Here is a 106,884-nt window from a genome sequence, read left to right as displayed (position 1 = left end):
CGGAGGTGGTCAGGACGACGATTCCGAGGAGGGCGAAGATCCACAGGACGACGAACTGAGCGGAGATGACCCCGACGATACCCCGGCAGACGACCCCGGTACGGGCGACTCCGACGACGAGGACCCGGGTGCCGGAGATGGACAGAACGAGACCGAGGACGGAGACCGGTCAGGTGAAAGTGAGGACGGCGAGGAGGGTGAGCAGAAGAACGGCACCTACGAAGGACCGGGGGATGGCCAGAACGGTGACGACGACTCGAAAGACAATCGGAGCGACGAGAACGATTCCGAAAACGAGCGCGGGGACGAGGACGAGTCAGAAGAGGAGGACACAGACGATGAGAGCTCGGCCGGTGAGGACCCGGACGAAGGCAACGAGTCGGATACGGGGGACGACACCTCTGGAGACGAACAACAGGAGAACCAGGACGATGAGGAGGATGGCGAAGAGACACCCGAAGGTGACGGTTCCGCCTCCGACCACGAAACGGGCTCGGACGGTGACGCCGACGCCTCACCGTCCCCTGGGGGAGGCTTCTCCGATACCGGCGCCGAATCACACGTCTGTAGCGAACCCTCGAACGGGTCGTCGGCAGACGAGGATACCGACGGAGACGGAACGAATAGCACGGCCCCGGAGGGCGCTGAAAACGGTACGACTTCGTCGGAGGATGGGACGAACGTCGTGACCGACGGCCCGCTCGACGATTCCGATCCGGCGCCGGCAGAACTCGGCTTCGGCGCTACCGGCGACGCCCCGGGCGTAGACCGGTCGGAGAGCGAGATGCGGGAGGAGACCGCCGGGTTCGGTTCGCTCCCGCTGGTCGCACTCGCGCTCGTGGTACTCGTCGGGCTCGCAGTCGCGTACGTCCGCGGGTAACGCGTCGACACCCGCTTCCGGCATACATTTACGGTGGCGGTTCCAACGGCCCGGCAATGAGTATCGAGACGACCCCCGCGGAGCGCGCAGACGAACTCGCCGAGGACCTCGGCGACGCGATCGCCGAGATGCCCGCCTACCAGGAGTTCGTCGAGGCGAAGGCGGCCGTCGAGAACGACGAGGAACTCCAGCAGGAGATCCGGGAGTTCGAGCAGCTCCGCGAGGAGTTCATGATGGCCCGACAGACCGGCGACGCGACCAACGACGACCTCCGGAAGCTGCAGAGCACCCAGGAGGACCTCCACGGCAAGCCGAAGATGAAGGCGTACCTGCAGGCGCAGTCCGAGATCGAGCTCAAACTTCAGGAGCTCGACCAGCTCATCTCCGACCCGCTGGAGATCGAGTTCGGCCAGAAGGCCGGCGGCTGCTGCGAGGACTGACGGCGACCGTCCGACCGCTCGCTTCTATCGACGACGCGCACCTTGAGTAGCGACGGCGCCTGGTCCGCGGCGTCCGGCCTCAGACGGCGATCGACGTGACGAGGATCGCTTCGGAGACGTAGTCGTGGACCTGCTCCGAGATGAGCAGGGCGTTGTTCACCGCGACGGCGCCGAAGAGGAACGACAGCGCGCCGTAGATGGTGACCTTCGACGCGAGCGCGAGTCGGTCCAGGCCGAGGCGGCGACGGATCTCGACGGCCAGGTACTCCGCCGTGAGCGTCGCGACGGCGACGGTCGCCACGCTCAGGACCGCCAGCCCGGCGAAGGTCCCGCCCCCGACGAAGACGGCGTCGGCGACCGGATTCAGTTCGACGATGCCGGGGACGAACCGGACGCCGATCGCCGTCGTCACGGCGTCGGCCAGCTTCGTCCCGGCGAGCAGCACGAACCCGTAGAACCTGACGACGCCGTTCAGCAGCCACCAGTGGTCGTCGTCCATCCGCTTCCGTGTGCGTCCGCGGCGGGACCGCCCGGTCGCCGTCGCGTCGTCGTGACTCGAGTCGGGCCCCCAGCCCTCGTGGGACATGCGACCGACTTCGGACGGATTCAGGAAGTACCTGCCGCCGGGTATCCGGCGGGCTTTTTGTACGAGCGCGGCCGACCGCCCGCTTTTTGAGGGCGGCTCACGGACTCCGTACCATGACGGTCCACTCCGACTGGGGCGACTGGCTGCCGAGGGCGGTCGCCGACGCCGACCCCGAGGGGCTGCGGCTCTGGTACCTGGGTTGCAACGGCTTCGTGCTGAAGGCCGACGACGGGACGACGGTGTTCGTCGACCCGTACCTCGGGACCGGAGACCCGCCGCGGACGGTCCGGATGGTCCCGGTGCCGTTCGACCCGGCGGACGTCGTGGAGGCCGACGCGATCCTGGCGACCCACGACCACTCCGACCACGTCGACGGGCCGTCACAGGCGCCGATTCTGGAGGGGACGAACGCCACCTTCTACGGGGCGGAGCCGTCCGTCGAGACCGCCAGCGGGTGGACGGACGAGTACGACGTCGACGACGAGGACCTCGTGACCGTCGAGGAGGGCGAGACGCTCGAGATCGGCGCGCTGACGGTCTCGGTCGAGCCGGCCCACGATCCGGACGCCGACCATCCCGTGTCCTACGTGATCGAACACGACGCGGGGACGTTCTTCCACGGCGGCGACGCGCGACCGAGCGACGACTTCGAGGCCGTCGGCGACCGGTACGATATCGACCTCGGCGCGCTCGCGTTCGGTTCAGCGGGCATGATTCCGGACAAGGAGACTCGCGAGCCGAAACTCACGCAGTGGTACTCCGACGAGAACATGATCGCGGAGGCGGCCCGACAGCTGGAACTCGACCGACTGCTGCCGACCCACTGGGACATGTGGAAGGGCCTCACCGCCGACCCCGAGGCGCTGCGACACCACGTCAGGAGCTTCGAGCACCCGCGAACGCTCGAGATACTGGAGATCGGCGACGAGACGGACGTCTAGAACCGACCTACCCCGAGGGCTCAGTCCCTTTAGTTCCCGCATAAGTTTATCAGGCGGAAGTTGCATTACCAAGCATGAGCAACGCCGACCCCGAAGAACTCGTGACAGCGTCCAGCGACGGTGTCTCGGTCGAGAAGTCGTTCGAGCCGGACGACTTCCCCGTGCCGGCGATCACCTTCGTCATCCGCGCGGACCGCGAGGAGACCGTCTCGGTCCGCCTCGTCGACACCGTCCCCAGCCACATCCCGCCCGAGGACATCGGCTTCCACCCGAAGTTCGGCGCGGAGTTCTGGGGCGTCGAGGGCGACACCATCGTCTTCGAGCGGGAGTTCGAACCCGGAGAGGAGTTCACGACCATCTACGGCCTGCGCGGGGGCGGCTCCGACGACGTCGAGCAATTCATGACCGAACCGGCGATCGAGAACGTCGACCCGCCGCTCGACGAACCCGAGGAGGACGTCGAGGACGAATCGGCCGACGCTGCCGCCGCGGAGACCGCCGAGACCGGCGACGACATCGCGGACGCCGTCGACGGGGTCGAGACTGACCCCGACGCCGAGCCGGACGCCGGCGAGGCCGACGAGACGCCGGCCGACGCGGGCATCGAGGAGGCCGAGGACACCTCGATCGACCTCCCGGACCCCGAGGAGGAGACCGCGGGAGCGGCCGCCGGCGCTGCGGCGGCCGGCGGCGCGTCGACGGGGATCGAGGCGGAGAACCTCGTCACGGCGCTCGCCGACGAGATCCGCTCCGGCGACGTGGACGACGACGCGGTCGACGACCTGCGCGACGCCCTCGGCGTCGACGACGCGTCCGGCAGCGAGGAGGCCCGCATCGACCACCTCCAGTCCAAGGTCGCGGACCTCGAGGCCTACACGGACGCCCTCGAGGAGTTCCTCGACGAGAACGGCGACGCCCAGCAGCTCATCGCCGACGTCCGAGGTGACATCGCGGACACCGAGGACCGCCTCGACGCCGTCGAGACGACCGCCGAGTCCGCGGAGCGGACGGCCGAGTCCATGGAGGACCGCCTCGAGGCACGGTTCGAGGACCTCGAGACCCGCGTCAACGAGGGCCTCAGCGACGTGGAGGTGCGCGTCGACGAGAAACTGGCCGACGTCGAGGACCGCGTCGACGAGGCCCTCGAGGACCTGGACGACGTCGACGAGGTCGTCCAGGAGCAGCTGGACGAGGAGCTCGACGATCTCTGGTCGGCCGTCGACGATGCCGCCAGCGAGGCCGACGAGGTCGCCAGCGAACTCCGCGCGTTCCGCCAGGAGGTCGACGAGGACACCACCGAGCGCGTCGCGGAGCTGGAGACGGAGGTCGAGGAGCTCTCCGAGGAACTGGAGGACGTCGCCGAGATGCGCGACCGCCTCGCCAGCGCGCTCGGCGGGCTCGCCCCGCAGGACGACGCGGACGACGAGAACTGACGAGACCGCTCCGGTCGACACCCGTTTTCCGCCGCGTTCGCGCGAACCAGTTCGGTTTTATCCGTCGAGGGCGACGTCTCGACAATGACGACGATTCGCGTCGCCGTGCCGCGGAAGGGCCGGCCGCTGGAGGCCGTCCTCGAACGGGTCGCGGCGCTCGCGGCCGTCGAGGACGTCGCCGACGAGGTGGCCTCGACGCTCCGTTACGAGAAGGCGGTCACCAAGGGCGACCAGGCGGCCGACCGCGACGTCTACGAGCGGCTGGCCGACTACAGCGACACCGACCCCTACGCCCCCGAGTACACGCTCCTTCGCGACGCCCGCCCCGGGATGCCCCGCCGGGTCGTCTTCGACAGCCTCACCGTCGACGCCGGCGAGTACGACCTCCAGCTGGTCGGCCGCGAGGAGCCGTTCCGCGCCCTCCGGAAGCACGAGTTCGCGCTCGGCTTCGACGCCGCCGACCTCGTCCTGGAGGAGGTCGTCCGGCTGGAGCCCGACCCGCTCGCCAGCCTCGCGGAGCTCAACGACCGGATCGACCAGCAGGACACCGACGTCCGCGTCGCGGGCGGCCTCGGCGACACGGTCCACCACACGCTGCTCGCGACGCCGGACGTCGCCGAGGACCCGAGCCGTGAGTTCGTGGACGACTACGAGGGGCCGCTGTGCATCTCGCCCCGGTACGAGCGGCTCGTCCGGGCCGTCCTCGGGACCCGCGCGATGGAGGGCGTCGAGTTCCGCTACCCCGACGAGCGCGAGGAGGAGGCCGCCATCTCGTCGGTCGGCGTCGGCATCTACCTCACAGTCACGGGCTCGACGGCCCGCGACCACGGCCTCCGCGTCGGCGAGAAGCTGTTCCCCAGCGAGACGGTGCTGCTCGAGAACCCCGCCGAGAGCGACGCCGCCGACGAGGACCTCGCCGGGCGGCTCGTCGACGGCCTGGAGACCTCGCCGATCACCTAGCGTCGAGCCACCGCCGGTTCGCGGTCGACCGGCGCGACCTCCCTGACTAACTGCCGTTCGACCTTCCTGAGGTGCTCTCCGACCGTGGTGGCGCTGCAGCCGACGATCTCCGCGACGTCGTCGTAGGTGGCCCGACGGGGGTCGTCGTAGTAGCCCGCCTCGATGGCCGCGAGCAGCACGTCCTGCTGTCGGGCGGTCAGGTTCGAGAACAGCCGCTCCTGTTTCGGCTGGTAGTTCCCGGTCCGCTCGACGGTCACCTGCGCGCTCTCGGGCGCATCGGCGAACAGCTCCTGCATGACGCTGGACTCGCCGATCAGGGTCAACTCGAGTTCGTTGTCGGCGGTGAACTCGATGGGCGTGTCGACGACGATGCTGTAGTTGTCGGCGACGTCCAGGAGGTCCGCGACGACCGAGGCCGTGGTGTCGTCCTCGGGGTCGACGTGCGCCCACACCAGCGTGTTCTCACCCACGGCGGTGGTCTCCCGGCGCATCCCGGTGCCGTGCTCCTCGAGGATGGCGTCGATGCGCTCCTTGGGACCGACGACCTCGTAGAGGATGACCGCCGTCCCGTCGGCGAGGCGGTTGATGTTGTGGATCGGCCCGTGTCGGAGCTGTGGGTCCTCGGCGATGTACCGGTCGACCGGGTGGAACCAGCGCTCCCCCGGTCGCACTCGGAGTTCGACGAACCGCATACTGGGAGGGACCGCGTACACCACCAAGTTTGTACCTCCGCGAATCTCCCCCGCTTTAAGCCGGGCGGGAGCCGGAGTAGTCGCCGCCGTCGTATCCAGGTACGTACGGGATACGTATCGAGGATAAAGCGTCTCAGTTGGACGGCACAACGACCATCCGTCCGTTCGGTCCATTGGGTCCTGTTCGGAGAACGCCGGTCGCCTCTCGCGACCGCGATGCGAGTACCCGATCGACCCCCACTGACCATGACCGACGACAACGAGACGCCAGCGGTGCGTCGCAACGACCGGAGAACGACCCGAGGTACTGCCGAGGAGGAAGCCAGCCGGGGCGGAACGGCCGCCTTCACCCGCCGGAACGTCATCCGGTCGACCGCCGGCGCCGTCGGAGTAGCCGGACTGACCGCGTCGGCCGGCGGGAACGGATCGGCGACCTGCGAGGTGATGGCCACCTGCAACGCGGCCGACGGCTCGGTGAGCCTCGTCGACGCCAGCACCCACGAGCACATCGAGACCGTGTCCGTCTACCCCGACGAGGACGAGGAGGACGCCCTCGAGGACGCGCTGGTCGACCAGGTCGAACCCGAGATCATGAACGCCTGGGCCCGCGAGAACTACATCGAACACGTCAACGTCTCGCCGGACGGCCGGACGCTGTACGCCTCCCGGGGCCACGTCGGCGACGTGGTCGCCGTCGACGTCGAGACCGGCGAGAAGCGCTGGGAGACGGAGCTCCCCGGCATCCGCGCCGACCACCAGAAGCTGGGCCCGGACGGCCGGTACGTCTACACCTCCGACATCGCCGTCGACCAGATCCACAAGATCGACGCCGAGACCGGCGAGATCGTCGCTTCGGGCGACGTCCACCAGCACCCACACGGCATCCACTACCACCACCTGCCGGCCTTCGACCGGGAGGTCCTCGTCAACGGCAGCCTCGGGAACATGGTGCTGCCGGACCACGAGACCGGCGACCCGTTCCCCCATCGGCTCACGTTCCTCGACCCCGAGTCGATGGAGACGCTCCGGACGGCGGAGTTCGAGGAGGGCGTCCGGCCCATCGCGATCACCCACGACGGCCGGAAAGCCTACGTCCAGATATCCTACTTCCACGGCTTCCACGAGTACGACATCGACGCCGACGAAATCACGCGGACGGTGGAGCTCCCGCAGACCGAGCACGTCCCCGAGGACGAGGGCGACTACCCGCTGCAGTCCGCCCACCACGGCATCGACATCTCCGGCGACGGCGAGTACGTCTGCGTGGCCGGCACGACGTCGTGGTACGTCGCCATCGTCCGCCGCTCCGACTTCGAACTGGTCGATACGATCGAGGTGGGCGAACACCCCTACTGGGTCCGGACGGCGCCGGACGGCGAGCACGCGTTCGTCCCCGTCCGCGGCGAGGACGAGGTGGCCGTCATCAACTACGAGGCGGCGAAGGAGGTCGGTCGCGCGTCGGTCGGCTCCCAGCCGCACGTCACCGAGTACGGGGCGATCCCGCGGGACGTCCTGTGAGGGAACCGTCGGCGGACCGACGAGGACCGCCCCGGACCCGCAACCGTTAGGGCCGCCGACCCACAACGGGCGGCGTGGACGAGACCGTCGCCTGGCTGCGGGACCGACCGTACTACGAGGGGCAGATCCGCGCCCACGAGGTGCTCGAGGGTGGCGAGGCGAACTTCGCCGACGTGGAACTCGACTCCCGCCTCGAATCCGCCCTCGAGGACCGCGGCATCGACCGGCTGTACGCCCACCAGGTCGACGCCATCGAGGCCGTGAGGGACGGCGACGACGCCGTCGTCGCGACCGCGACCGCCAGCGGCAAGAGCCTCGCGTACACCGTGCCGGCCTTCGAGCGGGCGCTGGACCGCCGGGCGACGACGCTGTACCTCGCCCCGCAGGTCGCGCTCATCAACGACCAGACGGAGACGCTCTCGGAACTGGCCGGCGACCTGGGGTTCGCCAGCGGCGTCGACGTCGCCCAGTACACCGGCCGACAGTCCAGAAGCGAGAAGGCGAAGATCCGGGAGCGACAGCCCACGGTCCTGCTGTGCACCCCGGACATGCTGCACTACGGGCTGCTCCCGCACGCGCGTCGGCTGTGGAAGTGGTTCTTCGAGCGGCTCGAGACCGTCGTCGTCGACGAAGTTCACGAGTACCGCGGCGTCTTCGGCAGCCACGTCTCGCTGGTCTTCCGCCGCCTCGCGCGCATGTGCGAGGAGTTCGGAGCCGACCCCGAGTTCGTCTGCTGCTCGGCGACCATCGGCAACCCCGTCGAACACGCGGCGACCGTCACCGGGCGGGACCCCGACGGCGTCCGGCTGGTCGACACCGACGAGAGCGAGTCGGGTCCGACCCACTGGCTGCTGTGGAATCCCCCGGAGTACGGCGGCGACGGGTGGGGTAGCGGTCGCCGGAAGTCCAGCCACACCGAGACCGAGCGACTGTTCTGCGACCTCGTCTCGAAAGGCTACCAGACGCTCGTGTTCACGAGCGCGCGGCAGACCGCGGAACGCTACGCCTCCCAGAGCGCGAAGACCCTGCGGGACCGCGGCGAGCACGACCTCGCGAGGAACGTCGAGGCCTACCAGGCCGCGCTCACGAACGAGCGCCGCCGCGAGATCGAGGCGGGCCTCCAGTCCGGCGAGGTCCGCGGCGTCTGGAGCACGAACGCCCTCGAACTCGGCGTCGACATCGGCGGACTGGACGCCGTAATCCTCGACGGCTACCCCGGGACCCGGATGGCCGCCCACCAGCAGGCGGGCCGAGCGGGCCGCGGCACCGACCCCTCGCTCGTCGCGATGGTGGCCGGCGAGGACCAGCTCGACCAGTACCTGATGAACAACCCCGGGGACTTCTTCGACGGCGCCCCCGAGAAGGCGGTCACCAACCCCGAGAACGACCGCATCCTGCCCGACCACGTCCGGTCGGCCGCCGACGAGTCGTGGCTCCGCCCCGAGGACGACCGCTACTTCGGCGAGGGGTTCCCCGACGTCGTCGCCGACCTCACCGAGCGGGGTCACCTCTCCCGAAGGGAGACGAGCGAGGGCGTCCGGTGGCTCCACGACGGCTCCGGACCGCAGTACGATACGAGCCTCAGGACCATCGACGAACGGGAGGTCCAGCTCCTCGGGCCGGACGGCGACACGCTGGCGACGCTCTCGTTCGGCGACGCGCTCCGGGACGTCCACCCCGGCGCCATCTACCACCACCAGGGCCGGACCTACGAGGTGACGGACCTGGACCTCCGGACCGACGTCGCACAGCTCCAGAACACCTGGGCCGACTACTTCACCCGGACGCTCCACGACAAGGAGATCACCGTCGAGGAAGACCTCCACGAGCAGACCCTCGACACCCGGCCCGACGTGACCGTCCGGTTCGCCGAGGTGGAGATGCGCAAGCAGATTACCGGCTTCCAGCGCTTCGACAGCTCCAGCGGCGAGCCCCTCGAGACCGTCGAACTCGACCTCCCGGAGACCAGCCTCAACACGCGCGCCTTGTACTTCGCGCTCCCCGAGGACGCCGAGCGCACCCTTGAGGAGGGCGGCGACCTCCCGGGTGGCATCCACGCCGCCGAGCACGCCATGATCTCGATGTTCCCAACGACGGTGCTCTGCGACCGCCGGGACGTCGGCGGGCTGTCGACGCCGCTGCACCCACACACCGGCGCCGCCACCATCTTCGTCTACGACGGCTACCCGGGCGGCGTCGCGCTCGCGCGGACGGGCTACGAGGACGTCGAGGGACTAATGTCCACAACCCGCGAAATGCTTGGAAGCTGTCCCTGCGAGGACGGCTGCCCCGGCTGTGTCCAGTCGCCGCACTGCGGGAACGCGAACGACCCGCTCGACAAGGGACTCGCGACGGAACTGCTGGATATCCTCCTGAACGAATAACCGTCAGCCACAGGACTACTTCTCGACGACGTCCGCATCCGCGGGATTGCCCGCCTCGAACGTCTCGACGAGTTCGTCGACGGTTCGGGCGTCATCTGCCGGAAGAGGTTCGTCCGCGGTCCGACTCGATTCGTCGACGCCCAGTCGCTCACAGACCGAGTCGGCGACGGCCTCGGCCATCAGCCGGTAGGTGGTCAGCTTCCCGCCGGTGACGGTCGTCATGCCCGGCCGACCGTCCTCGGCGTGGTCGAACACCTGGAACGAGCGGGTAGCGGCCCGGCCCGTAGCTCCGGCGTCGTACAGTGGCCGGACGCCCCAGTAGACGTCCTCGACGGCCGCGTCCGCTACGGCCGGGAGCATCGCGGCGCCCTCCGCCAGCATCCGGTCGACGGCAGCCTCGTCGGTCGGATGGTCGTCCGGGTCGACGACGGGCGCACTGGTCGTCCCGAGGACGACGCGGTCGGCGTGGGGGACCGCGATGTCGCCGTCGCCCGGTGGCCGACAGCGGTTGACGACCCGGTCGACACCGGCGAGGTCGACGGCGACCATCACGCCCCTCGTCGGAGCCATCGGGACGTCCAGTCCGGCGAGGGCCGCGACCTTGCCCGCCCAGGCGCCGCCGGCGTTCACGACGTGGTCGGCGGCTATCCGCCCAGCAGAGGTCTCGACGCCGATGACGCGTTCGTCCTCGACGACGACGTCCTCGACGGGAGTCCCGATTCGTAGTTCGGCGCCGTGGCGTCGGGCGCTCTCGGCCGTCGCTGCGACCAGTCGCGAGGGGTAGAGCACTCCGTCGGGGACCCGGAACCCCCGCTCGACGTCGGCGGACAGTTCGGGCTCCATCTCGCGTGCCTCTGTGGCCGAGAGCTCCGTCGCCGGGATGTCGAGTTCGCGGCACGCGTCACGCCGCTGGGCGAAGTGTTCCGGGTCGTCGTTCGCCAACTGGACGAACAGGCCGCCCGTGGCCTCGACGGCGACGCCGCCGATCTCCCGCAGGATTCTGTTCTCCCGGATGCAGTGGGACGCGCCCTCCGGGTCGGCCGTCGCGTACCGGGCGCCGCTGTGGAGGAGGCCGTGGGAGCGCCCCGTCGTGCCGGCGCCGAGGCCGCCGCGCTCGCAGAGCGTCACGTCGACGCCGCGCATCGCGAGGTCCCGCGCGACGCCGACACCCGTCGACCCGCCCCCGACCACGACGACGTCCGTGTCTGACATGCCTCGCGGTAGGGACAGCCCCGTATTGAGACTGGGGATGTCGCCTCAGGCGTCGTCCTCCCGGGCCCAGTCCAGCGAGCGCTCGACGGCCTCGCCCCAGCGTTCGTACTTCCGGTCGGCCTCCGCGCGGTCCATCGACGGTTCGAACCGCCGGTCGACCCGCCAGTTCTCGCGGAGTTCGTCGACGTCTTCCCAGTAATCCGCGGCCAGTCCCGCGGCGTACGCCGCGCCGAGGGCCGTCGTCTCGTCGACCTCCGGTCGGGCGATGTCGGTCCCGAGGACGTCGACCTGGAGCTGGCAGAGGAAGTCGTTCTTGACCGCGCCGCCGTCGACGCGGAGCTCGGATATCTCGATTCCGGCGTCGGCGGTCATCGCCTCCGCGACGTCTCGGGTCTGGTAGGCGATGGCCTCCAGGGTCGCGCGCACGAGGTGGGCCTTCCCGGTGTCGCGCGTCAGCCCGACGACGGTCCCGCGGGCCCGACCGTCCCAGTGTGGCGCTCCCAGCCCCGTGAACGCCGGGACGACGTAGACGCCGCCCGTCGAATCGACGCTCCGGGCGAGCCGCTCCGTATCACCGGGTTCGTCGATGAGGTCGACGTCCTCGAGCCACTCGATGGCGGCGCCGGTCGCGAAGATGGAGCCCTCCAGGGCGTACTGGACCGGTTCGCCGGACCGCTGGAAGCCCACGGTCGTCAACAGGCCGTGGTCGCTGTCGACCGCCTCCGTTCCCGTGTTCATCAGGAAGAACGAGCCGGTCCCGTAGGTGTTCTTCGCGTCGCCGGGGTCGAAGCACGTCTGGCCGAACAGTGCGGCCTGCTGGTCGCCGAGCGCGGCCGCGACCGGGACCTCCGTACCGAGGAAGCCGTCGGCGTCGGTGTATCCGTAGTAGTCGGCGTCGCTCGACGGACGCACCTCCGGCAGCATCGCCGGGGGGACGCCGAACTCCGCGAGCAGGTCGTCGTCCCACTCGAGGCGGTGGACGTCGAAGAGCATCGTCCGGGCGGCGTTCGTCACGTCGGTGACGTGCTCGCCGGTGAGGTTGTAGATCAGCCACGAGTCGACGGTGCCGAACAGCAGTTCGCCGTCAGCCGCTCGCTCCCGCACGTCCTTCCCGTCGCCCCGGTCCGTCTCGATGGGATCGGCGTTGTCCAGGATCCACTCCACCTTCGTCGCCGAGAAGTAGGCGTCCACCTGCAGGCCGGTTTTCTCGCGGATCGTCCCGGCGAGGCCCGACGCCTCGAGTTCCTCGACCCGGTCGGTGGTGCGTCTGTCCTGCCAGACGATTGCCGGGTAGATCGGCTCGCCGGTCGCGGCGTCCCAGACGAGGGTCGTCTCCCGCTGATTCGTCACGCCGATCGCGGCGAGTTGGCTGGCGTCCAGTCCCGCCGCGTCGAGTGCCTGCCGCGTCACCTCCTTCGTGCGCGCCCAGATCTCGAGGGGATCGTGCTCGACCCACCCCGACTGGGGGTAGTACTGTTCGTGTCGCTCGTAGGCCTCCGCGACGACGCGCCCCCCATGGTCGAAGACCATGAAACGGGTGCCGGTCGTCCCCTGGTCGATCGCGCCGACGTAGGTGCCCTCGGCCATGGCGGCATCTCGGCGCCAGACCCGTTAGTTGCTCCGACGACGGTTTGTCATCTGGCCGATAGTTAGACGAAAACGAGCCGACGCCCGGCCTGAGCGATTCGCGGGCAGTTCGCTCGATCGCCAGTCGAGTCGGCTCCTGGACGAGTCGGACCGAGCGGGCAGGGAGTGCCTGTAGAGCCGTTCCTCCGTCTCATTTCGAACAAATCGACCCAGAAACCTCGTAAGACCATTCTATATAGCGTTATATGGTTTATGGGTTGTGGATGTGACGCCCCGCCGAACGGTAAGATATCACACCTGTCAGATTTATTTCCCGGGGTTCCCGAATTCCGGTGGTCCTCGAAAACTCGTCGATCGACCTTCTCGCTGCGCCTCGCGGCGTAGAAATGCGTCGAGAGCGCTACAGCAGCGAGTAGATGTTCGACTCGTAGACGTCCCGGACGCGATCGCCCCAGTTGTGGGTGTAGGTATCGATGATGTCCGTCGCGACGTCGCCCCGGAGGTACTTCACGACGCCTCTATCGCCGGTCCTGTCCCGGAGGTGCGTCGTGAAGAAGTGCCGGAAGTAGTGGGGCGTGACGTTCTCTTCGGCGTCGCCGCCCTCCCTGTACCAGCCCCGCTCGCCGGCGCGCTCGGCAACCACGCCCCGGACCATCGAGGGCGTCGCCCGTTTCCCCCACTCGCTCGTCGAGCAGAACAGCGCCGGGGAGTCCGTATCCGGTCTGATGGCCAGCCAGGCCTTCAGTAGACGCTTCAGTTCGTCGTCGACGGGCACGACGGTGTCTCGCTTGCGCTTGTTCGAAGCCGTCCGCTCCTCGCCGTTGTACACCTCGCCTCTGGATGGATCGCTCGGAACGTAGACGGAGTCAGGACGACCGTCGAGAGCGCCGCGGGGGTCCACCGGATACGCCTCCCGTATCTCCGGGTCGTCCAGATAGACGTCCCGCAAATCGAGGTTACAGCACTCGCCGACACGCATCCCGGTCTTCAGCAGCGTGCCGACGACGGCCCGCTCGAGCGGGTGGCCCAGGTCGGCGACGAACGACCGCATCTCCGCGACGGAGATCTCCCGCCGCGCGGGGTCGGTGTCGATGGACTCGTCCATCTCCTCGGTGACCAGCGCCATCGGGTTCGAGTCGAAGGCCCCGACCTGGGTCATGTAGGCGTAGAACCGGTGGACGTAGGAGGCGTAGGAGGCGACGGTGCTGGAGGCGTGCTCGCCGCGCAGCGAGTGCACCCAGGCCATACACTCCCGCTGCGTGGCGGCCTGCAACGTCGCCCCGCGGTCCTCCCGGACGAACCGCTCGAAGTCCCGCAGCACCCGCTCGTAGGCCGCGCGCGTCCGCTCGGTCCGCCCGTGGAAGGTCATGTCCTGCAGGAAGTACGACACCGGGTCGTCGGGTGACGGACTGCCGGCGCGCTCGTCAACGCCCATCGTCCACCACCGTGTAGCCGCCGTGCCGGCCGCTGTACCTGATCCGGTCGTCGGCCTGTAGCTCCTCGAGCGTCTCGTCGAGTCGCTGCTCGATGTCGTCGGTGACTCCGGCGACCAGTTCGTCCCAATCGGCGAACTCCTCGGCACGGAGGACCTCGAGGACACGGTCTTCCAGGCCCTCTCCCCCAGGGGTAGCGTCCAGAGAACCGCCTTCCGCAGGATTACTCGCTTCGGTACTTAAAGAACGGCCGTCCGTATTTAAAGAGAAGCTCCGTCTGCCCGCCTGGACCATCGATCGGACGTACTCCGCCTGGCTCATGTCGAGTTCGTCGGCCTCCGCCCGCCACCGTTCACGCTGGTCCGACGACACGTAGGTCTGCACCGAGACTCGATCGCCTTCGCTGCTCATAGGACCGCCGACGAACCCGTCCCATATCAATCTACGTCAGACATCACGATAAAGACCCTTATCACTCTAAGTGCATTGGTAATGACGGGTGACTAAGTGATTTATCAATATATCTAAATCGCCAGATTCTCCTCTACTGCAACTCAGGCGATATAAAATATGGGTGCTAGCAAATTACCCACGTCAATAATTACCACGATAAGTCACACCTATCAACATCGCCTCTGGGATTCTGCCGAGGAGCCTAACTCTTCATCGGTCATGATACACTGCTCTGATTTCGACTATCTCGATAATCGTAGTCGGAGCCGATCAGCTCACTAATCTAGATTGTCGGAAATTGAACTCGCCACTCACATCCTACACTAAGAACAGCTGTGTCCCAGTCCGGAGGTCGCCTACTTCGATGATGTCCATCACTCGTTGTCGGAGAATCTGTCTCGCTGTCCGGGATTAGAAGTGCGCATCTCCCGAAGCTCAATGGGGAGAACAGTGATCTGTCTCGTAACTGCCATCGATCACTGGACGTCTTCTCAGTGGGGGAAGCCAGTCACAGCAGGTACTTCCAGTAGCACCAGACTCTCGACCCTGCTTTCGCTAACAGTATCGAAGAACAGCTATACAAGAATTGACCAGCGGTCAAGACTGGGCTTACGGGCAGATCAACCTCCACTGAAACACATCTGTAGATGATTAGAGTGGGCTTCGAGTGTGGGAGGCTCCCGAACGCAGACGCGTCGCCGCTCGAACCTTCTCTGAGGCGAGGCGCCCAACCGCAAGCCTATCCTGGGGGTAATCTTGCCCGCACTACGTGAGAACTCTACTCAGGATGGGGCACAGCCGGAGCTGGCCCAGCAGATCGACCTCCGGAAGTCGCATCCAGGTAGCCAGCATCCCGCTAGAAGAACGTCCAGAGTGATGTTCTGTTGCTGATGGGGTTCCTACCCCTCGCCGCTGTCTTCGACGGTCGAACGAGTCTACTCGCTGCCGCTCTGTACTGCTGGTACTACGGTTCTGGACTCTCGTCTGCGGTTCAAACCAGTAGCATCAGAGGCTCCCCCATCCGGTCTTCTGCAACCGGCCAAATCGGCTGCCACGAGTATGGCAGGAAAAATATGATTAGTACGTGTCACGAAGGCTCTGTCGGAGCCCCCTACTCATAAACCATATGCCGATATACACAATGGCTCTTCGAGCGATTGTCGCAAATACGACGCGAGACGGCCCTCAACACCCCCTGATCGGGGGTTCGGAATCTTTCTGAACTGGCTCACGTGCTCCTCAATCGTTCGGCCAGCGCTGCGAGCGTTTCCCGTGCCGATTCGCGAACGGAGCAATTATTATCCCGAACAACTCTCAAGATTCGTCGGGCACCGGCATCGGCCTGGTGCTGTGCAAGCGGGTCGTCGACCGCCACGACGGCGAGATCTGGGTGGAGTCGGAGCCGGGCGAGGGGTCGACGTTCCACGTGGCGCTCCCGCCGGCGTCGACCGGGTCGCCCCGGGACGGCTGAGCGGCGATCGGCGAGTGGCGTCGTCGGAGTCGGTCGGGTCGCAGTCGGGCGATTGCCAGTGGTACTCACACTCCCGGAACGACCAAACGGGAGCCGGTGAGACTGTACCGTATGTCGGTCTCCTTCACTCGGTCCGGCGTCGTCGCGGGGTTCCGGACCTGCCTGCCGGTGGCCGTCGGCGTCGGCGGTTACGGCATCGCCTTCGGCGTCCTCGCCAGGCAGGCCGGGCTGTCGGTCGCCGAGGCCACCCTGATGAGCGCGGTGGTGCTGGCCGGCGCTTCCCAGCTCATCGCCGTCGAGCTGTGGGACGCGCCGCTGCCCGTCCTCGCGATCGTCGTCACGACGCTGATCGTCAACCTCCGGTACGTCCTGATGAGCGCGTCGCTGCGGCCGTGGTTCAAAGAAATCTCTCCCGCGCGCGCGTACGGGAGCCTGTTCTTCGTGACCGACGAGAGCTGGGCGCTCTCCATCGCGGACCTCCGCGAGGGCGCCGGCCGGGGGGCGTTCCTCCTCGGGGCCGGCCTGGCCATCTGGGTGCTGTGGGTGGCGACCACCGCCGCCGGGGCGGCCGTCGGCGGGGTCATCGGCGACCCGCAGCGCTACGGACTCGACTTCGTGCTGTCAGCCATCTTCGTCGCCATCGCGGTCGGGCTGTGGCGGGGCCGCGAGGACCTGCTCCCCTGGGTCGTCGCCGCGGGCGTGGCGGTCGTCGGGGCGGAGGCGCTCCCCGGCCGCTGGTACATCCTGCTGGGCGGCGTCCTCGGGAGCGTCGTGGCGGTGGTCCGCCGTGGTTGACCTCGACCCGCTGGTCGTCGGCGTCGTCGTGGCGATGGCGCTCGTGACCTACGCCACGAAGGCCGGCGGCCTCTGGCTGCTCGGCCGCGTCGACGTCGGCGAGCGGACGGAGGCCGGCCTCGATGCGCTCCCGGGGGCCATAATCGTGGCCATCGTCGCGCCGGAGCTCGTCGACGGCGGACCGCCGGAGTGGACCGCAGCGGCGCTGGCGGCGGTGGTCGCCTGGAAGACCGAGAATCTGCTGGCCGCGCTCGTCGTCGCGATGGTCGCCGTCGTCGCACTGCGGTCGCTCTAGGGCCAGTCGTCGCGTTGCCGGCTGGTCCCCCCGGACCCGCCGGGCTGTTCGGTTTCGGTGTCCTCCGGGGCGAGCGCCCAGCCCGCTTCGGCCGCCGCGTTCGCGACGGCCTGGCGTTCCCAGCCGTCGGGCGCCGCGTCGGCCTCGGCTGCGACGAACACGAACCGGTCGGTCTCGAAGTGCTCGAGGAGGTGCGAGAGCGTCTCGGCGGCCGGTTCGCTCGCCGGCTCGAAGTCGTTGCGGACGTGGTTGTCGCGCGTGAACTTCGTCAGGACGTACGGCGGGTCGTCGGTGACGACGCCGACGTGCTCGCTCCAGGTCCGGGCGTCGGCGACGGCGCCCTCGGGGTCGGCGAGCCGCCGGAGCGCGGCCAGTTCGAACGCCAGCGTGAGACTCACGGTCGCAGGTCGACGGTGCACGGATTTGAGCCTTGCTCTCCGGCAGTGGCCGCCGGGCGGCGAACGCTGCTCTAGCATGAACGTTTATTATGGATGCCGTCCCAGACGTCGATACGCGATGTCCACCTCGCCTGTACGCGTACGCGTACGCCCCTGATTCTCCGGCAGTCGCATCGCCGTCCGATCGTCTCGCGCCCACCACACCAATGCAGTCACCAGACACCACCGACGCACCCATCGTCCCGAACGTTACCGACCCGACCGACGACCAGTCTCCGAACGACCGGATGCGGTCGCTGGCCTCCGACGGAGGCCGCCGTCCCCCGGAGCGGCCCTTCGACCGTCCGCCGCGGACAGACCACGCGACGCCGTACACCCGCGACGAGGCGGAGATCGAACCGCTCGTCTCTGACCTCCGCTGACGGACCGCTCGGAACAGCCGGAATCGCTCTAGAAGAGCCGCACCGTTATCATCGGCCGCGGGGGTCGGCTACTGGCCGGACCGGCCGCCGTCGGCCATCTTCCGCTCGCCCCGGGGGAACCACGCCAGTTCGTGGTCGGCGTCCAGGCCGACGTGGACGGGGTCGTCCAGCGACACCTCGTCGGCGTGGTTGTGCATGCAGCCGACGACGTCGCCGGAGTCGATCTCCACCCGGTAGAGGACGGTCGGACCGAGGTACCGCCGGTGGACGACCTCGCCGTTCGCTTCCGCGGGGTCGGCCGGCCGAGCGTAGACGTCGTCCGGACGGACCATGACGTCGATGTCGCTGCCGACGTAGTCGTCCGTGAGGCCGTGGACTCGGTCCAGCGGGACGCAGCCGACGCCGGTCTCGACGCAGTCCGGTTCGACGTGGCCGGAGACGAAGGAGGCGTGCCCGAGGAAGCCGGCGACGAAGCGGGACTTCGGCTGCTGGAAGACCGCTTCGGGGGTGCCGACCTGTTCGATCTGGCCGTCGTGCATCACGGCGACCCGGTCGGAGATGGACATGGCCTCCTCCTGGTCGTGGGTGACCGATATCGCGGTGACGCCGGCCTCCTTGAGGATCTCCCGGACCTCCTCGCGCATCTCCACGCGGAGGTCGACGTCCAGGTTCGAGAACGGTTCGTCCAGCAACAGCAGGCTCGGTTCGGGCGCCAGCGACCGGGCGAGGGCGACCCGCTGCTGCTGGCCGCCCGAGAGTTCCCCCGGCGGCTTGTCGCCGTGGTCGACGAGGCCGACGAGTTCGAGCAGGTCGTCGACGCGCCGCTCCCGTTCGTCGGCGGGCCACTCCTGGATGCCGAAGGCGACGTTCTCGCGGGCCGTGAGGTGGGGGAACAGTGCGAACTCCTGGAAGACCACGCCGACGTCGCGTTCCTCCGGGACGACGAAGTCGTCGCCGGAGACCGGCTGGCCGTCGAGACGGACGGTTCCCTCGTCGGGCCGCTCGAGGCCGGCGACGAGCCGTAGCGTGGTCGTCTTGCCGCACCCCGACGGCCCGAGCAGCGTCAGGAGTTCGCCGTCCTGGACGGAGATCGAGAGGTCCTGGATCACGGCGGTCCCGTCGTAGGACTTGCCGACGCCGTCGAGTTCCAGGACGGTCCGGTCGGACCCCGGGAGGTCCACGCCGGCGTCGGGGGTGGCATCAACAGTATCGCTAGACACGGCGGTCACCTCCGCGTCGGTCGAAGGCCGACGGATCCGCGCTCATTGGTCTCCTATTGTTTAGGCAGACCAAAAATACCTTCCGTTCCGGACGTGGGTTCCGCTGGTTACCAGTCGCGTCAGGAATATTATTGATATTATGTTTTCTCCCTGCGAGGGACGAACGCCGAAGGGGAGGTGTGGAGTTCTCCCCCCTTTTTCCCGATTACTGACCGTGTGTTTGAATGGCATACTATTATGTCGATTCCGGGAGTAGGTCTCAGGGCGTAGGAATCCGGCGGCCGACCATGGGAGGCCGAAAGTGTATGTATATCGTACGAAAAATATTAGGATGTATCAGGGGAACTATTATAGAATCCTGCGCACCGTTTAACGAACGAAGCAGGGAGTGGAATCACCCCCAGGGGCGTGGGTGTCCCCTCCGCGAAGCCAACCATGACACTGGAAAACCGAACCTGCGTCGTCACGGGCGCATCGAGAGGTATCGGACGCGCGATAGCCGAAGAGCTCGGCGACCACGGTGCCGACGTCGTCGTGAACTACCGGTCCTCCGAGGGGGAGGCACACGAGACCGCCGAGGCCATCGAGGAGGCCGGCGGCAACGCCGTACCGATCAAGGCCGACGTCTCCGACATGGCCCAGGTCGAGGCGATGGCCGAGAAGACCCGGGAGGCGTTCGGGCCGGCGGACGTCCTCGTGAACAACGCCGGGATGACCGTCGACAAGAAGTTCGACAACATGACCCGCGAGGACTGGGACCGCGTGATGGACGTCAACCTCGGCGGCGTCTTCAACTGCAGCAACGCCTACTTCGACGACCTCAGGGACGCCGACGAGGGGCGGCTCATCAACATCTCCTCGGTCGTCGGCCAGCAGGGCAACTACGGACAGGCCAACTACGCGACCACCAAGTCGGGCCTCTTCGGCTTCACCCGGACCCTCGCGCTCGAACTGGCGTCCGAGAACTCGACGGCGAACTGCGTCGCGCCAGGGTTCGTCCAGACCGACATGCTCGAGACCGTCCCCGAGCGCGTCCAGGAGAAGATCCTCCAGCGCATCCCCCTCGATCGCTTCGCGACGCCGGAGGACATCGCCGGCATCGTCCGCTTCGTCGCCAGCGAGGACGCGAGCTACATGACCGGCCAGATCCTGGCCGTCAACGGGGGGATGGAATGGTAAGATGAGCTCCGACGTCGAACCCGACGTCGAGACCGACGACCCCCTCGAGGAGCTCCGGCGACGCCGCGAGGTCGCCAAGAAGGGCGGCGGCGACGAGCGCATCGAAAAGCAACACGAGAAGGGGAAGCTGACGGCCCGGGAGCGCATCGAGTACCTCCTCGACGACGACTCCTTCCGGGAGATCGACCCGTTCGTCGAGCACCAGTCGACGAACTTCGACATGGACGAGAAGAAGTACCCGGGCGACGCCGTCGTCACGGGCTACGGCGAGGTCGAGGGGCGGAAGGTGTTCGTCTTCGCCCACGACTTCACGGTGCTCGGCGGCTCGGTCGGCGAGGTCGTCGCCGACAAGATCACGAAGGCGATGGACCGCGCCGTCGACGCCGGCGTCCCCATCGTCGGACTGAACGACTCCGCGGGCGCGCGCATCCAGGAGGGCGTCGATTCCCTGGTCGGGTTCGCCCGCATCTTCAAGCGCAACACCGACGCCTCCGGCCTGGTCCCACAGATCTCGGCCATCATGGGTCCCTGCGCCGGCGGCGCGACGTACTCGCCGGCGCTCACCGACTTCACGTTCATGGTAAACGACACCGCCCACGCGTTCATCACCGGGCCGGACGTCATCGAGACGGTCACCGGCGAGCAGGTGTCGATGAACGAACTCGGCGGCGCCCGCACCCACGCCACCACCTCCGGCGTGGCCCACAAGGCCTGCGCGGACGAGGAGGAGACCCTCGACAACATCCGGCGGCTCCTCTCGTACCTGCCGCAGAACAACATGGAGGACCCCCCGGCCGTCGACTCCTGGGACGACCCCGAGCGCGACGCCGCCGTGGGCGACATCGTCCCGCAGGCGCCGAAGAAGCCCTACGACGTCATCGACGTCGTCGACGAGCTGTTCGACGAGCGGTCGTTCTTCGAGGTCCACGACGGCTACGCCCGCAACGTCGTCACCGGGTACGCCCGGCTGGACGGCAAGCCCGTCGGCGTCGTCGCCAACCAGCCCCGCGTCAACGCGGGCACCCTCGACATCGACGCCTCCCAGAAGGCCGCCCGGTTCGTCCGGACCTGCGACTCGTTCAACGTCCCCATCGTCACGCTGGTCGACGTCCCGGGGTTCATGCCCGGGACCGACCAGGAGCACAACGGCATCATCCGTCACGGTGCGAAGCTCATCTACGCGTACGCCGAGGCGACCGTCCCGCTGCTCACCGTCATCACGCGGAAGGCCTACGGCGGCGCCTACATCGTGATGGGCTCGAAGGAGCTCGGCGCCGACGTCAACTACGCGTGGCCGAGCGCCGAGATGGCGGTGCTGGGGCCGCGCGGCGCGGTCAACATCCTCTACCGCGACGAGCTGGAGGACGCAGACGACACCGAACGCCGCCGCCAGGAGCTGATGGAGGAGTTCCGCGAGGAGTTCGCGAACCCCTACAAGCCCGCGAAGCGCGGCTACGTCGACGACGTCATCGAGCCGAACGACACCCGACGCCGGCTCATCGACGACCTCGAACTGCTCGACCGGAAGCGCGAGGACAGCCCACCGAAGGACCACGGAAACATCCCCCTCTGACAATGCCAGAACTCGAATACGAACCCCAGACGGAATCGGACGCCGACTCCGGCGCGGCGCCGGCCGACGGGGCCGGCCCGACCGTCGTGGACGTCCCGACCGACGCCGGGAGCGCCCGCGTGACACTGCCGGCCGACGCCGACGCCGACGAGGTCGCGGCCCTGGTCGCCGCGGTGGCGGCCCGGCTCCGCGAGGACGGCCCGGAGGCGTCGTCTGCGCCCGAAGAGTCCGAGCGGTGGTGCCTCGCCGGCCGCATCGGCGCGCGCCGCCGGTACGAACTGCCCCGACAGTGCCGCCGCGGAGGTGAGTGGAAGGCGGCCTCGCGGTGCCCGTGACACCGCTTCCACGAGACCGATGACGGACGTAGCCGTAATCGGCGCCTCGATGACGAAGTTCGGACAGCGCGACGAGTGGGTCCTGGAGCTGCTGTCCCAGGCCGGCGAGCAGTGCCTCGAGGACGCCGGGGTCACGCCCGACGAACTCGACCACCTGTACGTCTCGAACATGGCCAGCGGCGAGTTCGAGGGCCAGACCGGCGTCCCGAACGCCCTGGCCCACGACCTCGCGGCGATGCCGGCCTACACCCAGCGGGTCGACCAGACCTCCTCGTCCGGCGGCGCCGGCATCTACGCCGCCTGGCAGTCGGTCGCCAGCGGGGCCTCCGAGATGACCATGCTCGTCGGCGGCGAGAAGATGACCCACTGCACGACCGGCGAGTCGACCGACGTCATCGCCTCCATCACCCACCCCGTGGAGTACAAGCAGGGCGTGACGCTGCCGTCGTTCGCGGGGCTCACCGCCCGGCTCTACCTCGATACCTTCGACGCGCCGCGGGAGAGTCTCGCGAAGGTAGCCGTCAAGAACCACGAGAACGGGACCCGGAACCCCCATGCACAGTTCCAGAAGGAGATCGACGTCGAGACCGCGCTGGACTCGCCGATGATCGCCGACCCGCTGCGGCTTTACGACTTTTGTCCGATCACCGACGGCTCGGCGGCGCTCATGTTCTGTCCGGCCGACGTGGCCGACCAGTACGCCGACGAGTACGCCGTCATCTCGGGGATCGGCGGCGCCACGGACACCCACGTCGTCCACGAGCGCGCCGACCCGACGACGATGGGCGGCGTCGTCGAGTCCGGCAAGCAGGCCTACGAGATGGCCGGTCTCGGGCCGGACGACATCGACGTCGCGGAGCTCCACGACATGTTCACCATCCTCGAGTTCCTCCAGATGGAGGGCCTCGACTTCGCCCCGAAGGGCGAGGCCTGGAAGGAGATGGACGAGGGCACGACCGAGATCGACGGCGAACTGCCGATCAACACCTCGGGCGGCCTGAAGTCGAAGGGTCACCCCCTCGGCGCCTCCGGGGTCGCACAGGGCTACGAGATATACAAGCAGGTCGTCGGCGAGACCGGCGACCGGCAGGTCGACGCCGACGCGGGCCTGGCCTGCAACGTCGGCGGCTTCGGCAACTGCGTCACCACCGCCATCTTGGAGGGTCGACGATGACGATGGAAGCCTACCGCTACGAGGACGGATCGATCACCTACCCGGGCCACCCCATCGGCCCGGACGGCGGCGAACCGGTCGAGACGGTCGACCTCTCGGAGTACACCGGCGAGGTCGTCACCTGGACGACCTCCTACGCGACGCCGCCGGGGGTCCGCGAGCCGAACACCCTCGCCATCGTCGAGTTCGACGTCGACGGCTCGCCCGTCAGGGCGCTCGGGCAGGTCACCTCCGACGACGTCGAGATCGGCGACGAGGTCGAGCCGGTCTACTGCGAGGAGCTCAGAGAGCCCGGGGCAGGGATCCGGGAGCCGGAGAGCCAGGAGTGGGACGGGTACCGATTCGAGCCGAAAGGGTGAGCGCGTCGGCGCGAAGTGTCGGCTCGAATCGGATTGAAGGACCGACCCAGTGAGTGCGACGGCGTGAAACGCCGGTGGAAATCAGTGGCCCGGTCCGGCCGAGTACCTTTCAGTCCGCCGCCCAGTTGGGCGGTCGTCGGTCGTCGACCAGGTCGTCGACCGCGTCGGAGACGGTCGCGACCGCGCCGTCGACGTGGGGGTACGTCGCCAGGAGGGCGGATCGCTCGGAGACGGTGAGCCACAGGACCGGCAGCGTCACCATCTCCCGGACTTGCTGGGCCGTGGGGTCGTAGGACTCCCGGCGCTGGAAGAACGGCGACAGCGAGACCCCGGCGTCGTCCGCCCACGCGCGCACGTCCGCGTACGTCGAGTACAGTGCGTCCTCGTCGTCCGCCGGCACGCGCTTCGAGTGTTCCTCGACGGCGACGTCCGCTGCGCCGAGGCGGTCCTCGAGTCGCGAGCGGGCGCGTCGCTGCTGGTCGGCGACCGCCGGCGACGTCTCGTCGCGAAGATACAGATCGACCCGCACGCCGTCGAAGCTCGACATGTGGTAACGGACGGTGCCCACCCGTATAAATTTACTCTCAGTTTGGAGTTTCGGGGTCGTCCCCCGGGTCGCTCTCGTCGCTGGCGGGGGTGTCGTCCACGCCGACGCCGTCGTCGTCCGAATTGTCCTCCTCCAGACCACTGTCGCGTCGGCTTTCGCCGTCGAGTTCTTCGGGGGGCTCGTCGAGTTCGCGCTTGATGGACTCGAGTTCGCTGTCGACGTCAACGCCGACGTCGCGCTCCCCGGGGTCGTCCTCGTCGTCCTCGGCCTCGTCGTCACCGCCCTTGACCTCGATGTTCACCGGTTCCGGTCCCGATCTCGATTCCGGACCGGGCCCTGGTTCTGCTGGGCGATCCGCCGGGTCGGCGGTCGCGTCGGCGAGGCGGTCGTCGACCTCCGCCCGGAGGTCGCGCGCCTCCGAGAGGAGTCGCTGGAGTTCGGGGTTCTGGGGTTCGCCGCCGGCCGCGGCGGACTGCAGGTCCGCCAGCGCGTCGTCGAGCGCACGGAGCGTCCGCCGACTGGCCGAGGCGATCCGGTCGGCCCGCGGGTCGTCGGCGCCGCGGCGCCCGCCCGAGGGCCCGTCGAGCGGGCGGCCGTCCGCGACGCGGAGGGCCGCGGCCAGCAGCTCCAGGGTGCGGATGCTGGTCTCCAGGATCGAGATCAGCGCCGGGATGGTGTACTGCTCGGTGAAACGGAGGAACTCCCCCGGGGTCGGGGGACGGGGCAGGCCGAGCGGTCCCTCCGGCGGGTCCTGGAGCTCCTCGCGGAGCGCCTCCAGGGTCGCCGCGAGGTCGTCGACGCTCTCGTCCAGTTCGCGCTCGCGGTCGTCCATGGGCGTCGCTACGGTCCGGACGACCAAAGTACCATCTCCCGAACGAGCCCGAACGTTTATTGTCGGCGCTGCCTTTTTATTAGCACGTACGACCATGAAATTCGACGACGAGCCGCCGTCCGACGCCGCCGTCGCGCAGGCGCTCTCGGAGCTGAAGCGCGAGGGCGGGTCGGTGCTGGTCCTCGGCGCCGCCCACGCCGGTCACACCGACGTCTGCGAGCGGTTCCTAGGCGGCGACGCCGCGGAGGTCCTCGTCAGCACCGACGGGTCGGTCACCGGCGCGACCGACCCGGCGGCCGTCGTCGACCGACCCGTCCAGACCCGGAGCGCGGCGCGACCGGCGCCCGCGGAGACGCCGACGGACCTCGACTCGCTGCACCGGGAGATCCGGTCGACGGTCCGACGACTCTCCGAGGACGGTCACCGGCTCCGGATCTGCGTCGACTCCCTGCGACCCTACGTCGACGCCACGCCGGACCACGAGCTCGTCTCCTTCCTCGACTCGCTGCGGGAGACCGCACGCGAATTCGACGCGGTCGTCCACGTCCACCTGCCGGCGATGCCGGGCGCCGTCCCCGAGGCGCTCTCGAGTGCCGTCGACGCGGTGGTCGAGCTCAACCGCCGCGGCGAGGCGACCTACCAGCAGTGGTACCTCCCGGAGTCCGACGCCACCAGCGAGTGGGTGTCGGTTTAGGCCGACCAAAACCTTTTAGCGCTGTCGCGACCGACCTGTCGGTAATGGCAGCCACTCCCGAGGAACACGAATCGGACACGGGTCTCCGTGCGCACTCGACGTCCCCGGAGAAGACCGTCTTCACGGAACCGAACAACAGCGACGGCTGGCTCGCGACCGACTTCACCGTCGAGGTCCGACGGTAGTCAGAGTTAGGAATACTGCACCGCGAAAAAGCCGAGCCGATTCTGCTCCGTCTCTCCGATCAGTTGGTCGCCGACTCGAGGACCAGGGTGTCGTCCTCGAGGTAGTGCTCGAAGTGGTGGGCGTGTTCCTCCAGGGTCTCGAGGTGCTCGCGGAGGACCTCCTCGGTCGCGAAGTCGCCGAGGTCGTTGGCCAAGGCGATGTGGTCGCGCATCGTCTCGATCATCGTCGCCGCCGCCTCCATGTCGTTGCGGAGGGAGGTCCGGATGTCATAGACGTCGTCACCCTCGGGCTCGATGGGGGCGTGCTCCTCGTAGGTGGCGCCGCCGGACAGCGGGACGCCGCCGATGGCCTGTGCGCGCTCGGCGAAGGCGTCGGCCGCGACCTCGAGGTCGTAGGCGACGTCGCCGAGGTACTCGTGGAGCTCGAGGAACTCCGCGCCCTCGACGTTCCAGTGGTGCTTCTTGACCTGGTGGTACAGGACGTACGTCGCCGCGAGGTCCGTGTTCAGCGCGTCGACCAGTTGCTCGGCCTTGTCCTCGTCGATCCGTAGCGCCTCGCTCTCCTCGACGCTGCCGGCTTTCCGGAGGACCGTCTCCTGAGTGCTCATACAGGTCCCAATTGGCTCGCGACCCACTTAAACGTTTTCTCCCCGAAAAAGACATTTACCGAATCGAAAAGAAATATTCACGTACTGCGTTCATTCACGGTGGTCTCTTCGGCTGTTCCACTGACAATCGGCGACGAGTTCCGGCCTGTCTCCGGTTCGCACGGCCGAACGCGTTCATAAGCGCTTTTATGCGGTGATGCAGTACGAAGGTGTACAGCCTACGTGGGGTTGTGATGCTCCTAGCCGGAACAAGGACAAGCGCGCCCGTCGCGGGCGCGAGAACCGCGTCTCACCGACCGGCGGCGAGGCGATTCGGTTCGACGGCGGGGGAGCGCGAGCCCGCGCGTAGGAGGAGTGCTAATACAAATGTCAGTGTACGTAGATTTCGACGTGCCGGCCGACCTCGAGGAGGACGCCCTCGAGGCCCTCGAGGTCGCCCGGGACACAGGTTCGGTGAAGAAAGGAACGAACGAGACGACGAAGGCCGTCGAGCGCGGTAACGCGGAGCTCATCTTCGTCGCCGAGGACGTCAGCCCCGAGGAGGTCGTCATGCACCTCCCCGAACTGGCCAACGAGAAGGAGATCCCGTACGTGTTCGTCGGCACCCAGGACGACGTCGGACACGCCGCCGGCCTCGAGGTCGGCAGCGCCGCCGCGGCGATCGTCGACGCCGGCGACGCCGAGGGCGACGTCGAGGACATCTCCGAGAAGGTCGAGGAGCTCCAGTAGGTGATCAAGGATGAGCGCTGAAAACGAAGGGGACGGCGCGACCCCCGCCGAAGTGATCGAGATCGTCGGCAAGACCGGCATGCACGGTGAAGCCATGCAGGTCAAGTGCCGGATCCAGGAGGGCGAGAACCAGGGGCGAATCATCGCCCGGAACGTCCTCGGTCCGGTACGGGTCGGCGACGTGCTGCAGCTTCGCGAGACGGCTCGCGAGGCCGACTCCATCGGAGGCCAGTAACCATGCCCCAGACGAGAGACTGTGACTACTGCGGCGCCGACATCGAGCCCGGCACCGGGACGATGTTCGTCGCCACCGACGGCTCCATCACGTACTTCTGTTCGAGCAAGTGCGAGAAGAACGCCGACCTCGGTCGCGAACCGCGCGACCTCGAGTGGACCGACACCGGCGAAACCGGCGGCACCGTCGAGCAGGGCGAGGCCGACGTCGACGAGGCCGAACCCGAGGCCCCCGAGCAGCCGGAGGCGACCCCCGACCTCGAGTCCGCCGAGGAGGCGGCCGAGGAAGGCGAGGAACCGACGGCCGCCGACGAGGAGACCTCCGCGGAGGAGGTCGCGGCGGACGACGCCGGCGCCCAGGAGGCCGCCGGAGCGGGCGACCCGGAGGAGGAGCCCCACGACACCGACCAGCCGGAGGCCGAGGAGTCAGAGGACACCCAGGTCCCGGACGACGAGGAAGCCGAGCGGGTCGAGGAGGCTGACGACGTCGACACCGACGAGACCGAGGACGCTGGCGACGCGAGCGACGGCGAGACGTCCGACGAGGGCGACGCCGACGACGAGGAGGTCGAGGCCGAGCAATGACGGAGCGAACCTTCGTCATGGTCAAGCCCGACGGCGTCCAGCGCGGCCTCATCGGCGAGATCGTCTCCCGGTTCGAGGACCGCGGCCTGAAGCTCGTGGCGGGCAAGTTCATGCAGATCGACGACGAACTGGCCCAGGAGCACTACGGCGAGCACGAGGACAAGCCGTTCTTCGACGACCTCGTCGGCTTCATCACCTCTGGGCCCGTCTTCGCGATGGTCTGGGAGGGCCAGGACGCGGTCGCGCAGGTCCGCCGAATGATGGGCGAGACCGACCCCGCCGAATCCGCCCCGGGCACCATCCGCGGCGACTACGGACTCGACCTCGGCCGGAACGTCATCCACGGCTCCGACACCGAGGAGGGCTCCGCCGAGCGGGAGATCGACCTGTTCTTCGACGACGAGGAACTCGTCGACTACGAGCGCATCGACGAGACCTGGCTGTACGAGTAGCGAATCCCCACTTTTTACTCGTCGGGTTTCCTCGCGCGACCCTCGGGGTCGCGCTGCGGGAACCACTCCTCGCAAAAACTTGGGGAAAAACTCTGCCGACGGCTCCCTGCGGTCGCCGCCGGTGAACCGCGCTCACTTCGCTCGCGCGGATGCTCGACTCCGTTTACAGAACCGGCGAGTGCAGGCTGTTTACCGGCCGGTTAGCGCGATTCACACGAGTAGTTCGCGTAGGCGGCCTGTTTCGATTGGCGGAAGGTGTCCTGACGAACGACTTCGACCGTCGCTACCCTTTTTCGCCCGCGGTCCGAGCGGGGGGTATGGACCTGGTCGAGGCGCTGGCGGCCGACGGACTGGTCGCGGTGGTGGGCGCGGGCGGCAAGAAGTCGACAATCTACGAGCTGGCGGGCCGGCTCGACCGCGCCGTCGTCACCGCGAGCGTCCGCATCCCCATCTTCGACGACGACGTCGAGCGGGTGGTCGTAACCGACGACCCGGTCGGCGCCGTCGCGGCGAACGACGAGTGGCCACTCGGCGTCGTTCCGGAACGCGAGCGCGAGGACCGCTATCTCGGCTACGACCCTGCGACTATTGCAGGCCTCGCCGACGCCGACGTCGACGCCGTGCTGGTGAAGGCCGACGGCGCGCGGAGCCGATTGCTGAAAGCGCCCGACGACCGCGAGCCGCAGATCCCCCGGAACGCCGACACCGTCCTCCCGGTGGCCAGCGCGCGCGTCGTCGGCAAGTCGCTCGACGACACGCACGTCCACCGGCCCGAGCGCGTCGCCGAGGTGGCCGGGATCGAGGTCGGCGACGAACTGACCGCCGAGGACGTCGCCGCAGTCCTCGCGAACGAACGCGGCGGGCTGAAGGACGTCCCCCGGGACGCCAGGGTCGTCCCGGTGGTGAACATGGTCGACGACGAGTCGCTCCGGCGAACTGCCCGCGAGATCGCGGACGGCATTCTCGAACGGACGACCGCCGTCGACCGCGTCGCGCTTACCCGGATGGACCGCGGCGAACTGGTCGACGTGGTCAGCTGAACTCCGCTTCGGCGGTCTCGAGCTCCGCCCGCGTGTTCACGTTTCGGAACGTCCCCTCGGGGGCGTCCTCGACGACGACGTAGTCCAGCTCGAACAGCGGCGCGATGATCTTCCCCTCGCCGTTCGCCAGAGCCGCCTCGCAGGCGTCGGCCATCGGCTCGGCGCGGTAGACCGCCTGCGTCGTCTGGAACCACTCGTCGGGTCGCGGCACGGCGGCGTCGTGGCCTGCCGCTCGTTCGAACAGTTCCTCGAGGAACGACGGCTCGACGAAGGGCATGTCGCAGGCCACGACGGCTGCGTACTTGGCCCCCGCCGACTCGGCTTCCCGGAGCCCGGTCCGGATGCCGGACATCGGGCCCTCGTCGGCGGTCGGGTCGAGTGCGAACCGGACCGAGAGCGGGTAGCCCCCGAGGGCGTCCTCGATGGCCGTCCGCTGGTCGCGCCGGCAGTTGACCACCAGCAGGTCGACGACGTCGACCAGCCGGTCGGCGACCCGCCGGATCATCGGCGTCCCGGCCAGCGGGGCGACGGCCTTGTCGGCGTCGCCGAACCGCGTCGACCGCCCGCCGGCGATGACGACCCCTGCGCGCATGCCCGAGCCTACCGACCCGCGGGGCAAGTGCCTTGCCCCTCGGTGGCACCCACCGGGGGAACCTTTATCGGGGTCAAGCACCTCGATTCCGCGAGATGGAACGCCGCGCCCCCGACCGGATGCTCCGGGTCGACCTCTCGTCGCGCGACGTCGAGAGCGAGCGCGTCCCCGAGGAGTGGCGGCGACGCTACCTCGGCGGGAAGGGCCTCGGCGCTCGGTACCTGTACGAGGAGCTCGACCCGGGGGCCGATCCCCTGGGACCGGAGAACGCCCTCATGTTCGCGCTCGGGCCCGTCTCGGGGCTACTGCCGGGCGAGACGCGCTACGCCGCGGTCACCAAGTCGCCGTTGACCGGGGCGTTCCTGGACTCCTACGCGGGCGGGGAGTTCCCCCGTCGGCTGGCCGGCGCCCTCGGCGACAACCTCGGGCTCCTCGTGACGGGCGCGGCCGACGAGCCGGTGCGGCTGGTGGTCGAGGACGGGACGGCCCGCATCGAGCGCGCAGAGACCTGGGGCGAGGATGCCGTGGCGACCGCCCGTGCGACCGACGGCGCCGTCGCCTGCATCGGCCCGGCCGGCGAGTCGCAGGTCGCCTACGCGACCATCGCCTCCGACGAGGCCGACCACCACGCCGGACGCGGCGGCGCGGGCGCCGTGATGGGGTCGAAGCGGCTGAAGGCCGTCGTCGCCCGGGGCGAGCCGCCGGACGCCCTGGCGGACCTCCGCGAGCGGTACGCCGAGCGGTACCGGCAGGACGACACGGGCCGGTGGCAACGCGCCTCCGGGACCGTCGAGACCGTCGACTTCGCGGACGCGACCGGCGTGCTCGCGGCCAGGGGGTGGAGCCAGCGGGGGTTCGACGGTACCGAGGACGTCGGCGTCGGCGCGGTCCGGGAGCGGGCCATCGAGCGGGAGCACGACGGGCCGTTACCGGGCGGCTTCCGCGTGGAGACCGCCGAGGGGGAGTCCGTCCCCCGCGGCGCGACGGCGATGACGCTCGGCGCGGGGCTGGCCCTCGACGACTTCGACGCGGTTGCCGAACTCGGCGAACTGTGCAACCGCCTCGGGATGGACCTCATCTCGGGGGGCAACGCCGTCGCGTGGGCCGCCCGGGCCAGCGAGGAAGGCCGCATCGACGCCGGCGTCGAGTTCGGCGACCCCGAGGGCGCTCGCGAGTTGCTCGCCGCAGTGGCCGACCGCGAGCCCGGGCTCGGCGACGACCTGGCCGACGGCGTCGCCGTCGCCGCGGAGCGCCGCGGCGGCGAGGACGTCATCCCGTCGGTGAAGGCGATGTCGCTGCCGGCCTACGACCCGCGCGGGTCGGCGAGCATGGCGCTCGCGTACGCGACCAGCGACCGCGGCGCCTGCCACCGGCGGGCCCGGCCGGTCGAGGAGGAGGCCTTCGACGGCCCCTGGTCCGCCGACCGGACCGTCGCGGCGGTCGTCGCCGCCCAGGACACCCGCGCCGTCCGGTGGAGCCTCGTCGCCGACGACTTCGTCGGCGAGGTGCTGGCCGACGACGGAGCCGAGTGGCTGGACGCCGTCGGCGCCCGACACGGCGACCTCGGGGCGACCGGCGAGCGCATCTGGAACCTGATCCGGCTGTTCAACGTCCGGGAAGGGTTCGCCCGCGACGACGACGCCCTGCCCGCGGCCATCGACCCGGACGACCTGGCCGTCGACTTCGAGGCCACGCTCACCCGGTACTACGCGTCCCGGGGGTGGAGCGACGAGGGAATTCCGTCCCGGGCGACGCTCGACCGCCTCGACCTCCTGGAGATCGCCGACGACGAGACGCCAGTGGTCGACGCACCCGCAGAACCATGACAGACAGGATCGACCTCGACGACGTCGAGACGGAGGAACCGCCCGAAGAACGACCGAACCGCGGCGACTGGTTCTGGCGCGGCGAGGGCGACCCCGAGGACGAAGCGGCGCCCGACGACGAGGCCGCCGACGACGTCTCCGTGGAGGCCACCCCGGACGCCGACACGAACGGCGGTGGCGGCGCCCAGCCGGCGTCGGACCGCGTGCCACACGTCCCGCGCGAAGCCAAGGACCTGCCCGTCGGTATCCCGAAGGAGAGCGGCGGTGCGGGCGCCGGGCCGGGGGAGGGAGCGGAGGGCGAGGAAGGGAGTGACGGAGCGACAGGGACCGAGGCCGCTGAGGAGCCGGAGGCCTCCGGGCCGCACGGCGGCGACGCGGACGACATGACGCTGGCGCTGACCTACGAGGCCGCAAAGCGGCTCTCGGAGCCCGCCTACGCGTTCAACGACGCCTCGGGGTGGAGCGACTGGATCGGCATCGTCGGCGACGTCCCGGCCCACGTCATCACGAAGTTCCAGCGCGAGCACACCATCGACGCGGACTTCTTCAACGGGACCGGAATGGGGCCGCGCGAGCGGCTCGCGGACGTCGGCCCGCGGTCGATGTTCTACGCCGAGCGGTTCGTGCTCGTCGGCTGCGAGGGCGAGGAGTCCTGGGCCCCGGAGGACTGGGAGTTCCTCCCCCTCGAGGAGGCCGCCGAGAAGGCGGGCTGGGACCTGGAGTAAGTTTTTTACGTAGCACCTCCAACGGGTGTGTGGTGAGATATCGATGGGCACTAGAACCGCGCTCTCGAACAGTCGGTGGATAACGTTCGCCGTCCTGGCGGTCGGGGTGTGGCTGATGGCGACGTGGTTCTCCGTCTTCGGGCGCATCGACTGGAGCGCACTGGACGATACGATCGGGACCTACGGCTACAGCGGCCTCGTCGGACTGGTGGTGATGGCGGTCGCGATCGGCCTGCTGGTCGTCTTGTACGCCGAGCTGGCCGAGGGCGAACCGGGGCCGGACACCTTCCCGCCGGAATGACGTACTTCGAGTGCAACGAGTGCGGCCAGATGGCCGACCTCTCGGAGTTCGAGCGCAGCCACCTCCGACAGGAGTGTCCGGTCTGCGAGCGCGAGACCGACTGGGTGACGGCCTTCGAGGCGCAGGGGGGTGACCCGTTCTGATCTCCTTCGAGGCCAGCGACCGGTTCCTCGCGGCCGCCGACGAGTTCGCCGACGCGCGGCTGATGGACACCGAGGAGGCCCTGGAGACGAAGGCCGAGCAGGCGCTGTTGGAGATCGAACACCTCGTCTCCGGCGCCCACGAGGTCGAGTTCGACGTCGACGGTCGCACCGTCAGCCTCGATCCGAGCGAGGAACTGGCGGCGTACCTCGAACGGCAGGCCGAGGCGAAGGGCCTCGACGAGGCGACCGTCCTCGACCTGTACGTCGACCTGTTCGCGCGGGTCTTCCTCGAGGACGAGGAGCGACCACCGAACGCGCCGCCGAAGGACTGACGGCCGGACGGGACGGTCCGTCTCCTACCGCGGGGTGGGAAACGCTTAAGAGCCTCTCACCGATACGTGATGCCATGGCACACGAAGACAGCGGCTGGCGACCGGAGGGGGCCACCGAAACCTACGGCGGGTTCGAGGTGTGGGACCACGGCGTGTGGCCGAACGAGTTCAACCACGGCGACACGGAGCACGCCGACGACCACGACCACTCGGACCACGCCGACGACGAGTGAGGTCGCCACCTCAAGGCGGCGTCACTCGCTGAACGCCGGGAACGAGCGGCGCTCGCGCGGCGGGACGTAGAAGTTCGCCCGCGAGCGCACCTCGATGAACTCGAGGAGGCCGTTGTTGTCCCGGTCGCGGATCTGCGGGTGATCGTCGCGGAGGTACCAGCCGTTCATCGACTTGCGCGTCTTCTCGAAGTCGTCCAGCGACCGCTGGAACGTCAGGAAGTGGACCCCAGGGTCGCCGCCGTCGGTGGTGTTGAAGTCCCGACGGAGGATGACGGGCCGGCCGTCCTCCCGGACCCGCGCGACCTTCTCGTGGTGGCCGACCACGCCGTGGTCGCCGGCGTGGTCCTCCACGGCGTTCGCGAACGGGACGTTCTTCCCGAACTCCTCGACGTCGGCGGGGTCGAACTCCGGGGAGAACATCTGTGCGACGCGGTCGTCCTCGGACATCTGCCACCAGCCGTCCAGCGTCTCGACGATGTGGCTGAGGTGCATCGTCGTCCCGCCGGTGAACCGGCCGTCCTGGATGGTCACGCGGTCCTCCGGGGCCTGCGTCTTCTCGCGGCCGGAGAAGAACCCGGTGAACATCGGCGCGTCGTCGGGGACGTCGACGGGGAGGCCCTCCGCGTCGGCGTGCTCGGCGGGGAGTCCGTCGCCCATGAAGCCGGTCCGCCGCGACGAGACGGTGAAGACGTCGCCGAGCCGGTGTTCGACAGGCCTGCCCGCCAGTTCGTCGCGACCCTCGAACATCGCGGCTTCGGTCCGGTCGAGGTGGGCGGGGACGTCCGAGGCGAGCACGAGCGCGGCGTCGAAGGAGAGCAGCTCGGGGTCGTCGGTGCGCGAGAGCACCTTCGGCGATCGGATCGGCGAGGCGTCCAGCTCGCCGAGGCGCTCGAAGTAGCCGGTGCCCCAGGCCAGCGCGTGGAGGAGCCCGTCGGCGCCCCATGGGTAGGCGGCCTCGACCTCACGCACCGCGCGCTCGACGGTCTCGGCGGCGTCGAGCGACGGCTCGGCGTCGAGGTCGAGCGCGAGCACGCGGCTGTGCCGCGGGGTCATCGGGTTGCCGTCCCCGTCGGTCGCGAGCGCGGCGTTCCAGGCGTGTTGCCGCGCGGGGAGGTCGTTCGGGTTCTCGCCCAGGTCGACCGTCGGCTCCGCCTCGGGTTCCGAGCCGACCAGCGAGGCACAGCCCGCGCTGACCGCGGCGCCGAGGGCGCCGAGCCGCCGGAGCACCGACCGTCTGGACGACACGACCGACCGTAGGTGGTAGCCGGCAAAAAGTATTGGTACTAGGTGTCACGGAGTCCGACAGAAGCATTTAGCCGCTGTGGACACACTGGTCTAGCGTGTTCGACGTCGTACTGCACCCGGGACTCGACCTCCCGCTAGCGACCGAGACGGCGATGGCGATACTCCTCGTCGGCCTGATCGTGGTCGCCATCGTCGCGTACGACGCCTACCAGCAGCGCTCCACCTGACCATGGCCACCGACACCGCCCGGACGTTCCCCGACGCCGAGACCGCGCTGGGCTACCTCCAGGTGGCGGTGTACGTCCTCGCCGCCCTGGTCGCGCTCTCCCTGCTCACCGTCGGTACCGTCGCCGTCATCGCGGAGATAAAGGGGACCTGGCACTGGGCCATCCACCTCGAGTCGACCATCAGCTACGTGGGCGTCTTCGTCAGCCGGGTTCTCGCGCTGCTCGTCCCCGGGTTCGTCCTCCTGGTCGCCGGCCGGTGGTACTATGGCTGACCGTCTCGGCGCCGCGGCGACGCTGTCGTTCGGCGTCCTCGCGCTCGTCGTCGCCGGCGTCGGCGGCGTCGCGGTCGTCGCGGAGTGGCGCGGCGACTGGGGGAGCTACTTCTTCATGGAGCGGGCCGTCGCGGCCGTCACGCCCGTCGCGACTGTCCTGGCGGGAATCGCGGTCCTCGCCGGGTTCGTCGTCGTCTACCGGGCGAGCTAAGCCGCCCAGCGGCGGCTCACGACGGGACCTGCTGGGCGACGATCTCGTCCTCGAACTCGACGAGGCCGGCGAAGACCTCCCCGGCGGCCAGGAAGAGGTCCGCCTCCGCCTCGTCGGGGTCGAGTTCGTCCTCGAGGTCGTCGAGGAACGCCTCGTACCACTCGAGGAGGTGCTCGTCCAGGAACACCCGCTCGAAGCCGAAGGTCTCCTCGTGGCCGGTGCGCTGCCGGTCGATCAGGTTCCGCAGGAACGCAAGTTCGACGGCGATGAAGTCGTTCTCCTCGGGGTAGTCCTCGGGTGGCGCCCACCCGGCCGCCGAGTAGGACGCCTCGACCTCGGCGAGCCCCTCGCCGATGAGTTCCGTGTCCTCCCGGTAGTAGGTCTCGTGGGGGAGCACCGGCGGTCGCGGCCCCACGAACAGCCGGGTGTACTCACGGCCGAGTTCGGTCGCCACGGTCTCGGGGTCGCGGCCGCGGTTCGCGTCGACGAACCGCTCCAGCCGCCGGAAGCCCCGGTCCATGCGGTCGTTGACCTCGCCCTCGGGGACCCGCAGGTCGTCGGAGAGCAGGCGGTCGACGAACGCCTCGCTCGGTGCGTCGTAGAACACCTCGACGAGGAAGTCGACGATCTCCAGGCGCGCCTCGTAGATCTCGGCGTCGTTCATCGCTTCTCACCTCCCTCGAACAGCAGCCTCGAGCGGCAGTCCCCGCAGTACTCGAAGACCGAGTGGGAGGCGTCGGGCGCGATGCCCTCGACGACGTCGCCGACCTCCGCGCGGACCTTGTCGACCGACCCCTGCGAGGTGAACGGGTCCCCGCAGCGGACGCACTCGGCCATCTCCCCCTCGTAGACGCGGGACCAGGCCGGGCCCTGTTCGGGAGCCTCCTCGGCCGTGCGGTTCTCGGGCAGCAGCGAGAGGTCGAGCCCCTGGCGCATCGTGATGGCCGTCTCGGGGCAGCCCTCCTCGCAGAGCTCGCAGTTGACGCAGCGCTCGTGGTTGAACAGCAGGTCGCCGTCGTCGGTCCGCTGGATGGCGCCGGTCGGACAGAGGTTCGTGCAGGTCGGCGTCAGGTTGCAGGCGTCGGAGACCTCCATCAGGCCGAAGTCCTTCAGCCCGCGGATCACCTCCCGTTCTGGCTCGACGTGCTCGAGCAGCGCCCGGACGGACTCCAGCGTCCAGGCGTGGGAGTCGAACGGGTCGTTCTCGCGGTCGGGGTCGTCGATGGTGCCGGTCGCCTCGTGTTCCCCGGACGGGATGGGCGAATCCTCGAGGCCGTCGACGAACGACTCCAGGTCCGCGCAGAACGGCTCCGGTGAGGGGCCGGGTGCGAGGAAGGTCACGCGCTCCCCGAGTCCGAGGTCGGCGGTCGCGCGGTCCAGTCGCTCGACGAGTTCGGCCTTCGGGTCGGGGCCGGAGTGGAGACAGCTGTCGCCGCAGCCGACGACCGCGACGCCGTCGGCGCCGGCCGCGAGCGCGTGCATCACGTGGGCCTCGCCGACGGTGTCCGTACAGTTGACCCGGACCGGGAGGATCGGCGGGTAGGAGATATCGTCGTCCCGACGGGCCCGCCGGCCGTACTCCCGGAGGCGGTCGGCCGCCCGCTCCGAGCAGACGAAGGCGACGACCTCCGTCTCGATGCCGTCGGTGCCGCGGGAGAACAGCCAGCCGCCGTCGTCCGCCTCGCTGGTGAGCAGCGCCTCGACCTCGCGGGCGATCCGCTCGTTGGAGGGGTCCCGGAGCCGGGTGGCGCCGGTGGGACACGCCGAGGTGCAGGCGCCGCAGTCCTGGCAGGCGGCCAGGTCGAACTCGACCTCGTCGATGGCGGGCCGGGACACCGCCTCGTGGGGGCAGGCGTCCACGCAGGCCGTACAGCCCTCCTGGGAGGAGGCGCCCGCCGCGCAGACCTCCATGTCGAGGTCGAGGTGGGCCGGCTTCTCGACGCCGCCGAGCAGCGACTCGACGGCGGCGACGGTGCCGGCGTCGACCGGTCCGGTGTAGAATCCCATCTGGCCGCCGCGCGCGGGGGCGGTCCCCCCTGGATAGACGACCTGGTCGAACGCCAGGGTGCGGGTGACGCCGTCGAGGTCGATGGCGTCGGTCGGGCAGACGTCGGTCCACTCCCCGTCCGGGGCGTCGGCGGGGATCTGGACGGGGCGGGCGGTCACGCCCTCCGGGCCCTCCCGCACGCAGTCCAGACAGGAGATGCAGTCCTCGGTGACCCGCGAGGCGAGCGTCACCTCGAAGTCGCCGAAGGAGCCCTCGACGGCGACGACCTCGCCGCGGGCGAACGCGACGTCGTCGAGGTCCGCGTCGGCGCCGGCGTACTCCTCGCCGTCCGCGACGAGGGTCACGTCGGCGGAGTCGGAAAGTGCCGCGGCGGTCTCGGGGTCGCCGACGACGGCGACGCTGTCTCCGGCGTCCCGCTCGATGGTCCGGGAGACCGGCTCCTCCTTCAGGCCCGCGACCTCGGCGTTCAGCAGTCTGGCGGTCTTGTCGGTGGCTTCGGCGGCGTCGTGGACCCAGGCGGCGCTCTCGCGGTGGTCGACGTACGCCGCCGCGTCCGGGTGCAGGCCCTTGCGGTCGAGCACGTCGTCGAAGGTCGCCTGACACCCCGCGTCGGGCGCCGTGACGACCAGCTGGTCGAGGTCGTACTCGTCGACGACCTTCTCCATCGCCGGGAGCCCGTCCCGGCAGAGCAGTTCCGAGGAGGCGACGACCTCCACGTCCCTGACGCCGTCTCGGGCCGTCTCGAGGTCCACGTCGCAGGACCCCCCGCACGAACACACGAATGCCCCTACGTTCATCGATTGTGGTGTTCGGTAGCAGACCTATAGACCTTGCGCCCGTGGGGGACGGGAACACTTCAACCAACTATAATTTTCTTGTGCCTCGCATACCCGTATATTAATAACAGTGCAGTCGTTACCCCTTAGAGAACCGTTACCAAATGACCTAGCGAACGGGGCACACACAATAAATGAGCACCGAACCAGTATCACTCGACCTCGACCGGAGGTCGTTCATGAAGGCGAGCGCCCTCGCCGGGACCGTCGCCCTGGGCGGCGGTGCCGCCGGGCACACGCTCGCTCAAGACGGTGAGGAACAGGTAGACGGGACCGACACCGAGGGAGAGTTGACGAAGACCATCTGCAACTACTGCTCGGTCGGTTGCGGGTTCCACGGCGAGCGCGTCGGGGACTCCTTCGTCGGGATGGAACCCTGGGAGGAACATCCGATCAACGCCGGCTCGCTCTGCTCGAAGGGGGCGGGCATCTACGAGACGGAGCACTCCGAGAAGCGGCTCAAACACCCGATGATCCGCCGGGACGGCGACTGGGAGAAGCTCTCGTGGGACGCCTCCTACGACCTGCTCTCCGGCGAGATAGAGCGGGTCTGGGAGGAGCACAGCCGCGAGAGCGTCATGCTCCTGGGCAGCGCCCACCACTCCAACGAGGAGGCGTACGCCATCCGGAAGCTGGCGGCGTTCATGGGTACGAACAACGTCGACCACCAGGCGCGCATCTGTCACTCGACGACGGTGACGGGGCTGGCGAACACCTGGGGGTACGGCGCGATGACCAACACGGTCCAGGACTACCGGAACTTCGATCTGAACATCATCATCGGGCAGAACCCCGCCGAGGCTCACCCCATCGCGATGCAGCACATCCTCGAGGGCCAGAAGCGCGGCGGGACCATCCTGAGCCTGGACCCCAGGTTCACGAAGACGTCGGCCCACGCCGACGAGTACATGCGGTTCCGGCCGGGCACCGACGTCGCCCTGATGATGGGCGTCGTCAAGGTCCTGCGCGACAAGCACGGCCTCGCGCTCGATACGGACGCCGACGAGAGCGGCCAGAACATGCTCGCCGACCGCGTCCAGGGCTGGGAGGACGTCGACGTGGAACTCGACGAGTACGACGTCGAGACCGTCTCGGACATCACCTGGGTCTCCGAGGAGGACATCGAGCGCATCGCCGACCTCATCCACGAGAACCGCCCCCACGTCCAGATCGAGTGGGCGATGGGCGGCACCCAGCACAACAACGGCACCCAGAACATCCGCTCCTATGCGATCACGAGCCTCGCCTCCGGGAGCGCCGCCCGCAGCGGCGGCGGCCTCCAGGTGATGCGCGGTCACGCGAACGTTCAGGGCGCGACCGACCTCGCCGTGGCGAGCCACATCCTGCCAGGCTACTACGGGCTCACGCCCGGCGGCTGGTCCTGGTGGGCCGACATCTGGGACAAGAACCCCTACACGCGAGCGGTTCGACGTCGTTCGCCGACCTCTACGACAAGTTCGAGCTGATGGACCCGGAGAAGTACGTCAGCCAGAGCCCCGTCTACGAGGGCAACGAGGACGTCGACTCGCTGCCGCCGAACGCCGACCACGGGCCGGAGGAGCCGGCGGAGAACTCGATGATGTTCCAGAACGGGCTGACGGTGGCCCGCTGGTTCGAGGCGGCCCTCGACCAGGAGGACCGCTACCAGGAGACGCCGATCTACCAGCCCGACCAGGTGAAGATCGCGTTCTTCTGGGGGCACTCGGCGAACTCCATCAGCGAGATGGGCCAGATGAAGGAGGGGATGGAGAACCTCGACCTCCTCGTCGTCGTCGACGTCTTCCCCTCGGTCGCGAGCGTGCTCCCGGACTTCGAGGAGGGCCCGGAGATCCTGCTGTTGCCCGCCTCGAGCCAGTACGAACATTACCGCTCGCTGACGAACACGAACCGTTCCGTCCAGTGGTCGGAGCCGGTCGCCAAGCCCGCGCACAACTCGAAGCCGGACCTGCAGATCATGCAGGAGCTGGCGGACGCGCTCGGATTCGGCGAGCACTTCGACTGGGGGGCCGGCCCGGAGCTGTACAACGGGAAGTCGACCTACGAGAACGTCATCCGGGAGTTCAACCTCGGGACGAACACCATCGGCTACCGGCAGACCCCCGAGCGGCTCCAGCAGCACCTGGAGTACGACTACGCGTTCTCGAACGAGGACCTGAAGGGCGCGGAAGGGACGCCCGTCGCGGGCGAGTACTGGATGCTCCCCTGGCCCTGCTGGGGCGAGGACCACCCGGGGACGCCGATCATCTGGAACGACGACCTCGACCCCAACGACGGGGGCCAGGACTTCCGGGCCCGCTGGGGCGTCCAGGCGCCGACGCCGGAGGAGTGGGACGAGATGCCCACCGACGACGACTACCCGTTCCAGGAGACCGTCAACTCCGACCGGTACGACAGCCAGGAGGAGGCGCTGAACCTCCTCCGGGCGCCGTACCAGCCGGAGTGGGCCGACTCGAACGACACCGCCGCGGACGGCCAGATCCACGGCGTCCCGGAGTACCCGGGCTGGAAGACGACGCCGCCGCAGAGCCTGCTCGACCCGACGCAGGACGTCCAGCCCGACGAGCTGACGATTCCCCAGCAGCACGCGCTCGACAACCAGCGCTCGGTGTACACCGCCGCGCAGGCGCTGGCCAATCCGGAGACGGGGAGCCCGGAGTTCGACGCCTACCTCGAGGACAAGATCGCCGGCGGGGTCGATCCGTCGTTCTACGAGCAGTACGACTTCGCCCAGCCCGACGCGCCGACCGGGCGCGGCCGGGCGCGGGCGGTCGTCTGGAGCTTCCTCGACAAGGTGCCGGTCCACCGCGAGCCCATCGAGAGCCCGCGGCCGGACCTCGTCGAGGAGTGGCCCGCCAACGGCCAGCAGCAGAACTTCTACCGGCTCGACCAGAACAACGCGGTCGAACAGCAGCGGGCCAACGACATCATCCACGAGGAGGACTCGGGGCCCGACCTGGACACCATCATGACGACCGGCCGGCAGGTCGAACACCAGGGCGGCGGTTCGGAGACGCGGTCGAACATCCACACCGCCGACCTGCAGCCGCACATGTACGCCGAGATCACGCCGAACAGGGCGGAGGAACTCGGCGTCGACGGCGGCGACCTGATCGTCGTCTCCTCGACGGACCGCGGGTCGGTGCTCGTGAAGGCCCGGGTGACGGACCGGCCGGCCGACGGCGAGGTGTTCCTGCCGTTCCACTGGGGCGGCGTCTTCAAGGGCAAGAGCCTGGAGGACAAGTACCCCGACGGGCACGTCCCGTACGCCATCGGCGACTCCGTCAACGCCATCACGTCGAAGGGGTACGACGTGGAGACGCAGATGCAGGAGACGAAGGTCTCGATGGTGGCCGTCCGGCCGGCGACCGAGGAACTGCTGGAGGAACTCAACATGGACGTCGACATCGAGTTCCCGCAGGACCGCGACGACATCGGCACGCAGAAGAGCTTCGACGTCCGCGACGGGGAGACCGTCCAGTGAGGTGATCACGAATGTCACAATCCGACAACAGCAAGGAAGTCATGCGCGACGGCGTGATGAGCGTCGGCGAGGGGACGCGGATCTTCCCCGACGTCGAGGCCTGCATCGACTGCGGGGGCTGCGTCGTGGCCTGCAAGCGCACCTGGGACGTCCCCAGGGACGAACAGCGGATCAGCATCGCGACGATGCTGGAGGGCCAGGAGGCCGCCGCGGGACTGAACGCCAGCAACACGGAGGCGCTGGACCAGGGCGAGTCGCCGGGGGAGACCTCGATCCCGATGCAGTGTTACCACTGCGAGAACGCCCCCTGCGTCTCGGTCTGCCCGACGGACTCGCTGATGAAGTCCGACAGCGAGTTCGTCGAGGTCCAGGACGACCTCTGCGTCGGCTGTCAGTACTGCCTGTCGGCCTGCCCGTTCGGGGCCCCGCAGTTCCCGGACGACGACGATGGCGCCGCGTCGGTCGTCGGCTCCGGCGGCAAGATGGACAAGTGTACGATGTGCGAGGAGCGCCAGGACGTTGGCAAGGGACCGGCCTGCGCCGAGGAGTGCTCGACGGACGCCATCCTCGTCGGCACCCCCGCAGAGATCGCCGACGAACTGGACCGTCGGGACAGCGGGTCGTTCTTCAACCAGCAGTCGATGGAGATCGTCTTCGGCGAGGACGCCGGTGAGTTCTCGTGAGCGAGTACCCGGAGGTCGACGGCTACCCCGGCTGGGCGGTGCTCGTCAGCGCCGTGGTCGGCCTGGCCACGGCCGTCCTGGCCGTCTGGGCGGCCTCGGGGTTCACCGTCTCCACGGAGGAGATGTTCCGCGTCGCCCCGACCGTCGAGGGCGGCGGCGTCGGCACCGAGTGGATCGTCGGCAACCAGATCGCCTGGCTGGACTTCCTGGTCGCGCTGACGCACGCGGCCGACGTCATCATGGGCCTGTTCATCCTGTTCATGGTGTTCCTGCACTGGGCCAGCTTCCGGCGGCTGGCCGGCCGGATGCGGCGGCCTGGCGAGCGCCGCCGGGAGGCGGTCGCGACCGACGGCGGCGCCGACACCCGCCCGGAACAGGCGGGGTCGTCGGGCCCCGGCGCCGACGAGACGGGCGGCCCCGACGGGGGTGAGACACCGTGACGAACCTCGACCACGGCAAGTTCACGCGGGTGACGACGACGTTCCACTCGCTGCTGGCCCTGGACGTGTTCCTGCTGTTCTTCACGGGCTATGCCATCATGTTCAACGACGAGCTGTGGTGGATGGTGAGCCTGCTCGGCGGGGCGACGGGCGTGACGGCGCTGCACCGCATCGCCGGCTTCGGGCTCATCGCGCTGGTCGTCTTCTGGATGGTGCTGATGCTCATCACGCCGACCGGCCGGAGCAACTTCGGGCAGATCCTCCCGAACGGCTCCGACGTCGAGGCGTTCATCCAGGACGTCAAGTTCATGCTCGGCCGCGCCGACGAGCGCCACCCCAACGCCCGGCAGTTCGCCGGCTACGAGGCCGACGAGGTGCCGCTGCTCAGCTACGTCGGGAAGGGCGTCGTCGCCATCTTCGCCATCGAGCTCACCCTGCTCACGATATCGGGGCTGCTCATCTGGTCGAAGACCGGCGTCGCGATGTACTTCCAGTCGCGGGCCGTCGCGATGGGGTTCGTCGTCTTCCACGGCCTGCTGGGCATCATCATGCTGATGGGCGTGATGTTCCACATCTTCGAACACGGGTTCCACCCGGCGTTCTACCCCGTGGAGACGAAGGCGTTCATCCCCCGGTCGATGATCCCCGAGTCCCACGACCGCGACGACGAGGACCGGGAGGGGACCGGCATCGAGCGGCTCTCCCTCTCGCCGTCCTGGCACTCGGTGAGCACCATCATGGGGACGCTCACCGTCGTCGGCATCGTCTCGGTGCTGGTCGGCAGCATCTTCGACGAGGGCTACCCCGTCCCGAGGGAGCTAGTCCTCGGCGGCGGACCGACGAACCTGCTTCTGACCGTCGGCATCAACATCGCGGTGCTGGTGCTGTTCGTCGGCATCGTCCTGTCGATGTACGGTAACCTCGTCCGGGTCCGCTGGGAGAAGCAGATCCGAGACGAGACCGGCGGCGCGGTGGCCGACGGCGGACGGACCGAGTCCGACGACTGACGTCGGGCGACCGCGGAACTGCCCCGTTCCGCTCCTTCTTCGCTCGCTCAGCCCGTCAGCAGCTCCGCGCCCACCTCGGAGAGCTCGACCATCACGTCCTGGCGGGTCTGCTGTTGGATCTGGTCGAGGTTGCGGCTCAGCACCTCGAGGATGTCCTCGGGTTCGGGGTAGACGAGCATGTTGCCGTCGTCGTCCTCCATGACGAGCTGGGTGTCGGTGAGGGCGACCTGGTCGTTCTCGATGCTGGCGACGACGACCGGCAGCTCCTCGCTGCCGCCCGCGTCGCCCTCCTCGACCATCGTGACGTACACCGCGTCGAGGCTGATGAGGTCCTTGTACTCCCGGACCTGCCTCGCGCACTTCACGGCGTCGCGCGTCACGTCCCCCTTCTGGGGGTTGCCGTGTTCACCCTCGTAGCAGTTTTTGCACACCCTGAGTTCGATTCGCATACCCTGGGGTATCGAGGGCAACCACATTACGGTTCCGGCGGCGCGTGGTTTTATTACCGGCGCGTGCTAACGATTTACACATGGTGGGAACGTTCGAACTCGCCGGGATGGTCGTGGCCGGAGCACTCGCGGTCCTGGGTACCGCCTACGTGGTGATCATGACCGACGACGCCTCGGGGACGGAGACGAGGTGGAGCGACTGGAGCCTCGTGGCGGCGATGGCGCTGTTCGTCGTGTCGTTGCTGTGGTCGGTGCTGACGCTGGCCTAGAAGGGGGAGTCGCTCGTCAGTCGTCGGCGGGCGCGCTACCGGCGTAGCCGACCGTGATCTCGCCGGAGTCGAGCTCCGCCTCGACCTCGCGGGCCGCCTGGACCATGTTCTCCATCTTCCGGTAGGCGACCTCGCGGGGCAGCAGCTTCACGCCGCAGTCCGGCGAGACGGTGAGCCGCTCCGGCGGGACGACCTCGAAGCCGCGCTTGATGTTCTCCTTGATCTCCTCGACGGTCTCGACGTCGGTGGTGTGGACGTCGACGACGCCGAGGGCGAGGTCCTTCGTGAACTCCGTCTCCTTGAAGACGTCGAGCTGCTCGTAGTCGCCGTTGGCGAGCTCGAGGTCGTACTCGTGGACCGGCATGTCGAGGATCTCGGGGTAGATACGGGAGTAGTCGCCGTAGCAGACGTGGAGCCCGAGGCGGACGTTCTCCGGGACGCCGTCGGCGATGTGCTCGAGGCACTCGCCGACGATGGCGTGGTCGTCCGGCGTCGTCGCGAGGGCGGGCTCGTCGATCTGGATGTAGCGGGCGCCGGCCTCCACGAGGGCCTCGATCTCCTCGTTGACGAGGTCCGCGAGCTCGTAGGCGAGCTCCTCCTCGGTCTCGTAGTGCTCGTTGAACGACCAGGAGGCGAGGGTGTATGGGCCGGTGATCGGCACCTTCACCGGGCGGGTCGTGACGCCGGTGGTGAACTCGAACTCGTCGACGAGCCACGGCTCGTCGTACTCGACTTCGTCGGCGACGGAGGGCTTGTCGAAGTAGTTGTGCCCCCAGACCTTCACGGGGCCGTTGAACTCGTAGCCCTCGATGCGGTGGGCGAAGTACTCGACCATCTCGTTGCGCCGCATCTCGCCGTCGACGACGACGTCGAGGCCCGAGCGGACGTGCTCGTTCGTGATGACGCGGGCGGCGTCGTCGAGGGCCTCGTCGAGGTCCTCGTCGTCGAAGTCGCGGTCGTCGTCCTCCGCGAGCTCCTTCGCCCGGTTGAGCCACTTCGGCTTCGGGTACGAGCCGACGACGGTCGTCAGCAGGAAGTGGTCTGTCGGGTGGTCCTCGGGGCGGAACTGGTCGCGGGTGTCGGCGAGCAGGTTGGCGGTCATTGGGGCACCTCCGTGGCGGCGGCGTCGGCGAGGGCGTCGAGCTTCGCCTCGGCCTTGTTGACGGGCAGGTAGAACAGCTCGGTGTTGGCGGTCGCGTAGACGGTGTCGAAGTCCTGGGCGGGGACGTTGTCCTGCACCCAGTCGATGCGCTCGTTGATCTCCTCGGGCGTCTCGACCAGCGTGTTCTGGCCGTCGACGACGCCGAGGGCGACGGAGTCCTTCGTGCCGTACTCCTGGACGTTGTAGAGGTTCTCCTCGTGGTCGGAGACGAAGTCGAAGCCGATGGCGTCGACGTCGGCGTCCATCAGGTGGGCGTAGGGCTTCTCCGGGATGGCCCCCCAGTAGGTGTGGACGACGACCTCGCAGTCGACGGCGTCGGCGACCGCGTCGATGGCCCGGCTGGCCCGCTCGTCCTCGCCGTCGTCGGGCGCCTCGGTGACGAGCGACGGCTCCAGCAGGAACAGGGTCTCGACCTCTGGGAAAGCCTCGGCCTCGCCGGCGAGGAACTCGCCGACGGCGTCGAGGAACGCGGCGTCGTCCTCGTAGTGCTCGTCGGTCGCGAGCTCCGAGAGGGAGTAGGGGCCGGGGAGGACGGCCTGGTTCACGTCGGCGCTGGCGTCCAGTTCGGCGGCGACGTCGCCGTCGAAGTCCAGCTCGCCGGTGACGACCGGCTCCCGGTAGAAGTTGTTGTTGTCGTAGTAGCGGACGATGCCGCGGGTCTCGACGCTGTCGTGGACGGACAGCGGGTGGGCGAGCATGTCGTCCCACCGGAGCTGCCCCTCGACGACGCGGTCGAGGCCGGCCTCGAGTTGCCGGTCGACGACCTCGGTGCGCGCGCGGCCGTACGCCGCGGCGATCTCGCCGCTCTCGTCGCCGGCGATGAGGTCGTCCTTCTGGTGGCCCTTCAGGTCCGACAGCTCGTCTTTCGCCCAGTCGGGCAGCGGGAACAGCCCGGGTGTCGTGGCGATTACCTCTGTCATTGCCCGCCGCTACGCAATGACGGCGTTTAATATTTCCTACTCACGAATGCTCGTGAGTTATCTCCAGGACGACGAGCCGCTCGAACGGGAACGACTTCTCGGCCACCTCGCGAGCGGCGAGGCCCGCATCGGCGGCCAGTTCCGAGACGGCGTCGACGTTGGTCAACGACGAAATCAGGAGGTAGATTCGCCCGTCGGGACGGAGGACGCGTCCCACGTCCGCGAGGAACGGCCGGATGACCCGCCGGCCGTCCTCGCCCCCCGAGAGGGCGTGCTCGAGGGGGTCGTCCCACTCCTCCTCCGGCGGCGTCGGGAGGTACGGCGGGTTGAACAGCACTACGTCGAAGCTGTCGGCGGCGAAGGGGTCCGCGAGGTTCGACCGGACCGCCTCGACGCCCTCGTCGCGAGCCATCTCGCAGGCCTCGGGGTTGACGTCGCAGCCGACGACACGGGCGCCCGTCTCCTCGGCGACGCGACCGGCTATGTAGCCCGACCCGACGCCCACCTCCAGGACTCGCTCGTCGCCCCCGATGCGGTCGACGACCGTCTCGGCGAGCAGGCGGGAGTCCTCGGCGGCCTCGTACACCGTCGGCATCTCCCGGCGGTCCTGGAGGGTCACCGTCCGGTCTCCTCCTCGGGGGGCCCCTCACTGGGGACCTCCTCGTCGGGGGCCTCTTCCTCCGCTGGTTCTCCGTCGGCGTCACCGTCTCCGTCGTGGGCGGCGCCGTCCTCCGGGTGCGCTGGTTCTGTCTCCGGATCGGTCTCTCCTTCGTCGCCTCCGCTCTCGCTGCCGTCGCCCTCTTCGTCGTCGGCCTCCATCTCGACCTCTGCCTCGACGTCGTCGTCGCGGGCGGCCTCGGGCCGGCCCTCCATCTCGTCGTCGGTGCGGTACCGGTCCTCGACGGGCTCCTCGACGGCCGTCGAGTCGGCCCTCACGCGGCGGACGGCCGGCTGGACCTCGTTCTCGACGGTCACGTCGGGCTCGGAGGACAGCTGGAGGCCGTCGGTCTCCTCGCGACCCATGAGCTCGCGCTGCGGGTAGGGGATCTTGATGTCCTCCTCCTCGAAGGCCTTCTTGACGGTGTCGATGACCTCGTTCTGGGCGCCGAGCTTCCGCTGGATGGTCGGCTTGTCGATCCAGTAGCGCAACTGCAGCACGACGGAGCTGTCCGCGAAGGAGTCGAGGATGACGTCGGGCCCGGGGGTGTCGGCCACGGAGTCGCAGCCCTCGATGGCCTCCTTGGCGATGGTCGCCGCGACGTCGATGTCGGCGTCGTAGTCGACGCCGACCTCCGTGATGATCCGCAGCCGGTCGGTCTTCGAGTAGTTGGTGACCTCCCGGTCGGTCACGCTGTCGTTCGGGACGAGGACGTGCTCCTCGTTGAACGTCCGGATCTGCGTGTTGAAGAGGGTGATCTCGGTGACGATCCCCTCCCGGTCGCCGACGGCGATCCAGTCGCCGGCCTCGAAGGGCCGGCCGAAGAGGATGACGAACCCCGAGAGCACCCCCGAGAGCGTCTTCCGGGCGGCGAAGCCGACGATGACGCCGATGACGCCGGCCCCGAGGAAGAGGTCCCGCGGGTTGTAGTCGAACAGCCCGAGGATGAACACGAGGGCGACCACGAACAGCCCGATCTGGATGGCGTGGTGGGCGACCTCGCGCTGGTGGGGGGAGATGCGCCCCGACTTCGACCAGTGGCGGACCGTCCGCTTCGTGACGCGCGTGAGGACGTACGTCCCCAGCAGGACGAGGAAGGCGACGAACAGCAGGAGGCCCATCCGCTCGGGGTTCTCCGGCAGGAGGGTCCCCATCGCCGTCAGGACCCGGCCCTGGACCCGCCAGATGACGACGAAGACGCCGGCGGAGGCCAGCGCCGCGACCATGATGGTGAGCGTTCGCGCGATGTCGACGATCTCGTCGCTGTACCGCCGCTTCAGCGGCGGCCCACCGAGGAAGATGACCCAGACGGCGACGAGGAACGACAGCGCGAGCGCGACGGTCGCGAGGGACTGCTCGACCGGGTTGTTGTCCACGACCTCTCCTATCCCTTCGACCACGAAGAGGACCTGCGGCGCGTGGGAAGCTGGTGAGGGGGACATGGTGGAGCGGTCAGGCCGCGTTGTCGCCGGGTTCCGCCTCCGGGGTCAAATCCCTCACGAAATCGGCGCGTACCGTCCCGTTCCTCGAACGACCCCTTATCACGAGACCTCGGCGGCGATGCGCGCGAGCCGGGCGAACTCCGCGGGCGGGACGTTCCCCGCGCGGTCGCTCATCAGCTCCTCGCCGGCCGCCTCGACGACGGCGTCGGCGTCCTCGATGCCGGAGATGTGCGTCGTGTTCCGGACGGCGTTGCGCATCGTCTTCCGGCGCTGGGTGAACACCGCGCGGACGAGCGCCATGAACGCCTCGTCGTCGGGCACCTCGTAGTCGGGGTCCCGCGGCGTCGTCCGCACGACGGCGCTCTCGACGGCCGGCGGGGGGGCGAAGGCCTCCTTCGGCACCGGCTCGACGACCTCCACGTCGGCGTAGTGGCCCGCCGTCACGGAGAGGCGGCCGTACTCGTCGGTCCCCGGATCGGCGGCCATCCGCTCGGCGAACTCCTTCTGGAACATCAACACGAGCGGGCGCTTCTCGGGCAGCAGCCGGAAGGCGATCTCCGAGGAGACGCCGTACGGGAGGTTCGAGACCGACGCGGTGAACTCCGGGAGGTCGACCTCGAGGGCGTCGCCGTGCAGGACCGTCAACCGCCCCTCGTCGACGGCGTCGGCGAACTCCGTTTCGAGGAACTCCGCGAGCGTCTCGTCGCGCTCGACGACGGTGAGGCGGTCGGCGACGGACAGCAGGCGGTCGGTGAGGGCTCCGGCGCCGCCGCCGACCTCGAGGACGTGCGAGGTGTCGGTCCCGTCGGGCAGGTAGCCGGGCAGCCGGTCGAGGACCCGGTCGTCGACGAGGAAGTGCTGGTCGCGCTCTGGGTCGCCGCGCACGCCGGCGCGGGCGATGAGCGCGTCGGGGTCGCGCATGTGCGCCGCGTAGGCCCCGGGTCCGTATATGGTTCACCCTTCGCCGGTGCGGCGGCTCAGGCCTCCTCGCGGCGCGCGAAGATGCGGTACTTGAGGTCCTCCTCCTGGAGCTCCTCCATGATGCGCTCGACGAGCACTTCGCGGGGGTTGTGCAGCCCGGAGACGCGCTCCTCGACCTCCTCGAAGCTCTCGAAGGGCTTGCGCTTCCGCTCGTCGAGGATGTTGTTCCGCAGCTTCTTGCCGATGCCCGGCAGGAGGTTGAGGACGTGCAGCCGCGTGGTGATCGGCTGTGCGTCGTTGTAGAAGTCGACGAACCGCTGCTCGTCGGCGTCGATGATCTCGTCGACCGCGTACTCCAGTTCCGACTCGCCGGTGCTCGAGAGGGCGTCGTACTCGACGTCCCGGAGCGTCTTGACGTTGTCACCCGGGGGGTCGATCTCGACGCGGTCCCCGATGTTGACGCCGGCGTCGTCGGTCAGCGCGATCTCCACGAGCCGGAAGTCGGACTCGCCGACGGCGAACGCGACCGGGGATTTCTGGTACTGCGGGCGGTCGTCCTCGGGGCGGCCCCGAGGCAGGAAGTCGACCACGACGGCCGTCGTGGGGGAGGGGTCGTCGGCTCCGGCGTCGCTCATGTCCTGGCATACGGGAAGCCGATATTTAAAACAGGGGCCGCGACGCCGGTTCGGCGGACCCGGTCAGGCGTACTTGACGACGATGTCGAGGATCTCGTCGAGTTCGTCGCCGGACAGCGAGTACCGCTCCTGGGCGAACACCGAGCGGAGTTCGTCGCGGTCGCCTGGCAGGAGGTCGGCGATCTTGTAGGCCGTGGCCTCGTCGACCTTCTCCAGCTCCACGAGTTCCTCGACCAGTTCGACGGACTCCTCGGGGTCGAGCACCGCGAACCGGTTGACGTGCTCGATGGCGCGGGCGAGTTCGTACTGCATCTCCCGCTCCTCGTCGAGCGCGCGCTCCTCCTCGACGTCGGCCAGCAGTTCCTTCGCCTGCGAGACGGTGAGGAACTCCTCGTCGACGACTTCCTTGAAGATCGTCATTCCTGCTGGTGACGGAGGTGGGCGGGCCGGGCGATGAGGGTCTTCTGCTTGCCGCCGTCCGTGATCTCGACCTTGTACGCGCGGCCCTGCTCGCCGACGACGGTGCCGGTGTGGCCGTTGAAGCGCGGGTGGAACTGACCGCCCGGCACCGAGGGGTCGATCTTGAGGTGGACCTTCTCGCCGTTCTCGTACTCCTCGACGGAGCGCTGCGGCGGGGAGGTGCCCCGCTCGCGGGGGCTGTTCTTCAGCTTGTTCCGGGTCGCCTTCCGTGGACCGTTCGAACTGGGCATTCTTGAAGAGCCCTAATCAGGTGCGACACATAAAAGGTGCGTTCCGGCCGCGCTCCTTCCCCTTCGCCCGGACGGGTGGGCGACGTAGCGACCGCGTCGGAGGTATTCGGGTTCTCGGCTATCAAGGTACCGACCGGCTCAGCGCCCAAACGTCACCGAAGCGCGGACGGACGCGACGGCGCCGCCGCTGTCGGGTGCGGCGGAGCGGTGAGAAGTTGGACGGTCGGTGTCGGTCAGATGCGGCCGACTTCGTCGACGCCGACGCTCTCGACGCCCTCGACGTCGCCGAAGGCGTCCTCGACGGCGTCCGTCCCGCCGGCCTCGTCCGGGATGACGACCGTCGGGAACAGCGCGATGAGACCGAAGGCGACGTCCTCGCGGTCGACGCGGCTGATCTTCGCGCCCTCCGGCAGGGAGTTCTCGAGGCGCTCCTGGAGCTCGTCCAGGTCGACCTCGGGGCTCTGCGGCATGACCTTCATCTTGGCAGCTACCTTCCCCATCGTTACGGACCCGTGAACCCGCAGTCGGGGCACTCGTAGAGGTTGCTCTGCTTGCGACACTTCGAACACCGGAAGATCAGGTGCCCGCAGTCGGGGCACTTGAACCGGGCGGCGCTTGTCCCGGAGATGTTGATCCCGCAGGAGATGCACTTCCGCACGTCCCGCCGGGTACTCTCGCTACTCATACGTCGTGGTCGGTCGGCGCGCCATTTAACGCTTGTCAAGCGCGGCGGCCGGCCGGCGAGGCGTCGGCGAAACTGCGGGCCAGTTCAGTCCGACCGCTCGCCGACCTGCACGAGTTGCTTGCCGATCTTCGTCCCCTCGAACAGCCCGAGGAAGGCGTCGGGGGCGTTCTCGAGGCCCTCGACGACGTTCTCGCGGTACTCGACGTCGCCGGAGGCGACCCACGTCGAGAGTCGCTGGAGGGCCTCGCCCCACCGGTCCTCGTAGTCCCGGACGAGCAGCCCCTCGACGCGGGCGCGGCTCTCGATGAGCTTGGCGAGCTTCCGCGGTCCGGTCGGGACCTCCGTCTCGTTGTACAGCGATATCTGCCCGCAGACGGCGACGCGCGCCCGGACGTTCAGCAGCGGCCAGACCGCGTCGGTGACGGGGCCGCCGACGTTGTCGAAGTAGACGTCGACGCCGTCCGGGCAGGCCTCGCGGAGCCGCGAGGACACGTCCTCCTCCTTGTAGTTGATCCCCTCGTCGAAGCCGACGGACTCCAGCCACTCGATCTTCTCGTCGGCGCCGGCGATGCCGATGACGCGGCAGCCGGTGAGGTCGGCGATCTGGCCGACGACGCTGCCGACGGCGCCCGCGGCCGCGCTGACGACCACCGTGTCGCCGGGCTTCGGCTCGGCGACGTCGGTCGTCCCGAAGTAGGCGGTGACGCCCGGCATCCCCAGCACGCCCAGCGCCGTCGAGACGGGGCCGTGCTCGGGGTTCACCGTCCGCAGGTCCCGTCCCTCGGCGACGGCGTAGTCCGCCCACTCGAGTTGGCCGGTGACGACGTCGCCGGCCTCGAAGTCGGGATGGTTCGACGTCTCGACCTCGCCGACGACGCCGGCCTTCATCGGGTCGCCGACGTCCCACGGCTCGGCGTACGACTCGGCGTCGCGCATCCGGCCGCGCATGTAGGGGTCGACCGACATGTACAGCGTCCGGACGAGCACCTCGTGGGGGCCGGGCTCCGGGACCTCCGACTCGACCTGCTCGAAGTTCTCCATCGACGGTTCGCCGGTCGGGCGGCTGTCGAGCAGCCACTGACGGTTCGTTGCCATACCACGTAGTTCGCCCCGAGGGACAAAGCGGACGGGCAACCGGTGGAGCCTTCCGGTACCGGTCCCAGGGGCCGGGCATGAACGCGGTTCGCGAGACGGCCCGGAAGCTCCGGGCGGAGGCGAGGGCGACGAACGAGCGCCGCCTGCTCGTCCTCGCCGGCGAACGGGACGCCGGCTACGACGCCGCCCGTGTCGCCTGCGAAGCGACGGACTGCGATGCCGTCTCGCTCTCGGAACGGGACGTGGTCGGCGAGCGGCTTCCCCTCGGCCGCACCGGGGAACTGCTCGGGACGACCCACGATTGCGTCGTCGTCGACTGCCACGACGAGACGCGGCCGAACGCGCTCGGCCGCGCCGCCGGCGCCGTCGACGGCGGGGGTCTGCTGATCTTCGTGACGCCGCCGCTCGACGAGTGGCCCGACCGCCGCGACGGCTTCGACGAGACGCTCGCGGTCCCGCCGTTCGGCCTCGAGGACGTCGCCGGCACGTTCCGCCGCCGCCTCGTCTCGACGCTGCGGGCCCACCGCGGCGTCGCGGTTCTCGACGTCGACGCTGGGGCGGTCGTCGACGACGGCCTGACCCATCCGGACCCGAGGTTCGCCCCGGAGCCCTTCGGGCGGCCGGCGGAGTTCGAGTTCCCCGGGGAGGTCTACGACGCCTGCCTCACCGACGACCAGCGCGACGCGGTCCGCGCCTGCGAGCGACTGCGCGAGGACGGCGCGGCGGTCGTCCTCGAGGCCGACCGCGGCCGCGGGAAGTCCAGCGCGGCGGGGCTGGCCGCGGCCGGACTGGCCGCCGAAGGTGACGACGTCCTCGTCACTGCGCCGAACTACCGGAACGCCGCCGAGGCGTTCGAGCGGGCCGCAGCGGTTCTGGAGTCCCTCGGGGTGCTCGAAGCGGATACCCGCGACGCCGACCTCCCCTCGGCGCTCCGGACCGAGTCGGGCGGTCGGATCGCGTTCCGACGACCCACCGACGCCGTCGACGAGCGGGCCGACGTCCTGATCGTCGACGAGGCGGCCGCGTTCCCCGTCCGCGTGCTGGAGTCGCTGCTCGGCGTCGCGCCGGGCGCCTGCTTCGCCACGACGGTCCACGGCTATGAGGGCGCCGGCCGGGGCTTCGACGTCCGGTTCCGGGACCACCTCGACGGGGCTCGCGACGTCGCGACGGTCGCCCTCGCCGAGCCGATCCGCTACGCCGCGGCCGACCCCGTCGAGGTGTGGCTGTTCCGCGCGCTGCTGCTCGACGCTCGTCCCGCGGTCGAACCGCTGGTCGAGGAACGCGACCCTGACGACGCGGTCTACGAGCGACTCGCCCCGGCGGACCTCGTCGACGACGAGAACCTCCTCCGGGAGACGTTCGGGCTGCTCGTCGAGGCCCACTACCGGACGGAGCCGGACGACCTCGCGCGGCTGCTCGACGCGCCGAACGTCGCCGTCCGGGCGCTGACCGTCGGCGGCCACGTCGTCGGCGTGGCGCTGCTCGCCCGCGAGGGCGGGCTCCCCGAGGCGCTCCGCCGCGAGATGTACGAAGGTGCCCGCGTCCGGGGGAACATGCTCCCGGACGTGCTGACCAGCCAGCTGCGCGACCCGGAGGCCGGCGACCCGGTCGGCCTCCGCGTGATGCGCATCGCGACCCACCACGCGGTCCGGTCGCGGGGCTTCGGCTCCCGGCTCCTCGACGAGATCGCGCGGGAGTTCGACCCCGAAAGCGACCGCGAAGTGAGTGGTCGGTTCGAAGCGATGGACTACCTGGGCGTCGGCTACGGCGCGACGCCGGAACTGCTCTCCTTCTGGGACGACGCCGGCTACGACACCGTCCACCTGTCGACGACCCGCAACGACACCAGCGGCGAGTACTCCGCCATCATGCTCCGGCCGCTCTCGGAGGCCGGCGAGCGGCTGGCCGACCGCCACGCCGAGTGGTTCCTGCGCCGGATACCGGGGGTGCTGGCCGACGCGCTCGACGACGCGGACCCGGACGTCGTCCGGGCCGCGCTCGCGGCGGCCGACGGTCAGGTCCCGCTCGACCTGGCGGACTTCGAGTGGCGGGTCGTCGCCAGCGCCGCATACGGACCTGGGCTCTTCGACGCCGCCCCCGACCCGTTCCGCCGCCTCGCGCTCCGGGCGCTCGTCGACGGGGCGCTGGCGGACGCGGACGCCGAGCGGCTGCTGGTCGCGAAGGTCCTGCAGGCCCGCCCCTGGGACGCCGTCGCCGACGACCTGGAGTACGTCTCGAGCCGGGAGTGCATGCGCGCTCTCGGCGACGCCTATCGCCCGCTCGTCGACCGCTACGGGAGCGACGTCGCGCTCGCGGAAGCCGACCGCTACGACCCGTAGGCCTAACGGCGAGCGGGGCGAACCTCGTCGTATGCTCCCGGTCGACCCGTTCGTCGTTGCCCTCGTGTTGCTCGTCGCCGCCGTCGTCGCCAGCGTCGTCCCGCTGATCCCGGGAGGCCTCCTCTCGCTGATCGGCGTCGCCTACTACTGGCAGGCGACCGGCGAACTCGGCACGTTCGCCGGCGCGGCGCTGCTGGCGCTCGGGCTGTTCACCCTCGTGCTCGACTGGCTCGGCGGCGCCATCTCGGCGCGCGTCGGCGGTGCGTCGATGCAGACGACCGCCGTCGCGGCGGTCGCGGCGGTGGCGCTGATGTTCGTCCTGGGTCCGCTCGGCGCGCTGCTGGGCATCGCCGGGACGGTCTTCGCCCTCGAGTTATACCGCCACGGCGACGTCGAACGCGGGCTCCGGACGGCCGCGGTGACGACCGTCGGGATGCTCGCCTCGTCGGTGATGCAGGTGCTCCTGACGGTGTCGGTGCTGATCGGGTTCCTGCTGGCGACCTGGTGACGGGCGGTCTCAGTCGGCCAACTCGAGTTCCCGCGTCGAGTGGAGCAGCGTCTCGAGCTCCGCGGGAATATCGCCGACCTCCACCACCCCGTTCGGTCGGTCGTACTCGACGACGGACAGGTCGTCGAGCTTGGGGAGGTGGTGGTGCCGGAGTGCCAGTGCCACCTCGTCGACGTCGCCGGCCGGACCGGCGGTTGCTCCCGTGGACGACTCGGCGAGCGTCGCGGCGAGCTCCTCGACCGTCGTCACGTCCTCGTCGGCGAGGTGGTACAGCAGGCGGCGACGCTGCCGGTCGGCGAGATACCGGAAGTAGTCGTCGAGGTCAGCCATGGTACCACCCAGGACGGCGAGGCTTCTTGCTGGAGGGACTTGGCATAAAGTATGCTCTGGGTCCGGGCATACAAGGTATTTTTTATTTCGAACCGCGGGAAACGTATTCTGTCTGTCAGATTCGCTCCCCCGAACCGGAAGTGCCGAGGTGTCCGAGCGACGATTGGCGGGCATGGAGTGCGAAGAAGCAGGCTGCGAGGAGCGGGCGGCCGTCAGGCTCCACGTCCCGTGGGACGAGAACCGCGTGGTCTGTCCGGCCCACGCGCGACCCGTCGCACGGAAGGACGGCGTCGTCGCGGAGCCGCTGGAGGGCGCCGAGTCGGAGTGGCCCTAGGGGTCTAGCCGAGCACCTTCGCCAGCATCACCTCGTCTGCGTACTCGTCGTCGATCTTGTAGTGGTCCTCGCGGACGGCCTCGGTGTCCCACCCGCGGTTTTCGAGGAAGTCGATGGCGTCCTGGTTGGAGGAGGGGACGCTGTTGTAGAGCTTCTCGTAGCCGTTGTCGAGCGCCCAGTCGACGCCGCGGTCCAGCAGCTTCGTCCCGATGCCGTGGCCGCGGTACTCGTCGATGACGCCGACCGTGAGTTCGGCGGTGTGGGCGAGCTTCTCCAGTTCGGGGGCGTTGAGGTGGACCCAGCCGACGACGTCGCCGTGGACGGTCGCGACGAAGAACATCCGGCTCTGGAGCTCGTTGTGCCGCAGCAGGACGTTCTCGCTCTCGACGACGTCGGCGATGGTCTCACCCTCGATATACGTCTTGTTGGCCAGCGCCTCGCGGATCGCGCCCACGAGGCCGGTGAGGTCGTCCTCGCGGGCTTGCCGGATCGTCACCTCCAGGCCCTCGTCGACGAACGTCTCCTCGCTCTCGTCGTCGAAGGCCACCCGGAGCCGGTCGTCGTCGTCCCGTGTGACGATGCCGTCGCGTCTGAGGACGGCGGCGTGGTGACCGAAGGCTTCAGGACTCATGTTGAGCGCCCGGCGGGCGTCCTCGGCGTCGACGCGGCCCTCGCGCTCGATGTACTCGTAGATGTCCTTGCGGTCCCGGTGGGTGAACTCGAGTTCGTCGGAGAACTGCATGTCCACTGTTACCACGATACAGGATATAAAAGTGTTGGCGCGGACGGACCAATTGCGTGCTGTTACTTATCGCCCGCCGGACCACGCCTCGGCGGTGTCCCGCTCGGGGACCTGCGTCAGCAGCATCGCGGTGTCGCGGATACTGTGGGTGTCGACGAGCAGTTCGGCGGCCTCCCGGACGGTGAAGGACGCGTCGATGTCGACGCCGTAGCAGGCCGCGTACAGCTCCAGCCAGTCGTTGAGCGCGCGCTCCAGCAGCGCGAACTCGGCCTCGTCGAAGCGCACCGTCTCGCCCGTCCGGGCGTCCACGTAGAGGCCGACCACCGCCCCGGCCCCGTCGGTGAGGTACTCCAGGGCGGCCGCCTCGTCCGGCGGGTCCGACGGGGGCTCGAAGGCCTCGCGGTCCCGCCGCGCGCGCTCGGACAGTTCGGCGATGCGCTCGGAGACGTCGCTCATCCCTCGCGGAACTCGACGCCCTTGCCCCCGGAGGGGTGGTCCCAGTCCGTCTCGGCGACGATGGCGCAGGTCCCGCACTCGACACAGGGCTGGGTGTCGAGGCTGACGACCTTCTCCTCGTGGCCGTTCCGCTGGACGGTCTCGCTGCGGTAGCAGCCGCCGCCGAAGTCCTCCGCGCTGACCGGGCAGGCCGTCACCGCCGTCCCGCTGGCCTCGTAGCTCTCGTCGAGCAGGTCGATGTGTGGCTCGCCGACGTCGTAGGTCAGATCGCCGATGCGGTCGTTCAGGTCCGGCGGCTCGACGGTGTTCTCGGCGTCGACGCGCTCGCCGAGCACCTCCGCGACGACCCGCGGCACCGTCACGTACGACGTCCGGGTGTCGGGGATCATCCCGAGGACGAACGGCGAGTTGAACGCCCGCTCGATGGCGCCGTCGAGCAGCTTCACGCCGGCGCGGCCGACCGGCGAGTCGATCAGCCCGCTGCCGAGCTTCGTGACGAGGTCGCTCTCCGAGAGCGTCCGGGTCATCCGGTAGCGCCGCGGTCGGAGCTTCGCCATCACGCCCTCGTCGACGAGCTTCTTCTCGTAGAGGTCGCCCGCCCGGTCTGTGGAGCCGCGGGACTTCGCCTCGGCGAACGCCTCCGCGGCGAGGCCGCCGGCGGTGACCGCGTGGTTCATTCCCTTGATGATGGGGCCCTGCGCCTGCATCTGCCCGGCGGCGTCGCCGACGACCAGCAGTCGCCCCTGATGTGGCGACGGGTTCGCCGCCTTCTTCGAGTCGGGGACGAGCTTCGCGGAGTACTCCCGCTCCTCGTAGTCGCCCTGCAGCCACTGGTCGAGCAGCGGGTGGGTGAGCAGGGCGTCGAGCAACTCATGGGGCTCGGCGCGCTCCTCCGCCAGCGAGTCGAGGTGGAACACCGTCCCGATGGACAGCGAGTCCTCGTTCGTGTAGAGGAACCCCCCGCCGCGGACCCCCTGGAAGAGGTCCCCCGAGAACAGGTGGGCGACGCCGTCGTCGGGGTCGACGTCGAACCGCTCGTTGACGGCGTCGGGGTCCATGTCGACGACGGCCTTCACGCCCTGGAACCACTCGTCGGGCTCCTCCCAGTCCATCAGGCCGGCGTCGCGGGCCAGCTCTGAGTTGACGCCGTCGGCCGCGATGATCACGTCGGCCTTGATCGGGTCGATCTCGTCGCAGGTGACGCCAACGATCTCGCCGTCCTCCCGCAGCAGGCCGTTGACCCGCACCTCCGTCAGCAGGCCGCCGCCGGTTTCGCGGCACTTCTCGTGGACGCGCTCGGCGAGCCACGAGTCCATCTTCCGGCGGAGCACCGAGTCGCACCACTCGGTGTCGTCGTGGTGGACGTCGGCGAGGTCGTAGGTCCGGACCTTGTCGCCGGCGACGTTGTGGATGTAGTACTCGGAGATCGGCCGTTCGGCGGCCGCCTCGCGGAAGCCGTCGAACATCGAGTCGATGGTGTAGGGGGCGGACTCCTCGGCGTAGATGAGCCCGCCGGAGATGTTCTTCGAGCCGGCGTCGACGCCCCGCTCGAGGACGAGCGTCTCGACGCCCTGGTCGGCAAGCGTCGCCGCCGCAGCGGCCCCGCCGGGGCCGGCGCCGACCACGACCGCCTCGAAGTGCTCGTAGTCGTCAGTCATCGCTCACCTCCGCGACCGCGGTGGAGAACTCGCCTTCCTTCAGCGCCTCCGTCAGCCGCGGCAACACCTCGAAGAGGTCCCCCTCGATGTAGTAGTCCGAGAAGTCCCGGATGTCGGCGTCCGGGTCGGTGTTGATGGAGACGATGGTGTCGGACTCGTCCATCCCGACCTTGTGCTGGACCGCCCCGGAGATGCCGGCGGCGACGTAGAGGTCGGGCTCGACGACCTGGCCGGACTCGCCGATCTGGCGCTCCTCGGCGACGTAGTCCTCGACGTGGCTGTCGAACTCGTAGGAGGCCGTGATGACGCCGCGTGAGAGCCCGAGGTCGGCCTCCTCGAAGGCGTCGACCAGTTCGAGGCCGAGTTCCATCCCCTCGGTAGGTCGGTCGCCGATACCGCGGCCGAGCGCGACGACGACCTCGTTGCCGGTGAGGTCGACGCCGCCTTCGAGGCGGTCGAAGTCGGTCACCTCGACCTGGAACCAGTCGTCGGGCAGGTCGAGGTCGTGCTCGACGATCTCGCCCTCGCGGTCGGGGTCCGGCTCCGGGAGGTCGAACGTTCCCGGGATGACGCTGGCGCCCTGCGGGTGGAAGTCCCGGTGCGGTTTGTCGATGCAGAGGATCGTCGAGTACTCGAACCCGGAGAAGTCCGGCCGGGGCATGTGCAGGATACGCTCGAACACCTTGTTGTCGCCTGGCGTCCCGGTCTTCGCGGGGTTCGAGATGGTCGCGGAGTCGATGTAGAGGTCCGAGCAGTCCGAGGCCAGCCCCGAGTCGAGTTCGCCCTGGACGAGCGCCGAGAGGTCCCGCCCGTTGTTCGTCGCCGGGAAGACGTTGTACCGCGGCTCGTGGTAGTCGCGCCACTCGAAGTCGCCGTCCCGACACATCGCACAGAATATCTCCGTGTACGGCTTGTGACGGAATCGCGCGAGTCGCTCGTCCTCGTGGTAGACGACCCGGTCGGCGCCGTAGGCGACGGCCTCCTCGGCGAGGTCCGCGACGCCGTCGCCGATGAGGACCGCGACGACGTCCTCGGGGTTGCCGTCTTCGTCGCCGCCGTACTTTCCGGAAGACTCGTCTTCCGACCCCCCGCTCGCGTCGCTCGCGGGGGCCTCGTTGTACCCGTCCATCAGCTCGCGGGCCTTCCCGAGCATCTCCTTCGAGACGTCGATGAGTTCGCCCTGCTGGGTCTCGCAGTACACCCACATGTCGCGGTAGTCGCCGTCGACGGTCCCCTCGACCCACCGCTTCTCCGATGTCGGGTGGTCGAGATCGGGGTACTTCTCCTCCGGCGGGACGTACTCGACTTCGGCCGCCTCGCCGTCGTCGTCCTGCGTCAGGTCCTCGATGCGCTTCTCGATCTGGGAGATGGCGGACTTCCGCTCCTTCCCCTCGCGCTCGCGTTCGAGCATATCCTCGAGGACGTCGACGTCGTCGACGTCGCGGACCATGTTCGCGACGTCGGCGACCGTCAGCTCCGTCAGGTCGGCCTCGCCCGGGTCGACGTCCTCGTCGTCCTCGGAGAGCGTGTCGATACGGCCCTCGATGAGGGTCTTCACCGGGTCGCGGTCCTCGGCTTCCTCCTCGAGTTCCAGCATCTCCTCCAGTTCGTCGACGTCGTCGACGTCCTTGATCTTCGGTCCCAGCTCCGCGATCTCGTGTTCGGTGGGGTCTAGAGATACCATTGTCAGTCACCTGCCGCGTACGGCGCCATCTCCTCGAGGACGTCGCTCATCCCCTCCTCGTCGTCGGGGGTGACGGTCTGGGCTTCCCGCTCCGACGGCGCCTTCGGGATGGGGTCGACGCCGGAGACGATCGTCGGGGAGCCGTCCAGGCCGATGAAGTCGGGGTCGAGGTTCAGGTCCTGGTGGTCCCACACCGTCACGAGGTCCTCGTAGTCCTCGGCGCGCTCCCGGGTCTCCTCGCGGAGCTCCTTGTGCTTCAGCCGGTGGGCGGCCTTCCGGTAGGTCGGCTCGAACTCGGGGTCGGCGACGACGAAGGCAGGGAGGTCGGCCTCGACGGTCTCGATCTCCTCGACGTCGCCCTCCACGAGCCGCTTCGCCCGGAGCCGCCCCTCGTCGGCGTCGATGTCGAGCGCGACGACGTGGGTGACCAGCGGCCACTGCAGACACCAGTTGGTCTGCGGGCCGGTGTGGCCGGTCTCCCCGTCGGCGGTCTTGAAGCCCGCGAAGATGAGGTCCGGCGTCTCCTCGAGCTTCTCGATGCCGGTGGCGACCGTCATCGCGGTCGCCCAGGTGTCTGCGGCCCCCATCTCCCGGTCGGAGAGCAGGTAGAGGTCGTCGGCGTAGACGTCCCGCATCCCCTCCTGGAGGACCTCCTTGTACCCCGGCGGCCCCATGCTCATCAGCGACACCTTGCCCCCGTGGCGGACCTTCGTCTGGAGGGCCGCCCGGAGCGCGAACTTGTCGTTCGGGTTCATCACCGTCGGCGTCTTCCCGCGTTCCAGGTGGCCGTCCTCGTCGAAGGAGACCTGGCCCTCCCGGAAGTCGGGGACGCCTTTCGTCAGCACGAGTGTGTTCATTGATAACCGTACCCTAAGAGACTCTGTCCCACCACGGCCTAATAGTTTTTAGCACGGTGGCTGGGCCGCTGGACCGCCAGCTACCGCTGGTCGGCGGGCGGACGAGAGAATCGAAGGGCGGTTCGGGTCGCCGTCCGGGCTCCCGGGTCAGGTCCGGCCGGCGCGCCCCGGGTCGACGTCGATGGCGTCGACGGGACAGACGTCCACGCAGAGCATGCAGTCGATGCACTGGTCCTCGTTCGTCGGGTTCGCCTTGATCTCGCTCTCGGGGTGGTCGGGGGTGTCAACCCACTCGAAGACGTCGACCGGGCAGTCCTCGAGGCAGGCGCCGTCGGCGATGCAGATGTCGAAGTCGACGGCGACGTGCGTCCCGCGGATGCCGAGCTTCTCCGGCGGGTCCGTCGGGCCCCAGACGTCGACGCCGTGTTCCTCGCCCTCGAGTTCGCTGTTTTCCTCGAAGTTCGGGTCGATGGCCATTGGTATCTATCAACAGTGCCGGACGGACCTTAAACGTTCGCGCCCGTCAGGGGTGGCTGTAGTAGGCGACGGTCTCCTCGTCGTCGTGTCTATCTACCCTGGCGAAGCCGATGCGCTCGAACTGGACGACGTCGTCGGGTGTGTACGTCGAGATACCGGGTTCCGCGTGCCCCCGCTCGTCCCCGTCCATCGTCCGGAGCCGCAGCGGGACGTTCTCGTCGGCGGGCACCCAGTGGACCACGTCCACGTCGCCCTCCCGGACGACGTCGATGTCCTCGCCGGTGAACTCGAAGGCGTCGCGGGTGTGCCGCACCGGCCCGTAGCCCTTCAGCCAGACGCGCTTGCCGTTCGGCGGGACGTCCTCCGGTTCGACCAGCACGGCGCCGTCGACGGGGATGGAGCGGGTCCCGCGGTCCTCGTGGTCGGGGTGCAGCGGCGGTTCGGCGCCGTCCGGTCCGCCGACGACGGTCTTCTCGACGCCGTCGCGGACGAGGAACCGGCGGTCGGCATCGTCGTCGACGAGTTCGCGGTTGTTCGCGTAGATGGACGACATCGCCAGGTCGACGTTCGAGGTGGAGGTGCCGAGTTCGGTCATCGCGTCGACGATGGCCTCGCCGCGGATGCCGCGCCGGCGGAGGCTGGCGACGGTCGGCGCCCGCGGGTCGTCCCAGCCGTCGAGTTCGCCGGCCTCGACCTTCTGCTTGATCGTCGAGGTCGACATCGCCACGTCGTAGGCGTCGATCTGGACGTGCCCCCAGTGGAGCACCTCCGGGTACTCCCAGTCGAAGTAGTCGTAGACGAACTGCTGGCGCTTCGCGGAGTCCTGCAGGTCGATGCCGCGGATGATGTGGGTGACGCCGAAGAGGTGGTCGTCGACGCCCGACTGGAAGTCCAGCATCGGCCAGCAGCGGTACTCGGCGGCCGTCTCCCGCGGATGCGGGGTGTCGACCATCCGGAAGGCGACCCAGTCGCGCAGCGCCGGGTTCTTGTGCTCGATGTCCGTCCGGACGCGGAGCACGATCTCGCCGGAGCTGTACCCGCCGTCGACCATCGCCTCGAACTCCTCGAGGGTGGTCTCGACGTCCTTGTCGCGGTGCGGGCAGGGCTCGCCGCTGTTCTTCAACTCGGAGAACTCCTCGCCGCCGCAGGAGCAGGTGTAGGCGCCGCCGGCCTCGATGAGGTTCCGCGCGTGCTCGTAGTAGGTCTCGACGCGGTCGGAGGCCTTCACGACCTCGTCGGGCTCGAAGCCGAGGTAGTCGATGGCCTCCAGGATCTCGTCGTAGGCGTCGAGGTCCGGCCGCTTCGTCTCGGGGTCGGTGTCGTCGAACCGGCAGAGCATCCAGCCGTCGTACATCTCCTTGTACGTCCCGATGACGGCGGGCATCCGGGCGCTGCCGAGGTGCCAGGGGCCGTTGGGGTTCGGCGCCAGCCGCATCCGCACCTCGTCGTAGGCCTCGACGTTCGGGAGGTCGGGCAGCGGCTGGTCGTCTTCCTCGTCCTCGGCTTCGAGTTCCTCGACCAGTTCGGGGTCCAGTTCCGCGAGGCGGTCGCGCTTCTCGGCGGCCGAGAGGCCGTTGACCCGCTGGATGACCGGCGAGATGACGCCGGGGATCTCGTCGCCGTGCTCGCGGAACTCGGGGTTCTCGCCCATCATCGGGCCCATGATGGCGCCGACCTGTGCGTCGCTGTCGTGCTTGAGCGCGTTGAACAGCGCGGCCGTCTCGGCCTCGCGCTCGACGCGCTCGCGGAGGTCCTCGTCCATTACCGACAGCTACCGCGGGGAGGGTCAAAACCTACCGGGATTCCCCCCGCGGGCGCCGACCGACCGGCGACGCTACCCCTCGCCGACCATCCGCTCCTCGTCCTCCCAGTACTTCGCACGGAGTTCGTACTTCTGGACCTTCCCGGTCGCCGTCTCCGGGAGGTCATCGACGAAGTCGACGCTCGTCGGCGCCTTGTAGCCGGCCAGGCGGTCCTTCACGAAGTCGATGACCTCGTCTTCCGTCAGGCTCGCGCCGGGTCGTTCGACGACGACGGCCTTCGGCGTCTCGCCCCACTTCTCGCTCGGCACGGGGATGACCGCCGCCTTCGAGACGTCCTCGTGGTCGTAGAGGGCGTCCTCGACCTCGATTGAGGAGATGTTCTCGCCGCCCGAGATGATGATGTCCTTCCGGCGGTCCTGGATGGCCACCATGCCGTCCTCGTCGACGGTCGCGAGGTCGCCGGTGTGGAAGTACCCCTCGATGCGGTCGTTGAACGCCCGGCGGGTCTCCTCCGGCTTCCCCAGGTACCGGTCCATCACCTGGTTGCCCCGGACGACGATCTCGCCGATGGTCCCGCCGTCCCGCGGGACGTCCTCGCCGTCCTCGTCGACGACGCGGACGTCGGTGCAGAGCACCTCCGAGCCCTGGGTCACCTTCAGTTCGCGGCCGCGCTCGGCGAGCCGCCGCGGCGAGTTGCTGGTCGTGATGATCGGCGCCGTCTCCGTGAGCCCGTAGATGTGGATGATGCGCCAGTCGAACTCGTCCTCGATCGTCTCGATCGTCGCCGTCGCGGGCGCGCTCCCGGCGGTCGCGATGCGGACGTCGCGGTCCCCGGTCATCCCGACGTCGCCGTCGGCGTCCTCGTAGAACTGGATGAGGTTGTTCAGCACGGTCGGCGCCCCGCACATGAAGCTGACGTCGTGCTCGCGGACGCGCCGGAGGGTCCCTTCGGGGTCGAAAGTCCGCTGGCAGACGTGCGTGCCGCCGGTCCCCGTGATGGCGTAGGTGTGCCCCCAGCCGTTGCAGTGGAACATCGGCAGCGTCCACAGGTAGTTGTCGTCGTCGCGGATCTCCATGTGCTGGTTCAACACCAGCGCGTGCCAGTGCTCCGTCCGGTGGGTTCGGACGACGCCCTTCGGGTCGCCGGTCGTCCCGGAGGTGTAGTTGATGCTGGCGTCTTCGTCCTCAGAGAGCTCCGGGTAGTCGGGCTCCGTCGACGGCTGCTCGTCGAGCAGCGTCTCGTAGTCCTGCCAGTCGCCGTCGATCCGGTCGGCCTCGTAGCCGACGAAGTGCTCGGCCGAGACCTCCTCGCGGATGGGCTCGACGTTGCCGGCGTAGTCGTAGTCGGCGACGACCACGTCGGCCTCGCAGTCGTCGACGATGTACGAGAGCTCGTCGGGGGTCAGCCGGTAGTTCATCGGGACGAAGACGGCGCCGAGCCGGTTCGTCGCGTAGAGCGTCTCGATGAAGTAGTGGGTGTTCGGTGCCAGCAGGGCGACGCGGTCGCCGCGCCCGACGCCCAGGTCGGCGAGGGCGTGGGCGAGCCTGTCGACCCGATCCTCGACCTCGGCGTACGTGTACTCGGTGCCGTCGTGGGCGACGACCCCCGTCACGTCGTCGTAGAGGTCGACCGCGCGCTCGAGGAAGTCGGTGGTGAGCATCTCGCGCTTCATGGCATGCCAGTGAATATCTGCCAGGAGCGTCAAAGCCTTTGCCCACGTCCGGGCGGGGCCGACGGGAGAACGCGTCGACCGCGGGCGTCAGTACCCGCGCTCGATGAGGAAGTCCGCGATGTCCTCGAGGAGGCTCCGGGACTCCCCGTCCGGGAGCACCTCGAGTTGCTGCTTCCCGCTGTCGACGAGGTCCTGGGCCATCTCGCGGGCGAAATCGATGCTCCCGGCCTCCTCCAGGCGGGCGACCGCCGCCTCGATCTCCGCCTCGCCGGGGTCGTCGGAGACCAGGGTATCGACGTCGACGCCCTGGTCGCGGGCGTGCAGCGTGATGACCGTCCGCTTGCCCTCAACGAGGTCGGAGCCGCGCTGCTTGCCGAGCTCCTCGCTGGGGACGGTGAGGTCCAGCAGGTCGTCCTGGATCTGGAAGGCGCGTCCGATGTCGAGGCCGTAGCCGTGGAGCGCGTCGACGGTCTCCTGGTCGGAGCCCAGCAGGATGGCCGGAATCGCCGAGGCCGCCGCGTACAGGACCGCCGTCTTGAACTCCACCATCTCCAGGTACTCGTCGGTCGTCACGTCGCCGCGCTCCTCGAAGTCGACGTCGAGGGCCTGGCCCTCGCAGATCTCGGTGCAGGTGGTCGCCAGTTCGTCGAGGGCGCGCACGCTGCGCTCGGCCGGTGCGCCCGTATCGAGCATGTACTCGAAGGCCTTCGAGTAGAGCGTGTCGCCGGCGAGGATGGCGGTCTCGAGGTCGTACTCCCGGTGGACGGCGGGGACGCCCCGCCGGAGGTCGTCGTCGTCCATGATGTCGTCGTGGATGAGCGTGAACGACTGGATGACCTCGATACTGACCGCCGCCGAGAGGACGTCGACGCCGTTGCCCTCGAGGGACGGGAACTCGCGGTAGTCGGCCGCGAGCGGTTCCTCCCCCGAGATGGCCTCCGCCGTGAGCAGCAGGATGGTCGGCCGGAGGCGCTTGCCGCCGGCGTCCAGCAGGTACCGCGACGCCGAGTAGAGCCGCTCCGGCTTCTGGACCGGGAGCTGTTCGGCGATGGCGTCGTTGACGATCTCGCGGCGGTCCGCGATCGCCGCCTCGACGCGCTCTTCGGTGGTCATTCGGTGATCTGGATCGTCTGGCCGTTGCGTGAGACGTGCAGGTCTCGGCCCATCTCGTAGCCCTCGTTCTCACAGAGGTTCACGTACGAGGAGAACCCGCTGAGGTCCTGGTGGGCCGGGACGATGTGCTTCGGCTGCAACGCGTCGAGCATCTCGTAGTGGCCCTCCTGGTTCAGATGGCCGGAGACGTGGATGTCGTCGTAGATGCGGGCGCCCTGCATGCCGAGCAGCTTCTCGGCCTGGTAGCGCTGCCCCTCGTTGGTCGGCTCGGGGATCACTCGCGCCGAGAAGACGACCTTGTCGCCGTTGTCGAGTTCGTACGGCGTCTCGCCGCGGGCCATCCGCGTGAGCATCGCGCGCGGTTCGCCCTGGTGGCCCGTCACGACGGGGAGGTAGTTCTCCTTGCCCTCCTCCATGATGCGCTGGAACGTCCGGTCGACAGACTTCCGGTGGCCGTACATCCCGAGGTCGTCCGGGAAGTCGACGAAGCCGAGCCGTTCCGCCGTCCCGCTGTACTTCTCCATCGAGCGACCGAGAAGCACCGGCTGGCCGGCCGATGTCCTTCGCGAACTCCACGAGGCTCGTGACGCGAGCGATGTGACTGGAGAAGGTGGTGGCGACGATGCCACCGTCGTAGTCCTCCAGGGAGTACAGCACGTCCTTGAGGTGGGCACGTGCCACCGACTCCGAAGGGGTCCGACCCTTCTTGTTGGCGTTGGTGCAGTCCTCGATGTAACAGAGGACGCCCTCGCCCTCGCGGCCGATCTCGTGGAACCGCTTCATGTCGATGGGGTCGCCCAGGACGGGCGTGTGATCCATCCGCTTGTCGAGGCCGTACACCACGGCGCCCTCCGGGGTGTGGAGGACGGGGTTGATGGCGTCGATGATCGAGTGAGTGACGTTGACGAACTCCAGTTCGCACTTCTCGCCGATACCCATCGTCTCGCCGGCCTCCATCTTCACGAGGTCGTTCTGGACGCCGAACTTCTCCTCGCCCTCGATCTGCTGCTTGACGAGTTCGATGGTGAAGGGCGTCGCGACGATGGGGGCGTCGTAGCGGTGGGCCAGCTTCGAGATGGCGCCGATGTGGTCGAGGTGGCCGTGCGTCGGCACGATCGCCTGCACGTCGCCCTCGATGTCGCTCATGACCCGGTCGTCCGGAATGGCCCCCATGTCGATGAGGTCCAGGCTGTGCATCCGTTCGGTCTCGACGTTGTCGTGGATGAGGACCTTCGACAGGTTCAGCCCCATGTCGAAGATGACGACGTCGTCGCCGGGCGCGGACGGCAGTCATCTGCCGGCCGACCTCCTCGTAGCCGCCGATCGTTGCGATTTCGATCTCCATGGTTTGAGTCCGAGAGACCGCTCCGCGGACTCGCGAGTGGGCGACCGGCCCGTGACACGGCCGTCTACGACGGACGCCACACCGACGTGCGGTCGGTGGGCCGGCGGTCGGACGCGGCCGGGCGGGCGCGACCTGCGGGGTCGCGCGTTCGCCGCGGCCGGCCGTCTCCCGCCGGCGACTGCCGGTCGCCCACCCGAGCCCGGGGCGACCGTTACTCGGTTACAGAGGGCTTCTCCCTCCTGGTTTAAAAATGGAGCGGGTTCTGCGAGAGGACGGAATCAGCCCGCGAGGAGCGACGCGACGAGCAGCCCGGCGCCGGCGAGCAGGGAGAACCCCGCGATCGTGAGGTAGATCACCGCGTCGCCGCGGTCGGCGAGGAGCTCCGACTCGGGCCGGTCGGCGACGAGGAACAGCTCCGCGTCCGGGTGGCCGTCGTCGGCGCGGGCGACGATCTCGAAGTCGTTTGCGCCGAACGTCTCTGCCCCGACGCGGGTGGCCGTCCCGTGGACGTACACCTGGTCGCCCGGCCGGAGGACCCGCTGGTGGTACTTCCGGTCGCCGACCCGCGTCCCCCAGTCGATCGCCTGGAGGAAGGCGCCCCGCGGTTCGCCGGGCGTGGAGTCGAGGTCGACGAACCGCTGGATGGGGCCGGGCAGCGGCTCGTCGACGCCCACCTCGGTCGTCTCGCGGGGGCCGGAAAGCTCGACGGTCGCCTCGCCCGGGCGGACGAGCACGCGGTCGGTCCCGTCGTCGACGTAGAACGGGGCCGTGATCGTCCCGGCACCCTCGGTCCGCCAGCTCGAGTGCTTCCCTGACTCCTCCCACTCCTCGATCTCCCACTCCACGAGGAGGCAGTCGTCGTCCGAGAAGGGCGTCGGCAAGGGGCCGTCCTCGGTCGGTTCGGCCGTGCCGTAGACCTCCGCCGGTCCGGGGGTCAGCCGCAGCACGTCGGTCGTCTCGACGCCCGCGATCGCGTCACGCTGCCGCCGTCGACGCAGGCCGTAGGCCCCGGCGACGATGCCGACGCCAAGCAGGAACACGCCCGCGAGCGAGCCCACGGTGCTCACGGGCGGTCACCCGTATCGGCTGACGCTCGACTGGGAGGACGGATCACGGGGGCGTACGTGGAGGGCGGCATACCCCGGTGTGGGGTCACCGGGGACAAGAATCCACCGTCAGTACGGCGAGGGCAACAGCAGGTGGCCGCCGTCGACCGGGTAGTAGCTGCCGGTCACGTACGCCGACGCCTTCGAGGCGAGGAACACCGCTAGTGGGACGCAGTCGCCGGGCGTGCCGAACCGGTCGGCCGGCACGTGGTCGAGGATCTGCTCCGGCAGCGCCCCGCCGGCGGCCTCGGTGACGCCCTCGGTCTCGATGATCCCTGGCGCGATCGTGTTCGCCCGGACGTCGTGTTTGGCCCACTCGCTGGCGACGGTCTGCATGAGGTTGTGGATGCCGGCCTTGCCCGCCCCGGAGTGACCGTGGTACGGCGCGCCGTGGATGGAGTTCGTCGCGCCCATCGCGATGATGGAGCCGCCGCCGTTCTCGATCATGTGCTCGCCGACGCTCATCGTACAGAAGGCGGTGCCGTCGAGGATGGTCCCGACGACGGCCCGCCAGCCGTTCGCCGAGAGGTCCTCGAACGGCGTGAGGAAGTTCGCACCGGCGTTGTTGACGAGGACGGTTATCTCGCCGAGCTCGTCGAGGACGGTGTCGCGCATCTCGTCGACCTTCTCCTTGTCCCTGACGTCGACGGTGGTCGCACAGGCCGCCTGGCCCTTCTCCTCGATGGCCGCCGCGACGGGTTCGAGGTGGTCCATGTCGCGGGAGGCGACGGCGACGTCGGCGCCGTGGTCGGCGAAGGCCAGCGCCATCTCCTCGCCGATGCCGGTCCCGCCCCCCGTGACGAGCGCGGTCTCGCCCTCCATGAGGTCGTCGGCGAAGATGTCGGTGCTCGCGGGCGTCTCGGGCCAGTCGTCGGACATGCGAGTGAGTCTCTCCCGGCCCCCACCTTAATCTCCCGCCTCCTCTTGCCGGTCGGTTGATGAGGCGCCGGCCCGGAACTCGTCGCGCAGCGACACCTTGTCGATCTTCCGTGTGGCGGTCTTCGGCAGTTCGTCGAGGAACTCGACGCGCCGCGGCACCTTGTAGTCGGTCAGCCGCTCCCGGCAGTGGGCCTCGACCGCTTCTTCGGTCAGGTTCCCGTCGGTGACGACGATCGCGGTGACCGTCTCGCCGAGGCGGTCGTCCGGCGTCCCGATGACCGCCACCTCGACGACCCCGTCGAGTTCGTAGACGACGTCCTCGATCTCCCGCGGGTAGACGTTCTCCCCGCCGGTGATGATCATGTCGTCGATGCGGTCCTCGACGAAGAGGTGGCCGTCCTCGTCCATCCGCGCGACGTCGCCCGAGCGGAGCCAGCGCTTGCCCTCCCGCTGGACGAAGGCCGTCTCGTTCTTCTCGGGCATCCGGAAGTACCCCGGCGTGACCGTGTCGCCGTGCCAAAGCAGTTCGCCCTTCTCGCCGCGGTCGACCGGCTCGCCGGTCTCGGGATGCTCGATCCGGACGTCGACGACCTCGTAGGCCGGCGGGCCGATGCTGCCGGCCTTCCGGACGTCCTGGCCGGGGCGGTTTATGGCCGCCAGCGGCGTCGTCTCGGTCATCCCGTACCCCTCCAGCAGCGTCACGTCGAAGACCTCCTCGACCGTCTCGATGCGCTCCTTCGGCATCGGCGATCCGCCGACGCCGACGGTCTCCAGCGCCGAGAGGTCGTGGCCCTCGACGCCGTGCTCCAGCAGGTCGATGACCATCGTCGGGATGAAGAAGGCGTACGTCACGCCGCGGGCGGCCATCGTCTCCAGGGCGGTCTCGGGGTCCCACTCCGGCAGGAAGTGGTTCTCGGCGCCGACCGTCAGCATCGGAGTCGTCGTGACGTTCAGCCCCGAGACGTGGAACAGCGGACAGACCGTCAGCGAGACGGTGTGCCGGGACCACCCCATCGCCTCGACCAGCCCCCGGGCGTTGGTCTGGAGGTTCCGGTGGGTGTGTTGCACGCCCTTCGGTCTGCCCGTCGTCCCGCTGGTGTACACCAGTTCCGCCAGTTCGTCCTCCTTCCGGGGATGGGGATCGTACTCCGTCGACGCCGCCCCGACGAGTTCGCGGTAGCCGTGCCCCCTGTCGCCGTCGGCGACGATGAGGTGTTCCAGGGAGGGGACGTCGAGGTCGGCGATGGCGTCCTCGAACCGGCCGTGCGTGACCGCGGCGACGGCCTCCGAGTCCTCGAGGACGTACTGGACCTCCTCGCCCTGGAAGCGCATGTTGATCGGGAACGGGATCGCGCCGCGCTTCATCGCGCCCAAGTACGACGTCATGAACGCGACGCTGTTCGGGAGGTACAGCGCGACCCGGTCGCCCGCGTCGACGCCGAGGTCCTCGAGGGCGTTCGCGACGGCGTTCGTCTCGGCGGACAGTTCCGCGAACGTCACCTCGCGGGTCGGGTCGGTCATCGCGAGTCGGTCCGGGTCGTTCCGCGCCATCGTGTCCGCGTAGGTCGCGAAATTCATGGTCACGCCATAACATACCATGCTATTCAGTGTTTTCCCGCTCCCGCTGTCACGTCCGCCGGAGACTGCTGAAACGACAAACTCGTTTTTCGTTCCAGCAGACATATGGTACCCTGGGGCAAGGGACGCGTATGGTGGACTTCACCTTCAGCCAGGAGGAGCGCGCGATCCGTCAGACCGCCCGGGAGTTCGCGGAGGAGGAGATCGCGCCGGTCGCACGGCATCACGAGGACTCCGGCGAGTGGCCGGAGGAAGTCTGGGAGAAGGCGGTCGACGCCGGCCTCGTCGGCGGCACCATCCCCGAGGAGTACGGCGGCGCCGGCCTCTCGCAGGTCGAGACCTGCCTGTTCATGGAGGAGATCTGCCGCGTCGACGCCGGAATGCTGGCCGCCATCGGGACCGAGTTCGGCACCCGGATGATCCGGGAGTACGGCACCGAGGACCAGAAGGAGTGGATCCTCCGCGGGGTCGCCGAGGGCGAACTCATCGGCGCGCTCGGCAACACCGAACCCGAGCACGGCTCCGACGCGGCCTCCATCGAGACCACCGCCGAGAAAGATGGCGACGAGTACGTCGTGAACGGGGTGAAGACGTTCATCACCCACGGCACCATCGCGGACTACGTGTTGACGATGTGCCGGACCGGCGACGAGGGTCACAGCGGCATCTCGGCACTCATCGTCGAGACCGACCGCGACGGCTTCGAGGTCGAGTCGGAGATCCACAAGCTCGGCTGGAACGCCAGCGAGACCGCCCAGCTCAGGTACGACGACGTCCGCGTCCCCGAGGAGAACCTCGTCGGCTACGAGGACGCCGGCTTCTACCAGCTCATGGAGTTCTTCGAGGAGGAGCGGGTCGGCATCGCCGCCCAGGCGCTCGGCATCGCCCAGGGGTGTCTGGAGGAGACCGTCGACTACGTCACCCAGCGCGAGCAGTTCGACCGCGAACTCCGGGAGTTCCAGGCCGTCCAGCACAAGGTCGCCGACATGGCGATGAAGGTCGAACTCGCGCGACGACTCGTCTACGACGCCGCCGCCCGCGTCGACGACGACGAGAAGCCGACGAAGCTCGCGTCGATGGCGAAGCTCTACGCCAGCGAGATCGCCGAGGAGGTCGCCAGCGACGCCATCCAGCTCCACGGCGGCAACGGCTACACGCGCGACTACCCCGTCGAACGCCACTACCGACACACGAAGATCTACCAGATCGGCGAGGGCGCCAGCGAGATCCAGCGGAACATCATCGCCGGAGAGGTCCTGGACCTCTAACGGACTCGGATTGTCGCCGACAGATTCTCGACGGCGAGACGGTTCTTAACCCGTCCCGTTTTAGCAGGGAACACGCTTATGGCGTGACGAGCATATTCAGGGTCATGAATCTCTACGAGCGATTCGCTCGCCAGGCGCGGAACCGTCCGGAGCGACCCGGCATCCTCGTTCCCGACGGCGAGGACATCACGTACGGCGAACTGGAACGACGTGCGGCCACGGTCGCCGCGTTCCTGGACGATCGGACTGAACCGGGCGATCGCGTCGCGGCCTTCATGCTCGACAACCCGACCGTCGTGGCCGTGGCGCTCGGCGCCTGGCGTGCCGGCTGTGCGTTCACGCCGGTCAACTACCGGTTCGGCCCCGACGAGGTCGCCTACGTCCTCGACGACGTGGACCCCGGGGTGGTCGTCCACGACGCGGTCTTCGCCAGCACGGCATCTGACGCGGCCGAACAGGCCGGGCTCGAGGATGCCCTGGTCCAGGGCCACGCCGGCGAGTTCGTCGACGACGCCTTCGGCGACCCCGACGACGCGCCCGAGACGGTGACACGACTCGACGACGAACCGGCGGTCGTGATGCACACCTCGGGGACGACGGGCGACCCGAAGGGCGTCGTCCAGACGCACCGCAACGTCGGCTCGCAGGTGGACGCCGGCATCGCGACGTACGACGTCACCGCCGAGGACACCGCCGTCGTCTCGGTGCCGCTGTTCCACGTCGGCGGGTTCCACGGGGCGACGCTGATGGGGTTGTTCACCGGCGGCTCCGTCGTGATCCACCCGGCGTGGGGGGCCGCGGAGTGGGCTCGGCTCGTCGAGGCGACCGGCGCGACGATCTCGGGGCTGGTCCCCGCCATGATCGTCGACGTACTCGGGAACGAGGAGGCCCGCGAGTACGACACCTCGTCGCTGCGGATGTGCTTCTACGGCGGGAGTCCGGCCGCCGAGTCCACGCTCGAGGAATTCGGGTCGGCCTTCGACGTCGACGAGCTGTTGAACTACTACGGCCAGACCGAGGCCGCCGGTCTGACCGTCGCCGGGACGCCCGACACCCCACGGACCGAGGGCGCCCTCGGGAGGCCGGTCCCCACCGTGGAGGCGCGAGTGGTAGACCCCGAGACCGGCGAACCCGTACCCGACGGCGAGGACGGAGAGCTGTGGCTCCGCGGCGACAGCGTCATGCCGCGCTACTGGGAGGCACCCGAACGGACGGAACGGGCCTTCGACGGCGATTGGTTCCGCTCCGGGGACGTCGTCCGACGGGAAGACGGCGTCTTCTACTTCGTCGACCGGCTGGACGACATCGTCCTCTCCGGCGGCGAGAAGGTCGCCCCCTCCCGGGTCGAGAGCGTCCTCGCGGAACTCGACGGCGTCGAGGCCGCGGCGGTGTTCGGGACGCCGGACGACCGGCTCGGGGAGGCGGTCACGGCGGCGATCGTCGGCGACGAGTCCCTGACCGCCGAGGACGTCGAGGCGTTCTGCGACGACCACGGTGGACTGGCCGGCTACGAGAAACCCCGCCGCGTCCACTTCGTGGAGTCGTTCCCCCGGACGGGGAGCCAGAAGGTCGACAAGACCGCGCTGGTCGAGCGGTTCGGCTAAGGCGAACAGGCGGTGCGACCAGACCGTCGGGGAAGGCTTGACGGGGACACCCGGCGCGTCGCACCGCGCTCCCGCGTTCCGCGCCGGGGTGGCTCACCGGAGCACGGGCCCTCTGGTCCCGTCCTGGTATATGAACCTTCAGTCGATCCTCGTCCCCGGGTCGCCGCCGGCGACGAAGTCGTCGAGGCCGTCGACGTCGAAGACGTAGGCGGGGGCATCGAGGGCGAGCAGTTCGCGGACCTTCGCGGCCATGCCGCCGGTGACGTCCGTCGCGTCGCTACCGCCGAGGGCGTCGGCGACTGCGTCGAACGATCCGATGTGGTCGAGCACGTTCCCGTCGGCGTCGTAGACGCCCGGCACGGCCGAACAGACCCCGACCCGATCCGCGCCGAGTTCGGCGGCGAGTTCGACGACGAGTTCGTCGCCGGAGAGGATGGTGGCGCCGGCGCCCTCGTGGACCACGACGTCGCCGTGGAGGACCGGGACGAACCCCTCGGCGAGCATGGTCGCCACCTGGCGGGTCGGGAGTTCGAGGCCGCCGTCGCGGTCTCTGGCCGCCGCGGAGAAGGGGTGGACCGGGACAGCAGGCGACCCGGCCTCGGCCAGCGCGTTGACGACCGCCGCGTTCAGTCGCTTCATCGCGCCGTGGATGGCCCGGACGGCGCCGGCATCCCCCGTCCCGTCGGTCGTCGAGACGCCGTGGTCGGCCGCGTGGTGGTGGCCGAAGCTCCCGCCCCCGTGGACCACCACGAGGTCGTCGTCCGTCGCGGCGGCCGCTTCGGCCACCCGTCGCAGGTTCCCCTCGTCGACGGTCTCGGGGTCGTCCTTCCTCGTGACGACGCTGCCGCCGAGTTTCAGTACCGTCGTCATGCTTCCACGCGGACGCCGTCGGTGTCCAGTTCGGCCCGGAACGCCTCCTCGCAGCCGGGGGTGTACTCCAGGGCGGTGAGGGTCTGTTCGGTCCGGTCGAGCGCGACCACGCAGCCGCCGCCGCCGGCGCCGGTGAGCTTCGCGCCGAGGGCGTCGGCCTCCCTGGCGGCCCACACCATCGAGTCCAGCGAGCGGGCGGAGACGCCCAGCGCCGACAGGAGCCCGTGGTTGAAGTCCATGAGGCGGCCGACCTCCTCGACGTCGCCGTCCTCGAGGGCCGCCTCGCCGCTCCGGACGACGTCGCCGATGGCTTCGACGGTGTCCGCCGCGAACCCGTACTCCTCCTTGAGCGTCCGGACGCCGGCGACGAGCTGTCCGGTATCGCCGCTGCCCCCGTCGTAGCCGACGACGAACGGGAGGTTCGGGACGTCCCTGATCTGCCTGCAGTCGTCGCCCTGCACCCGGACCGCCCCGCCCATCGCCGAGCAGAACGTGTCGGCGCGGGAGGCCTGACCCTCCTGTACCTCGTACTCCACCTGGTAGGCGAGGTCGGCGATCTCGGCGGGGTCGAGCTCGACGCCGAGTTCCCGCGTCGCGGCGTCGATGCCCGCGACGACGACCGCTGCCGAGGAGCCCAGCCCGGCCCCCAGGGGGATGTCGCTCTCGATAGTGACGTCGAACCCCGCCGCCGGCGCCTCGGCGGCCTCGCGTGCGCGCTCGATGGCCCCGTCGACGTAGCCCATCGCGGCCTCGACCAGCGGCGTCGGGACGTCGACGTCGGGTCGGTCGTCGGCCTCGCCGCCCCAGGCGACGGTGAAACCGTCGAGCGTCAGGTCGTCCGCGCGGACGCTGACGCGGTCGTCGTCGCGGGCCTCCACGGTCACCCGGGCGCGCCGCTCGATGGCGCAGGGGACCGCCGGCTCGCCGTAGACGACCGCGTGCTCGCCGAAGAGGTACACCTTCCCGGGAGCGCTCGAAGTGGTCATACCCGGGTCTCGGAGCGGCCGCTAAAAAGGGTATCCGAACCCGCCGGTCGCGCCGGCGGGGTCACGCGCGGTTGGGGTCGCCTTCCAGGTCCTGGACTTCGATGACGACGCCGTCGTTGTCCCAGATGACGACGATGGCGTCGTGGGTGGCGAACTCGATCTTGACGGTGTCGCCGTCCCGCTCCTCGCTGAACAGCACGTCCAGGGCGTCCGGGTCGATGCTGTCGTACAGGACGCAGTGGTCCTCGCTGACGTCCCGGCCCTTCACCTCCGAGAGGGCGTTCACGATCGCGGAGCTCAGATCCTCGTCCGCAGCGGGTACGTACTCGGCCGGCTTCACCTGAGACGGCATACTTCGACACGAGGTTTTGACAGGTGAAAAACATGACGGCGAACTCCCACTACAGTGAACCCGGCCCGGGCAGAAACGCACAAACGGCTGGCCCCCCGAGTCGAGGTGTGTCCGCGGAACTCCTCCGGCACGTCAACGGGCTCGTCTCCGACTTCGCCGCCGAGTACGGCGCGGTCGACCTCGTCGGCCGGCGGGTCGACTGCGGGCCCGACGACCGCGACGCCCTGCTGGATGCCTTCGAGACGTTCGGCGTCGTCGGCGGCGCCGGCATCCGCGTCCGCGACGGCGCCGGGCGGACCCTGCTCGTCCGCTACGACGGCGCCGACGGCTGGGTCGACCCCGGCGACGGCCGACGGCCCGGCGAGTCCTACCGCGAGTGCGCCGAACGCGGGGTCCGCGAGACGACCGGGATCGAGGCGACCGTCGACGGCCTCGCGCAGGTCCACCTCCTGTACATGGACGACTGGACCGACCGCGACCCGATTCCGAACCCCTACGTCTCCTTCGAGGGGCGCCTCAGGAACGGGTGCCGGCCTGGCGAGGCGCGCCCGGGAGACGGGGTCGCGGACCTCCGGTGGGCCGAGGAGGTGCCCGCGGAGCTCCTGTACGACGAACTCGCGGAGCTGTCGCTCGGCGGGTCGCGAACGTGAAACGTGAAATCTAAAACGAGCTACAGCTCGGTCTCGAAGTCCTCGAGCGCGTAGGTCGGCTCGGCGCCGCGGCGGTCGAGGGTCTCGTTGGCCAGGAGCCAGTAGATGACCGAGAGGGCCTTCCGCCCCTTGTTGTTCGTCGGGACCACGAGGTCGACGTTCGACGTCGTGTTGTTGGAGTCGCACATCGCGATGACCGGGATGCCGACCGTGATGGCCTCCTTGACGGCCTGACTGTCGCCGATCGGGTCGGTGACGACCACGACGTCCGGCTCGATGTAGCCGTCGTAGTCGGGGTTCGTCAGCGTCCCCGGGATGAAGCGGCCGGTGCGGGCGCGGGCGCCCACCGCGTCGGCGAACTTCTCGGCCGGGAACCGGCCGTACTGGCGGCTCGAGGCCACCAGGATCTGCTCGGGCTGGTAGTCCGAGAGGAACGACGCGGCGGTGCGGATGCGGTCGTCCGTCTGGGAGACGTCCAGCACGTAGAGCCCGTCCGTCCGGACGCGGTGGATGAACCGCTCCATGGACTTCGTCTTCTGCTGGGTCCCGATGTGGACGCCGGCCGCGAGGTAGTCCTCGACCGGGATGAGGAGGTCCGCCTCGTCGTCGGGCATGACGTCCTCGTCGAGGACGGGTTCGTCCTCGTCTTCCTCGGCGTCGGCCTCGGCGGCCTCTTCGTCCGTCTCTGCCGGCGCGGCGGCGTCCTCGGCCGTCGTCCCGGCGGGCTGTTCGTCGTCTTCTGTGGGGTCGGCCTCGGTATCGACGTCCGTCTCGAGTTCCTCGTCGAGCTCGTCTTCGAGCTCCTCGAGTTCCTCGTCGACGTCGGCGGCGTCGTACCCCTCTTCTTCGTTGCTCATGCGTTTGCCTCGATTCGGATGAGTTCGTTCAGCTTCGCGGTGCGCTCGCCGCCGACCGCGCCCGTCTTGATGAACGGAGCGTCGGTCGCGACGGCGAGGTGTGCGATGGTCGTGTCCTCCGTCTCGCCGCTGCGGTGGGAGACCACGGGGTCGTAGCCGTTCTCGACGGCCAGTTCGATGGCGTCGAAGGCGTCCGTCAGCGTCCCGATCTGGTTGGGCTTGACGAGGATGCTGTTGGCCGCACCCTCCCCGATGCCGCGGGCCAGCCGCTCGGTGTTGGTGACGAACAGGTCGTCGCCGCAGATCAGTGTCTCGTCGCCGACCCGGTCGGTCAGCTCCGCGAACGCCTCGTAGTCGTTCTCGTCGAGGGGGTCCTCGACGTAGACGAGGTCGTACTCGTCGACCAGTTCGGCGACGTAGTCGATCTGCTCGTCGGTCGAGCGGGTCTCGTCGCCGTACTGGTAGGCGCCGTCCTCGTACAGTTCGGCGCCGGCGACGTCGAGCCCGAAGCCGATCTCGAAGCCGACCTCGTCGGCGACCGTCTCGACGGCCTCGTCCACGATCTCGAAGGCCTCGCGGTCGTCGATCGACGGCGCCCACGCGCCCTCGTCGCCTTTGGCGGCGGGGACGTCGCGCTCGGCGAGGATGTCGTGGACCTCGCCGTGGATCTGCGCGTTCGCGAAGACCGCGTCGGCCACCGACGGCGCGCCGACCGGCGCCGCCAGGAACTCCTGGATGTGGGTCGCGTCCGCGGCGTGCTCGCCGCCGCCGATGACGTTGCCCAGCGGGATCGGGAAGTTCCGGCCGCGGAACGCGCCGCCGAGGTGCTGGTACAGCGGCGCGCCCAGGACGTCGGCGGCGGCCTTCGCGGCGGCCATCGAGATGGCGACGGCGCTGTTGGCGCCGATCTCCGAGAAGTCCTCGGTGCCGTCGGCGCCGCGGAGCGCCCCGTCGACGCCGCGCTGGTCGCCGGCGTACACCTGCCCTTCGAGCCGCGGCACGGCGAGCTCTCGGGCGTTGGCGATGGCCTCCTCGGCGGGCAGCTCGATGGCCTCGTACTCGCCGGTCGACGCCCCGGAGGGCGCGGCGCCGCGACCGAAGCCGCCCTCCTCCGTCCGGACCTCCGCCTCGACGGTCGGGTTCCCCCGGCTGTCGAGGATGCGGCGGAGCCGGACCTCCGTGATGAGCGTCATCTAGTCGTCACCCCGACGGACCGTGAACGGGAGGACGTCGGCGTCGTACTCCTCGGCGGCGACCAGGATCGGTTCCGTCTGGTCGGTGTCGATGAGCACCGGCGCCCCGTAGGACACCTGCAGCGCTCGCGCGCCGAGGATCCGCGCCTTCTCGTAGCGATTGGAGCCTCTCATTGGTAGGGGGAGACGATGTCGACGAGGTCCTTGTGGGAGACGAGCATCCGCCGGCAGCAGGCGCGCTCCACGCCAAGCTCGTCGAGGACCTCCGCTGGGTCCTCGTCGCCCTCTCGGGCGCGAGCCTTGAACTCCTCCCAGTGCTCGCCGACGACGTTACCGCACGTGAAACACCGGACCGGTACCATCATATCCTGATCACCTCAGCGGTAGGACTTCTGGTAGCGGGCCCGAGCGCCGGGACCGCCCCACTTCTTGGGTTCGGACTGCCGGACGTCGTTGACCAGCAGCGAGCGGTCGAAGGACATGTAGGCGTCCCGGAGCTCCGCGTCGTTGGTGTGCTCGACGAGGCCGCGGGCGATGGCCGTCCGGATGGCGTCCGCCTGCCCGGCGAAGCCGCCGCCGGAGACGGTCACGTCCACGTCGACCTCGTCGCGGAGGTCGTCGGTCGCGATGCGGAACGGTTCGAGCATCTTCAGCTTCGCCTGCTCGGGTTCGATCAGCTCGACGGGTTGGGAGTCGATCCTGACCCGACCGGAGCCGTCGCGGACCGTCGCGCGGGCGACTGCCGTCTTCTTCTTCCCGGACGTGTTGGTTACCATGTGACGTTAGCACCCAGGTCCTCGCTGACGTCTCCCAGCGAGAGGAACTTGATGTTCGACAGCCGATCCAGCGAGGTGTCGTCGAGGACCTCCGCGTCGTCGTAGGGGTTGCCCACGTAGACGCGGACGTTCTCGAAGGCCTCGCGACCGCGGGTCTCCTTGTAGGGGACCATCCCGCGGATGGCGCGCTTGAAGATGCGGTCCGGACGCTTGGGGTAGCGGGGCCCCTTGTCGGAGCCGACCTCGGCGCGCTTGCGGTACACCTCCATGATGTCGTCTTCGCTGCCCGTGATGACGGCGCGCTCGGCGTTGACCACCGCGACGCGCTCGCCGTCGAGGGCGCGCTGTGCGACCTGCGAGGCGACGCGCCCCATGATGCAGTCGCGAGCGTCGACGACGACGTCTGCTTCGAATTCTGCGTAGCTCATCGGATCACCCGTACGTTCGAGCCGTCGGGGTTGTCTTCGAGTGCCTGTTCGAGTTCTATCGCGTCGCCTACCTGGTCGATCTTCGTCTCGGCGGTCGACGAGAAGTCGACGGCCGCGACGGTGACCTCCTTCCGGAGGGCGCCGGACCCGAGAACCTTGCCGGGCACGATCACGGTCTCGTCCTCCTGGGCGTACCGCTCGATGCGGCCCAGGTTGACCTCCGCGTGCGTGCGCCGGGGCTTCTCGAGGCGCTCGGCGACATCGCTCCAGACCTCGCCACCGCCGTTGCGGGCGGTCGACTTCAGGTCGGCGATGAGACTGGTGAGCCTCGGGTTTGTCTTGCTACTCATCGGTTATCTCTCCTGAGAAGTGGATGCAGGGAGCAGGATTTGAACCTGCGGACCTCTACAGGACAGCGCCCTGAACGCTGCGCCGTTGGCCTGACTTGGCTATCCCTGCTCGCAGTGGTGCGTTCTTGGTCCCCACTAAAGCCCCTTTCGGTCCGACAGGTGTCGGCCGTCCCAGCCGGCGAGCGCGCGGCCGCACCGCCGCTCGCGGCAGGGGTGAACGTCGTGGATGGGGTGTGGGGAATCATCTGTGTCTGTCTACAGCTGGACCGCTTCTTCGAGTTCGTCGGCGCGCATCTCGATGGACTCGACGGCCGCGAGGACCAGCTCCTCGACGGGCATCGAACCGTCGCTCTCGACGCTGAAGACGAACGCGTTCGGGACCTCCTCGACCTCGACCTCCTTGCCCGGGTAGCGGTTCGAGAGGTCGTTGTCGAACTCCTCGGCGGGGACGAGCTCGCCGTCGTCCTCGATGACGCCGCGGATGATCTCCGGTTCGTCGTCCTCGAACTCGCCCGTCTCGCCGACGACCTCCACGCGCTGGAGGTGCCGGTAGCCGATGGCGACGCCGCCCTGGTGCTTGGCGTGGTCCTTGCCGCGACCGAGCGTGGCGTCGGCCTCGAGCTCGAGGCGCTGACCCTCCTTGAGGTCGATGATCGGGACGTTCTCCTCGGCCGGCTGGACCTGGTCGTCGCTGGAGACGAGGTCCCCCGAGTAGGCGGTGTCGGGGCCCTCGACGTCGATGGCCAGCGTGACCGTCTCGTCCGGCATGTAGTCGTCCGGGGTCGTCAGCGGGATGAGCCCGAGGCGGAGCGCGATCTGCTCGTCGAACATCACCGACGAGTTCTCGATGACGCGGACGGTGTCGATCGAGAGCGTCGGGACGTCGGCCAGCATCGCCCGGCGGACGCCGTTGGCGAACGCCGGCGTGACGCCGCGGACGAGGAACTTCGCCTCGCGTTCGTCGCGTTCGATGAACTCTACCTCGTAGTCCTCGCTCATGGTCAGAACCCTGCGTTCTTCGGCCCGCGAGTGCCGTCGTGCGGGATGGGGGTCACGTCCTCGATGCGCCCGATCTCGAGGCCGGCGCGAGCCAGCGCACGGATCGTCGCCTGCGCGCCCGGCCCGGGGTTCTTCTGCTGGTTGCCGCCGGGGCCACGGACGCGGACGTGGACGCCGTCGATGCCGGCGTCCTGGACCTCCTCGGCGACGACCTCGGCCATCTGCATGGCCGCGTAGGGCGACGCCTCGTCGCGGTTCTGCTTCACGACCGTGCCGCCGGAGGACTTCGTGATGGTCTCGGCGCCGGTCAGGTCCGTTACGGTGATGATCGTGTTGTTGAACGAGGCATGCACGTGGGCGATGCCCCAGGTGTCGTCGTCTGCCATTTATTGTCCCTCCGCTCGTTCGGGGTGAAGGTCGTCCGCCAGCGGGCTGGTGTCGTCGAACTCGATGTCGTCCTCCTCGCTCACGTCGACCTTGTACGAGGGCGACCCGACGCGGGCGCCGTGGACGGTGACGTGGCCGTGGACGATGAACTGCCGGGCCTGCTTCGGCGTGTTGCCGAGGCCCTTCCGGTAGGCGACCGTCTGGAGGCGGCGCTCGAGGATGTCGGTGACGTCCAGCGACAGGACGTCCGACAGCTGGTCGGCGTCGTCGAGGACGCCGATGCGTCGGAGCCGGGCGAGGAACTCGGAGCCGGCCTCGCCGGCCACCTCCGCGTCACCCTGGGCCTCGCCGAGCAGGCGACGCGCCTCGCGGCGGTAGTCGCGCAGTTCGGACTGGGCGCGCCAGAGCTCTTCCTTCGTCGCGAGCCCGTACCGGGAGACCAGGTCGGCCTCCTCGGAGATGCGCTCGCCCTGGAAGGGGTGGTTCGGCGTCTCGTAGAACTTCGTGTTGTTGCCGAGCGCCATTATTCGTCGTCACCCTCCGCTTCGGCCTCCTCGGCCATGTCCTCCTTGATGGCCTCGACGTTGACACCGATGGTGCCCTCCGTCCGGCCGGTGGACTTCGTCCGCTGACCGCGGACCTTCTGGCCGCGCTTGTGGCGGACGCCGCGGTAGGAGTCGATCATCTTCATGCGGTTGATGTCCTGTCGGCGGGACATCTGGAGGTCGTTGCCGACCTCGTGGGTGGTCTCGCCGGTGAAGTAGTCCCGCTGGTGGTTCGTGAGCCACTCGGGGACTTCGTCGGCGTAGCCCTCCACGAGTTCGATGATCTCGTCGATGTCGTCCTGGTCGAGCTTGCCGAGTACGCTCCGGCGGTCGACGTCAGCTTTCTCCGAGATGATGCGAGCGACGCGCCGACCGATGCCGTTCATGTCGGTCAGCGCCCGCTCGACGCTCTTCGTGCCGTCGAGGTCGGTCTGTCCGATGCGGACGAAGTACTGGATGTCCTCGTCTTCCTCGTCCGCCTGGGGTTCTTCTGCACTCATGTGTGGATTGGATTAGCGTCGTGGCGGGGATTTGAACCCCGGAGGCTGTACGCCACAGAGTTAGCAACCCTGCGCCTTGGGCCATGCTTGGCTACCACGACTCGCGTGCGGGTGTGTATCTTCGCCCTCCCGGACTCGGGGCCGGTGCCCCTACATCGATTGCGTTCTCCCCTACCCAATCCCCGTACTTAAACTAAACGAATGCCGGATGGCGGGTATGACGCCGCGTCGGTGGCGTTCTGGCCGGCTTCCGGCAGACTGAGGTACGACCCGATTTCACGAGGGCTTCAGTCCCGTTCCGGCATCCCGCCGCGCTCCTTCACCCGGAGGATGTTCCGCATGTTCAGGTAGACGTCCTCGGGCGTCGTCTCCTCCTCCGGGTCGTAGAGGTCCGAGACCCGGTGGACCATCGCGGCCACCTGTTCGCTCTGGGAGGACTCCCCGCGGATCTCCGCCGCGACGTCGCGCAGCAGCGCCGCCCGTTCGGGGTCGTCGTCGATCCGCTCCTCGCCCTCGTCGCCTTCGCCGCCCGTATCGGCCATGGCTCACTGCCGTCCGCTGATCTGCCGTCGGCGGACGATCCCCTGCATGTTGGCTGTCTCGTTCGCGAAGTTCCGGAACGCCTCGCCGGTCTCGTCGTCCTCGTCCAGCACGATCGGGGCGCCGGCGTCGCCGCCTTCCCGGACCGACGGGTCCAGCGGGATCTCGCCGAGGAACGGCATCTCCACCTCGTCGGCGAACGCCTTCCCGCCGCCGCTGCCGAAGATGTCGTGGGTGCTGCCGCAGTCCGGGCAGATGAACCCCGACATGTTCTCGACGATGCCGAGGACTGGCGTATCGTGCTTGCCGAACATCCGGAGTCCCTTCCGGGCGTCGTCGATGGCGACCTCCTGCGGCGTCGTGACGATGACCGCCCCCGAGACCGGCACCGACTGGAGGAGGGTCAGCTGCGTGTCGCCGGTCCCCGGTGGCAGGTCGACGACCATGTAGTCGAGGGCGCCCCACTCGACGTCCTCCCACAGCTGGGTGAGGACCTTGTGGACCATCGGACCGCGCCAGATGACCGGGTCGTCCTCGCCGACGAGGAAGTCCATGCTCATCAGCTTCATGCCGTACTTCTCCGGCGGGACGATGGTCTCCTCGCGGGTGGACTTCGGGCGCTCGTCGGCCTCCACCATCCGCGGGACGTTCGGCCCGTAGATGTCGGCGTCGAACAGCCCGACGCGGGCGCCCATCTGCGAGAGCCCGGCGGCGAGGTTCACCGCCACGGTCGACTTGCCGACGCCGCCCTTCCCAGAGGCGACGGCGATGATGTTCTCGACGTCGGGCAGGACCTGCTCGTCGGCCGCGAGTCCCGTGTCGACGCTGGCCGACAGCTCGATATCCAGACCCGTGTCGGCGAGCGCCTCGCGGACCTCGCCGGCCATCGCCGTCTCCGTCGGCGAGTACGGTGCGCCGAGCGCCAGGTCCACGTAGACGGTGTCCTCGTCGACGGTCACGTCGTTGACCAGCCCCAGCGAGACGATGTCGTCCCCCAGATCCGGGTCCTCGACCGCCGAGAGCCGATCGAGGATCTCGTTTTCGTCCATGCTCGGGGGGTAGTGGCCGCCGTCGAAAAGGGTTGTGCTGTCCCGGAGGGCCGCCGGGGCGTAACCACGTCCGGTTACGCGACCGCCCGGTGCGTCGTCGAATTTAAGCGACTGTACCCGAAGGTCCACCCATGCTCGAGGATGGGTTCGGCAGGGAGGTCACCGGCGTCCGCGTCTCGCTCACCGACCGGTGTAACTTCGACTGCGTCTACTGCCACAACGAGGGCCTCGGCGACACCCGCGGCCCCATGGAACCCGCCGACGACGAGATGTCGACCGACGACGTCGTCCGGTTCCTGGAGGTCGCCGCGGAGTTCGACGTCGACTCGGTGAAGTTCACCGGCGGCGAACCGATGCTCCGCGACGACCTCGAGGAGATCGTCCGCCGCACGCCGGACGCCATGGAGACCTCCCTCACCACCAACGGCACCTTCCTCCCCGACCGCGCCGAGGCGCTCGCCGACGCCGGCCTCGAACGGGTCAACGTCTCCCAGGACGCCCTCTCCCCGAAGGCGTTCCGCGAGGTCACGAAGAGCACCGCCTACGAGGACGTCCTCGCCGGCATCGACGCGGCACTCGACGCCGGTCTCGCCCCCGTCAAGCTCAACATGGTCGTCTTCGAGCAGACGGCGGGCTACGTCCCCGAGATGGTCGACCACGTCGCCGAGAACGAGGGACTCCAGCTCCAGCTGATCGAGTACATGCCCGAACTCGCCGGCCGGCCGGAATGGGCCGTCGACATCGACCGCGTCCACGGCTGGCTCGAAGAGCAGGCCGACCGCGTCGAGCACCGCGAGATGCACGACCGCAAGCGGTACTGGGTCAGTCCGGACGACACGGAAGCCACGGAGACTGGGATGGTCGAGATCGTCGACCCCGTCGAGAACCCGACCTTCTGTGCGAACTGCCATCGCGTGCGCGTCACGCACGAAGGGTACCTCAAGGGCTGTCTGAACCGCAACGACGACCTCAAGAGCATGGGCGAGATGACGAAGCCCCAGATTCGCGAAGCGTTCCGGGAGACCGTCGCCGAGCGGGTCCCGTACTACGGTGAGTACCTGGTCCGGGATGGGGACGGCGACTGGGTCTTCAACGAGGAGTACATCGGCGCCTAGGCGTTCGGGTGCTCGCGGCAGAAGTTCTGGGTGACGTAGAGTTCCTTTTGTTCGGTAACGTAGACACCGACGCCAGAAACATGGTAATATTCACTTAATTGAGTGGAATTATGGGGCGTAGAATTCGACCAGCTCGACACAACCTCTCGAGCGATTTTATTAGTATCGTTCGTTGTGAATGATTCCCACTCGACGATATTTTCGTTTGGATTTTCACACCCTTCGTATTTCTCATGTCTACCGGGGGGCGAGAGTCCATCAGGATTGGTATGGTCGAAGAATCCTCGTTTCGCCATGTCTGCGCTATGCATTCGCGATATTAGACGAACACGTTCTGAGTGTACGAATGGGTCTCGTCCATGTGCCTTCCGTAGCTCGTTAACTCTCTCGAAGATCCGCATCTCAAGTGCATAACCGTCTATCGATGAGCGTTCTGACGAGGTGATATTTGGCACTCCCGATGCATCCTGTTCGGCGTCCGTAACAGGATCTTTAGAGAGATCGATTATTCCGGACGAGACAGAGAAAGTGATCAAGAGAAAGCCAACAGCTGATACCAGAATGCATGCTGAAATAGCAAACCTCACTCCTTTCCTCCAGTTAACCTGTTTGTCCGTTCTCGCCATCAGTCAAACCCTCCCCTTCGCTATTGGAACCGGAGACAATCTAAAAACACCTCGACGCCTTTTTATCGGCGGTTACGATCGCTTCTCGTGCGATTGTTCTCGCATGGTCTTGGTTGCCGGCTTGGAATTCCTCCATCGATTGGCTGAGGTTCCTACTACTCTCCATATAGGCAGGTAACAGACATCTCATACCGTCTACGACCGGGACTAGATGTGGAAGCTGCTTTCCACGGCGTTGTGCTTTATCGAAGGCCTCTACGGCTGACTCAAAATCCGCATAGGATTCTTCGTAGGCAGTCGCAGCACCAGTATACTCCTCTCTTTCTAATTCGGTGTTTCCAGTATCGAACCTCCGGATTCCTCGAACAGTCCTGTTTAAACCTTCATAGGCGAACTTCGTCCAACGACAGATTTCGACGAGGTGGGCTTGGGACGTCCTTATCGAATTTGGATCAAATTCGTCTATAGATAGTCGAGACCGATCAGTTGCTTCTACTGTCTCTCCGATTCGATCTACGTTCCTACGAAGGTCGACGACAAATTGTTGTGCATTCTGAATAGCATTTGTTGCCCAGTCGTAGTCCTCCTGGTTTACTCTTCGATGAAAAACGAGACCGGCTGCAATGACTTGATGTACTATTCCGCGCTGCCTAGCAAGCAGTTTTGCTAATTCCGTACTATCAATGAGAGTCTCAATTCGGGGACTATCTCTGTCAGATGAACTTCGGCTCTCCAGTCCCTCCAGAATCCTATCTGCATCTGTGAATAGTTGTTTCTGATCAAAATCGTTCTCAAAAGCCTTTACTCGAAATACGAACTCGTTGTCTTCGACAATTGGTAGGGCAGATAGTCGTTCGTAGAGTGCGCTGATGTCTTCTAAGATTCCTACGATATCATCTTCGACACTACCTTCACTCGTTACAGTTGATGTCGTACTAATCGGGGTCCGTTCCTTCTCAGACGCACCACTTTGACTGGTCCCACAACCGGACATCGTAGCCGTTGCTAAAATCGAGGCTTCTGCTAGGAAAGTCCGCCTATCGAGTTTGGAACGGGTGTCAGATGGTCTATCCGTCATCGTGCGAATGTCGCCCCACTTCTACTCGGTGAATACGCTTGATTATCTGTCCTATCGTTGGCATCACTGGTGGAGGATTCCGGTAAAGAAATCCCCTCAGTGCCTTTCTGGGCACTGGATTTGAGCCGATCTATTCCGCCGGACAGCAGATCAGTTCTCGAAGAAATAGATCCTTCTTCGGTTTCTTGACTCCGAGTGTCAGAAGAACTCGAAGATTTGCTGCTGGAAGTCTCCTGATTATCACCAGTCTCATCCAAAACCCCACTAACCGCATCATTAATACTCTCCACCGACGATTCCGCCTTATCGACGGTTCTGTCTACTATCCCTTCTTCTTCTTGCTGGATTACAATCGTCACTTCCGCTACTTCGCCTTCTTCAAGATCTGTAGGGTTCGTCCCTACAACTCTCTCCCCACCAGTTAACCCATACTCCGAATATGCACCACTACGAGTTGGTGAATACACGTTCGATGTCTTCCCACTGTTTTCTAGCTCAGCTACCTTCTGTCCACATTCGCGAGGTATAGTATCACTTCCATCAATCTCACATCGTACGGTCTTCTGCTCTTGACCGAAAAGAATTCTTGAGCCCTTTGAAATAGCAGAACCGATTGATTTCTCCCAGATACCCTGCTCCCAGTGAGCGTTCTGCCCATCGTCTAACCCAAATTCTTCTGCAGTCCTACCCATATAGCTAGAACCAGTATCAGTCAACCCTGCAAACTGCCGGGATTCGTAGCCCTCAGTCATGTAGCGAACTTCGTAAGGTGCTGGATTTGGCTCCTCGTCCGCGGTACCGGTCGGCGTCTCCGGTGAATCGATATCAAGACAGATGACGGAATCACACTCTTCATCCTCGGGTTGAGGTGGCGAATCCGGTACACCCGCGGATTCCGATTGTGGCTGGACATACAACTGGTCGTACGCTGTCCGCCCGTTCGTGTCCCGAACGACGACCTGGACACGGTGTGTCTCCGCGTCCTGGAAGGCCAGCGAGAGTTCGCTCTGGTCGGTCGACCCGTCCAGCGACCGAACGGCGACGATCTCGTCCTCGACAGCCCAGGCGATCTCTTCGAGCTCAGCGTCGGGGCTCTCGGCACTGGCAGTATACGTCACCGGCTGGCCGGGGCCGGGGTTGCGCTGTCCAGAGAGTGCCACGTCGGGCCCGGCATCCTCGACGTAGACGTACAGACTGTCCGTGCTTCGGGTTCCGTCGGGTCCAGCGACCGTGAGCGTCACCTCGTACCGACCGACTGTTGAAGGCGTGAACTGCGATCGTTCACAGTCGTGACAGTCGGGCTCAATCGTCCTGCCGTCGGGCGTCCTGATTCGCCACTCGTAGTCGGAGAGGGGCCCGTCCGGGTGGTTCGAACCGGTTCCGTCGAGGTGGACGACGGTATCGACGGTCACCGACTGGTCGAGTCCGGCGTCGGCCATCGGACCGCTCGCAGCGGAGGAGACACCGATGAACGCGCCGAACAGCGTCAGAGAGGCGACGAGTATCGAGAGTCGAAACATCTGCTCGTGCGGTATTGACCGCGTTACTCGGTATAAAATTTATTCACTTGCGTAATTACTGTAGTTACTTATCGTCAAGCGATATTGGACGCAGTGTTTAGTACGTAGCGGGCTCACAGCGGGACATCTTGGGGGAGAGCGAGCACGCGGATTCTCGGCGGGTACGGGTCGTGGGGACGGGGCCGTCGTCGCGACCCGTGGTGGAGGGAATCACGACGGCGGAGGTCGAGGCCGTCGACTCAGTCGCGACGCTGACGCCGGCGACCGTGGATGCGGTGGTGGTCGTCGCGCCGGCCATCGACGTCGCTGCCTCGACGGCAGTCCAGCGGATCCGTCGCGTCCACGGGCGGACGCCGGTCGTGGTCGCGACCGACGAGATACCGGCCACGAGGGCCGACGCCGTCGTGCCGATGGACGCCGACGCGGTCGGTCGGACGGTCCGGCAGGTACTCGACGACGAACGGATCGAACGGACCCGGCGGCGGGTGGGGCGTGTCGTCCAGCTCGCGGCGGACCTGGACGAGAGCGACGACGAGGGATCCGTCTGCGAACGGCTGGCCGACGGCGTGGGCTACGATACGGCCTGGCTGGTCCGTCGCGAGGACGACTCTATCGTCCCTGTCGCTGCGGCTGGTATCCCGCTCGGTGCACTCGGGACAGTCCCGGTCGACGCGGAGGACCCCTGGGCACGTGCTCTCCGTTCGGGGGAGTCGGTCGTCGAATCCGGGAACCTCAGCACGGTCGCCGTACCCTTCGAGGACCGCTGTCTGATCTGCACCTCCGATTCCGCGGTCGGGGCGGCCGAGGTGCGCGCCGTCGAGCACGTCGTCCGGTCGACGCCCGCCATGAGTGGGTCATTACAACCGCGGTACGCACTCCTCGGGAAGGCCATCGCTCACGAGGTGAACAACCAGCTCGACGTCGCGATGGTCCACCTTGACCTCGCCGAGGACGGGGACGACCACCTCGGACACGTCGAGGCGGCGCTGGAGCGTATCGACGCGGTCATCGACGAGGTGAACGCGCTCGTGGCCCCGGAACTCTCCGTCGACGAGGTGTCGCTACGCGACGTATCGGTCGAGGTCTGGAGCGGCGTCTCGACGGCCGACGCGAGTCTCGAGGGCACCGACGCGAGGGTCGAGGCCGACGACCGGTTGCTGCGGCTGTTGCTCTCGAACCTGTTCCGGAATGCGATCCAACACGGCGGCGACGAGGTCACCGTACAGGTCGGGCCGCTGGACGGAGGCGGCTTCTACGTCGCGGACGACGGCTCCGGCTTCGCCGACGGAATCGGCGAGCAACTCTTCGAGTGGGGCTGGTCGGACGACGGCGGCACCGGCATCGGACTGGCGCTCGTGTCGCTGGTCGCCGACCGCCACGGCTGGGACGTCACCCACAGCGGCGCAGAGGGTGCGCGATTCGAGTTCAGGCCCTGAGCGCCCGGGCTATTCGATGCGCTGGTGGCGTGCGAACCGTTAGCTCTCGGGGGGACACCCGAACGTTTTATCGGCGACGTCCCGGTAGCACGCCCATGGACACGGCCGAGCGGACCGAACTCGTCACGCGATTCACCGAGGAGGTCGTCGAGGAAGCCGAGGTCGAGGCGCTGTTCGAGGAACGCGACGCCCCGACCGCCTACATCGGCTACGCGCCGACCGGCGAGATGCACATCGGCCACTTCACTACGATGCGGAAGCTGGCGGACTTCGTCGAGGCCGGCCTCGACGTGACGGTCCTCGTCGCGGACCTCCACGCCCACCTCGACGACGCGAAGTCCCCCTTCGAGCTGCTGGAGGCTCGCTCGGCGTACTACGAGGCGGCCATCGTCGGGATGATCGAGGCGGCGGGCGCCGACCCCGAGGCGATCTCCTTCGTCCGCGGGACCGAGTTCCAGCTGGAGGAGCCCTACACCCTGGAGCTCTACCGCATGCTCGCCGAGACGACCCTCTCGCGTGCCCAGCGCGCCGGCAGCGAGGTCGTCCGGCAGTCCGAGAACCCGAAGCTCGGCGGGCTCGTCTACACGCTGATGCAGGCCCTCGACGTCGCCGCCCTCGAGGCCGACGTCGCCTACGGCGGCATCGACCAGCGCGGCATCTACATGCTCGCCCGCGAGCAGCTGCCGGACCGCGGCTACGACAAGCCGGTCTGCGTCTTCGCGCCGCTGTTATCCGGGCTGACGGGCGGGAAGATGTCCGCCTCCGAGGAGTCCTCGAAGGTCAACCTCGCTGACGACGACGACGCCATCGCGGAGAAAATCGAGGGGGCCTACTGCCCCGCCGGCGAGGTCGAGGACAACGGCGTCCTCGAGTACCTCCGGTTCCTCGTCTTCCCGGTCCTCGAGGAGCGCGGCGCGGAGTTCGTCGTCGAACGGCCCGAGGAGTACGGCGGCGACCTCGTCTACGACGACTACGAGACGCTCGAGGAGGACTTCGTCTCCGGCGAACTCCACCCGGCGGACCTCAAGCCGGCGGCGGCGGCAGCTATCTCGGACGTGGTCGACCCCGTCCGAGAGCGGCTGCTCGCCGAGCCGGAACTGCTCGAGGAGGCGTACCCGGAGAAGTACGACTGATCGAGAGCATACGCGAGGCGCGCGAAGCGCGCCGAGCGTTTCACCGGCGGCGACCGAAGGGAGCCGCCGGAGAGGGTTTTCCCCAAGTTTTTGCGACCGAGTGGTTCCGTGCCTGCGGCGCGGAACCCGAGAGAGTAAAAAGTGGGCGTCTACTCGCAGATCCACTCGTCGGCCCACTCCTCGATCTCGTCGAAGACCGGACAGAGCGACCGACCCTTGTCGGTCAGCGAGTAGTAGGTCGCGACGGGGGCGTCCTCCTCGAGGCGCCGCTCGACGAACCCGGTCTCCTGGAGGTCGTCGAGGACGCGGGAGAGGGTCCTCGCGTTGGCGTCCGTCGACCGCTTCAGCTCGTTGAACCGCTTCTCGCCGTCCTGGAGGTCGTGCAGGACGAGCAACCGCCACTTCGAGCCGATCTGCTCCATCGACTCCACGACGGGACAGACCGACTCGACCTGCTGGGGGACGTTCGACATACCCCCGCATTGCACAGCATCGGATAAATATCCATCACGTGGCTCGGGGGTCGGACCATTCGACGTCGCACCGACCGTGGTAACCAGTAGGTTGCGTGACCGTCTCGTAACATCGGCGTTACCCGGTGACACCAGTGTTCGCGAACTGATATAACAGTTCCATCCCGTACCTGATTGTGTGATGTTACTGGAAATTCGGTCCGACGCGATCGACGTTCGAACGACCCGGCCGACGGAGGGGCGGTGATGTTCGAGAGCGCGGGCGCGGGCGTGGCGTTCCTCCTCGCTCGAGTGCTCTTCGGGGGGGTCCTGGCGTTCATGGGGATCAACCACTTCCTCAACGTCGACGAGATGACCGGCTACGCCGAATTCAAGGGGCTTCCGGCGCCGAGAGCGTCGGTCCTGTTTAGCGGCGGCTTACTCGCCTTCGGCGGACTCTCCGTCGTCGCCGGGGTCCTGCCGGCGGTCGGCGCGGCCGCGCTGGCCGTATTCCTCCTCGCGTCGGCGGTCACGATGCACGACTTCTGGAACCTCGAGGGCGAGGACGCCCAGAACGAGATGACGGCGTTCCTGAAGAACCTCTTCGGGGCCGGCGGCGCTCTGGCGTTCTTCGCGCTCGCGGGCGCGACGTGGCCGTACGCGGTCAACCTGGGACTGTAACCGGGACCGTTGCTGAACTGACCATCCGTTTGGTGTGGACGAACGTGCAGTTACTGACGGAAATACCTCGAAACGGCCTCTATAACGAGTAGCATCCCTGACGAACGAAGGGGCACTACTATATTGGTTGCCGGTAGAGGTCCGAATATGACCCACACCTGCCGCAACTGTAAACGCACGTTCACGAGCGAACTCGAGTACGAACTCCACCGGGACACCTGCTCCTCGGAGGCCCTCATCTGCGGGAGCTGCGGCGACCAGTTCCCCGAACGACGCGCGACGAAGGACGGCTGGCACTACGCCTGCCCGAACGACGACTGCGACGGCGAGGGCCTCGGCGAGGACCTCCACTCCGTCGGCGACTTCCGCGTCGCGACGAAGACACGATAACCCGGCTCGCTCGACGATACCCGTTCGTTTTTCGGTCGGCACCGCACCCGCAGCCGGGCGTATAGCTCTCGGTTCGCATCTCGGCGGCCTCGCCGTCCTCGCCGTCGGGTTCGCCGCAGTCTTCAACCACTGAATCGGCGGCGTCGACGCCGCGTCGCTCGGGTAGCTTTTTGGCCGGGCCGGGCGACGGTCGGCCATGGAGTACACCACGCTCGGTTCGACCGGCATCGAGGTCTCGCGGCTCTGCCTCGGCTGCATGAGCTTCGGCGACTCGGAGTGGCGCGAGTGGGTCCGCGGCGAGGAGTTCGGCCACGAACTCGTCGAGCGCGCGGTCGACCTCGGCATCAACTTCTTCGACACCGCCAACATGTACTCGCGCGGCGAGAGCGAGCGCATCCTCGGGGACGCCCTGGAGGGCCGCCGCCAGGAGTCCGTCGTCGCCACGAAGGTCTACTTCCAGATGCGCGAGGACGACCCGAACTCGGGCGGCCTCTCGCGGAAGACCGTCGAGCAGGAGCTCGACGACTCCCTCGACCGCCTCGGCATGGATACGGTCGACCTCTACCAGATCCACCGCTGGGACTACGACACGCCGATCGAGCAGACGCTTCGGGCCATGACCGACGCCGTCCACCGGGGGAAGATCCGCCACCTCGGCGCCTCCTCGATGTGGGCCCACCAGCTCGCGGAGTCTCTACGCGTCAGCGAGCGCGAGGGGCTGGAGCGCTTCGAGACGATGCAGAACCACTACAACCTCGCCTACCGGGAGGAGGAGCGCGAGACGCTGCCGCTCTGCGAGAAGGAAGGCCTCGGCGTCGTCCCGTGGAGCCCGATGGCCCGCGGCTACCTCACGCGGCCACACGAGGAGTACATGTCGACGAAGCGCGCGGAGACCGACGACCACGCCCAGGAGCATCCCTACGCCGACAACGGGGGCCGGGAGATCAACGAGCGCGTCCAGGAACTGGCCGAGGACCGCGGCGTGAAGATGGCCCAGATCGCACTCTCGTGGTTGCTCCACAAGGACTGGGTCGACGCGCCCATCGTCGGCGCCTCGAAGATCGAGCACCTCGAAGACGCCGTCGAGGCCCTGGAGATCGACCTCTCCGACAGCGACGTGGAGTACCTCGAGGAGCCCTACGAGCCGGTGCCGGTCTCCGGCCACCAGTAAGCGGCTTCGAAACCTCTCGGACGCCTCCTATTTCCGGCGGTAGAACAGCATCGCGACGCCGGCGAACGCCGCGAGCGCGACGAGGCCGCCGAAGCCGTCGCCGGTGCCGGGGGTCGGCGTCTGGACCCGGTGGTCCTGCCAGGATGCCTCTTCGCCCGTGGCGGCCGACTGTGAACCGGCGTTCGACCCGCCGTCGCTCCCCGAACCCGACGCCGTGGTCGCCGCGGGCGTCGCCGTATCGGCGCCAGCCTCGGCGGTCGAGGCCGCTCCGTCGGCCGTCCGGTCACCGGTTCCCGCCTCGGTCGATCCCTCGTCGGTCGAATCGTTCTCCTGATTGCCGTCCCGCGTTTGGTCGGTCCCGCCGTCGGAACCGTCGCCGCTCTCGGTCGTCGGCTCGTCGGGGGTCGCCGTGGGCTCCGGCTCGGACGGCGGCGGGCCGAGTTCCTCGCGGGCCTCCTGTTCGTCCTCGCAGTCGCAGATCCAGAAGTAGTGGGACTCGCCGCTTACCGTCTTCCGCTCGCCGCTCTCGGTCACGCCCGTGGTGCTCCCGCTGATCTGGTACCAGCCCGGTTCGTCCGGGTTGTCGATGCAGGAGGCGACGGAGACCACCGCGTCGCCGTCGTTCAGGTGGACCGTCGAGCCGAAGTCGTCCTCACCGTTGAACTCGACCTCGAAGACGTCCTCGCCGGCCGAGAACGTCTTGGTGTTGTCCGTCAGTTCCTCGTCGGTCTCGTAGCCGTCGTGGGTGTTGCCGCGGTCGATGCCGAACACCTCGCTCTGGCTGGGCCCGCACCCCGCCCAGCTCCCCTCCTCGTAGACCGCCTTCAGGGACTCGAGGGTCCGGTAGTCGACGCCGGCCTGCCCGACGACGACCTGGCCGTACTTCACGTCCGTGGCGCCGGGGCTCCGATCGCTCATCGGTTCGACGGTATAGTCGGCGTCCGGTGCGCCGTGACCGGCGGTGACGACACCCGTGCCGAGGGCGACGGCGCCTGCGACGCCCGACAGCGTCACGGCCGCGGCGAGCGAGGCGAAGAGGACGGCTCGTCGAACAGTCATCTGGTTACCTGCATATACGTGCTCCGCCGGTAACCCTTAACGCCTGCTATCGGCGGTTCCTTGACGTGCGTCCCGACCGGGGGAGGTAAATAGTCCGACGACCAACCGCCGGCAAATGCGGTACGTCAAGGTCTCGCTCATCCCCACGGAGGGCGACGTCGACCCCGTCGGCGACGAGATCGCGGCGGAGCCGTCCCTGCAGCGCGAGGCCATCCTCCACATCAACCGCCTCAACGACGGGACCGTCGTCCTGCTGACCCGGCTCCGGGGCGACGCCGACGCGCTCGACGGGATCCTCGGCAGCCGGGAAGATGTGCTCTCCTACAACGTCTCGCCGCTCCGCGACGGGATGCAGGCGTACCTCCACGCCGAGCCCACGCCGACCGCCGCGGCGCTGCTCGACCTCACCCAGGAACACGAGTTCGTCCTCGACACCCCCATCGAGTACGGGCCCGACGGCATCCGTGTGGCCGTCATCGGGGAGGAGGAGACGGTCCGGCAGGCCATCGAGGACGTCCCGGAGGAGATTCGCGTCGAACTCGAGCAGCTCTCCGACTACGACCCCGAGCTCCGGGAGCTATCCTCGATGCTCACCGACAGACAGCGGGAGATCCTCGATACGGCAGCCGACCTCGGCTACTACGAGGTCCCGCGGCGGGCGACCCACCAGGACATCGCCGACGAACTCGACCTCTCGACGACCACCGTCGGCGAGCACCTCCGCAAGATCGAGGCGCGGATGCTCTCGGAGATCGCTCACTGATCGGTCGCCGGCTCCACCGACGCCTCGACCGCGGCGTCGGTATTCGGTTCGTCGGCCCCGCCGTCGCTGACCCGACTCGTCAGGTAGCCGGTCGCCATCCCGACCAGCCCGGCCGGCAGACTCACCTGGACGACGAGGGTGACCAGTCCGGCGGGGTCGAGCGGGCTCCCACCGCCACCGCCGCCCCCGCTCATCGGTCCGGTGCCGTACTCGGAGAGGACGGCGAACGTGAAGAACAGCGCGAGGCCGACGTAGAGGTAGAAGCCGACGAAGCTGCCGGCGCCGGAGACGATTCCCGCCGCCAGCTCCCGGTCCGGCATCGCCTGTCCGATGCCGATGCCGGCGACGCCCGCGGCCACCGGTCCGACGCCGTAGGTGAAGAAGATGGCCACGAGGAACATCATCCCGACCTGGATGGAGTCCAAGGGCGGGTCGCCGGGGTCGACGAACTGTTCGATGAAGAATCCGAGCGTGAAGTTGGCGGCCAGTCCGACGCCGGCGCCGAGCGCGGCGAAGGCGCCGACCACCGCGAGCGCGTAGACGTGTGCTGGTCGACTCATTGGCGTACGTTTACCAACTGTCTTCACGTATCTGTCGATACTGCCGCCCTACGCCGGCCCATTATTACGAGCCGGAGGCACTCGACGGCGTCGTCGCCCACTCCTCCGCGGTTCTCGCTCGCTCCGAACCGCGCTACCTGATGACCGACTCGGCGACGCGCCGGACGGTCTCGTACTCCTCGTCGCTGTAGGCGATGAACCGCACGTCCTCGAGCGACGTCGGCTCGTACTCGGCGACGGTCTCGGCGATGATCCAGGCGCCCTCCTCGAGGTCGAACCCGGCGACGCCGCAGCCGAGCGCCGGGAGGACGAGCGACTCGCAGCCGCGTTCGTCGGCGGCCGCGAGCGCGTTGTGGGTCGCCTCCCGGATGCTCTCGGCGGTCGCCTGGCCGTCGCCGTAGTGAGGCATCGCCGCCGCGTGGATCACGTACTCGGCGTCGAGGTCGTAGGCGTTGGTGACTGCCGTCTCCCCGAGGTCGACCGGCCCCTTCGAGACGGCCGCCTCGTCGAGCTGCTCGCCGCCGCCCCGTCTGAGCGCGCCGGCGACACCCGACCCCATCTGCAGGCTGGTCCCGGCGGCGTTGACGAGTACGTCCGCCGACTGTGCCGCGATGTCGCCCTGGACGACGCGGAACTCCATATCGGGGCGTACGGCCGGTCGGCGAAAAAAAGGTCGGCCCGGTCGCCAGCCCCCTGCAGACACGGGTTTCTTTATACGAAGCGTTCGCAACGCCACTCGATGGACGATACGGACGCGGACCGGGCCGGCGAGGGCCCGTTCGACCGGGTGCTGACGCCCGCGGTGCGCCCGGTCGACGACGGCCCGGACCGGGAGGTCCCCGACGTCGAGGAACTGATCGGCCCCAGACGGACGCTCGAACCGGAGGTCCAGGCGGTCTGGGCGCTGCAGTCGGGGATCACGGCCGCCGTCCTCGGGATCATCGCCGGCATCGCGTTCGCGTTCCTCCCCGTCGGCGGCGCGTGGGTCGGCGCCGCGGTCTTCACCGTCCTGTTCGTCGTGGGCATCGTCTTCTCCGTGCTCCGCTACCGGACCTGGTCCTACGAGGTCCGCGAGGACTCGCTGTACCTCGAACGCGGCGTCGTGACGCGCGTGCGGACCGTCGTCCCGTACGTCCGCATCCAGCACGTCGACGCGAGCCGCGGCCCCCTAGAGCGGGTGTTCGGGCTGGCGACGACGGTCGTCTACACGGCCGGGTCCCGCGGTGCGGACGTCTCGATCCCCGGGCTGACCCCGGAGCGCTCCACCGACCTGCAGACCCGGCTGAAGCAACTCGCCATCGCCTCGGAGGGCGAAGACGCGGTATAATGAAGCTCGACCCGCTCTCGATCCCCTACCGGGCCGGCGAGGCGGTCGTCAGGCTGGCGTGGATCGCCTTCTTCCTCGCCATCGGCTCCACCGGCGTCGGCGGGACGACGGGCGCCGGCACGCTCGTCGTCGCCTACTTCGTCGTCATGCTGGGCTACCAGCTGGTCTACTACCAGCGGTTCGACTACGAACTCACCGACGACACCCTCGACATCGAGTCCGGCGTCGTCTCCCGCCGGAACCGCGAGATTCCGATCCGCCGGGTCCAGAACGTCGACATCAGCCGGAACGTCGTCCAGCGGGTGCTCGGCATCGCCCAGATCAATCTGGAGACGGCGGGGGGCTCCTCGACGGAGGCCTCGCTGAAGTACGTCAGCGTCGAGGAGGCCGAACGCCTCCAGTCGGAGATCGGGCGCCTGAAGCGCGGCGACGAGGCCGTCGACGCGGCCGGCGAGCCGACCGGCGAACCCGCGACCGAGGAGCTGTTCGCCATCACGCCGAAGGAACTCGTCCTCCTGGGCGTCGTCGGCATCGACCTCCGTCTGCTCTCCTTCGTGACGGTGCTGCTGCCGGTCGTGTCGCCGTCGCTGCAGGAGCGGTTCGCCGACCCGCTGGTCGGGCTCGCGGTGACCGCGCCGCTGGCCGCCGTCGCCATCGTCGCGGTCACGGCCGTCGTCAGCGGCCTGCTGGCAGTGACGAACTACTACGGCTTCCGGCTGTCGCGGTCGAGCGACGACCTCCACTACGAGCGGGGCCTCCTCCAGCGGTTCAGCGGCACCATCCCGCTGGGGAAGGTCCAGTCGCTGGCTGTCTCCGAGAACGTCATCGCCCGGCGGCTGGGGTACGCCTCGCTGGCCGTCGAGACCGCGGGCTACGCGCCGGGCGACGCGGGCTCGCAGTCCGCCGTCCCGCTGGCCGACCGCGACCGGGTGTTCGCCCTCGCGCAGTCGGTCGAGGCGTTCCAGGACGTCTCCTTCGAGCGCCCGCCGAAGCGGGCCCGCGAGCGCTACGCCGTCCGATACGGGATCGTCGCCCTGGTGGCGGTCGGCGCCGCCTTCGCCGTCGACCGGTTCACCGGGCTGACGTTCGCGTGGTACGTCACACTCGCGCTGCTGGCGCTGGCGCCGGTCGCCGCCCACCTCAAGTGGCTGAACCTCGGGTACGACCTCCAGCCGGAGTACGTCGTCCTCCGGGAGGGGTTCTGGACCCGGACGATCACCGTCGTGCCGTACTATCGGGTGCAGACGGTCGTCGACTCCCGGACCGTCTTCCAGCGCCGCCGCCGGCTCGCGACCCTCGTGGTCGACACGGCCGGCTCCAGCGGGCTAACCGGGCGGCAGCCGCGAGCCCTCGACATCGACGAGGAGCGAGCGGCGGAACTCCGCGAGACAGTCGCCGACCGGCTGCAGGCCGCCCTGGTCGAGCGCCGCGCGGACCGGCGCCGCGAGCGCCTCCGGTCGATGGCGGCCGACGCCTCCGAAGAGGACCTCACATCGAAGGTCTGAGCCGCGACCCCGGGCGAGTTCAGCGCCGGAAGGGGCCACTACGCTTATTGTCCGGTCGCTGTGACCAACTGTATGGTATCTCGTTCGACTATCGCGGTCGCACTCGTCGTCGCCCTGACGATGCTCGGAGGCTGCTCCGGGATCCTCGGCGACGGCAGCGCGAGCAGCCCAGACGAGTTCGACTACGCGGACGGCTACGACGCCGACGGCATCACCGACGGCGAACAAGCCGCGGAGACGTATCGCCAGGCGCTCTCGAACAAGAGCAGCTACACGGTCAACTACCAGCAGAACCTCTCCGGCGCCGACGCCACCGGGAACTACGACGTCGTCTACCGCGTCGACGTGGACGACGAACGCGCCTACCAGCGGGTCGAGATGCCCGACCAGGACTACGAGGTCGAGTCCTTCCAGGAGAGCGGCCAGCGGGTCGTCCGCGAGGCCAGCGGGGGCAACGAGGAGATCGCCACCGAGGACACCGGCTTCGATCTGGCCAACCTGACCGGTGTCGGCCTCTTCTCGCAGCTGCTCTCGGCGGACGCCGACTACGAGACGAGCGTCGCGGAGCGCGACGGCACGTCGGTCGTCGTCTACGAGACGAGCGGCAACGAGAGCGCCAGCACCGTCCTCGACCTCGGCGACCGGACCCCGATGTCGTTCTCGGCGAGCCTCGCCGTCGACTCCGAGGGCATCGTGCGCTCGGCCAGCTACGACCTGACCTACCTGAACGCGAACGGACAGGAGCAGACCATCACGCTGAACTTCGAGGTGACGGCCGTCGACGACACGTCCGTCGAGCGGCCCGACTGGGCCCAGGACGCATAGACCGTCGACTGCACTGCGGACCTCTCCGTTCTAGCATCCATGACACGTACCACGCTCCTGACCGTCGCCGTCGTCCTGTCGCTGTCCCTGGCCGGTTGCTCCGCCCTCCCGATGTGGGACGACGGCGGGTCGTCCGTTCCCGGTGCCGAAACGGACGGCGTCCCGACCCCCGACCCCGGGGGCGAGGGCGGGGCCGGTCCCGAGGCCGACTACCCCGACGGCTACGGCGCCGGCGGCATCGACGACCCCGAGGGGGCGATGTCGGCGCACCTCTCGGCGCTCGGCGACTCGGACGGCTTCGTCTTCACCTACGACGCGCTGATCCGCGAGGGCGACTCCGAGACCAGCATCGGCGTCGTCAACCAGGCGGACGTCGCCGACGGCGTCGGCTACGAGATGCAGAACCGCCCCGACCGGACCCTGGTGACGTACTTCGAGGACGACCACGCGTACACGCGGCACGAGCGAGGCGGCGACGTCACATACAACGCCACGGACTACGAGTACGATATGTCCCGCTTTACGGGCTACCAGTTCGTCGCGCCGCTGCTCGCGCACGTCGAGTACCGCGACGCCGAGGTCGTCGAGACCGACGAGGGGACCTTCTACCACTACGTCGCCGAGGAAGTGACGGATCCGTCGGGGATACTCCGCAACCAGGTCGACGAGGAGCGCATCGACCGGTTCGACGTGGCCCTCGTCGTCGACGAGGACGGCGTCGTCCGGCACGCGAACTTCGTCGTCGAGGCCGACCGGACCATCACCGTCTCGATGGACGTCGGCGAGATCGACTCGACGGACGCGGAGCGCCCCGAGTGGTTCGACGAGGCCGACGACCCCTGAGACGGCCGACCGTCGGCGACTCGTGGATTCACCGCCGAACGCTTTTCCGCCGTCCGGCCGTCGATACAGCCATGGCACGGGAGATCCGTCACGACGCCCAACAGCCGGAGATACTGGACGAGGAGGACCTCGGCGACGACGGGAAGCTCTACGTCTGTCGCTGCGGGCTCTCCGAGGACCAGCCGCTCTGCGACGGCTCGCACAATGCGACGTCCGACGAGGAGGAGGATACCGTCTACAAGTACGAGGACGACGACCCTGACGGCGAGCGACGCGTCGTCGAGGGCTTCGAGTTCGCCGACGAGTAGTTTGAAACGACCGGCGGCGCTACCCCGGGTATGCAGTACGAAGGCGCGGTGCTGGACCTCGACGGGACCGTCTACCGCGGCGACGAGTTGCTCCCCGGGGCGGCCGCCGCAGTCGAGCGGCTCCGGGAGGCCGGCCTCCGGACGCTGTTCTTCTCGAACAACCCCACGAAGTCCCGCGAGGAGTACGCCGAGCGGCTGGCGGACCTCGGCATCGACGTCGAGCCCCGCGAGGTGCTGTCGGCGGGGACGGTCACCACCCGGTTCCTCGCCGACGAGCACGCCGACGACGCGATATTCCTGATCGGTTCCGGCGGCCTCCGCCGCCAGTTCGAGGCGGCGAGCCTCGACCTCGTCGCCGACGCCACGACCGCCGACGTCCTCGTCGCCTCCTGGGACCGCGAGTTCGACTACGGAGACATGCTGGCGGGCTACCGCGCGCTGGAAGCGGGCGCGACGTTCTACGGGACCGACCCCGACCTCCTCATCCCGGCCGCGGAGGGGATGGTCCCGGGGTCGGGGTCGATCATCAACGCCGTCGGCGGGATCGTCGAGCGGGAACCGCGGAAGATCCTCGGGAAGCCCTCGGCGGAAGCCCAGCGCGCCGCTCTGGAGACCCTCGGCGTCCAGCCGGAGCGCTGCCTCGTCGTCGGGGACCGACTGAACACCGACGTCGAACTCGGCGAACGGGCGGGCATGACGACGGTGCTGGTCAGGACCGGCGTGGCGACCGACGCCGACGTCGCGGAGAGCGCCGTCCAGCCAGACCACGTCATCGACTCGCTGGCCGACGTCGGGCCTGTCCTGGACCTCTGAATCCCGCCCGGAGCCGTTCACTCACGGTGGTTCAGAGCAGATCGGTCGATGAAGCGTCCGACTCGGTTTCGTCGCCGTCCGCCGCCGTCGAGGCCTGGTCGTCCAGAGTTGCTCCCGACGGCCCCTCTTCGACGTCGTCCAGGAGGCCGTCGAAGCTCCAGCCGGCCTGGGTCGCCACGTCGCGGACCGCCCGGAGCCCGCCGCCCGGCACCGAGAGCAGCTTTATCGCGAGGTCGCTGGCGGGCCGGACCGTGTCGGCGGCCTCGTGACCCTGCGCCCGGATGGTCTCGCTCTCGACGGCCCGCTCTTCGACCTGCTCGCGGGTGACCGGGTGCGGCTTGTAGTCGAAGTTCGCGTAGACGTCGAGCTGGTCCGTCAGCCGGTCGGGCTCCTCGCCGGCCTGCGTCGCGACGAGCTCCGCGGCGTTCTGGTGGCCGGAGTTGCTCGGGGGCAGCACCGACCCGGAGTGCTCGAGGCCCTCGCCGATCACGACGGACTGCTGGTAGCTGGAGCGGTTCGACATCGGGAGGCGGTCGGGGTTCGACGCACCGAGCGGGCTGAACTCGATCTGACGGTTCTCGAGGAGCCAGTCGCTCGGGTCATCGCTGTCGTAGCGCTCCTCGAGCGTGGCCGCGGCGCGCTGCATCGCCTTCCGGATGACGGCGTCGCGCTGCTTCTTATGCGAGGCTCGATTGTCCCCGTCGAGGACGTCGAACCAGTCGTGCTCGGTGTCGTCGTCGATGGCGTCGACGAGCGTGACGTCCTCGTTGACCGTCGCGCCGTGGTCGGCGGCGTGGGGGTCGCCGCCGCCCTGCCCGTCGATGGCCGTGGGGTCGTAGTTGAGCGTCGGCGTCTGTTCGCCGAGTTCGTCGCGGAAGACCAGCTCCTGGAGCTCCTTGCGGGTCTCCTCCCAGATGGCCATCCCGCCGTTGTCGTAGGTGCCGTCGGACCCCGGCCGGAACGAGTAATCGATGTCGGCCCACTTCTGGAGCTCCTCGCCCATGGCTTTCAGCTGTCCGTCGACGTGGCCGGGCTGGACCGCGTCGACCATCGCCGGCACCGACCGGGGCGCGTAGGGGTGCTCGACGCCGCAGTCCTCGACGATGTCCGCGACGTCCTGTCGGGTGAGTTCGCCGCCGGTGCGGTCGAGGGCCTCCTCGACGAGACGGGCCATCACGTCGACGCGGTGGACGGTCCCCCACTGCTGTTCCGTGCTGGACTCCCGCCAGCCTGCCGCTGGCGCGTTGTTCCAGTTGACGACGTAGCCGCGGTCGGGGTTCCGGACCGAGGCGCCGACGTTCGTGCCGACGTCGAAGCCGCCCCAGTCGTGCTCGGCGGGGGGCTTCGGTAGCCTGGGGTCGGCGTCGCCGCGGCGCTCGGGGAGCTTCCCCGTGCGGAAGAAGGCGATCTCGTCGTCACTGACGACGTGGAAGTTGAAGCCGAAGGGGAACTCCGAGAGGTACGACTCGAACTCGTCGATGCTGTTCGAGCGGCCCACTTCGGCCCACATGAAGGCGCCCTCGAGTTCCTCCATCCTGGTGGTGGGGCGCTGGCAGTAGGCGATATTCTCCTCCGGATTCCAGGCGATGACCGGCATCGACGTGCCCTCCTGTTCGACGCGGGCGACCTCCTGGCGGACGACGTCGTAGCTCCCGGGGTCGGTCTCCCCCTGCGCGACGCCGCCGACGGGGCTCGTGTAGTGGGTCACCTGCTCGGTGGACATCTCGTGCCACTCGCCGTCCCACCTGTAGCGGTGGCGGTCGTCCTCGTCGAGTTCGACGGCGATGGTGTCGATCATCTCGTCGCCCGAGGTGGTGACCGTCCAGGCGATCTCGGGGGTGCGCCCGATGACGAGCGCCGGGGCCGCGACGACGCCCATCCCGACGACGTCGAACCCGGCGCCGTGCAGACCGATCTCGTAGGGGATGGGTGGCTTGAACAGTCCCATCTGCGGCCCGGCGCCGAGGATCGGCTTGTCGTGGGCGCTGTGCTCGTCGTCGACGATGATGGCGTTGGAGCCGAACCGGAAGCCCTCGAGCATGCCGCGGGCCTCTCGGAGCCCCTCCGTGACGCCATCGGGGACCGTGACGTCCTGGTCGTCCAGTCCCCACGGGACGGCGTCCTTCGCTGCTCGGATGGCGGCCAGTTGCCCGTCGGAGACCTCGTCGTAGTCGAGCGCGCGCTCATCGGTGCCGTCGACCTCGTGCTCGCCGACCGAGCCGTAGTGGTCCTCGGGGACGACGACCCGGTTCAGGTCGCCGTAGGCGTCCCAGGCTTCAGCCTCGGTGTCGAAGTTGTCGAACATCTCGGCGAGCGTTCGGGCGCTCGAGAGGTGGGAGCCGCCGTTGACGCCGAAGAACCCGATGGCGTAGTTGATGAAGGCGATGGAGTCCTCGGGTTTCCACGGCTCCGGCGCGCGGCCGAGCGCGGCGAACTCGCCGGGGAGTTCGCCCTGGGCCGCCAGTTCGACCATCCGACGGTTGACGCCGTCGGCGAAGCCGCGGAGGGCCTCCTTCGTCGTCTCGCTGGCGTCCTCCCACTGGCGGTTGATCTCCTCGCGGCTGTAGAGGTCCCGCCGGACCTCGATGTCCGACGGCAACTGGGCGGGGCCGAGCCACCGGGCGCTCTCGCCGCGGCCGACCAGCCTGAGGGCGTCCATCTGGAACAGCCGGTCGCGGGCCTGGACGTACCCGTTGCCGTAGCTGAGCGAGTAGACGTCGTCGGCGTAGACGTGGCTGACGCCGTACTCGTCGGTGAGGATCTCGATCTCCTCGAGGGTGCCGGACTGGGCGCCGGTCGTGGCGGTCGCCCCGCCGAGCAGTCCCGCGGCGACGGTCCCGGTCGCGCCCATGAAGCTCCGTCTATCCATGCCCTACGGACCCCTTCCCCGCGGGTTAGTTCGTTCGCCGTCGATGGTTGGTAGTTTATACCGGGGGAATCGGTGACAGCGTGTACCGCCTCCGGAGATGCCAATAGAAATGTAGTTGCGTGCTATTGTCTGACAAGATTTTATATAGCAGTATCCCCCATCATCACGTATGCCTTCGGACCACACACCGTACGACTACGGAGACGCGGAGACTGAGGCGCTTGGCGACGACCCGCCACACGAACAGCAGCACGGCCTCGACACGGTCATCGTCGACGGATCGGCGATGAGCTACAGGAGCTACACGAGGGCCGAGGAGGAGTGACAGCGCCGGGCCGGCCGCCGCCGGCCCTCGGGACGGTCGCCGCCGACGGCCGTCCCGGTCGACGTCGCACCGACGGTGGTGTGTGGCTCCTTCTCGACGAGTCCGTCGTCACTGCCCGTAGCTCTCGAACTGCTCCTCGACGGCCGCCAGCTGGTCGTCGCTGAGCTCCGTGGGCTCGAAGCCGGCGGCGCGGGCGCTCAGGTACATCCGCGCGAGGCTCTCGACGTGGACGGCGTTCTCGACGGCCGTCTCCAGGTCCGGGCCCGTGACCACGAGCCCGTGGTTCTGTAAGATGGCCGCCTCGGAGTCGGCCTCGTCCATCGCGGCGACGACCTTCGCCGCGAGTTCGTCGGTCCCGTAGGGCGCGTAGCCCGCTACGGGGACCCGTCGACCGACCGCGACGATCATGTAGTGGATGGGCGGCAGCTCCTCGCCCGCGGTCGCCAGCGTCGTCGTCCACGGCGAGTGGGTGTGGACGATGGCCCCGACGTCGGCCCGCCGGTAGATGGCGGCGTGCATCGGCACCTCGCTGCTCGGCTCCATCCCGCCGCCGCGCCGCTCGCCGTCGACGCCGACGACGGGCACGTCCTCCGCGCCGAAGGCGTCGTAGGGGACGCCGGTCGGCGTCACCGCGAAGGCGTCGCCCGAGCGCCGACTCAGGTTCCCGGTCCGGCCCGGGGTGAGCGACGCGAGGCTCGGGGCGTGCTCGACCACCGACCGGCGTTCCTCGGCGAG

At 68.4% G+C, this 106,884-nt stretch carries 120 protein-coding genes, 2 tRNA genes and 3 pseudogenes (2 of these 125 only partly in view); 57 read left to right on the top strand and 68 right to left on the bottom strand.

Annotated elements, in window-relative coordinates; translation table 11 throughout:
- Positions 1-880, top strand: the 3' portion of a protein-coding gene (locus tag HWV07_RS02770; RefSeq protein ID WP_178332836.1) for a midas domain-containing protein. The gene continues 224 nt to the left of window position 1, outside the view; the window shows 880 of its 1,104 coding nt (coding positions 225-1,104); its start codon lies beyond the left edge, outside the window; it ends in the stop codon at positions 878-880.
- A gap of 56 nt (positions 881-936) precedes the next feature.
- On the top strand, positions 937-1,320 hold the full coding sequence (locus HWV07_RS02765; protein ID WP_178332835.1) for a YlbF/YmcA family competence regulator: 384 nt from the start codon (positions 937-939) through the stop codon (positions 1,318-1,320).
- Positions 1,321-1,399: 79 nt separating this feature from the next.
- Here the strand turns inward: HWV07_RS02765 and HWV07_RS02760 are convergent, their stop codons facing one another.
- Positions 1,400-1,906, bottom strand: a complete 507-nt coding sequence (locus HWV07_RS02760) for a hypothetical protein (RefSeq protein ID WP_178332834.1) — start codon at positions 1,904-1,906, stop codon at positions 1,400-1,402.
- 113 nt (positions 1,907-2,019) lie between these two features.
- On the opposite strand from HWV07_RS02760, the gene HWV07_RS02755 reads away from it, so the two are divergent.
- From HWV07_RS02755 to HWV07_RS02745, 3 genes are all read left to right on the top strand, one after another.
- Positions 2,020-2,847: an MBL fold metallo-hydrolase gene (locus tag HWV07_RS02755; RefSeq protein WP_178332833.1), complete on the top strand. Its 828-nt coding sequence runs from the start codon at positions 2,020-2,022 to the stop codon at positions 2,845-2,847.
- Positions 2,848-2,921: 74 nt separating this feature from the next.
- Positions 2,922-4,280: an apolipoprotein A1/A4/E family protein gene (locus tag HWV07_RS02750; RefSeq protein WP_178332832.1), complete on the top strand. Its 1,359-nt coding sequence runs from the start codon at positions 2,922-2,924 to the stop codon at positions 4,278-4,280.
- 84 nt (positions 4,281-4,364) lie between these two features.
- The gene (locus tag HWV07_RS02745) at positions 4,365-5,240 is read left to right on the top strand and encodes a phosphoribosyltransferase HisG-related protein (RefSeq protein WP_178332831.1); all 876 of its coding nucleotides are present in this window, start codon (positions 4,365-4,367) and stop codon (positions 5,238-5,240) included.
- On the opposite strand, the gene HWV07_RS02740 is transcribed toward HWV07_RS02745, so the two are convergent.
- A complete protein-coding gene (locus tag HWV07_RS02740; RefSeq protein ID WP_178332830.1) occupies positions 5,237-5,932 on the bottom strand; it encodes a helix-turn-helix domain-containing protein in 696 nt (231 codons plus the stop codon). The two genes, HWV07_RS02745 and HWV07_RS02740, sit on opposite strands and share 4 nt — an antisense overlap.
- A gap of 246 nt (positions 5,933-6,178) precedes the next feature.
- Here HWV07_RS02740 and HWV07_RS02735 point away from each other — a divergent pair, with 246 nt between their 5' ends.
- A complete protein-coding gene (locus HWV07_RS02735) occupies positions 6,179-7,450 on the top strand; it encodes a YncE family protein (protein WP_178332829.1) in 1,272 nt (423 codons plus the stop codon).
- Between the two features lie 74 nt (positions 7,451-7,524).
- The gene (locus HWV07_RS02730; protein WP_178332828.1) at positions 7,525-9,834 is read left to right on the top strand and encodes a DEAD/DEAH box helicase; all 2,310 of its coding nucleotides are present in this window, start codon (positions 7,525-7,527) and stop codon (positions 9,832-9,834) included.
- Between the two features lie 15 nt (positions 9,835-9,849).
- Here the strand turns inward: HWV07_RS02730 and HWV07_RS02725 are convergent, their stop codons facing one another.
- The 4 genes from HWV07_RS02725 to HWV07_RS02710 form a co-directional block, all read right to left on the bottom strand.
- Positions 9,850-11,046, bottom strand: a complete 1,197-nt coding sequence (locus tag HWV07_RS02725; RefSeq protein WP_178332827.1) for an FAD-dependent oxidoreductase — start codon at positions 11,044-11,046, stop codon at positions 9,850-9,852.
- A 45-nt stretch (positions 11,047-11,091) separates the two neighbouring features.
- The gene (gene glpK / locus HWV07_RS02720; RefSeq protein WP_178332826.1) at positions 11,092-12,633 is read right to left on the bottom strand and encodes a glycerol kinase GlpK; all 1,542 of its coding nucleotides are present in this window, start codon (positions 12,631-12,633) and stop codon (positions 11,092-11,094) included.
- Positions 12,634-13,033: 400 nt separating this feature from the next.
- Positions 13,034-14,068 (bottom strand): tyrosine-type recombinase/integrase, encoded by a 1,035-nt coding sequence (locus HWV07_RS02715; RefSeq protein WP_178332825.1) that lies wholly within the window; start codon positions 14,066-14,068, stop codon positions 13,034-13,036.
- The gene (locus HWV07_RS02710) at positions 14,058-14,477 is read right to left on the bottom strand and encodes a DUF5805 domain-containing protein (RefSeq protein WP_178332824.1); all 420 of its coding nucleotides are present in this window, start codon (positions 14,475-14,477) and stop codon (positions 14,058-14,060) included. Before HWV07_RS02710 ends, HWV07_RS02715 begins: the two co-directional genes overlap by 11 nt.
- Before the next feature lie 1,363 nt (positions 14,478-15,840).
- Here HWV07_RS02710 and HWV07_RS02705 point away from each other — a divergent pair.
- From HWV07_RS02705 to HWV07_RS02695, 3 genes and pseudogenes are all read left to right on the top strand, one after another.
- Positions 15,841-15,990, top strand: a pseudogene (locus HWV07_RS02705) (ATP-binding protein); the annotation flags it as partial.
- Between the two features lie 111 nt (positions 15,991-16,101).
- Positions 16,102-16,785: an AzlC family ABC transporter permease gene (locus HWV07_RS02700; protein WP_178332823.1), complete on the top strand. Its 684-nt coding sequence runs from the start codon at positions 16,102-16,104 to the stop codon at positions 16,783-16,785.
- A gap of 34 nt (positions 16,786-16,819) precedes the next feature.
- On the top strand, positions 16,820-17,080 hold the full coding sequence (locus tag HWV07_RS02695; RefSeq protein WP_425487814.1) for an AzlD family protein: 261 nt from the start codon (positions 16,820-16,822) through the stop codon (positions 17,078-17,080).
- Here the strand turns inward: HWV07_RS02695 and HWV07_RS02690 are convergent.
- Positions 17,077-17,478 (bottom strand): DUF7124 domain-containing protein, encoded by a 402-nt coding sequence (locus HWV07_RS02690; protein ID WP_178332821.1) that lies wholly within the window; start codon positions 17,476-17,478, stop codon positions 17,077-17,079. The genes HWV07_RS02695 and HWV07_RS02690 overlap by 4 nt on opposite strands.
- Positions 17,479-17,684: 206 nt before the next feature.
- Here HWV07_RS02690 and HWV07_RS02685 point away from each other — a divergent pair, with 206 nt between their 5' ends.
- Positions 17,685-17,900 carry a hypothetical protein gene (locus tag HWV07_RS02685; RefSeq protein ID WP_178332820.1) on the top strand — a complete coding sequence of 72 codons (216 nt, stop codon included), beginning with the start codon at positions 17,685-17,687 and terminating at the stop codon, positions 17,898-17,900.
- 68 nt (positions 17,901-17,968) lie between these two features.
- Here HWV07_RS02685 and HWV07_RS02680 read toward each other — a convergent pair whose 3' ends face one another.
- On the bottom strand, positions 17,969-19,120 hold the full coding sequence (locus HWV07_RS02680) for an ABC transporter ATP-binding protein (RefSeq protein WP_178332819.1): 1,152 nt from the start codon (positions 19,118-19,120) through the stop codon (positions 17,969-17,971).
- Positions 19,121-19,555: 435 nt separating this feature from the next.
- Between HWV07_RS02680 and HWV07_RS02675 the strand changes: the two genes are divergently transcribed.
- From HWV07_RS02675 to HWV07_RS02655, 5 genes are read left to right on the top strand one after another with little or no spacing between them, the layout of a single operon-like run.
- The gene (locus HWV07_RS02675; RefSeq protein WP_178332818.1) at positions 19,556-20,299 is read left to right on the top strand and encodes a beta-ketoacyl-ACP reductase; all 744 of its coding nucleotides are present in this window, start codon (positions 19,556-19,558) and stop codon (positions 20,297-20,299) included.
- A 1-nt stretch (position 20,300) separates the two neighbouring features.
- Positions 20,301-21,872 carry an acyl-CoA carboxylase subunit beta gene (locus HWV07_RS02670; RefSeq protein ID WP_178332817.1) on the top strand — a complete coding sequence of 524 codons (1,572 nt, stop codon included), beginning with the start codon at positions 20,301-20,303 and terminating at the stop codon, positions 21,870-21,872.
- Between the two features lie 2 nt (positions 21,873-21,874).
- Positions 21,875-22,207 (top strand): DUF8022 family protein, encoded by a 333-nt coding sequence (locus tag HWV07_RS02665; protein WP_178332816.1) that lies wholly within the window; start codon positions 21,875-21,877, stop codon positions 22,205-22,207.
- Between the two features lie 19 nt (positions 22,208-22,226).
- Positions 22,227-23,381 (top strand): thiolase family protein, encoded by a 1,155-nt coding sequence (locus HWV07_RS02660; RefSeq protein ID WP_178332815.1) that lies wholly within the window; start codon positions 22,227-22,229, stop codon positions 23,379-23,381.
- A complete protein-coding gene (locus HWV07_RS02655; RefSeq protein WP_178332814.1) occupies positions 23,378-23,740 on the top strand; it encodes a Zn-ribbon domain-containing OB-fold protein in 363 nt (120 codons plus the stop codon). The genes HWV07_RS02660 and HWV07_RS02655 overlap by 4 nt, the downstream gene beginning before the upstream one ends.
- 109 nt (positions 23,741-23,849) lie before the next feature.
- On the opposite strand, the gene HWV07_RS02650 is transcribed toward HWV07_RS02655, so the two are convergent.
- Both HWV07_RS02650 and HWV07_RS02645 read right to left on the bottom strand, forming a co-directional pair.
- Positions 23,850-24,287, bottom strand: a complete 438-nt coding sequence (locus HWV07_RS02650; protein WP_178332813.1) for an HTH domain-containing protein — start codon at positions 24,285-24,287, stop codon at positions 23,850-23,852.
- Between the two features lie 37 nt (positions 24,288-24,324).
- Entirely contained in the window at positions 24,325-25,119 is a 795-nt protein-coding gene (locus tag HWV07_RS02645; protein WP_178332812.1) for a DUF7547 family protein, read from the bottom strand.
- 94 nt (positions 25,120-25,213) lie between these two features.
- Between HWV07_RS02645 and HWV07_RS02640 the strand changes: the two genes are divergently transcribed.
- Together HWV07_RS02640 and HWV07_RS02635 are read left to right on the top strand one after the other, a co-directional pair.
- Positions 25,214-25,813 carry a DUF7504 family protein gene (locus HWV07_RS02640; RefSeq protein ID WP_178332811.1) on the top strand — a complete coding sequence of 200 codons (600 nt, stop codon included), beginning with the start codon at positions 25,214-25,216 and terminating at the stop codon, positions 25,811-25,813.
- 44 nt (positions 25,814-25,857) lie between these two features.
- Positions 25,858-25,998 carry a hypothetical protein gene (locus tag HWV07_RS02635; RefSeq protein WP_178332810.1) on the top strand — a complete coding sequence of 47 codons (141 nt, stop codon included), beginning with the start codon at positions 25,858-25,860 and terminating at the stop codon, positions 25,996-25,998.
- Between the two features lie 59 nt (positions 25,999-26,057).
- Here the strand turns inward: HWV07_RS02635 and dpsA are convergent, their stop codons facing one another.
- Positions 26,058-26,606, bottom strand: a complete 549-nt coding sequence (dpsA, locus tag HWV07_RS02630; RefSeq protein ID WP_178332809.1) for a DNA starvation/stationary phase protection protein DpsA — start codon at positions 26,604-26,606, stop codon at positions 26,058-26,060.
- A gap of 366 nt (positions 26,607-26,972) precedes the next feature.
- Here dpsA and rpl7ae point away from each other — a divergent pair, with 366 nt between their 5' ends.
- From rpl7ae to yqeC, 5 genes are all read left to right on the top strand, one after another.
- Positions 26,973-27,335 (top strand): 50S ribosomal protein L7Ae, encoded by a 363-nt coding sequence (rpl7ae, locus tag HWV07_RS02625; protein ID WP_178332808.1) that lies wholly within the window; start codon positions 26,973-26,975, stop codon positions 27,333-27,335.
- Positions 27,336-27,345: 10 nt separating this feature from the next.
- Positions 27,346-27,570 carry a 30S ribosomal protein S28e gene (locus HWV07_RS02620; RefSeq protein WP_178332807.1) on the top strand — a complete coding sequence of 75 codons (225 nt, stop codon included), beginning with the start codon at positions 27,346-27,348 and terminating at the stop codon, positions 27,568-27,570.
- A 2-nt stretch (positions 27,571-27,572) separates the two neighbouring features.
- Positions 27,573-28,154: a 50S ribosomal protein L24e gene (locus tag HWV07_RS02615; RefSeq protein WP_178332806.1), complete on the top strand. Its 582-nt coding sequence runs from the start codon at positions 27,573-27,575 to the stop codon at positions 28,152-28,154.
- Positions 28,151-28,606, top strand: coding sequence for a nucleoside-diphosphate kinase (gene ndk / locus HWV07_RS02610; RefSeq protein ID WP_178332805.1), 456 nt, complete (start codon positions 28,151-28,153; stop codon positions 28,604-28,606). The genes HWV07_RS02615 and ndk overlap by 4 nt, the downstream gene beginning before the upstream one ends.
- A 317-nt stretch (positions 28,607-28,923) precedes the next feature.
- Positions 28,924-29,646 carry a selenium cofactor biosynthesis protein YqeC gene (gene yqeC / locus HWV07_RS02605; protein WP_178332804.1) on the top strand — a complete coding sequence of 241 codons (723 nt, stop codon included), beginning with the start codon at positions 28,924-28,926 and terminating at the stop codon, positions 29,644-29,646.
- Here the strand turns inward: yqeC and mobA are convergent.
- Positions 29,639-30,238: a molybdenum cofactor guanylyltransferase gene (gene mobA / locus HWV07_RS02600; RefSeq protein ID WP_178332803.1), complete on the bottom strand. Its 600-nt coding sequence runs from the start codon at positions 30,236-30,238 to the stop codon at positions 29,639-29,641. The genes yqeC and mobA overlap by 8 nt on opposite strands.
- A 95-nt stretch (positions 30,239-30,333) precedes the next feature.
- Here mobA and HWV07_RS02595 point away from each other — a divergent pair, with 95 nt between their 5' ends.
- The 6 genes from HWV07_RS02595 to HWV07_RS02570 all read left to right on the top strand — a co-directional run bounded on the left by HWV07_RS02595 (position 30,334) and on the right by HWV07_RS02570 (position 33,798).
- Complete coding sequence (locus HWV07_RS02595) at positions 30,334-32,064, top strand: aldehyde ferredoxin oxidoreductase family protein (protein ID WP_178332802.1); 1,731 nt, start codon at positions 30,334-30,336, stop codon at positions 32,062-32,064.
- Entirely contained in the window at positions 32,061-32,789 is a 729-nt protein-coding gene (locus tag HWV07_RS02590) for a DUF7124 domain-containing protein (RefSeq protein ID WP_178332801.1), read from the top strand. The genes HWV07_RS02595 and HWV07_RS02590 overlap by 4 nt, the downstream gene beginning before the upstream one ends.
- Positions 32,790-32,832: 43 nt before the next feature.
- Positions 32,833-33,090 (top strand): hypothetical protein, encoded by a 258-nt coding sequence (locus tag HWV07_RS02585; protein ID WP_178332800.1) that lies wholly within the window; start codon positions 32,833-32,835, stop codon positions 33,088-33,090.
- Positions 33,087-33,233 (top strand): hypothetical protein, encoded by a 147-nt coding sequence (locus HWV07_RS02580; protein WP_178332799.1) that lies wholly within the window; start codon positions 33,087-33,089, stop codon positions 33,231-33,233. Before HWV07_RS02585 ends, HWV07_RS02580 begins: the two co-directional genes overlap by 4 nt.
- Positions 33,234-33,295: 62 nt before the next feature.
- Positions 33,296-33,565 carry a hypothetical protein gene (locus tag HWV07_RS02575; RefSeq protein ID WP_246279815.1) on the top strand — a complete coding sequence of 90 codons (270 nt, stop codon included), beginning with the start codon at positions 33,296-33,298 and terminating at the stop codon, positions 33,563-33,565.
- Positions 33,566-33,639: 74 nt separating this feature from the next.
- Entirely contained in the window at positions 33,640-33,798 is a 159-nt protein-coding gene (locus HWV07_RS02570; protein ID WP_178332798.1) for a hypothetical protein, read from the top strand.
- Positions 33,799-33,819: 21 nt separating this feature from the next.
- Here the strand turns inward: HWV07_RS02570 and HWV07_RS02565 are convergent, their stop codons facing one another.
- A complete protein-coding gene (locus HWV07_RS02565) occupies positions 33,820-35,043 on the bottom strand; it encodes a DUF7405 family protein (protein WP_178332797.1) in 1,224 nt (407 codons plus the stop codon).
- A gap of 95 nt (positions 35,044-35,138) precedes the next feature.
- On the opposite strand from HWV07_RS02565, the gene HWV07_RS19885 reads away from it, so the two are divergent.
- The 3 genes from HWV07_RS19885 to HWV07_RS02555 are packed head-to-tail and all read left to right on the top strand — an operon-like array spanning position 35,139 to position 35,753.
- Entirely contained in the window at positions 35,139-35,270 is a 132-nt protein-coding gene (locus tag HWV07_RS19885) for a hypothetical protein (RefSeq protein ID WP_281362328.1), read from the top strand.
- Between the two features lie 2 nt (positions 35,271-35,272).
- Positions 35,273-35,542 carry a hypothetical protein gene (locus HWV07_RS02560; RefSeq protein WP_178332796.1) on the top strand — a complete coding sequence of 90 codons (270 nt, stop codon included), beginning with the start codon at positions 35,273-35,275 and terminating at the stop codon, positions 35,540-35,542.
- On the top strand, positions 35,535-35,753 hold the full coding sequence (locus tag HWV07_RS02555) for a hypothetical protein (RefSeq protein ID WP_178332795.1): 219 nt from the start codon (positions 35,535-35,537) through the stop codon (positions 35,751-35,753). The genes HWV07_RS02560 and HWV07_RS02555 overlap by 8 nt, the downstream gene beginning before the upstream one ends.
- A 16-nt stretch (positions 35,754-35,769) precedes the next feature.
- Here HWV07_RS02555 and HWV07_RS02550 read toward each other — a convergent pair whose 3' ends face one another.
- Both HWV07_RS02550 and HWV07_RS02545 read right to left on the bottom strand, forming a co-directional pair.
- On the bottom strand, positions 35,770-36,417 hold the full coding sequence (locus tag HWV07_RS02550; RefSeq protein WP_178332794.1) for a TorD/DmsD family molecular chaperone: 648 nt from the start codon (positions 36,415-36,417) through the stop codon (positions 35,770-35,772).
- Positions 36,414-38,558: a 4Fe-4S dicluster domain-containing protein gene (locus HWV07_RS02545; RefSeq protein WP_178332793.1), complete on the bottom strand. Its 2,145-nt coding sequence runs from the start codon at positions 38,556-38,558 to the stop codon at positions 36,414-36,416. The genes HWV07_RS02550 and HWV07_RS02545 overlap by 4 nt, the downstream gene beginning before the upstream one ends.
- A gap of 173 nt (positions 38,559-38,731) precedes the next feature.
- Between HWV07_RS02545 and HWV07_RS20015 the strand changes: the two are divergent.
- The 4 genes and pseudogenes from HWV07_RS20015 (at position 38,732) to HWV07_RS02525 (ending at position 44,208) form a co-directional block, all read left to right on the top strand.
- Positions 38,732-42,078 (top strand): annotated as a pseudogene (locus tag HWV07_RS20015) (molybdopterin-dependent oxidoreductase).
- 41 nt (positions 42,079-42,119) lie between these two features.
- On the top strand, positions 42,120-42,761 hold the full coding sequence (locus HWV07_RS02535; protein WP_178335965.1) for a 4Fe-4S dicluster domain-containing protein: 642 nt from the start codon (positions 42,120-42,122) through the stop codon (positions 42,759-42,761).
- On the top strand, positions 42,758-43,201 hold the full coding sequence (locus HWV07_RS02530) for a hypothetical protein (protein ID WP_246279811.1): 444 nt from the start codon (positions 42,758-42,760) through the stop codon (positions 43,199-43,201). The genes HWV07_RS02535 and HWV07_RS02530 overlap by 4 nt, the downstream gene beginning before the upstream one ends.
- Positions 43,198-44,208 (top strand): cytochrome b/b6 domain-containing protein, encoded by a 1,011-nt coding sequence (locus tag HWV07_RS02525; RefSeq protein WP_178332792.1) that lies wholly within the window; start codon positions 43,198-43,200, stop codon positions 44,206-44,208. The genes HWV07_RS02530 and HWV07_RS02525 overlap by 4 nt, the downstream gene beginning before the upstream one ends.
- A 47-nt stretch (positions 44,209-44,255) precedes the next feature.
- Here HWV07_RS02525 and HWV07_RS02520 read toward each other — a convergent pair whose 3' ends face one another.
- On the bottom strand, positions 44,256-44,657 hold the full coding sequence (locus tag HWV07_RS02520) for a hypothetical protein (RefSeq protein WP_178332791.1): 402 nt from the start codon (positions 44,655-44,657) through the stop codon (positions 44,256-44,258).
- 80 nt (positions 44,658-44,737) lie between these two features.
- Between HWV07_RS02520 and HWV07_RS02515 the strand changes: the two genes are divergently transcribed.
- Entirely contained in the window at positions 44,738-44,926 is a 189-nt protein-coding gene (locus HWV07_RS02515; RefSeq protein ID WP_178332790.1) for a hypothetical protein, read from the top strand.
- 16 nt (positions 44,927-44,942) lie between these two features.
- On the opposite strand, the gene HWV07_RS02510 is transcribed toward HWV07_RS02515, so the two are convergent.
- The 11 genes from HWV07_RS02510 to HWV07_RS02460 form a co-directional block, all read right to left on the bottom strand.
- Entirely contained in the window at positions 44,943-46,028 is a 1,086-nt protein-coding gene (locus HWV07_RS02510; RefSeq protein WP_178332789.1) for a methionine synthase, read from the bottom strand.
- Positions 46,025-47,008, bottom strand: a complete 984-nt coding sequence (locus HWV07_RS02505; protein WP_178332788.1) for a 5-methyltetrahydropteroyltriglutamate--homocysteine methyltransferase — start codon at positions 47,006-47,008, stop codon at positions 46,025-46,027. Before HWV07_RS02505 ends, HWV07_RS02510 begins: the two co-directional genes overlap by 4 nt.
- A gap of 40 nt (positions 47,009-47,048) precedes the next feature.
- Positions 47,049-47,627, bottom strand: coding sequence for a HemK2/MTQ2 family protein methyltransferase (locus tag HWV07_RS02500; RefSeq protein ID WP_178332787.1), 579 nt, complete (start codon positions 47,625-47,627; stop codon positions 47,049-47,051).
- Positions 47,624-49,042: a mechanosensitive ion channel domain-containing protein gene (locus tag HWV07_RS02495; protein WP_178332786.1), complete on the bottom strand. Its 1,419-nt coding sequence runs from the start codon at positions 49,040-49,042 to the stop codon at positions 47,624-47,626. The genes HWV07_RS02500 and HWV07_RS02495 overlap by 4 nt, the downstream gene beginning before the upstream one ends.
- A gap of 165 nt (positions 49,043-49,207) precedes the next feature.
- The gene (locus tag HWV07_RS02490; RefSeq protein ID WP_178332785.1) at positions 49,208-50,029 is read right to left on the bottom strand and encodes a 16S ribosomal RNA methyltransferase A; all 822 of its coding nucleotides are present in this window, start codon (positions 50,027-50,029) and stop codon (positions 49,208-49,210) included.
- Positions 50,030-50,085: 56 nt separating this feature from the next.
- The gene (locus HWV07_RS02485; protein ID WP_178332784.1) at positions 50,086-50,664 is read right to left on the bottom strand and encodes a DUF655 domain-containing protein; all 579 of its coding nucleotides are present in this window, start codon (positions 50,662-50,664) and stop codon (positions 50,086-50,088) included.
- Between the two features lie 63 nt (positions 50,665-50,727).
- On the bottom strand, positions 50,728-51,084 hold the full coding sequence (locus tag HWV07_RS02480; RefSeq protein ID WP_178332783.1) for an RNA polymerase Rpb4 family protein: 357 nt from the start codon (positions 51,082-51,084) through the stop codon (positions 50,728-50,730).
- Complete coding sequence (locus tag HWV07_RS02475; RefSeq protein WP_178332782.1) at positions 51,081-51,374, bottom strand: 50S ribosomal protein L21e; 294 nt, start codon at positions 51,372-51,374, stop codon at positions 51,081-51,083. Before HWV07_RS02475 ends, HWV07_RS02480 begins: the two co-directional genes overlap by 4 nt.
- 233 nt (positions 51,375-51,607) lie before the next feature.
- Positions 51,608-51,874: an elongation factor 1-beta gene (locus tag HWV07_RS02470; RefSeq protein ID WP_178332781.1), complete on the bottom strand. Its 267-nt coding sequence runs from the start codon at positions 51,872-51,874 to the stop codon at positions 51,608-51,610.
- Positions 51,875-51,876: 2 nt separating this feature from the next.
- The gene (locus tag HWV07_RS02465) at positions 51,877-52,059 is read right to left on the bottom strand and encodes an HVO_2753 family zinc finger protein (RefSeq protein ID WP_178332780.1); all 183 of its coding nucleotides are present in this window, start codon (positions 52,057-52,059) and stop codon (positions 51,877-51,879) included.
- Between the two features lie 84 nt (positions 52,060-52,143).
- A complete protein-coding gene (locus tag HWV07_RS02460) occupies positions 52,144-53,154 on the bottom strand; it encodes an NADP-dependent oxidoreductase (RefSeq protein ID WP_178332779.1) in 1,011 nt (336 codons plus the stop codon).
- Positions 53,155-53,231: 77 nt separating this feature from the next.
- Between HWV07_RS02460 and tmcA the strand changes: the two genes are divergently transcribed.
- Both tmcA and HWV07_RS02450 read left to right on the top strand, forming a co-directional pair.
- A complete protein-coding gene (gene tmcA, locus HWV07_RS02455; protein WP_178332778.1) occupies positions 53,232-55,493 on the top strand; it encodes a tRNA(Met) cytidine acetyltransferase TmcA in 2,262 nt (753 codons plus the stop codon).
- Positions 55,494-55,524: 31 nt separating this feature from the next.
- Entirely contained in the window at positions 55,525-56,001 is a 477-nt protein-coding gene (locus HWV07_RS02450) for a DUF456 domain-containing protein (protein WP_178332777.1), read from the top strand.
- A 9-nt stretch (positions 56,002-56,010) separates the two neighbouring features.
- Here HWV07_RS02450 and HWV07_RS02445 read toward each other — a convergent pair whose 3' ends face one another.
- Entirely contained in the window at positions 56,011-56,331 is a 321-nt protein-coding gene (locus HWV07_RS02445) for a DUF7344 domain-containing protein (protein ID WP_178332776.1), read from the bottom strand.
- Between the two features lie 172 nt (positions 56,332-56,503).
- Here HWV07_RS02445 and HWV07_RS02440 point away from each other — a divergent pair, with 172 nt between their 5' ends.
- Positions 56,504-56,665: a DUF8014 family protein gene (locus tag HWV07_RS02440; RefSeq protein ID WP_178332775.1), complete on the top strand. Its 162-nt coding sequence runs from the start codon at positions 56,504-56,506 to the stop codon at positions 56,663-56,665.
- Positions 56,666-56,669: 4 nt separating this feature from the next.
- On the opposite strand, the gene HWV07_RS02435 is transcribed toward HWV07_RS02440, so the two are convergent.
- From HWV07_RS02435 to HWV07_RS02375, 13 genes and pseudogenes are all read right to left on the bottom strand, one after another.
- Positions 56,670-57,407: a GNAT family N-acetyltransferase gene (locus HWV07_RS02435; protein WP_178332774.1), complete on the bottom strand. Its 738-nt coding sequence runs from the start codon at positions 57,405-57,407 to the stop codon at positions 56,670-56,672.
- 66 nt (positions 57,408-57,473) lie between these two features.
- Positions 57,474-57,863 (bottom strand): DUF8055 family protein, encoded by a 390-nt coding sequence (locus tag HWV07_RS02430; RefSeq protein ID WP_178332773.1) that lies wholly within the window; start codon positions 57,861-57,863, stop codon positions 57,474-57,476.
- Complete coding sequence (locus tag HWV07_RS02425) at positions 57,860-59,521, bottom strand: FAD-dependent monooxygenase (RefSeq protein WP_178332772.1); 1,662 nt, start codon at positions 59,519-59,521, stop codon at positions 57,860-57,862. Before HWV07_RS02425 ends, HWV07_RS02430 begins: the two co-directional genes overlap by 4 nt.
- The gene (locus HWV07_RS02420; protein ID WP_178332771.1) at positions 59,514-61,205 is read right to left on the bottom strand and encodes an electron transfer flavoprotein subunit alpha/FixB family protein; all 1,692 of its coding nucleotides are present in this window, start codon (positions 61,203-61,205) and stop codon (positions 59,514-59,516) included. Before HWV07_RS02420 ends, HWV07_RS02425 begins: the two co-directional genes overlap by 8 nt.
- Before the next feature lie 2 nt (positions 61,206-61,207).
- Entirely contained in the window at positions 61,208-62,062 is an 855-nt protein-coding gene (locus HWV07_RS02415) for an electron transfer flavoprotein subunit beta/FixA family protein (protein WP_178332770.1), read from the bottom strand.
- 147 nt (positions 62,063-62,209) lie between these two features.
- Positions 62,210-62,539, bottom strand: a complete 330-nt coding sequence (locus HWV07_RS02410; RefSeq protein ID WP_178332769.1) for a 4Fe-4S dicluster domain-containing protein — start codon at positions 62,537-62,539, stop codon at positions 62,210-62,212.
- A gap of 46 nt (positions 62,540-62,585) precedes the next feature.
- Positions 62,586-64,301 carry a glutamate--tRNA ligase gene (locus HWV07_RS02405; protein WP_178332768.1) on the bottom strand — a complete coding sequence of 572 codons (1,716 nt, stop codon included), beginning with the start codon at positions 64,299-64,301 and terminating at the stop codon, positions 62,586-62,588.
- A 72-nt stretch (positions 64,302-64,373) separates the two neighbouring features.
- Positions 64,374-65,975, bottom strand: coding sequence for a class I adenylate-forming enzyme family protein (locus HWV07_RS02400; protein ID WP_178332767.1), 1,602 nt, complete (start codon positions 65,973-65,975; stop codon positions 64,374-64,376).
- Between the two features lie 87 nt (positions 65,976-66,062).
- Positions 66,063-67,088, bottom strand: a complete 1,026-nt coding sequence (idsA3, locus tag HWV07_RS02395) for a geranylfarnesyl diphosphate synthase (RefSeq protein WP_178332766.1) — start codon at positions 67,086-67,088, stop codon at positions 66,063-66,065.
- Positions 67,085-68,433, bottom strand: a pseudogene (locus HWV07_RS02390) (RNase J family beta-CASP ribonuclease). The gene idsA3 and the pseudogene HWV07_RS02390 overlap by 4 nt, the downstream one beginning before the upstream one ends.
- Before the next feature lie 278 nt (positions 68,434-68,711).
- Positions 68,712-69,500, bottom strand: coding sequence for a GIDE domain-containing protein (locus HWV07_RS02385; protein WP_178332765.1), 789 nt, complete (start codon positions 69,498-69,500; stop codon positions 68,712-68,714).
- A gap of 108 nt (positions 69,501-69,608) precedes the next feature.
- Positions 69,609-70,418: an SDR family oxidoreductase gene (locus HWV07_RS02380; RefSeq protein WP_178332764.1), complete on the bottom strand. Its 810-nt coding sequence runs from the start codon at positions 70,416-70,418 to the stop codon at positions 69,609-69,611.
- Between the two features lie 27 nt (positions 70,419-70,445).
- The gene (locus HWV07_RS02375) at positions 70,446-71,996 is read right to left on the bottom strand and encodes a class I adenylate-forming enzyme family protein (protein ID WP_178332763.1); all 1,551 of its coding nucleotides are present in this window, start codon (positions 71,994-71,996) and stop codon (positions 70,446-70,448) included.
- A 134-nt stretch (positions 71,997-72,130) separates the two neighbouring features.
- Between HWV07_RS02375 and HWV07_RS02370 the strand changes: the two genes are divergently transcribed.
- Positions 72,131-73,264 (top strand): acyl-CoA dehydrogenase family protein, encoded by a 1,134-nt coding sequence (locus HWV07_RS02370; protein WP_178335964.1) that lies wholly within the window; start codon positions 72,131-72,133, stop codon positions 73,262-73,264.
- Between the two features lie 104 nt (positions 73,265-73,368).
- Complete coding sequence (locus HWV07_RS02365; protein WP_178332762.1) at positions 73,369-74,868, top strand: class I adenylate-forming enzyme family protein; 1,500 nt, start codon at positions 73,369-73,371, stop codon at positions 74,866-74,868.
- Positions 74,869-75,006: 138 nt separating this feature from the next.
- On the opposite strand, the gene HWV07_RS02360 is transcribed toward HWV07_RS02365, so the two are convergent.
- The 3 genes from HWV07_RS02360 to HWV07_RS02350 form a co-directional block, all read right to left on the bottom strand.
- A complete protein-coding gene (locus HWV07_RS02360; protein ID WP_178332761.1) occupies positions 75,007-75,738 on the bottom strand; it encodes an isopentenyl phosphate kinase in 732 nt (243 codons plus the stop codon).
- A complete protein-coding gene (gene mvk / locus HWV07_RS02355; RefSeq protein WP_178332760.1) occupies positions 75,735-76,724 on the bottom strand; it encodes a mevalonate kinase in 990 nt (329 codons plus the stop codon). Before mvk ends, HWV07_RS02360 begins: the two co-directional genes overlap by 4 nt.
- 61 nt (positions 76,725-76,785) lie before the next feature.
- Positions 76,786-77,076 carry a HalOD1 output domain-containing protein gene (locus HWV07_RS02350; protein WP_178332759.1) on the bottom strand — a complete coding sequence of 97 codons (291 nt, stop codon included), beginning with the start codon at positions 77,074-77,076 and terminating at the stop codon, positions 76,786-76,788.
- A 107-nt stretch (positions 77,077-77,183) separates the two neighbouring features.
- On the opposite strand from HWV07_RS02350, the gene HWV07_RS02345 reads away from it, so the two are divergent.
- A complete protein-coding gene (locus tag HWV07_RS02345; protein ID WP_178332758.1) occupies positions 77,184-77,726 on the top strand; it encodes an NUDIX domain-containing protein in 543 nt (180 codons plus the stop codon).
- A gap of 20 nt (positions 77,727-77,746) precedes the next feature.
- Here HWV07_RS02345 and rpsB read toward each other — a convergent pair whose 3' ends face one another.
- From rpsB to HWV07_RS02270, 15 genes are all read right to left on the bottom strand, one after another.
- Complete coding sequence (rpsB, locus tag HWV07_RS02340) at positions 77,747-78,583, bottom strand: 30S ribosomal protein S2 (protein WP_178332757.1); 837 nt, start codon at positions 78,581-78,583, stop codon at positions 77,747-77,749.
- Positions 78,580-79,776 (bottom strand): phosphopyruvate hydratase, encoded by a 1,197-nt coding sequence (gene eno / locus HWV07_RS02335; protein ID WP_178332756.1) that lies wholly within the window; start codon positions 79,774-79,776, stop codon positions 78,580-78,582. Before eno ends, rpsB begins: the two co-directional genes overlap by 4 nt.
- Entirely contained in the window at positions 79,777-79,950 is a 174-nt protein-coding gene (locus HWV07_RS02330; protein ID WP_178332755.1) for a DNA-directed RNA polymerase subunit K, read from the bottom strand.
- Positions 79,947-80,141, bottom strand: a complete 195-nt coding sequence (locus HWV07_RS02325; RefSeq protein ID WP_178332754.1) for a DNA-directed RNA polymerase subunit N — start codon at positions 80,139-80,141, stop codon at positions 79,947-79,949. Before HWV07_RS02325 ends, HWV07_RS02330 begins: the two co-directional genes overlap by 4 nt.
- 12 nt (positions 80,142-80,153) lie before the next feature.
- Positions 80,154-80,552, bottom strand: coding sequence for a 30S ribosomal protein S9 (locus HWV07_RS02320; protein WP_178332753.1), 399 nt, complete (start codon positions 80,550-80,552; stop codon positions 80,154-80,156).
- Positions 80,546-80,980, bottom strand: coding sequence for a 50S ribosomal protein L13 (locus HWV07_RS02315; protein WP_178332752.1), 435 nt, complete (start codon positions 80,978-80,980; stop codon positions 80,546-80,548). Before HWV07_RS02315 ends, HWV07_RS02320 begins: the two co-directional genes overlap by 7 nt.
- Complete coding sequence (locus HWV07_RS02310) at positions 80,977-81,330, bottom strand: 50S ribosomal protein L18e (RefSeq protein ID WP_178332751.1); 354 nt, start codon at positions 81,328-81,330, stop codon at positions 80,977-80,979. Before HWV07_RS02310 ends, HWV07_RS02315 begins: the two co-directional genes overlap by 4 nt.
- A 24-nt stretch (positions 81,331-81,354) precedes the next feature.
- Positions 81,355-81,439 (bottom strand) — tRNA-Leu (locus HWV07_RS02305).
- Positions 81,440-81,585: 146 nt separating this feature from the next.
- Positions 81,586-82,329 carry a DNA-directed RNA polymerase subunit D gene (locus HWV07_RS02300; RefSeq protein WP_178332750.1) on the bottom strand — a complete coding sequence of 248 codons (744 nt, stop codon included), beginning with the start codon at positions 82,327-82,329 and terminating at the stop codon, positions 81,586-81,588.
- 2 nt (positions 82,330-82,331) lie between these two features.
- Positions 82,332-82,715: a 30S ribosomal protein S11 gene (locus HWV07_RS02295; protein WP_178332749.1), complete on the bottom strand. Its 384-nt coding sequence runs from the start codon at positions 82,713-82,715 to the stop codon at positions 82,332-82,334.
- On the bottom strand, positions 82,716-83,240 hold the full coding sequence (locus HWV07_RS02290) for a 30S ribosomal protein S4 (protein ID WP_178332748.1): 525 nt from the start codon (positions 83,238-83,240) through the stop codon (positions 82,716-82,718).
- Positions 83,240-83,761 carry a 30S ribosomal protein S13 gene (locus HWV07_RS02285; RefSeq protein ID WP_178332747.1) on the bottom strand — a complete coding sequence of 174 codons (522 nt, stop codon included), beginning with the start codon at positions 83,759-83,761 and terminating at the stop codon, positions 83,240-83,242. The genes HWV07_RS02290 and HWV07_RS02285 overlap by 1 nt, the downstream gene beginning before the upstream one ends.
- Before the next feature lie 16 nt (positions 83,762-83,777).
- Positions 83,778-83,862: transfer RNA gene (locus HWV07_RS02280), tRNA-Ser, on the bottom strand.
- Between the two features lie 186 nt (positions 83,863-84,048).
- Entirely contained in the window at positions 84,049-84,303 is a 255-nt protein-coding gene (locus tag HWV07_RS02275; RefSeq protein ID WP_178332746.1) for a DUF7976 family protein, read from the bottom strand.
- A 3-nt stretch (positions 84,304-84,306) separates the two neighbouring features.
- The gene (locus HWV07_RS02270; RefSeq protein ID WP_178332745.1) at positions 84,307-85,350 is read right to left on the bottom strand and encodes an Mrp/NBP35 family ATP-binding protein; all 1,044 of its coding nucleotides are present in this window, start codon (positions 85,348-85,350) and stop codon (positions 84,307-84,309) included.
- A gap of 131 nt (positions 85,351-85,481) precedes the next feature.
- On the opposite strand from HWV07_RS02270, the gene moaA reads away from it, so the two are divergent.
- A complete protein-coding gene (gene moaA, locus HWV07_RS02265) occupies positions 85,482-86,465 on the top strand; it encodes a GTP 3',8-cyclase MoaA (RefSeq protein ID WP_178332744.1) in 984 nt (327 codons plus the stop codon).
- On the opposite strand, the gene HWV07_RS02260 is transcribed toward moaA, so the two are convergent.
- Genes HWV07_RS02260 through HWV07_RS02250 form a run of 3 tightly spaced genes read right to left on the bottom strand, consistent with a single transcriptional unit; the run spans position 86,462 to position 89,689 of the window.
- The gene (locus HWV07_RS02260; RefSeq protein ID WP_178332743.1) at positions 86,462-87,091 is read right to left on the bottom strand and encodes a CAP domain-containing protein; all 630 of its coding nucleotides are present in this window, start codon (positions 87,089-87,091) and stop codon (positions 86,462-86,464) included. The two genes, moaA and HWV07_RS02260, sit on opposite strands and share 4 nt — an antisense overlap.
- 40 nt (positions 87,092-87,131) lie before the next feature.
- Positions 87,132-88,169 (bottom strand): hypothetical protein, encoded by a 1,038-nt coding sequence (locus HWV07_RS02255; RefSeq protein ID WP_178332742.1) that lies wholly within the window; start codon positions 88,167-88,169, stop codon positions 87,132-87,134.
- Entirely contained in the window at positions 88,166-89,689 is a 1,524-nt protein-coding gene (locus HWV07_RS02250; protein WP_178332741.1) for a PKD domain-containing protein, read from the bottom strand. The genes HWV07_RS02255 and HWV07_RS02250 overlap by 4 nt, the downstream gene beginning before the upstream one ends.
- A gap of 197 nt (positions 89,690-89,886) precedes the next feature.
- Here HWV07_RS02250 and HWV07_RS02245 point away from each other — a divergent pair, with 197 nt between their 5' ends.
- A complete protein-coding gene (locus tag HWV07_RS02245) occupies positions 89,887-91,125 on the top strand; it encodes a sensor histidine kinase (RefSeq protein WP_178332740.1) in 1,239 nt (412 codons plus the stop codon).
- A gap of 95 nt (positions 91,126-91,220) precedes the next feature.
- On the top strand, positions 91,221-92,258 hold the full coding sequence (locus tag HWV07_RS02240; protein ID WP_178332739.1) for a tyrosine--tRNA ligase: 1,038 nt from the start codon (positions 91,221-91,223) through the stop codon (positions 92,256-92,258).
- 149 nt (positions 92,259-92,407) lie between these two features.
- Here the strand turns inward: HWV07_RS02240 and HWV07_RS02235 are convergent, their stop codons facing one another.
- Positions 92,408-92,731: a winged helix-turn-helix transcriptional regulator gene (locus HWV07_RS02235; protein ID WP_178332738.1), complete on the bottom strand. Its 324-nt coding sequence runs from the start codon at positions 92,729-92,731 to the stop codon at positions 92,408-92,410.
- Positions 92,732-92,977: 246 nt separating this feature from the next.
- On the opposite strand from HWV07_RS02235, the gene HWV07_RS02230 reads away from it, so the two are divergent.
- From HWV07_RS02230 to HWV07_RS02220, 3 genes are all read left to right on the top strand, one after another.
- On the top strand, positions 92,978-93,391 hold the full coding sequence (locus tag HWV07_RS02230) for a DoxX family protein (RefSeq protein WP_178332737.1): 414 nt from the start codon (positions 92,978-92,980) through the stop codon (positions 93,389-93,391).
- A gap of 147 nt (positions 93,392-93,538) precedes the next feature.
- Positions 93,539-93,781, top strand: coding sequence for an HVO_2901 family zinc finger protein (locus tag HWV07_RS02225; RefSeq protein WP_178332736.1), 243 nt, complete (start codon positions 93,539-93,541; stop codon positions 93,779-93,781).
- Between the two features lie 196 nt (positions 93,782-93,977).
- The gene (locus tag HWV07_RS02220) at positions 93,978-94,952 is read left to right on the top strand and encodes an aldo/keto reductase (protein WP_178332735.1); all 975 of its coding nucleotides are present in this window, start codon (positions 93,978-93,980) and stop codon (positions 94,950-94,952) included.
- Between the two features lie 27 nt (positions 94,953-94,979).
- On the opposite strand, the gene HWV07_RS02215 is transcribed toward HWV07_RS02220, so the two are convergent.
- Positions 94,980-96,011, bottom strand: coding sequence for a hypothetical protein (locus tag HWV07_RS02215; protein ID WP_178332734.1), 1,032 nt, complete (start codon positions 96,009-96,011; stop codon positions 94,980-94,982).
- 115 nt (positions 96,012-96,126) lie between these two features.
- Here HWV07_RS02215 and HWV07_RS02210 point away from each other — a divergent pair, with 115 nt between their 5' ends.
- Positions 96,127-96,774, top strand: a complete 648-nt coding sequence (locus HWV07_RS02210; protein ID WP_178332733.1) for a helix-turn-helix domain-containing protein — start codon at positions 96,127-96,129, stop codon at positions 96,772-96,774.
- Here the strand turns inward: HWV07_RS02210 and HWV07_RS02205 are convergent.
- A complete protein-coding gene (locus HWV07_RS02205; RefSeq protein ID WP_178332732.1) occupies positions 96,768-97,334 on the bottom strand; it encodes a hypothetical protein in 567 nt (188 codons plus the stop codon). The genes HWV07_RS02210 and HWV07_RS02205 overlap by 7 nt on opposite strands.
- 133 nt (positions 97,335-97,467) lie before the next feature.
- Positions 97,468-97,974 carry a macro domain-containing protein gene (locus HWV07_RS02200; protein ID WP_178332731.1) on the bottom strand — a complete coding sequence of 169 codons (507 nt, stop codon included), beginning with the start codon at positions 97,972-97,974 and terminating at the stop codon, positions 97,468-97,470.
- Positions 97,975-98,250: 276 nt separating this feature from the next.
- Between HWV07_RS02200 and HWV07_RS02195 the strand changes: the two genes are divergently transcribed.
- The 6 genes from HWV07_RS02195 (at position 98,251) to HWV07_RS02170 (ending at position 102,955) form a co-directional block, all read left to right on the top strand.
- Positions 98,251-98,661: a PH domain-containing protein gene (locus tag HWV07_RS02195; RefSeq protein ID WP_425487813.1), complete on the top strand. Its 411-nt coding sequence runs from the start codon at positions 98,251-98,253 to the stop codon at positions 98,659-98,661.
- On the top strand, positions 98,661-100,166 hold the full coding sequence (locus tag HWV07_RS02190) for a PH domain-containing protein (protein WP_178332729.1): 1,506 nt from the start codon (positions 98,661-98,663) through the stop codon (positions 100,164-100,166). The genes HWV07_RS02195 and HWV07_RS02190 overlap by 1 nt, the downstream gene beginning before the upstream one ends.
- 72 nt (positions 100,167-100,238) lie before the next feature.
- Entirely contained in the window at positions 100,239-100,991 is a 753-nt protein-coding gene (locus tag HWV07_RS02185; protein WP_178332728.1) for a DUF7537 family lipoprotein, read from the top strand.
- Between the two features lie 39 nt (positions 100,992-101,030).
- On the top strand, positions 101,031-101,834 hold the full coding sequence (locus HWV07_RS02180) for a DUF7537 family lipoprotein (protein ID WP_178332727.1): 804 nt from the start codon (positions 101,031-101,033) through the stop codon (positions 101,832-101,834).
- Between the two features lie 71 nt (positions 101,835-101,905).
- Entirely contained in the window at positions 101,906-102,142 is a 237-nt protein-coding gene (locus HWV07_RS02175; RefSeq protein ID WP_178332726.1) for a CDGSH iron-sulfur domain-containing protein, read from the top strand.
- Between the two features lie 30 nt (positions 102,143-102,172).
- Entirely contained in the window at positions 102,173-102,955 is a 783-nt protein-coding gene (locus HWV07_RS02170) for an HAD-IIA family hydrolase (RefSeq protein WP_178332725.1), read from the top strand.
- A gap of 31 nt (positions 102,956-102,986) precedes the next feature.
- Here HWV07_RS02170 and HWV07_RS02165 read toward each other — a convergent pair whose 3' ends face one another.
- Positions 102,987-105,824 carry a penicillin acylase family protein gene (locus tag HWV07_RS02165; protein ID WP_178332724.1) on the bottom strand — a complete coding sequence of 946 codons (2,838 nt, stop codon included), beginning with the start codon at positions 105,822-105,824 and terminating at the stop codon, positions 102,987-102,989.
- A 169-nt stretch (positions 105,825-105,993) separates the two neighbouring features.
- On the opposite strand from HWV07_RS02165, the gene HWV07_RS02160 reads away from it, so the two are divergent.
- Positions 105,994-106,149: a hypothetical protein gene (locus tag HWV07_RS02160; RefSeq protein WP_178332723.1), complete on the top strand. Its 156-nt coding sequence runs from the start codon at positions 105,994-105,996 to the stop codon at positions 106,147-106,149.
- Positions 106,150-106,257: 108 nt separating this feature from the next.
- Here the strand turns inward: HWV07_RS02160 and HWV07_RS02155 are convergent, their stop codons facing one another.
- Positions 106,258-106,884: the 3' portion of a ribulose-1-phosphate aldolase gene (locus HWV07_RS02155; RefSeq protein ID WP_178332722.1), read on the bottom strand. It continues 6 nt past the right edge of the window; the window shows 627 of its 633 coding nt (coding positions 7-633); the start codon falls outside the window, past its right edge — the gene reads right to left on this strand; it ends in the stop codon at positions 106,258-106,260.

The sequence above is a fragment of the Natronomonas salina genome (genome assembly GCF_013391105.1).
GTDB lineage: Archaea > Halobacteriota > Halobacteria > Halobacteriales > Haloarculaceae > Natronomonas > Natronomonas salina.
This window is presented reverse-complemented; position numbering and strand designations above follow the sequence as displayed.

Excerpts from the sequence above, each read along its gene's own strand:
- HWV07_RS02520 (WP_178332791.1), bottom strand. The coding sequence starts at position 44,657 with ATGCGAATCGAACTCAGGGTGTGCAAAAACTGCTACGAGGGTGAACAC.
- HWV07_RS02295 (WP_178332749.1), bottom strand. The coding sequence starts at position 82,715 with ATGGCAGACGACGACACCTGGGGCATCGCCCACGTGCATGCCTCGTTC.
- HWV07_RS02505 (WP_178332788.1), bottom strand. The coding sequence starts at position 47,008 with ATGACAGAGGTAATCGCCACGACACCCGGGCTGTTCCCGCTGCCCGAC.
- HWV07_RS02650 (WP_178332813.1), bottom strand. The coding sequence starts at position 24,287 with ATGTCGAGCTTCGACGGCGTGCGGGTCGATCTGTATCTTCGCGACGAG.
- dpsA (WP_178332809.1), bottom strand. The coding sequence starts at position 26,606 with ATGAGCACTCAGGAGACGGTCCTCCGGAAAGCCGGCAGCGTCGAGGAG.
- HWV07_RS02375 (WP_178332763.1), bottom strand. The coding sequence starts at position 71,996 with ATGAATTTCGCGACCTACGCGGACACGATGGCGCGGAACGACCCGGAC.
- HWV07_RS02235 (WP_178332738.1), bottom strand. The coding sequence starts at position 92,731 with ATGTCGAACGTCCCCCAGCAGGTCGAGTCGGTCTGTCCCGTCGTGGAG.
- HWV07_RS02190 (WP_178332729.1), top strand. The coding sequence starts at position 98,661 with ATGAAGCTCGACCCGCTCTCGATCCCCTACCGGGCCGGCGAGGCGGTC.
- mvk (WP_178332760.1), bottom strand. The coding sequence starts at position 76,724 with ATGACCACTTCGAGCGCTCCCGGGAAGGTGTACCTCTTCGGCGAGCAC.
- eno (WP_178332756.1), bottom strand. The coding sequence starts at position 79,776 with ATGACGCTCATCACGGAGGTCCGGCTCCGCCGCATCCTCGACAGCCGG.
- HWV07_RS02205 (WP_178332732.1), bottom strand. The coding sequence starts at position 97,334 with ATGAGTCGACCAGCACACGTCTACGCGCTCGCGGTGGTCGGCGCCTTC.
- HWV07_RS02575 (WP_246279815.1), top strand. The coding sequence starts at position 33,296 with ATGGACACCGAGGAGGCCCTGGAGACGAAGGCCGAGCAGGCGCTGTTG.
- HWV07_RS02745 (WP_178332831.1), top strand. The coding sequence starts at position 4,365 with ATGACGACGATTCGCGTCGCCGTGCCGCGGAAGGGCCGGCCGCTGGAG.
- HWV07_RS02180 (WP_178332727.1), top strand. The coding sequence starts at position 101,031 with ATGACACGTACCACGCTCCTGACCGTCGCCGTCGTCCTGTCGCTGTCC.
- HWV07_RS02275 (WP_178332746.1), bottom strand. The coding sequence starts at position 84,303 with ATGGCCGATACGGGCGGCGAAGGCGACGAGGGCGAGGAGCGGATCGAC.
- HWV07_RS02675 (WP_178332818.1), top strand. The coding sequence starts at position 19,556 with ATGACACTGGAAAACCGAACCTGCGTCGTCACGGGCGCATCGAGAGGT.
- HWV07_RS02620 (WP_178332807.1), top strand. The coding sequence starts at position 27,346 with ATGAGCGCTGAAAACGAAGGGGACGGCGCGACCCCCGCCGAAGTGATC.
- HWV07_RS02475 (WP_178332782.1), bottom strand. The coding sequence starts at position 51,374 with ATGCCCAGTTCGAACGGTCCACGGAAGGCGACCCGGAACAAGCTGAAG.
- rpsB (WP_178332757.1), bottom strand. The coding sequence starts at position 78,583 with ATGAGCAACGAAGAAGAGGGGTACGACGCCGCCGACGTCGACGAGGAA.
- HWV07_RS02595 (WP_178332802.1), top strand. The coding sequence starts at position 30,334 with ATGGAACGCCGCGCCCCCGACCGGATGCTCCGGGTCGACCTCTCGTCG.
- HWV07_RS02380 (WP_178332764.1), bottom strand. The coding sequence starts at position 70,418 with ATGTCCGACGACTGGCCCGAGACGCCCGCGAGCACCGACATCTTCGCC.
- HWV07_RS02480 (WP_178332783.1), bottom strand. The coding sequence starts at position 51,084 with ATGACGATCTTCAAGGAAGTCGTCGACGAGGAGTTCCTCACCGTCTCG.
- HWV07_RS02230 (WP_178332737.1), top strand. The coding sequence starts at position 92,978 with ATGTTCGAGAGCGCGGGCGCGGGCGTGGCGTTCCTCCTCGCTCGAGTG.
- HWV07_RS02580 (WP_178332799.1), top strand. The coding sequence starts at position 33,087 with ATGACGTACTTCGAGTGCAACGAGTGCGGCCAGATGGCCGACCTCTCG.
- HWV07_RS02655 (WP_178332814.1), top strand. The coding sequence starts at position 23,378 with ATGACGATGGAAGCCTACCGCTACGAGGACGGATCGATCACCTACCCG.
- HWV07_RS02665 (WP_178332816.1), top strand. The coding sequence starts at position 21,875 with ATGCCAGAACTCGAATACGAACCCCAGACGGAATCGGACGCCGACTCC.
- HWV07_RS02470 (WP_178332781.1), bottom strand. The coding sequence starts at position 51,874 with ATGGGGAAGGTAGCTGCCAAGATGAAGGTCATGCCGCAGAGCCCCGAG.
- HWV07_RS02285 (WP_178332747.1), bottom strand. The coding sequence starts at position 83,761 with ATGAGTGCAGAAGAACCCCAGGCGGACGAGGAAGACGAGGACATCCAG.
- HWV07_RS02465 (WP_178332780.1), bottom strand. The coding sequence starts at position 52,059 with ATGAGTAGCGAGAGTACCCGGCGGGACGTGCGGAAGTGCATCTCCTGC.
- HWV07_RS02535 (WP_178335965.1), top strand. The coding sequence starts at position 42,120 with ATGCGCGACGGCGTGATGAGCGTCGGCGAGGGGACGCGGATCTTCCCC.
- HWV07_RS02365 (WP_178332762.1), top strand. The coding sequence starts at position 73,369 with ATGAATCTCTACGAGCGATTCGCTCGCCAGGCGCGGAACCGTCCGGAG.
- HWV07_RS02685 (WP_178332820.1), top strand. The coding sequence starts at position 17,685 with ATGCAGTCACCAGACACCACCGACGCACCCATCGTCCCGAACGTTACC.
- HWV07_RS02445 (WP_178332776.1), bottom strand. The coding sequence starts at position 56,331 with ATGGCTGACCTCGACGACTACTTCCGGTATCTCGCCGACCGGCAGCGT.
- HWV07_RS02725 (WP_178332827.1), bottom strand. The coding sequence starts at position 11,046 with ATGTCAGACACGGACGTCGTCGTGGTCGGGGGCGGGTCGACGGGTGTC.
- tmcA (WP_178332778.1), top strand. The coding sequence starts at position 53,232 with ATGAACGCGGTTCGCGAGACGGCCCGGAAGCTCCGGGCGGAGGCGAGG.
- HWV07_RS02290 (WP_178332748.1), bottom strand. The coding sequence starts at position 83,240 with ATGGCGCTCGGCAACAACACGAAGTTCTACGAGACGCCGAACCACCCC.
- HWV07_RS02645 (WP_178332812.1), bottom strand. The coding sequence starts at position 25,119 with ATGGACGACCGCGAGCGCGAACTGGACGAGAGCGTCGACGACCTCGCG.
- HWV07_RS02515 (WP_178332790.1), top strand. The coding sequence starts at position 44,738 with ATGGTGGGAACGTTCGAACTCGCCGGGATGGTCGTGGCCGGAGCACTC.
- idsA3 (WP_178332766.1), bottom strand. The coding sequence starts at position 67,088 with ATGACCACCGAAGAGCGCGTCGAGGCGGCGATCGCGGACCGCCGCGAG.
- HWV07_RS02485 (WP_178332784.1), bottom strand. The coding sequence starts at position 50,664 with ATGAGCGACGCCGGAGCCGACGACCCCTCCCCCACGACGGCCGTCGTG.
- HWV07_RS02590 (WP_178332801.1), top strand. The coding sequence starts at position 32,061 with ATGACAGACAGGATCGACCTCGACGACGTCGAGACGGAGGAACCGCCC.
- HWV07_RS02185 (WP_178332728.1), top strand. The coding sequence starts at position 100,239 with ATGGTATCTCGTTCGACTATCGCGGTCGCACTCGTCGTCGCCCTGACG.
- HWV07_RS02250 (WP_178332741.1), bottom strand. The coding sequence starts at position 89,689 with ATGTTTCGACTCTCGATACTCGTCGCCTCTCTGACGCTGTTCGGCGCG.
- HWV07_RS02200 (WP_178332731.1), bottom strand. The coding sequence starts at position 97,974 with ATGGAGTTCCGCGTCGTCCAGGGCGACATCGCGGCACAGTCGGCGGAC.
- HWV07_RS02660 (WP_178332815.1), top strand. The coding sequence starts at position 22,227 with ATGACGGACGTAGCCGTAATCGGCGCCTCGATGACGAAGTTCGGACAG.
- HWV07_RS02510 (WP_178332789.1), bottom strand. The coding sequence starts at position 46,028 with ATGACCGCCAACCTGCTCGCCGACACCCGCGACCAGTTCCGCCCCGAG.
- HWV07_RS02440 (WP_178332775.1), top strand. The coding sequence starts at position 56,504 with ATGGAGTGCGAAGAAGCAGGCTGCGAGGAGCGGGCGGCCGTCAGGCTC.
- HWV07_RS02315 (WP_178332752.1), bottom strand. The coding sequence starts at position 80,980 with ATGAGCTACGCAGAATTCGAAGCAGACGTCGTCGTCGACGCTCGCGAC.
- HWV07_RS02225 (WP_178332736.1), top strand. The coding sequence starts at position 93,539 with ATGACCCACACCTGCCGCAACTGTAAACGCACGTTCACGAGCGAACTC.
- HWV07_RS02160 (WP_178332723.1), top strand. The coding sequence starts at position 105,994 with ATGCCTTCGGACCACACACCGTACGACTACGGAGACGCGGAGACTGAG.
- HWV07_RS02460 (WP_178332779.1), bottom strand. The coding sequence starts at position 53,154 with ATGGCAACGAACCGTCAGTGGCTGCTCGACAGCCGCCCGACCGGCGAA.
- HWV07_RS02165 (WP_178332724.1), bottom strand. The coding sequence starts at position 105,824 with ATGGATAGACGGAGCTTCATGGGCGCGACCGGGACCGTCGCCGCGGGA.
- moaA (WP_178332744.1), top strand. The coding sequence starts at position 85,482 with ATGCTCGAGGATGGGTTCGGCAGGGAGGTCACCGGCGTCCGCGTCTCG.
- HWV07_RS02760 (WP_178332834.1), bottom strand. The coding sequence starts at position 1,906 with ATGTCCCACGAGGGCTGGGGGCCCGACTCGAGTCACGACGACGCGACG.
- HWV07_RS02175 (WP_178332726.1), top strand. The coding sequence starts at position 101,906 with ATGGCACGGGAGATCCGTCACGACGCCCAACAGCCGGAGATACTGGAC.
- HWV07_RS02410 (WP_178332769.1), bottom strand. The coding sequence starts at position 62,539 with ATGGCCATCGACCCGAACTTCGAGGAAAACAGCGAACTCGAGGGCGAG.
- HWV07_RS02325 (WP_178332754.1), bottom strand. The coding sequence starts at position 80,141 with ATGATGGTACCGGTCCGGTGTTTCACGTGCGGTAACGTCGTCGGCGAG.
- HWV07_RS02715 (WP_178332825.1), bottom strand. The coding sequence starts at position 14,068 with ATGGGCGTTGACGAGCGCGCCGGCAGTCCGTCACCCGACGACCCGGTG.
- HWV07_RS02350 (WP_178332759.1), bottom strand. The coding sequence starts at position 77,076 with ATGCCGTCTCAGGTGAAGCCGGCCGAGTACGTACCCGCTGCGGACGAG.
- HWV07_RS02320 (WP_178332753.1), bottom strand. The coding sequence starts at position 80,552 with ATGGTAACCAACACGTCCGGGAAGAAGAAGACGGCAGTCGCCCGCGCG.
- HWV07_RS02670 (WP_178332817.1), top strand. The coding sequence starts at position 20,301 with ATGAGCTCCGACGTCGAACCCGACGTCGAGACCGACGACCCCCTCGAG.
- HWV07_RS02310 (WP_178332751.1), bottom strand. The coding sequence starts at position 81,330 with ATGAGTAGCAAGACAAACCCGAGGCTCACCAGTCTCATCGCCGACCTG.
- HWV07_RS02425 (WP_178332772.1), bottom strand. The coding sequence starts at position 59,521 with ATGACTGACGACTACGAGCACTTCGAGGCGGTCGTGGTCGGCGCCGGC.
- HWV07_RS02555 (WP_178332795.1), top strand. The coding sequence starts at position 35,535 with ATGGCTGACCGTCTCGGCGCCGCGGCGACGCTGTCGTTCGGCGTCCTC.
- HWV07_RS02750 (WP_178332832.1), top strand. The coding sequence starts at position 2,922 with ATGAGCAACGCCGACCCCGAAGAACTCGTGACAGCGTCCAGCGACGGT.
- HWV07_RS02695 (WP_425487814.1), top strand. The coding sequence starts at position 16,820 with ATGGCGCTCGTGACCTACGCCACGAAGGCCGGCGGCCTCTGGCTGCTC.
- HWV07_RS02400 (WP_178332767.1), bottom strand. The coding sequence starts at position 65,975 with ATGAAGCGCGAGATGCTCACCACCGACTTCCTCGAGCGCGCGGTCGAC.
- HWV07_RS02270 (WP_178332745.1), bottom strand. The coding sequence starts at position 85,350 with ATGGACGAAAACGAGATCCTCGATCGGCTCTCGGCGGTCGAGGACCCG.
- HWV07_RS02215 (WP_178332734.1), bottom strand. The coding sequence starts at position 96,011 with ATGACTGTTCGACGAGCCGTCCTCTTCGCCTCGCTCGCCGCGGCCGTG.
- HWV07_RS02560 (WP_178332796.1), top strand. The coding sequence starts at position 35,273 with ATGGCCACCGACACCGCCCGGACGTTCCCCGACGCCGAGACCGCGCTG.
- ndk (WP_178332805.1), top strand. The coding sequence starts at position 28,151 with ATGACGGAGCGAACCTTCGTCATGGTCAAGCCCGACGGCGTCCAGCGC.
- HWV07_RS02735 (WP_178332829.1), top strand. The coding sequence starts at position 6,179 with ATGACCGACGACAACGAGACGCCAGCGGTGCGTCGCAACGACCGGAGA.
- HWV07_RS02615 (WP_178332806.1), top strand. The coding sequence starts at position 27,573 with ATGCCCCAGACGAGAGACTGTGACTACTGCGGCGCCGACATCGAGCCC.
- HWV07_RS02260 (WP_178332743.1), bottom strand. The coding sequence starts at position 87,091 with ATGGCGAGAACGGACAAACAGGTTAACTGGAGGAAAGGAGTGAGGTTT.
- HWV07_RS02640 (WP_178332811.1), top strand. The coding sequence starts at position 25,214 with ATGAAATTCGACGACGAGCCGCCGTCCGACGCCGCCGTCGCGCAGGCG.
- HWV07_RS02240 (WP_178332739.1), top strand. The coding sequence starts at position 91,221 with ATGGACACGGCCGAGCGGACCGAACTCGTCACGCGATTCACCGAGGAG.
- glpK (WP_178332826.1), bottom strand. The coding sequence starts at position 12,633 with ATGGCCGAGGGCACCTACGTCGGCGCGATCGACCAGGGGACGACCGGC.
- HWV07_RS02710 (WP_178332824.1), bottom strand. The coding sequence starts at position 14,477 with ATGAGCAGCGAAGGCGATCGAGTCTCGGTGCAGACCTACGTGTCGTCG.
- HWV07_RS02550 (WP_178332794.1), bottom strand. The coding sequence starts at position 36,417 with ATGAACGACGCCGAGATCTACGAGGCGCGCCTGGAGATCGTCGACTTC.
- HWV07_RS02490 (WP_178332785.1), bottom strand. The coding sequence starts at position 50,029 with ATGCGCGACCCCGACGCGCTCATCGCCCGCGCCGGCGTGCGCGGCGAC.
- HWV07_RS02635 (WP_178332810.1), top strand. The coding sequence starts at position 25,858 with ATGGCAGCCACTCCCGAGGAACACGAATCGGACACGGGTCTCCGTGCG.
- HWV07_RS02570 (WP_178332798.1), top strand. The coding sequence starts at position 33,640 with ATGGCACACGAAGACAGCGGCTGGCGACCGGAGGGGGCCACCGAAACC.
- HWV07_RS02450 (WP_178332777.1), top strand. The coding sequence starts at position 55,525 with ATGCTCCCGGTCGACCCGTTCGTCGTTGCCCTCGTGTTGCTCGTCGCC.
- HWV07_RS02405 (WP_178332768.1), bottom strand. The coding sequence starts at position 64,301 with ATGGACGAGGACCTCCGCGAGCGCGTCGAGCGCGAGGCCGAGACGGCC.
- HWV07_RS02700 (WP_178332823.1), top strand. The coding sequence starts at position 16,102 with ATGTCGGTCTCCTTCACTCGGTCCGGCGTCGTCGCGGGGTTCCGGACC.
- HWV07_RS02420 (WP_178332771.1), bottom strand. The coding sequence starts at position 61,205 with ATGGTATCTCTAGACCCCACCGAACACGAGATCGCGGAGCTGGGACCG.
- HWV07_RS02220 (WP_178332735.1), top strand. The coding sequence starts at position 93,978 with ATGGAGTACACCACGCTCGGTTCGACCGGCATCGAGGTCTCGCGGCTC.
- HWV07_RS02740 (WP_178332830.1), bottom strand. The coding sequence starts at position 5,932 with ATGCGGTTCGTCGAACTCCGAGTGCGACCGGGGGAGCGCTGGTTCCAC.
- rpl7ae (WP_178332808.1), top strand. The coding sequence starts at position 26,973 with ATGTCAGTGTACGTAGATTTCGACGTGCCGGCCGACCTCGAGGAGGAC.
- HWV07_RS02435 (WP_178332774.1), bottom strand. The coding sequence starts at position 57,407 with ATGCAGTTCTCCGACGAACTCGAGTTCACCCACCGGGACCGCAAGGAC.
- HWV07_RS02755 (WP_178332833.1), top strand. The coding sequence starts at position 2,020 with ATGACGGTCCACTCCGACTGGGGCGACTGGCTGCCGAGGGCGGTCGCC.
- HWV07_RS02300 (WP_178332750.1), bottom strand. The coding sequence starts at position 82,329 with ATGAGCGAGGACTACGAGGTAGAGTTCATCGAACGCGACGAACGCGAG.
- HWV07_RS02430 (WP_178332773.1), bottom strand. The coding sequence starts at position 57,863 with ATGAGCGACGTCTCCGAGCGCATCGCCGAACTGTCCGAGCGCGCGCGG.
- yqeC (WP_178332804.1), top strand. The coding sequence starts at position 28,924 with ATGGACCTGGTCGAGGCGCTGGCGGCCGACGGACTGGTCGCGGTGGTG.
- HWV07_RS02330 (WP_178332755.1), bottom strand. The coding sequence starts at position 79,950 with ATGAGAGGCTCCAATCGCTACGAGAAGGCGCGGATCCTCGGCGCGCGA.
- HWV07_RS02170 (WP_178332725.1), top strand. The coding sequence starts at position 102,173 with ATGCAGTACGAAGGCGCGGTGCTGGACCTCGACGGGACCGTCTACCGC.
- HWV07_RS02415 (WP_178332770.1), bottom strand. The coding sequence starts at position 62,062 with ATGAACACACTCGTGCTGACGAAAGGCGTCCCCGACTTCCGGGAGGGC.
- HWV07_RS02545 (WP_178332793.1), bottom strand. The coding sequence starts at position 38,558 with ATGAACGTAGGGGCATTCGTGTGTTCGTGCGGGGGGTCCTGCGACGTG.
- mobA (WP_178332803.1), bottom strand. The coding sequence starts at position 30,238 with ATGCGCGCAGGGGTCGTCATCGCCGGCGGGCGGTCGACGCGGTTCGGC.
- HWV07_RS02210 (WP_178332733.1), top strand. The coding sequence starts at position 96,127 with ATGCGGTACGTCAAGGTCTCGCTCATCCCCACGGAGGGCGACGTCGAC.
- HWV07_RS02765 (WP_178332835.1), top strand. The coding sequence starts at position 937 with ATGAGTATCGAGACGACCCCCGCGGAGCGCGCAGACGAACTCGCCGAG.
- HWV07_RS02585 (WP_178332800.1), top strand. The coding sequence starts at position 32,833 with ATGGGCACTAGAACCGCGCTCTCGAACAGTCGGTGGATAACGTTCGCC.
- HWV07_RS02255 (WP_178332742.1), bottom strand. The coding sequence starts at position 88,169 with ATGACGGATAGACCATCTGACACCCGTTCCAAACTCGATAGGCGGACT.
- HWV07_RS02360 (WP_178332761.1), bottom strand. The coding sequence starts at position 75,738 with ATGACGACGGTACTGAAACTCGGCGGCAGCGTCGTCACGAGGAAGGAC.